The organism is Nocardioides sp., from assembly GCF_050246775.1.
Lineage (GTDB): Bacteria > Actinomycetota > Actinomycetes > Propionibacteriales > Nocardioidaceae > Nocardioides.
In genome coordinates, this window is sequence record NZ_JBFWVK010000007.1 from 54969 (window position 1) to 167406 (window position 112438).

Here is a 112438-nt window from a genome sequence, read left to right on the forward strand (position 1 = left end):
GCCACCTGAACGGGCCCGGTGACCGCATGCTTGTCGATGGAGGTCCGGCCGATCGCGGCCCATTCACGGGTCTGGGGCCGACCGACGTTGACCGAGCGGATGAAAGCCATGATCAGATTGTGTCGTATCGCGCCGATGCTGTTCGTGGACAGGGTGACGACAACGCATGGCGGCGCCAGCCGCCGAACCACCACAGGAGGACAGAGATGTCGCAGTACCTGCTTTCCGTTCATGGTTCCATCGACGACACGATGCCGCCCGAGGACGAGATCCAGCGCATGTACGCCGCCACGGGCAAGTTCAACGACGAGCTCCGCTCCTCGGGCAAGTGGGTGTTCGCCGGCGGTCTGCATCCGATCACCAGCGCCACCGTGGTGGACGGGACCGGGACCGGGACGGTGATCACCGACGGCCCCTACGTCGAGTCCAAGGAGTACCTCGGCGGATTCTGGGTGATCGAGGCCGAGGACCTCGACGAGGCCCTGGCCCTGGCCGCCCGTGGCTCGGCCGCCTGCGGTGGCAAGGTCGAGGTCCGCCCGTTCCAGGACGTCTGAGTCCTTGCCCGACGATGACCTCACCGCGCAGATCAGCGGCGTCGTCAGGGCCGAGTACGGCCGCGTCGTCGCCGGTCTGATCCGGCGCTTCGCAGACGTCGACCTCGCCGAGGACGCCCTGTCCGAGGCGCTGGTCGTCGCGCTCCAACGGTGGCCAGCTGACGGAGTGCCGCCCAACCCCGCCGCGTGGCTGACCCGAGTGGCCGGCAACAAGGCCATCGACCGGATCCGCCGCGAGCGGGTCCGCGACGCCAAGTACGCCGAGGCCGCCATGCTCACCGATGACACCCCGCACGAGCCCACCGGGCCGGTGGAGGACGACCGGCTCCGGCTGATCTTCACCTGCTGCCACCCGGCGATCGCGCGACCCGCCCAGGTGGCCCTGACGCTGAGGCTGCTGGGCGGCCTCACCGTCGGCGAGATCGCTCGGGCCTTCCTGGTGCCCGAGACCACGATGGCCCAACGGATCACACGGGCCAAGTCCAAGATCAAGCAGGCACGCATCCCCTACCGCGTGCCCCAGCAGGGTGACCTGGAGGTCCGCCTCGACGCTGTCCTGACCGTGCTCTACCTGATCTTCAACGAGGGCTACCTCTCCTCCGGGAACGCCGACCCGATCCGCACCGAGCTGTGCAGCGAAGCGATCCGCCTGACTCGCCAACTGCGCGCCCTTGACGCCGCGGTGGGCTCCCCGCCGGAGGTCGACGGCCTCCTCGCTCTGATGCTGCTCCTGGAGGCCCGCAGGCGGGCGCGGGTCGCCGACGGCATCCTGGTCACCCTGCCCGACCAGGATCGCTCACGGTGGGATCACAGCCTGATCGACGAGGGACACGCGCTGGTCCGGCACTGCCTCGCGGTGAATCGACCCGGCCCCTACCAGCTCCAGGCGGCGATCAACGCGGTGCACACCGATGCGCTGGACGCCTCGATGACCGACTGGAAGCAGGTGGTGGCGCTCTACGACCAGCTGCTCCGGGTCTCCCCCGGCCCCGTCGTGGCCCTCAACCGAGCCGTGGCTGTCGCCGAGCTCGACGGTCCCCAGGTGGGGCTCGCGATCGTCGACGGCCTCCCCCTGAGCGACTACCACGCCTGGCACGCGACCCGCGCCGATCTGCTGCGGCGACTCGGGCGCGACGACGAGGCGCGGGCGGCGTACGACCGGGCGATCGAGCTGACCGAGAACGCCGCCGAACGCAGCTGGCTCGGGCGACGCCGCGACACCCTCGGCTAGCGTGGCGGGCATGGTTACCTCGCCGGAGCGCGACGAGCCGGACGTGATCGCGTTCGGCGATGCGTCGGCCTTCGAGGCCTGGCTCGAGACGCACTCGGACCACCCCGCAGGTGTGTGGATCAAGATGGCCAAGAAGGCGTCGGGAATCCCCTCCATCAGCGAGGACGAGGCCGTCGACGTCGGCCTGTGCTTCGGCTGGATCTCGGGTCAGCGGAGGTCCCACGACCACGACTTCTACCTGCAGAAGTACGTCCCGCGACGCCCGCGCAGCCGGTGGTCACTCGTGAACGTACGCAAGGTCGAGGCCCTCACCGACGCGGGCCGGATGCGCTCAAGCGGCCTCGCCGAGGTCGACGCAGCGAAGGCGGACGGCCGCTGGGAGGCCGCCTATCCCCCACAACGCGAGGCAGGCGTTCCCGACGACCTGGCGGCGGCGTTGGCCGCCCACCCGGTCGCAGCCGCGGCGTTCGAGGCTCTTGGAGCCTCGGCGCAGTACGCGGTGATCCTCGACGTCCTCACCACCCGCACACCCGCCAACCGTGCCGCCCACATCGAGAAGGCGGTCAGCTCGCTGGCTAGTCGGCCAGCATCGTGAGGACCGCGCGCTCCAGCCCCGCCTGCCGGGCCGCGGGGTCGGCGTACTGACGCTTGAGCGCTGCGGCGATGGTCACCCCGTTCTCGTAGAGGTCGATCACCCGAGGGTCGATGTAGGCCGACTTCGCGACCGTCGGGGTGTTGCCGAGGAACTCCGAGACCTCCACCGCAGCAGCGCGCACCGCCCGGGCCCGCGACGCCTTGGTGTCGCCGGGCTCCTCGCTGGCAGCCAGCGCAGCGGCCGCCAGCACCGTCGCGTGCCACGTGCGGAAGTCCTTGGCGGTGAGGTCCTCCCCCGTGCTGGTGCGCAGGTAGTCGTTGACCCGGGCGGCGTCGAGGTCGACCCACCGACGCGCCTCCTTGTAGGCCAACAGGCGGTCACTTCCGCCGCGGCGGCGTCGCATCACCTCGATGGCCGAGATCGCCAGCGGATCATCGATCTCGATGCGGTGCTCGATGCCCGACTTGCCGACGAAGTCGAACACGAGGCGACCACCGCGCCCCGACACGTGCCGACGCTCGAGCGTCGTGAGACCGAACGAGCCGTTGTCGGCGTAGGCATCCCCGCCGATCCGGAAGTAGCCGAGGTCGAGCAGTCGGACGGCCGTCGCCGCGGCACGGTCCAGGTCCATTCCCTCACTGCCGAGGTGCGTCAGAAGAGTACGACGGGCCGCTGGCAGCCGCTTCGCAGCCTGGGTGACCCGGTCGAACTTGAGCTTGTCGCGCTTGATCCGCCACTCGGGGTGGTAGAGGTACTGCCTCCGGCCCGCCTCATCGGTGCCGACCGCCTGCAGGTGGCCGTTGGGAACTGGGCAGATCCACACGTCGGACCAGGCCGGCGGGATGACCAGCGCCTTCACCCGCGCCACCTCCTCGGCGCCCAGCCGTCCTCCAGCAGCATCCAGGTAGACGAAACCGCTGCCGGCCCGTCGCCGGGTCCAGCCGCGGGAGTTGGGGGAGACCGTCCGCAGGCGAGCCATCACGTCAGGCTAGGTGAGCCAGCCCTGCTCGGACTTCACCCGTGGGGGTGTCAGTCGTCTCCTGCCCCTGGTTCATCAAGGTATGCAGGCGAACCTCCACTCCCCACGATGAGTTCGCCGAGGGAAGCACCGGCTGACCTGCATCCCTTGATGAACCTGAGGCGCGCGGGACGAGCTAGTCCTGGACCGCCTTGGCGATCGCGACACACATCGTCAGGTAGTGGTCGCCGGGGGCAACCCGGGGGCCGTCTTGCGGGTCCTGGAGCCACCACATGGCGTTGTGCATCATGCGCACCACGACCCAGTCGCGGGCCCGGTGCTCATCGAGTCCCGCGACGTCGACCAGGGTGTGGAACCGACGCCGTACGCCGTCTCGGACGTCACCGGCCAGCTCGTCGTACCGGTTGAAGAGCATGGGGGCGAGTTCGAAGTGAGGATCCCCCGACATCGGTTTCGGGTCGATGGCCAGCCAGGGCGACCGGTGCGCGGCGAGCACGTTCCCGTAGTGCAGATCCCCGTGGATCGTGGTCGCGTCGATGCTGGGATCGGCCAGGAAACCACGGCCCAGAGACACGGCCTGCTGCACCAGCCTGGGCGGGATCGGTGCCGAGCGGGGCACCTGCGACAGCTCCGCGGTCCACTGCTCGACGTACGACGACAGGGTGCGCAACTGCGGGAGCGCGGGGACGTGCAGCTGGGAGTACAACCCACCCACGATCTCGCAGGCCTCCAGGTCCCACAGGTCGCTCAGGTCCGTGGGGTCGAGGCGCTCCAGCAGCAGCGCGAACCGCCGCGGGTCGGCGCGTAGGAGCTCGACTGCTCCTCGTCCCGCCCACTGCTTCAGCGCGAGATGCTCGTGCTCGGCCTCGGGGTGCGGCCAACCGACCTTCAGCATCGCGGGTCGCTGCGCGATGGTGCGCACGGGCACGACGACTGCGCAGTAGCCGTGGGTCGCAGGTCCGTCGAGATCGAGCTGCCACTCCTCGAGGAGGTCGTCGACCAGTGCTGGGAGCGCCTGCAACCAGCTGTCCCACTCCGCGCTGATCGCGGCGAAGGCCAGGAGACCGGCGGGCAGCCTCACCGGGTGCGGATCCAGTGATCGGCCGGCGCCTGCGGCTTGTGCTCGACGGCCTGCCGGGATTCCACCCACCCGTCGGCCCCGAAGGCCTCGCAGAACACGCGTCGCCAGAAGGCCCCCGCCTCAGGGTTCTCGTGCTGGAAGCCCACCCGCCACGGCCCTGGGTGCTGTGCCAGCACGTACGCGGCGAGGCGCCGCCCCACGCCGGTACGTCGCGCCGCCGGCACCACGAAGAACTGGGCCAACGACTGCTCTGCTGTCGCGAGGTCGCTCACCAGCGCGAAGCCGATCGGGGCCGGAGCGCCGAGGTTCGGGTGGGGCGCCCACGCGATCCAGCCTTCACGACCCACGCCCGGATACCCCTCGAGGGGCGCCGTGTTGTAGCGACCATCGGGCTGGGGAAAGCTGTCGACCACCGGTGCCAGGTCGTTGCGGAACGCCTGCCACAGCCACGCGACGATGTCCCACTGGTCATCAGCGACGCGACGTACGTCCACTACTTCTTGGACTTCTCTGCCGTCGGAGCGTTGGAGAGCGCGGCGATGAAGGCTTCCTGGGGAACCTCGACGCGGCCGACCATCTTCATCCGCTTCTTGCCCTCCTTCTGCTTCTCCAGCAGCTTGCGTTTGCGGGTGATGTCGCCGCCGTAACACTTCGCGAGCACGTCCTTGCGGATCGCCCGGATGGTCTCGCGAGCGATGACCCGAGCACCGATCGCCGCCTGGATCGGCACCTCGAACTGCTGGCGCGGGATCAGCTCCTTGAGCTTGCCGGCCAGCATCACGCCGTAGCCGTACGCCGCGTCGCGGTGGACGATCGCGGAGAACGCGTCGACCGGCTCACCGTGCAGGAGGATGTCGACCTTGACCAGATCGGCCGCCTGCTCCCCGGAACGTTCGTAGTCGAGGGAGGCATAGCCCTTGGTCCGCGACTTCAGCGCATCGAAGAAGTCGAAGACGATCTCCCCCATCGGAAGGGTGTAACGCATCTCGACCCGGTCCTCGGACAGGTAGTCCATGCCCTGGAGGTTGCCGCGCTTGGTCTGGCACAGCTCCATGATCGTGCCGATGTAGTCGGAGGGCGACAGGATCGTGGCACGCACCATGGGCTCGCGGACCTCGGCGATCTTGCCCTCGGGATACTCGCTCGGGTTGGTCACCTCGAACTCGGTGCCGTCGTCCATCGTCACCTGGTAGACCACGTTGGGTGCGGTCGAGATCAGGTCGAGGTTGAACTCGCGCTCCAGCCGTTCGCGCACGATCTCCATGTGCAGCAGTCCGAGGAACCCGCAGCGGAACCCGAACCCGAGGGCACCCGAGGTCTCCGGCTCGTAGGCCAGGGCGGCATCGTTGAGCTGCAGTCGCTCGAGCGCGTCACGCAGGGCCGGATAGTCGTCGCCGTCGATCGGGTAGAGGCCCGAGTAGACCATCGGATTGGGGTGCTTGTAGCCGCCCAGCGCCTCGGTGGCGCCGTGGTGCTGGCTGGTCACCGTGTCGCCGACCCGGGACTGGCGCACGTCCTTCACCCCGGTGATGAGGTAGCCCACCTCGCCGACGCCGAGGTCGGAGGACTTGACCGGTTCAGGGCTGATCACGCCCACCTCGAGCATCTCGTGCACGACACCGTTGGACATCATCTTGATCCGGTCGCGGTGCGACAGCTTGCCGTCGACCACGCGGACGTAGGTGACCACCCCGCGGTAGGTGTCGTAGACGGAGTCGAAGATCAAGGCGCGCGGCGGGGCGTCGGCGTCACCGACGGGTGCCGGAGTCTGCTTGACGATCTCGTTGAGCAGGGCCTCGACACCCAGCCCGGTCTTGGCCGAGGTCTGCAGCACGTCGGCAGGGTCGCAGCCGATGATCCCAGCCAGCTCGGCGGCGTACTTCTCAGGCTGGGCCGACGGCAGGTCGATCTTGTTGAGCACCGGGATGATGTGCAGGTCTGCGCCGAGCGCCAGGTAGAGGTTGGCCAGCGTCTGGGCCTCGATCCCCTGGGCGGCGTCGACCAGCAGGACGGCCGCCTCGCATGCCTCGAGCGAGCGCGACACCTCGTAGGTGAAGTCGACGTGACCGGGCGTGTCGATCATGTTGAGCACGTAGTGCCCCGGCGCTGCACCCTGCTCGTTGTCCGCCGGCACCGTCCACGGCATCCGGACGGCCTGGCTCTTGATGGTGATCCCCCGCTCGCGCTCGATGTCCATGCGGTCGAGGTACTGCGCCCGGGCCGCCCGGGCATCGACGACACCGGTCAGCTGGAGCATCCGGTCGGCCAGCGTCGACTTGCCGTGGTCGATGTGCGCGATGATGCAGAAATTGCGGATGATCGCGGGATCGGTGTGGCCGGGCCGGGGGGCAGTCGAGGGGGGCACTGAGGGCTTTCTTCTACGTCGTCGGGGATCGTGTCATTCTTCCATGCCATCCCACCTTCCCCTGATTCGACAGCCTGGGGACACCCGCGCGGGCGCTGGCGGCCGACGTCGGGAAGGATGCCGGGCATGAAGCCCTACCCGGTGCCCAGCCGCAGCTCGGCCCGCCGACTGGAGTGGCAGTTCCTTCCGGCCAACCTGCGTGCCTACATCGAGCGCAAGTGCGGGTCGCCCGTGAACACCGCCGTCTCGCAGAACGCCGGGTTCACTCCTGGCTTCGCCTCGGTCCTGACCTGCGAGGACGGCAGCCGCCACTTCGTCAAGGCGGCGTCGGTCAAGGCACAGCCGGCCTTTGCCACCTCCTATCGCGAGGAGGCTCGCAAGCTGTCGGAGCTCCCGTCCGCCATCCCTGCCCCGCAACTGCTGTGGTCGCTCGACGACGACTGGGTCGTGCTCGGCATCGAGTACGTCGAGGGCCGCCATCCGGCCCGGCCGTGGTCGAGTGCGGACCTGGAGCGCTGCCTGGACACCGTCGCCGACCTCGCGGACCGACTCACCCCGCCGCCGGTGCGCATGGACCTGGACACGTTCGCTGACGAGTTCGCCTCGGTGCCCGGTCACTGGGACCACGTCCGGGCCACCCAGCCCGGGTTGCCACATCTCGAGGAGGCCGCTGCCCTGGCCGCCGGATTCCGCGAGGTCACCGCGGGCGACACGGTCGTCCACACGGACCTGCGTGACGACAACCTCCTCATCGACGACGACGGCAAGGTCTGGACCTGCGACTGGAACTGGCCGGTGCTGGGAGCGTCGTGGCTCGATGCGGTGTTCCTGCTGATCGGTCCGCGGGGAGACGGTCTCGACGTGGAGGCCGTCATCGCGGACCGCAGTGAGCTCAGCGCCGTACCTCCCGATCACATCGACCGGGTGCTCGCCCTGTTGGCCGGCTACTTCCTCAAGCAGCGAGACGACCCGGTGCCGCCGACGTCACCACACCTGCGCGCACACCAGTCCTGGCACGCCGAGACGTGCTGGGACTGGCTGTGCGAGCGGCGCGGCTGGTCGTGACGCTCGAGGCTCGCCTCAGCCCGCCCAGGTGATCAGCTGGTAGGGGCCGTCCTGCTGCTCCAGGCCGTTGAGCACCAGGAACCTGACCGGCGTGCCCGCAGGCTGCGTCAGCGCGACGACGGCGTTCGCCTGCCCGGTCGCGGACGGCGGCACGTAGCTGGTGAACCTCAGGGAGCCCTGGTTCACGAACACCCGGTCGTCCGGATTGGCGCCGCTGCCACGGCCCGCCTGAGCGTAGACGTCCTGACGACCGTCACCGTTGATGTCCCCGACCGCGATCCCGACCCCGTCGGTGCCGCTGGCAGCCGTGCCCAGTCGGACCTGTGCAGCCAGGGATGTCGCGGTCCCGAGACGGTAGGCCCACCCGTTGTCGTCACTGGTGACCAGATCCAGGAGGCCGTCGTTGTTGAGGTCACCGGTCACCGCGTCGGTGATCGCGGTCAGTCCGACGGAGGCTGAGGTCTCGGCGAACCCGGTCCCGGTGTTGCGGTAGAGCAGTGGACGCTCCTGGTGGAACTTGCAGGCCAGCAGGTCCATCCGGCCGTCCTTGTTGTAGTCCAGCGGGAGGGCACACGAGACGCCGGAATTCGGCTGGGACACGTTCCAGGCCGGAGCGTAGGTCAGCGAGCGGCCGGCGTTGTTGAGGAAGATCTTCGACTGCTCGTTCGGCAGACCATTGGCAGGGTTGTCACACGGGTCGCTCACGTTGCGACCCGCCTGGTTGCTCAGGAACAGGTCCTGCCACCCGTCGTTGTTCACGTCCAGGAACGCGACGTACCGGCCGCGGCCGCAGGCGTCGCCGACGCCCCACTCGGTGCCCCGGTCGACGAAGACGCCAACGGAGGTCTGGAACCAGAGTTCGTTGTCCTTCACCGCCGTCTTCACGTAGTTCGACTTGTTGCGCCCACCCGAGCAGTAGGCGTCCTGGAGTCCGTTGCCGTCCACGTCCGCCCAGGCACAGTCGTGACGGTCGAGGATTCCGCCCTGACTGTTGACGCGCGGCCACGCGGTGCGGGCCACCCAGGTGTAGGTGCCGTTGCCGTTGCTGCTGTAGAGGCGACCGTTGGCGTGCTGGTGGTTGACGATCAGGACGTCCTGGTCGCCGTCGTTGTCGTAGTCGACCGGCGCGGCCGACCAGGTGCGCTCGGTGAGGGTGAGGCCGGCGGCTGCTGCGCGGTCGGCCAATTGCGGGTCGGCGGCCTGGACGGCCGCTCCCGGCGCGAGCGCGACCACCCCCGCTGCCGTCAAGAAGGTCAAAGCGATTGAGGCGATACGGATGCGGGACATGGCGACTCCAAAGTCCGAGAAATGCCTTTTATCCTGTCTAGACCCGCTGCCTCCACGGTGCAATGCGCAACAATGACTACCCCGCCCCCCAGTACGTGCCCCCTGGGTCACCCCAGCACGGACAGGGTCACCGGCATGGGTCGCCGCTTCGATTTGGGCTGGTTCCGGGGCGCTGATAGAGTTTCTCGTCGCGTGTCTGGTGTCTGCCGGTCCAGGAGAAGACGCCGATCCGCACCACCTACTTGCAGCAGTTCCGTCCGATTCACCGACAACACAGAGGCGCACCCACGTGGCGAACATCAAGTCCCAGATCAAGCGCAACCGTCAGAACGAGGCGGCGCACGAGCGGAACAAGGCCGTGAAGACGGGCCTCAAGTCCGCCATCCGCAAGTTCCGCGAGCTTGCCGAGGGCGACGACAAGGCTGCCGCCACCGCGGCTGCCCAGAGCGCCACCAAGAAGCTCGACCAGGCTGCGTCCAAGGGCGTCATCCACAAGAACCAGGCGGCCAACCGCAAGTCGGCCATCGCCAAGAAGGCCGCCACTCTCTGAGCCGGTCAGCCCAGGCGCCGTTCCCATCGGGGGCGGCGCTTTGTGCATTTGGCAGGGATGGCCCAGCAGCCAGCCTCAGCGCGGGCTGCGCAGTCGGGTGATCGTGAGCACCAGCCGTTCGAGCGCATAGGACGCGTCGGTGGCTGCACCCTTGATGTCGGCGTCCGCCTGGGCCACAGCCCGGATGGCAGCGGCGGCACCGGCCTCCGACCAGCCTCGGGACTGCTCGCGCAGCGTGCGCAGCTTCCACGGTGGCACCCCGACCACGCGGGCCAGATCGTTGTCCCGCATCCCTCGCGGGGCCGAGATCATGCGGGCCAACCCGCGGGCGCCGGAGGCGAACGCCGAGGTGACCAGGACCGCGGCCGTGCCTCCGTCCAGCGCCCAGCGAAGCTCCTCCAGCGCTGCCGAGGGCCGTCCGTAGAAGGCGTGGTCGGCAACAGCGAACGATTTCGCCTCGGCCCGGCCCCCGAAGTAACGCTTCACCTGGTCGGTCGTGAGGGCCTCGCCGGGAAAGTCATTGGTGAGCTGGTGCGCCGCGGCGGCGAGCGAACGCAGGTCCTGACCGACCGCCTCGACGAGGAAACCTGCTGCGTCACGGTCGATGCGGGCTCCGTGCCCAGCCACCTCCGAGGTGACGAAGGCGGCCAGCTCATTGCTCTTGAGCTGCTCGGACTTCACCTCGGTGACCGTGGGGAGCTTCCTCAGTTTGGTCAGGACCCCGGAGCCCTTCTGGCCACCGGAGTGGGCCAGCACCAACGCGACGTCCTCCACCGGCGCGGCGCAGTAGTCCAGCAGCCCGGAGACCGACTCCTCCGGCAGGTGCTCCAGAGCCCGCACCACCACGCATCGGGTGGAGGAGAAGAGCGAGGGAGCAGCCAGCTCACCGAGGGTCGCCAGGCTCAGGTCCGCGGCGACGGCGTCGGAGAACTCCGCTTCGACGTCATAGCCACGCACCGCGGAGCGAACAGCGGACACGGTGCGCTCGTTGAGGAACTCCTCGGGCCCGGTGATCAGGGTGACCCTGCCGAGAACGGCTGACGGTTGAGGTGCGCGAGGACTGGCCATGGTGGCGCCAGCCTGCCACAGGCCACGGACACTCTGGCTGGCGAGGCCAGCCGGTTCAGCCTCGATGGGTGACCCGCAGCACTCCATCGCGCACGGTGATCGCAATGTCGCCTTCCTGATCGGTCCGGGCGATCTCGAGCCCTGCTGCCGCCAACGGTCCGAGGGTCTCGGTCGAGGGATGTCCGTAGGTGTTGTCGGCTCCCACCGAGACGACCCCCACGCGCGCACCCAGGCTCAGGAGCCAGTCCAGGTCCTGATGCCGACTGCCGTGGTGCGGGACCTTGAGCACGTCCACCCGGAGCCCGGGCCACGCCGCCGCCAGGGCCTGCTGCGCGGGCGGCTCCACGTCCCCGAGCAGCAGGATCCGCACGCCGGCCACCTCCACCAGCAGCACCACGCTCGCGTCGTTGGGGCCACTGCCGTCACCCTCCCCGGCCGCGGACCTGGTCATGGTCGGTCCGGGGCCCAGCACCTGGAGCGTGAGGTCTCCGACGGCTCGACTCTGTCCGTAGCCCGCCACTCGAACCAGGGCCCGTCCACGCGCCTCGGCCCGCACCTGCGTCACGTTGGGAAGCGGGTCCGCGAGGGCACTGACCTCCACAGCGCCGATCGTGCGCCCCGACAGCACCCCAGGGAGCCCGTCGACATGGTCGGCATGGAAGTGCGTCAGCACGACCAGCGGTACGCCGCGCACACCGAGCCGGTCCAGGCACCGATCGACCAGTCGGGGGTCGGGGCCGGCATCGACCACCACGGCCTGGCCGTGACCCGCGTTGAGCACCAGCGCATCACCCTGTCCGACGTCGCACGCGACCAGGACCCAGCCCTCCGGCGGCCAGCCGGGCGTCGGCAGGGGCACCAGCACCGTGACGAGCATCAGCACGAGGGCCGTGGTGCCGGTCCGGCGACTGCGCAGGAGCCTGGGAAGGATGACGGCGCAGAGCAGGCACCCGACCGTCAGCAGGGTGAGAGCCATGGCGCCGGTGCCCCAGCCGACCGCGGGCACCGGCAGTGCGGCGCCGCGCTCCGCGACCTCCACGATCCACTCGGCCGACCAGGCAGCCACCCAACCCAGTGCACGGCCCAACGGGGTGACCAGGAGTCCGAGCACGCCGGCGAGCAGTCCCAGGATGGTGGCCGGGCCCACCGCGGGGGCGGCCAGCAGATTGGTCACCACCGCCACCAGGCTGATCTGGCCGGAGATGGCTGCGACCACCGGCGTGCAGGCGAGTTGCGCTGCGAACGGCACAGCGATCGCCTCGGCGAGCGGCGCAGGCATCCAGGCCGCGAGGGCATCTCGCCAGCCCGGGGCCAGGAAGAGGATGCCCGCCGTCGCCAGCACCGACAGCACGAATCCCGTCGAGGTCGCCAACCACGGGTCGAACAACAGCAGGACGACGACGGCGACGGCCAGAGCCCGTGAACCGCGCTCACGTCCATTGGATGCCATGGCGAGCAGTCCGACCGCCCCCATGGCAGCCGCGCGGACCACGCTGGGCTCGGTGCGAGCGAGCAGGACGAACCCCGCGATGCCCAAGCCCGCGACGAGGACCTGCCAGCGGCCCCGGACGCCGCACCACCGGGCAAGGGTGAGCACGAAGCCCACCACGAGGGTGAGGTTGGTCCCGGAGACCGCCAACAGATGGGTCAGTCCGGTGGTCCGGAAGTCGGTCGCGACCGTCTCGGGAAGCTGCGCGTCGTCGCCGTCCACGAGAGCCGGGACCAGCACCTCCCCGCGCGAGGGCCCGGCCTTGGCGGCCTCGCGGATCGCGGTCCGCAGCGCCCCTGCCGCTCGCCAGGTCACCCCCGGGCCGGTGACCAGGTCCGGCTCTCCGCGTACGGCGAGGATCCCGCCCAGCTGCCGGTCCTCGGCGGGAGTCAACCGACCGAGCACCTCGACCCGGCTGCCGAGGGAGGTGTCCTCCCACTGGCTGGGCGCGATGACCAACACCGGCACCTGGCTGCCCTGGCTGAAGCCGCGCCCCGTCACCTGCTCCACCCGCCCCCGGAACAGGACCTGGTCGGCGAACCGCCCGTGGGTGAGCACAGGGTCGGAGGTCACCGTGAGGCGGGCATGGACGACGGCCGACTGCGAGGCGAGCACCGCCACCGGACTCGTCGCGATGGCATGGGCGCGCAGCCCTGCCCCACCGCCGACACCGAGAGCAACCACCCCGCAGGCACCGAGCACCGCGGTTCCCCGGATCCCGGTCCTGGCCCACCACCAGGCAAGCGCGGCGACGCCTGCCAGCACCACCGGGACGACCATGCTGTGAGGCGCCAGCAACGCCAGCAATGCGCCTGCCCAGGCAGCCACTGCCAGCAGCGGCATGCGCAGGTCGACGGTGGGCTCACCCGATGCCTCCTCGGACGGGGTCACGGGTGGCGCGAGGTCAGATCGTGACGTGGGGAGCGAGCTCGGCCAGCGTCGCGTCACCGATGCCATCGACTTCGAGCAACTCCTCGACGCTGGTGAATGCCCCGTTGGTCTCGCGCCAGCCGAGGATTGCCTGGGCGGTCACCGGGCCGACGCCGGGCAGCTCCTCGAGCTGCGCCTGCGTGGCGGTGTTGATGTTGACCAGGGCACCCGGGCCAGCAGTGGTCTCGGGAGCCGCCGACGCCGCGATGCCGGGCACCGTCGGTGCACCGACCAGGATCTGCTCGCCGTCGACCAGGAGGCGAGCCTGGTTGATCCCGCTCAGGTCGACCCCCGAGCGCACTCCCCCAGCCGCCCTGAGTGCGTCGACGACCCGGGAACCGCTGTCGAGCACGACGATGCCGGGACGACGGACCTTGCCGGCGACGTCCACCACCACCGATGCAGGCGTCGTCAACGACGCAGTCGAGGAGGTGGGCGTGGCCACCGGCGTCGCGTCTGACGAACTGGCAGGCGTCCGAAGGGGTGCCGTGGCGACCTCCGGCGCCAGCGGCACGGGATCGCCCGGGGCGCTGCGCCAGGCCCACCACCCCGCCGCCAGGAGGCCGGCCAGCACCGCGAGCGCGACCAGCACCACCTGGGCGCCGGTGAGCCGCACCCGACCGCGCAGGGTGTCTGGCAGACGCTGGGCGAGGTGGTGGGCGACGACAGCACCGGCCCGGGGAGAGGCGTGGCGACCCGGCACCGGAACCGGTGAGCCGGACTCCGGTCCGACCTCGCTGGGCAACCCATCGCGTGGGGCTGGCCCTCCTTCGCGAACCGCGGCCAGCTCGGCACCCAGCAACGACAGTCGCCGACTGACCTCATCGGGCGGCGGGGCTGATCGGCGTTGGGGCATGCCCCGAACCTAGGCAGCGATCACCGGCCTGCCCACCAGCAATTGGGGCCGCTGTGGAGAACGCTCAGAGCAGCGGCGCAACGCAGACGGCAACCATGCCGGGACCCACGTGCGCTCCGAGCACGGCACCGAGTTCGGCGCACTCCACGGGTCGGCCCTCGAGGTTGTCAGCCAGGCGTTGACCGACGGCCGCCACCAGGGCATCGGCACGATCCGGGTTGGCCAGGTGGGCCACGCCGAGGCTCACCCGTCGATCGCCGGCCGCCTCCACGGCCAGGTCGACGAGCCGCGCCAGCGCCTTGCTGGTGGTGCGCACCTTCTCCAGCGACTCGATGCGCCCGTCCTTGATGCGCAGCAGCGGCTTGACCGACAGAGCACTGCCCAGGATGGCCGCGGCGGCACCGATCCGCCCGCCTCGACGCAGGTACTCCAGCGTGTCGACGTAGAACAGGGAGGTCGCGCCCGTGGCCCGTCGCCGGGCCGCGTCCGCGGCCTCCTGTGCCGTCCCCCCTGCGTCGATGACGTCAGCCGCCTCCAGGGCGGCCACCCCCGTCGCGAAGCCGACCTGCCGGCTGTCGACCACCAGGACCGGGACAGGTGAGTCCCGGGCAGCCAGCTGGGCCGACTCGAACGTCCCGGACATCTCACCGGAGAGATGCACCGACACGATCGAGTCGGCGCCGGCATCGGCCGCCGCCTGGTAGGCCTCGAGCACCGCAGCCGGGGTCGGACGCGAGGTGCTCACCGGCGTCCAGGTCCGCAGGGCCTCAGCAACCTTGGCCGGGGTCGCCTCCGCCGAGCCCTCGTCGTACGACGCGGCTCCGATCACCACCTGCAACGGGACGACCCGGATGCCCCGTGCGGAGGCGACGTCTGCTGGCAGGGACGCGGTGGAGTCCGTGACGACTGTGATGCGAGGCACACCGGAAGGCTACCGGTCAGTCACCCCACGCCTACGGCGTGCCAGTCACCCCACGCCTACGGCGTGCCATGCCCCGCGCACGATCTGCGCAGCGCCCTTGGGCACGACGCCCGCCTTGACCAGGATGCGTGCAGACTCCGCCACCTGCACCGCGGCCTGGGCGAAGGTGCTGTTCGGCACCAGGAAGTGCAGTGCGTGGTACCAGATCCGGGCCGCGACGAGAGTGTCGCCGAGCTCGGTCGCGGCCAGGTAGAACGCCCTGTTCGGGATGCCCGAGTTGATGTGGACGCCCCCGTTGTCACCGGTGCCGGTGTAGCGATTGGCATAGTGATCCGGCTGCGGGTCCTTGCCCAGGATCGGGTTGTCATAGGCCGTGCCGGGGTGCCGCATCGATCGAAGCGCCTCGCCGTACAGGTCCGGGCCCATGATCTCGTCGCCGATCAGCCAGTCGGCCTGCTCCGGGCTCTCGTGGTTGGCCCACTGGGTGATGGAGGTGCCGAAGACATCGCTGAAGTGCTCGTTGAGCGCCCCGGACTCCTTCTGGTAGATCAGTCCCGACGCGTACTGGGTGACGCCGTGGGCCAACTCGTGGGCCACCACGTCGAGGGACCGGGCGAAGCCGGCGAAGATCACGCCGTCGCCGTCCCCGAAGGTCATCTCGTCGCCGTCCCAGAACGCGTTGTTGTACGCCGTGCCGTAGTGCACGTTGAGGATCAGGTCGAGGCCGGTGTTGTCGATGGAGTCGCGGTTGAGGACCTGCTTGAAGTAGCCGCGGACCACTCCGGCGTTGTCGTAGGCGTTGATCACCTCGACGTCCTTGGTCTCCGGGGAGCCCTCCGGGCGGACGAGTGTCACGCGCTGGTTGGCGGTGTTGGCCGAGTCGTAGACCTCGCGGCGCGAGGTGCCCGTCGGTGCGGGAGCAAGGCCGGGGGCGGCGCCGCGCGCGGATCGTCCGAGAGCGTCCCCGCGGCGTTTGCGGGCAGCATCGGACAGCGACTTCTGGCTCTTGTCGGCGGCTGCGCCGTCGGTGTTCTTGCTGACTTCGGACTGCACGTACGGCGGGACGAAGTGACAGATGGTGCGTGTGTGGTTCATCGTGCCCTCCTCAGGGCTTGCGGGTACATGGACCAAGACCCAGGAGCCGAGCACCAGATACAGCCACCAGCACCGACCCCAGTAGTCACGACGGGGCATCCCGCTGGGCCCGAACCGTCTGATAGGCATGAAACGTCGGCACGGGCGTGGGGCCCGGCCAGTCCCTGGGGGAACACCATGCGGTCCACCGTCACCTCGATCTGCGCGGCGCTGGGCGTCGCCACCGCCCTGGCATCAGCCACCGTCGCCCTGACCGCCGGGTCTGCCGCGGCTGCCCTGCTGCCATCCACCGCGGTGCCGGCCTCGGCGGCCGGGGACACGGTCGACTGCTCGGTCACCGCGCAGCCCCTGACGGTGACGGGGACCCAGGTCAGCGGCGAGGTGAGCCTCACCTGCTCCGCGGGAGCCGACATCCACCGCGCCAAGTCAGCGCCCTCTCTCTACGAGGTGCTCCCCGGCGGCACCCTGCGAGAACTGGTGGCCCCCGGCGGCTTCGGACTCACCTCGTCCACCGCTCCCATCCTGTCCTCGGGCAGCGGCGTGCTGCTGGATTGCGGCCGTGGCAGCGGACTGTCCGGGACGCACACCTACCTGCTGCGCGCGCGAGTGACCGTCAAGCACACCACCACCCACTCCTCGACGCCGTACGTCGCGAAGGTGGCCCGCAAGCAGGTCGTCACCTGCCCGTGAGGGTCCCGCTGATGACCGATTCGTGACCCCACCGTGATCCACCGCACCCTCCCAGCGTGATAGAGCAGAGGGGGCGACTCGGACACAAGGGGGACACGGGGCATGTGGAAGTTGGTGCGCTACCGGCGTCTCCAAGCCATCACGATCGCCTTCCTGGCAGCCCTGATCACCGCCTGCGCGGTCTTCGCGCCCCTCTACGACCGCGCCACCCAACAGGCACTCGTCGACCTGCAACTGGCGCAGGCTCCGGTCCAGGTCTCAGGCCTGAGCATCGAAGGCGCCTGGCCGGCGGTCGCCGTCCCCCGATCGGTGAGTCGCCAGTTCGAAACACCGGTGCAAGGGGCCCGAGGCATCGCGAACGTCCTCGCGGGCGCTCCCGCCACGACGGGCACGATGCTGTGGCGTGACGGCTTCTGCGACCACGTCGAGGTGATCGATGGCCGCTGCCCCACCGATGCCGGCGAGATCATGGTGAGCGAGGCGGACGCGGAGGGCTTCGGGTTGGCCCCGGGCAGGCGCATCACCGTCGCCGGTGATCAGCCCATCGGGGAGAGCACCGCACCCGACGTCCACCTCGTCGTCGTCGGGGTCTACGCCGAGGTGCCGTCGGCCTTCTGGTTCGGCACCCGCCTCACGGGACTCTCCGGGATCCTGGACCAGGGCTCCCCGCCGCAGCTCCAGCACGACTTCTGGCTGGCCGACGACAGCTCGTTCGCCTCGATGGACCTGGCCGCCCTGCCGCAGGCGATCATGCTGCTCGACTACACCCTCGACCAGTCGGCGACGGGCGTCGACGAGCTGCTGGCCATGGCCCCTCGGCTGCGGACGCTCGAACGGACCGCGCCGACGAGCGGCGCCGTGGTGCACACCGGACTGCCCGACATCGCAGATCAGGTTGCCCACCAACGCGACCAGTCGCAGGTCACGATCCCGCTGCTGATGGTCCAGCTCGGGCTGTTGGCCACCGTCGTGTTCTGGCTCGTCCTCAGCGCCGCGACCGAGCAGCGTCGGCCCGAGGTCGCCCTGGCGTTGCTGCGCGGACGGGGCCGCAGGGGTGCGCGACGCCTGCTGCTCTCCGAGCTGCTGCCGATGGTCCTGCTCGGCGTCCCCGCCGGGCTCGTCATGGCTGTCGCCCTGTGCTGGGTCACCGTGACGTTCTTCCTGCCCGGTTCGGCCACGGTGGAGCTCAGGTCGACTCCGGCGCTCGCACTGGTGGCAGCCGTTGTCGGGCTCTGTGTCATCGCAGCCCTCGCCGTGTGGCGGGTGGCCCGCGAGCCGGTCGAGACCCTGCTCCGATCGGTGCAGTCGCGCCGGGCCGGCTGGCGACTGGGTGCCCTCGAGACCCTCGTCCTCACTGCGGCGGGGACAGCGGTGGTGGCCTTCCTGACCGGCGGTCTGAGCGGCCCCATCGCCCTGGCCGCACCGGCGCTGCTCGCCCTGGTGGTCGGGCTGCTGCTGGCCTACGCCACCGTGCCGGTCTCGTCCGTGGCCGGGCGCCGGCTGCTCGGCAGTGGCCGGGTCCGCCTGGGCGTGAGCGTGCTGGACGCCGCCCGCAGCCCCGGCACCCGTCGGATGCTGGCCATCCTCACCGTGGCCACAGCCCTCCTGGTCTTCTGCACCGATGCCCTGGTCGTCGGTGACCGGAACCGCGCGGATGCCGCCGAGCAGCAGGCTGGCGCACCGCTGGTCGCAGAGGTCTACGGCAACGACCTGTTCACGGTGCGCAGCGTCCTGGATGACCTCGATCCGGATGGCTCCTCGGTGACGCCGGTGGTCTCGATCAAGGCTCCTGCCCCGGACAGTCCGACGACGCTCGCCGTGTTGCCCAGCGCCTTCCGCCGCATCGCCCTGTTCCCCGGCCAGGATCCCAGCGACATCCCGTGGTCGGAGCTGGCGAGCCCCGAGGTCGAACCGATCCGCCTGTCCGGACCGCAGGTCTCGGGCCTGCTCACCTCCCGGAAGCTGGGGGTCAGCACGCAGGACACCGAGATCCCGCTCACCTTGACCCTCGAGGTGGTCGGCGCGACCAACGAGCCGTTCAGCGTCACCGTCGGTGAGCTGCTCACGGGCAACAGCGTCAGGCCGTTCTCGGTCGACGTCCCCTGCCGGGACGGCTGTGTGCTCTCCGGCCTCCGCTTCGGTACGGCGCCGGGCAGCCGAATCTCGGGAAGCCTCTCCCTGAGCAAGGTGCGCGCCGGTGGCGTGCCGGTGAACCTGGGACCCGGCTCGGCGTGGCAGTCGGTCAACGACACCGAGACCGGCAAGATCCAGGTGCGCTCCGCTGCGCCCGACACGGTCACGGTGCGGCTCGCCACCGAGGGCAGCAGCACGTCGCTGGTGACCCACGGTTGGTTCCCCCGAGTGATCCCAGCCATCACCGCCGGTGCCCTGCCCCCGGGCAGCGACGGCGACTCGTTCGTCGGCACCGGGATCGACGGCCTGGCCCGAGCAGCGACCCGGGTGGCGAGCATGCCTCGGGTGCCGGCAACGGGCCCGGAAGCAGCGGTGGTCAACCTCGACGTGGTGCAGCGCGGGGCCAATGTGGATCCCGAGAACACGATCATGCTGTGGTTCGCCAGCGACGACGAGGCCATGCTCGCCAAGGTGACCGATGCCCTGATGGCTCGTGGCGTGGCCATCACGTCCACGACCACCTTGGCGGATCAGCGGCGGAGCTTCGAGCAGACCACCACCGCCTGGAGCCTCCAGTTGGCGGGCGTGGTGGGCGTGGCCGGCCTCCTCATCGCGGTGCTGGTGCTCCTGGTCATCGCCGCCACCGCGTGGCGCCTGCGCTCGCGCGACCTCGCGGCCCTGCGCATGACCGGCCTGAGCCAAGGTTCGGTGCGCTGGATCGCAGTCGCCGAGCAGCTCATCGCGATCGTCCTGGCCGGTGTCGCCGGAACGGTGTGCGGCCTGGTCGGCGCCCATGCGGCACTGCCGACGGTGCCGCTGTTCGCCACCACACCCGAGGTGTCCACCCTCGACCTGACCACCGCCTGGGTCGCCGTCGGAGCCGCGGCCGGAGGCGCCGTACTCCTGCTCCTGGCGGTCGGTTGGCTGTGTGGCGAGGCCATCGCGCGACGCGCGGTGCTGGACCGGGTCAGGGAGTCACTGTGAGCCTCCACCCGACAGGAGTCAGCCGATGACCGGGCTGCCGATCCTCACCAACCGACTGGTGCACATCTACCACTCGGAAGGTCACGACGTCGCTGCGCTCTCGGGGGTCGATCTCAGCGTCGGGGCTGGCGAGTTCGTGGGGTTGCTGGGGCCCTCGGGAGCCGGCAAGTCGACGCTGCTCAGTCTGTTGGGCGGGCTGTTCCGACCCAGCGCCGGCAAGATCTTCGTGGGCAGCGCGGAGCTGTCGACCGTGACCGCCCGCGAGCTGGACGACCTGCGCGCCACCGAGGTGTCCTTGATGCTGCAGGGTGCCACCCGCAACCTGCTGCCCTACCTGACTGCGCGCGAGAACGTCGAGTTCGCCCAGGCCTCCGCTCGACGGGCCGGGAAGTCGCTGCCCGATCCGGCCCAGGTGCTCGCCGACGTCGGGCTGGAGGCGGAGAGCGATCGCCCCCTGGCCGCCCTCACTCCTGGCCACCTTCAACTCAGTGCGGTGGCCGTTGCCGTGGCCATGGTCCCCGGGGTCCTGCTCGCCGACGAGCCCACCAGCCAGCTGGACCATGCGGCCCGTGACCAGGTCCTGGAGACCATCGGCCGGATCAACCGCAGCCTCGGCACGACGGTGGTGCTGGTGACCCACGACCCGGACGTGGCGGCCTCACTCCCCCGCACGGTCACGATCCGCGACGGCCGGGTGGGCGGCGAGGGTCGCAGTGGCGAGGAGTACTCGGTGGTCACCGCGGACGGGTTCCTCCCGCTGCCACCGCACGCCCGCGAGGACCTCACACCGGGGACCCTGGTGCGCTTCCATCTCGAGGACGGGCGCTACACGCTGCTGGCCGGCGCCCCCGACACCGAACAGGAGGAGCCGACGTGAGCGAGCTCGGTGCCGCCCGTGTGAGCGTGAGCTACGGCGAGGTCCACGCGCTGCACGACGTCAGCCTGCAACTGGTGCCTGGACAGTTCGTGTCGATCACCGGTCCCTCGGGTGCTGGCAAGACCTCGCTGCTGTGGGCGCTGGCCGGAGCCCTGGCGCCCGACTCCGGAACGGTGCACCTGGGCGAGACCCAGGTCACCGGACGCGCCCAGGCAGCCGGTCTTGGGATCTCGCTCGTCCCGCAGGGCAACGGGTTGGCCACTTCGCTGACCGCCCACGAGAACATCGTCGTCCCGCTCCTGGCGGCCGGAACCGCGCCCGGGGACGCCGATCAACGCACCCGGGACGCCTTGGTGCTGGTCGGGCTCGAGGACTCCGGTCGCCACCTGGTCGAGGAGCTGTCCGGTGGACAGCAGCAGCGTGTCGCGCTGGCCCGTGCCCTGGCGGCCGGTTCCACGGTGCTGCTGGCCGACGAGCCGACCAGCGACCTGGACGCGGCCAACCGGGAGCGGATGCTGACGGCGTTGCGGGCGGAGGCGACCCGGGGAGCCATCGTGGTGATGTCCACCCACGACCCCGAGGCAGCCGACTTCGCCGATGGCGAGCTGGCCCTGCACGAAGGCCACCTCACCTGGGCCAGGCGACCTGCCTGACCCTCAGCCGGCGACGATGTTGACCAGCTTCGGGGCTCGCACGATCACCTTGCGGATCGTCCTGCCCTCCAGGGCTCGCAGGACCGCCGGATCGGCCAGCGCCTGAGCCTCCAGATCGGCCTCGGCGATGTCCGGGGACACCTCCAGCCGGGCGCGAACCTTGCCCTGGATCTGCACCACGGCGGTCACCGCGTCCTCGACCAGCAGGGACTCCTCGACGGTGGGCCACCCGACGCGGGCCACTGTCGGCTGGTGACCCAGCCGCTCCCACATCTCCTCCGCGGTGTACGGCGCCACCAGGGACAGCAGGATCGCCACCGCCTCGGCAGCCTCACGTACCGCTGGATCGGCTGCGCCGGGACCTGAGTCGATCGCCTTGCGGGTGGCGTTGACCAGCTCCATGATCCTGGCGACCATCACGTTGAAGCGATGGGAGTCGACCAGCGCTGCGATGTCGTGGACGGTGCGATGGGTGACCTTGCGCAGGGCGACGTCGCCCTCGACCGCGGGAGTGCCCACCGGGGACGACACGTCGCCGCTCAGTCGCCACGCACGCTGCAGGAACTTCAGCGACCCTGCCGGCGACATGTCGGCCCAGTCGATGTCGTCCTCAGGTGGGCCGGCGAAGACCAGGGTCAGCCGGACCGCGTCGACGCCGTACGCGTCGATCATGTCGCCCAGGTTGACCCCGTTGCCCAGCGACTTGCTCATCGCCTTGCCCTGGTTGATCACCTGGCCCTGGTTCAGCAGCGCGGTGAACGGCTCGACGAAGTCCACCATCCCCATGTCGTTCAGCACCTTGGTGAAGAACCGGGAGTACAGCAGGTGCAGGATCGCGTGCTCGACGCCTCCGACGTACTGGGCGGCCGGCATCCATTCGCGCACGGCCTCCTCGTCGAACGGGCCGGCGGTGTAGGACGGCGAGCAGTAGCGCAGGAAATACCACGACGAGTCCACGAAGGTGTCCATGGTGTCGGTGTCCCGCTTGGCCGGACCCCCGCAGTTGGGGCACTCCACGTTGACCCAGTCCTCGGCTGCGGCCAGTGGCGAGACACCCTTGGGCTTCAGGTCGGCACCGCGCAGCTCGGGCAGCTCGACGGGCAGCTCGTCGAAGGGCACCGCGACCTCGCCGCAGGCAGGACAGTGGATGATCGGGATCGGCGCGCCCCAGTAGCGCTGGCGAGACAGCAGCCAGTCGCGCAGCCGGAAGTTCACCGTGCTCGTGCCCAGCCCCTTGGCGACCAGCCAGTCGATGATGGCCGCCTTGGCCTCGGGGATGTCCAGGCCGTCCAGCGAGATCTCGGCATTGGCGGAGTTGACCGCGGGCCCGGTCCCGGTGAAGGCGTCACCCTCGAAGTCGGCCGGGGGCTGGACGGTGCGCACGATCGGCAGGTCGAACGCCTTCGCGAACTCCCAGTCGCGTTGATCCTGGCCGGGCACGGCCATGATCGCTCCGGTGCCGTAGTCGGCCAGCACGTAGTCGGAGGCGTAGACGGGGATCTGGGTCCCGGTCACCGGGTTGGTGGCGTGGACGCCCAGGAACACGCCGGTCTTCGGTCGGTCGGTGGCCAGCCGCTCGATGTCGGTGGCCCTGCGGACCTCCTCGACGTACGCCGCCAGGGCTGGTCGCTGCTCGTCGGTGACCAGCTCGTCGGCCAGCTTGGCGTCGGCGGCCACGACGAAGAAGGTGGCCCCGAACAGGGTGTCGGGACGAGTCGTGAACACCGTGACGGGCGCACTGCGCCCTTCGATCTGGAACGAGACGTGGGCGCCCTCGGAGCGGCCGATCCAGTTGCGCTGCATCGCCAGCACCCGCTCCGGCCAGGTGTCGCTCAGCTGGTCCATGTCGTCCAGCAGCCGCTGGGCGTAGTCGGTGACCTTGAAGTACCACTGGGTCAGCTCACGCTTGGTGACCACGGCACCGCAACGGTCGCACAGCCCGCCGACGACCTGCTCGTTGGCCAGCACGGTCTGGTCGTTGGGGCACCAGTTCACCGGCGAGGCCTTGCGATAGGCCAGCCCTCGTTCCCGGAACTTCAGGAACAACCACTGGGTCCAGGCGTAGTACTCCGGGTCGGAGGTGTGCAGCCGTCGACTCCAGTCGAAGCTCACGGCGTAGCGCCGGAACGACTCCGCCTGGGTCTCGATGTTGGCGTAGGTGTAGGTCGAGGGGTGCTCGTTGTTCCGGATGGCGGCGTTCTCCGCGGGCAGGCCGAAGGAGTCCCAGCCGATGGGGTTCAGGACGTCGTAGCCCTGCTGCCACCAGAAACGCGCGATCACGTCGTGCAACGCCATCACCTCGGCGTGCCCCATGTGCAGGTCGCCGCTCGGGTAGGGGAACATCGTCAGCGCATAGCGCTTCTCGGCGCCCGGGGCGGCGCTCCCGGCGCGGAACGAGTCGAGACCGTCCCAGACCTCCCGCCACTTGTCCTGGGTGGCGCCGATGTCATAGGTGTTCTCGAACGACGTGTCCTGCGTCATCTCTCTCGTCTCCTCGGCCCTGCTGTTGGTCGACACTTCTGCACAAAAAAGCCCCTCCGACAGAGGGGCGGCCGCGCGATCGGTGTGATCAGCGCGGCTGGCGAAGGAGCAGGGACTGCGTGTTCATGGACTCATCGTACCGCTGCCGACCCCCGATGGCTGCACGGCTGGTCGAGGCCGTCGGTCCACCAGAGGCCAAGGTCCGCATTCTTTGATAATTTGCTGGTTCAACCTGCGCATTCGGGACACGGGGAGACAAATGACGAGCCCACGCCAGTCACGTGCTCGCCGTACCCGGTTGACCGCGCTCACCGTCGCCGCCGCCGTGATCCTCACGCTCGTCTCGAGCGTCCTCACCGCCGGCCCGGCAGTCGCAGCCTCCACGCTCGGGGTGGAGAAGACCGCCTCGGTGAGCACCACCCAGCCCGGACAGGACTTCCAGTACACCCTGGTCCCGCGCTGCTCGGGCCTCACCGAAGCGTGCATCAACGCGACCGTCGTGGACATCGTGCCCGCGGGCATCGAGGTGACGGCGCTGCCGCCGAGCAACGCCGATCGGCTGGTCACGTTCGACACCACCACCCGTGAGCTGCGCATCGTCTACCGGATCCCGCTCCCGCCGCCCAGCCCGGCCGGCTCCGTCGGCCTCCCGGCAGGCTCCTCGAACAACGTGCAGGTCGGGGTCAGGGTCCCCGAGGGCAGCGCCGTGACCGACGGCACCGTCATCACCAACACGGTGAGCGTGAGCGCCGACAACGCGCCGCCGGCCACCGACAGCGCCGAGGTCACCGTCGACGTCCCCCGAGTGGTCCGCCCGGTGGCGACCAAGACCTGGCTGGATGGCAGCGCGGTAGCCGGCAGTGGCGAAGCCAGCGTGATCCGCCTCGGAGTGCGCAACGCCTCGTCGACCACCGCCGAGGTCTCGGCGCTGACCGTGGAGGACGCGACCCCCGAGGTCTTCGACCGCTTCGACGTCACCGGCATCGGCCCGGTGACCTTCCCGCCAGGGGCCGACCGGGTCACCGTCCTGGCCTGCACGGAGATCCTGTCTGACTGTGCGGACGCCGACTACACCGCCAGCGCCGCCCAGAGCGGGCCCGGCCTGACACTGCCGGCCGGCATCCAGCCCGCGGACGTCACGGGGCTGCGCTTCGTCTTCACCAGTGCGGCCGGCACCGCGATCCCACCCAGTCCGGACCCGGGGACGGTGGTGGTGAACCTGGTGCTGCGCGACACCCTGCGCAGCACCGGTGCGACGTACTCCCCCACGACCCGCGACGTCGTCGACAACTGCGTCACGCCCTCGGGAGACGACCCGGTGCTCGGCGACGTGTCCGGCACCGAGGTCTGCGCTCAGTACGCCGTCCAGCCCGCCCAGGCCACGATGAGCCTCGACAAGACCTTCTTCTCCGACACCGACGCCAACTACGTGGCCAACGGTCAGGCCGTCGAGGGTGAGAACTCCCTGGTCTCGGGGCTGGTCGCGGCCACCAACACCTCGCCCTTCCCGGTCTCCCAGGTCACCATCACCGATCCCTCCACGACGCCTCCCGGTGAGTTCGACAAGATCGACGTCACCAACGTGCGCGTGATCTTCCCGGCCGGTGCCTCCACCGCCGAGGTGAGCTTCGACTGTGGTGCTGGAGGCACCATCACCCGCCAGCTGGTCCCGCCACCGTCCACCCAGGACCTACCGGTCCCGTGCCTGACCGGCCGCACCGAGGGCGTCACGGTGACCTTCTCGGGCACCGATCCCGACGGCAACGCGACGATCGCCGCCGGTGCGGTGGCCACCCTCGGCATCCAGGGTCGGCTCAACGACAACGTCACCGCCGACGACCTGGTGGGCGGAGGGTCGGCCGGCGTCCAGAACTGTGCCTCCGGCACCGCGACCAGCTCCATCAACGGGGTCGGTTCGGCAGCCGCGGCGGACTGCGCCAGCGTGGCCGTGCAGCCGGCCTTCTCCCGGGTCCAGGGAGTCAAGACCTCCGAGCTGCCGACCATCCTGCCGGGCCTGCCCCGCACGTTCACCCTGTCCTTCACCAACAACGGAACCGTGCCGGCGACCGGGGTCACCCTCGCCGATCCCGCGGACCCGACGGCACCTGGGAACATCTTCGACTCGGTTCGACTCACCCAGCTGACCCTGCCGGCGACCCCGGCCGCCGTGGCTGAGGTCTACGACCCTCTCGTCGACGCCTACGTGCCGTACGACGCCTCCGCGACCGCCCTGCTCCTGCGCGCACGGGGCTTCCGTGTCACCCTCACCGAGCCGCTCGGGGTCCGCCAGACCTACCGTCTGACGGCCCGGGTCGTCCTGCGCGACGGGGTCGAGGCGGGAACGCGGCTCCAGAACTGCGCCTCCGTCGGCTCCGACACCCAACCTGCAACCTCCTTCTGCGCGCCCGCGATCACCGCCACCGAGCCCAGCGAGGGTGCCTCGATCCAGAAGTCGATCAGCCCGGCCACCTCGGTCCGGCCCCGCCCGGGCCTGCCGGGCACGCCAATGCAGGTGAAGCTGGCCGCCCAGAACACCGGGACGCTGTGGCTCAAGCGCCTGGTCGTCACCGACATCGATCCCGACTTCTTCGACGCCGTGGATGTGACCGGCAGCGTCCGGGTCAACTTCCCGCCGTCGTCCAACCGCGTCCAGGTCGACGTCTGCACCACTGACTGCGCCGGCGGCACCTTCATCAACGGCACCCGGACCGCGAATCAGAGCCCGCCCCTGCCGGCCGGCGTCGCAGCCGCCGACGTGCGCGGCTTCCGCATCACCTTCAGCGTCGCCGACGACAGCTTCACCATCAAGCCGGGCACGAACTTCCCCTCCTCCGGGCTGTGCACCGGAGCCAGCGTCTGCATCGGCGCCATCCCGCGTGCCACGCTGCACTCCGACCCGGGCACGACGGTGCCGGACGTGCTCGTGGACACGGCGTCCGGAGGCTACGAGAGCACCCGGCAGGGCGGCGCGCTGGCACCGATCCCGAACACGACCGCCACCCACGAGCTCACGGCCGGGACCGCACAGCTGCGCTTCGACAAGTCCGCCGACATCGCGGCCGGTCCCGGCGAGCCGATCCCGTTCACCTTGACCCTCACCAACACCGGGACGGGCCCGCTGCCCGATCCCAGCATCACCGAGCCGCTGCCGAGTCGTCTCGACTTCAGCCCGAGCAATCCGCTGGCGCCGTACACCTACGAGATCACGCAGCCCACCGGCGCCCCGGCCTCGCCCGAGCCGAGCTTCACCACCACCGATGACGGCGCAGGCCGGGTGCGTGCCCTGCGCTGGGACTTCGAGGGTCTGGTGCTGCTGCCCGGGGGCAGCATCACCGTGACCGTCCAGACCCAGCTCGCTCCGGGAGTCACCGCCGGCAGCACCATCGAGAACAGGGCCGGTGGCACGGCGGACCGCCCCGGCCTCTCGTGCGCCGACGGCGGTTCACGACCCGGAACAGCAACCGACGACCCGGCGTACGGCGACGGTCTCTACTGCACATCCGGGGCGGTGGTCACCACGCTGGCCGGCAACGCCGTGGCCGCAGCGAAGTGGGTGTCGGGCGACACCTCGCTGGGCTGGCTCAACAGCGTCACCGGCGAGTTCTACGACGTGGGAGACCCGGCGTGTCCACGCCTGACGGTGGACGGGGAGAGCTTCACCCGCTACCCGTGCGTTGCCCGGGTCGCCCCCGGCCAGGGGTTCGACTTCTACGTGCGCGTCACCAACGCCGGCACCAACCCCGCGACGGAGATCCGGGTCGTCGACGTGTTTCCGGCGCCCGGTGACACCGGGGTGATCCTGACCGGTGAGGAGCGCGGCACCCGGTGGGACCAGCCGCCCACTCTGCTCGGGCCAGTGGCCCTGTCCGGGGCCGGGAACCTCGACGCGTCCTACTCGACGGTTACGCCCACCTGCACCCTGGACCTCAACCGGCCGCCGGGCACCTGCGCGCCCGACGACTGGAGCGCGACCTACGACCCGCAGAGCAGTGCGTTCCGCGGGATCATCACCTTCCCCGGAGGCCTCGGCCCCGGCGACGCGACCGCGCTCCGATTCCGGATGGCCGCCCCGGCGGCTCCGACCAACGCGGTCCAGAACGAGGTGGCCTGGAACTCGTTCGCGCACACCGAGTTCTTCTCCGACAGTGGCCGCATCGTCCAACTGCCCGCCACCGAACCGATCAAGACCGGGGTGGCCACCGTGTTCGGTGACATCACGACCGCCAAGGTGGTCGTGGGTGACGCCGACGCCGGGCCGTTCGGGTTCGCCTATCGGTGCACGGTGACCCCGGAGACGGGTGCCGGTCCGGGTGACCCGGTGGAGGTGGCTGCCGGCGCGTTCGAGATCCGCGGCGGTGAGGAGCTGACCCTGACCACCGTGCCGGCACGAGCGACGTGCCGCGTGTGGGAGACCGACTCCGCCGGCCTGGTCGGTGACGCGGAGGGCGAGGCGAACGCCAAGTCCGTCACGGTCCCGGTGGGTGGACTCGAGGGCGTGCCGAGAGTCACCATCACCAACCGGGCCGCACCGACCACCAGTCCGCCCGTCAGTCCCTCGACGAGCCCCAGCTCGGAGCCGTCGAACGGCCCCTCCCAGGAGAGTCCGGGCACGGGACCCTCTGCTTCCCCACCCGCGGGAACGATGCCGGACACGGGTGCCTCCCGGAGCCTGGTGCCGCTGGGGACGGCGGGGGCGCTGCTCCTCCTCGCAGGAGTTGGCTTCCTCGTGGTGGCCCAGCGACGGCGTCGCGAGCACTGACCCCAGCCTGGGTCAGCTCAGAGGAGAGCCCAGAGCAGCAGTCCGAGCAGGGCCAGGCCGGGGAACGTCCCCTGGATCGCGGCCCCCCGGGCCTTGGTGGCGTCGCTGGTGACCAGCACGAGCGCAGCGGCGACCATGCTGCCGCAGCCCAAGAGGATCAAGGCGACCGCCGCCTCGCGGTGTGAGCCGATCAGGGCCACACCGGTCGCGGTGCCGATGGCGAGGAAGAGGTTGTAGAAGCCCTGGTTGTAGGCCAGCGGCTTGGTCGCCGCAGCCTGCTGGGCCGACATCCCGAATGCCTTGAGGGTGCCGGGTCGCTCCCACTGGAGCGACTCCAGCACGAAGATGTAGACGTGGACGAGGGCGGCCAGGGCGGCGAACACCAGGGCGACGGTCAGCATGAGCGGATCCTAGACCCGACTGTTCGCGTCACGTGACTCGGAACACGGTCGAAAAGGGCGTCAGGGTTTGCATCCGTCCCCACCGATCCTGAACGGTGGAAGCGATGTCCGGGCGTGATCGAACCCCGGGCAGGGCGCCTCACGCAGCGCGCCAACCCCCGTCCTGGGCGGCCCCGTCAATGGGGTTGCCGTGCGCCCGCGTCCGACTCCGGAAGGCGACAACCCGTGCCCCTGCCCCTCCTGTCCGATCCAGACCCGACCACTGCCCCCTCCTCCAACGGGCGAGTGGGGACCGCCGCCGACGTCCTCGTCGCCCGACCCCGGTTCCCACGGCCACTGAGCCGCGAGATCGTCGCCGTCCTGGACCCCGTGTGGGCCGTACCCGGCGCCGACGTCACGGCATCGGTGCGCGCACCGGCCGAGGTCATCGTCGAAGCGGCCACGCTCCTGACCAGGTTCCTGCAACCCGGCGAGGTGGTCGCCGGAACCCCCGACGGCCGGCTCACCCTGCGACTGCGTCGTGAGGACCGGGCCGCGCGCCCGGTGCGCCTGCAGGAGATGGCCTACCACGCCATCGAGGTCTTCGACTCCCTGGGACAGCACGGCAGCGTCATCGATCTCGGTGTGGGCTGGGCCCCGGTGACCCGCAAGCAGTACCCCGAGCAGGCCGAGCGGTACGCCGCGACCGCCGCACGCGAGTCGGTGCTCCAGCGCGACCTGCAGCCGCGGCAACGCGGCATCCACCTGCGCAACCGGCAACCCCGGATCGACGTATGGAGCGCCGGCAACCAGATCCTTGCCGCGACCCTCGGCAGCATCCTCCTGCCGTTCCTCGCCCTGGTCGGTCTCTACACCGTCGGACTCGACGTCTCCGACATCGTCTACTGGGCGCTCGTCGGCGCGTTGAGCCTGACCGCGCTGACGATCTGGGCCGAATGCACCCACGCCTTCGAGCCCCCGATCCTGCCCGAGGTGCCGGATCGGCCGGCACCGAAGGCAACCGCCGTGATCGCGGCCTACCTCCCCAACGAGGCCGACACGATCCTGGAGACCGTCGCGATCTTCCTCAGCCAACACTACGCCGGCGGGCTGCAGGTCGTGCTCGCCTACAACACCCCGGTGCACCTGCCCGTGGAGGACGAGTTGGCCCTGCTGGCCTCGCAGCACGAGGCCCTGACCCTGGTCAAGGTGCACGACAGCACCTCCAAGGCACAGAACGTCAACGCCGCCCTGCGCGTCGCGCAGGGCGAGTTCGTCGGCATCTTCGACGCCGACCACCACCCGATGCCCGGCGCGTTCGACCGCGCCTGGCGCTGGATCGCCGACGGCGTCGACATCGTCCAGGGCCATTGCGTGATCCGCAACGGCGACGACTCGGCGCTGGCCAAGCTGGTCGCGGTCGAGTTCGAGCAGATCTACGCGGTTGCCCACCCCGGGAGGGCCTCCCTGCACGGCTTCGGCATCTTCGGGGGCTCGAACGGCTACTGGCGGATGTCTGCCCTGGAGAAGATCCGGCTGCGCGGCTCCTACCTCACCGAGGACATCGAAGCCTCGATGCGCGTGCTGGCCGCCGGCGGCCGGATCGTCAACGACCCGGGTCTCATCAGCCGCGAACTTGCCCCCGAGACTGCCGGTGCACTGTGGAAGCAGCGGATGCGCTGGGCCCAGGGCTGGTTCCAGGTGTCGGTGCGACACCTGTGGCCGATCCTGCGTTCCCCCGCACTCAGCCTGCGACAGAAGACCGGCGCGGCGTACCTGCTCGGCTGGCGCGAGCTCTATCCGTGGATCTCGCTGATGGCCTGGCCGCTGCTCGGCTTCCTGGCCTGGCGCGACGGTGGGCTCGACTTCTCCTCCCCGATCTTCCTGGTCGTGACCTTGTTCGTGGCCGCCTCCGGACCGATGCAGACGCTGGCCGCCTGGCGGTTGGCGGCACCCGAGATCAAGGCGCACCCGTGGTGGTTCGTCGCGGCCGGTCTGGCCAACCTCCTGGCCTACAACGAGCTGAAGAACCTCGTGAACCGCATCGCCCACCTCAAGCAGCTGCGCGGTGAGCACCAGTGGGTCGTGACGCCACGCACGGCCCCGAGCTCGACGTCGAGCCTCGCCCCCTCGGGGGTGGTCCGATGACGACGCGCACGAACACTCACGCCGGCCCGTCGTACCCGTTGACCTGGCTGCGCGGACTGGCAGCCCTGATCGTCCTGACGTTCCACGCCTACCAGCACAACCGCACCGGGCCGGAGAGTGCCTGGCCGTGGTCGGGCGTGGCCCACCAGGTGATGGTGGGCTCCGAGCTCTTCGTCGACATGTTCTTCGTGCTCTCCGGGTTCGTGCTGTTCCTGCCTGTCGCCAGGGCGACCCTGGCCGGCAGCACCGGCCGCCCCGGCTGGGTGTTGCTGTTGCGACGGATGGCACGTCTGGTGCCGCTCTACTACGCGATCATCATCGTGGTCTGGGCGCTGACCAATCCCTCGCTGCCCGGTCACTGGCAGGACCTGCTGCTGCACCTGAGCTTCACCCACGTCTACTCCGACCAGTACATCTTCTGGGACGCCGGACCCGCCTGGTCGCTGGCGGTGGAGTTCCACTTCTACGTCCTCATGGCCCTGTCGGTGCCCCTCGTCCATGCAGCCGTACGCCGGACGAGGACCCGCAGCAGCCGCATGGTCGTGGCGCTCGCCCTCCCGGTGTCGCTGGTGGCCCTCGGCGTCGGCTACCTGCTGTGGGCGACGGTGTTCACGCACCCCGAGCCCACCAACTGGTCGGTCTGGTTCTCGCCGATGGCGAAGGCGGCCGACTTCGGGATCGGGATGGGGCTGGCGGTGCTCAGCGCCTCCGGCGTTCGCCTGGCCCGCACCCCGCGGCTGGCCGCCGGACTGCTCGGGGTGGGTGCGCTGGTCGCACTCGTCCTCAACCGCCCCGAGACACCGCTCGGTGCGTGGTGGAGTCCGGCGTACGCGCTGGCCCTGGCGATCGCGCTGTCGGGGATCGTGCTGCACGACGGTCCGTGGCCGGCGGCGTTCAGCTGGCGCCCGCTCGTCTGGGTCGGGGGCCTGGGCTACGGGATCTACCTGATCCACGAGCCCGTGATGCGGCTGCTCGACACCCTCGGCGCGTTGCCGGCCGCTCGGCCCGGCCTGTTCTTCCTGGTCACCGCGCTCCTGGTCGCGATCCTCGCCATAGCCCTTGCCTGGGTGAGCTCGAAGACGGTGGAGTCCGCCGGACTCAAGCTGCTCAGCACGATGGACCGCAACGGCAAGGCGCGTGACTACTACGCACACCTCGAACACGACGACGGCGCCGACCGGCCCACGGTCTCCCGCGAGCCGGCCGGCGCCGGATCGAGCGTCGGCTCTCAGAGGATGTAGAGCATCTCCTGGTACGTCGGCAGCGGCCACAGGTCGTCGGCCACCATGTTCTCCAGGATGTCGGCCGCGGCCCGGATCTCGGCCATGGCCGGCAGCACGTTGTCGCGGACGTAGGTGGCCTGCACCAAGGGGTCCTCGTCATGGTCGACCGAGGTGACCTCGGTGAGCTTGGTCAGGGCCGCCTTCAGGTCGGTGATCGGGACCGAGATGGCCTCGAGTGCCGACAGGTCGGCCTCGACCCCGGCAGCCTTCAGGGCCGCCACGTTCTGCGCGAGCTCGGTCTGGTAGCGCACCGCGGCGGGAAGCACGATCGTGGTGCCCATCTCGCCGGTGAGGTTGGCCTCGACCTGGACGGTCAGCAGGTAGTGCTCCAGGCCGATCTCGTAGCGGCTGTGCATCTCGCGCTCGTTGAACACGCCGTACTTCGAGAACAGCTCGATAGCCTCCGGCGCGATGAGCTCGGGCAGGGCGTCGACGGTGGTCCGCAGGTTCTTCAGTCCGCGTGCCTCCGCCTCGATCTGCCAGTCCTCGGAGTAGCCGTTGCCGTTGAAGACGACGGCACCGTGGTTGGCGATGATCTCGGCCAGGATGTCCTGGACCGCGACGTCGAAGTCGGTCCCGGCCGCCACGGCGGCTTCCAGGTTGGTGGCGATGTAGTCCAGCGCCTCGGCCATGATCGTGTTGATGGTGACCATGGGGCCGGCGACGGTCTGCATGGAGCCCGGGGCCCGGAACTCGAAACGGTTGCCGGTGAAGGCGAACGGGCTGGTCCGGTTGCGGTCACCCGGATCGGTGGGCAGCACCGGGAGGGTGTCGACGCCGATGAGCATCGAGCCCTTCTCCTTGGACCGGGTGGCGCCACCCTTCGCGATCTGGTCGAACACGTCGGCCAGCTGCTCGCCGAGGAAGATCGAGATGATCGCCGGCGGCGCCTCGTTGGCTCCGAGCCGGTGATCGTTGCTGGCCGAGGCCACCGAGGCCCGCAGCAGTCCGCCGTACTTGTGGACCGAGCGGATCACAGCGGCGCAGAAGACGAGGAACTGGGCGTTGTCGTGCGGGGTGTCACCGGGCAGCAGCAGGTTGCCCTCGGTGGAGTTGCCCAACGAGAAGTTCACGTGCTTCCCGGAGCCGTTCACGCCCTCGAAGGGCTTCTCGTGGAAGAGGCACTCCATGCCGTGCTTCTTGGCGATCGTCTTGAAGGTGGTCATCAGCAGCTGCTGGTGGTCGGAGGCGACGTTGGCACGCTCGAACATGGGGGCGATCTCGAACTGGCCGGGGGCGACCTCGTTGTGGCGGGTCTTGGCCGGGATGCCCAGCTTGAACAGCTCACGCTCGGTGTCCATCATGAACCCGAGCACGCGCTCGGGAATGGCGCCGAAGTAGTGGTCGTCGAACTCCTGGCCCTTGGGCGGCTTGGCACCGAAGAGGGTGCGGCCGGCGTTCAACAGGTCCGGACGGGACAGGAAGAAGTGGCTGTCGACCAGGAAGTACTCCTGCTCGGGGCCACAGAAGGACACCACGCGGTCCGGCGTGTGCCCGAACAGCTTGAGGATGCGCTCCGCGTGCTCGGCCATCGACTGCTGCGAGCGCAGCAGGGGCGTCTTGTGGTCGAGGGCCTCACCGGTCATCGACACGAACACGGTGGGGATGCACAGCGTGTTGCCGTTGGGGTTCTCCAGCACGTACGCCGGGCTCATGACGTCCCAGCCGGTGTAGCCGCGGGCCTCGAAGGTGTTGCGCAGCCCACCGTTGGGGAAGCTGGAGGCATCGGGCTCGCCCTGGATGAGGGTCTTGCCGGAGAACGACGCGAACGCCGTACCGTCGCCGACGGGGTCGAGGAAGCTGTCGTGCTTCTCGGCGGTCAGGCCGGTCAGCGGGTAGAAGACGTGTGCGTAGTGGGTGGCGCCCTTCTCCAGGGCCCAGTCCTTCATGGCGGACGCGACGGCATCGGCGACGACCGGGTCCAGCGGGGCGGAGTGCTCGATGGTCGCCAGGACCGACTTGTAGACGGTCTTGGGCAGGCGCTTGGCCATGACGGTCAGGCTGAAGACGTTCTCGCCGAAGATCTCGCCGGGCTCCTCACCCGGGTCGAAGCTCACGGCCGGCGGCACATAGGCCTCGACGTCCTTGATCGCCTGGAGGCGTACGTTGTTTCCACTCACAGTGGGCATCCCTTGAACGAAGCTGCTCGGGGCGGCTGATTTCAGATCTGACTCACTGAAATTAGCGAGCAGGATGCATCGCCGGTGTCGGCCTTGTTTCGCCCGTGTAACAACCTTTGCGATTGCGAATCGAGTTGGTTTCGGCGGGTTCCACCCGAAGATGGTCCCCTGGCCGTAGTAATGGGCAAGGGGGTGAGCGGTGGAGGACTTCGAGGCGTTCGTGCGCGCCCGGTCGGCAGCCCTGCTGCGCACCGCCTACCTGCTCACCGGGGATGCCCACCGGGCCGAGGACGTCGTGCAGGAGACCCTGATCCGGGCCGCCGACCGCTGGAGCCGGATCACCCCCGATCCCGAGCCCTACGTGCGGCGGATCCTCTACACGCGAGCCGTCGACGGGTGGCGTCAGCGCAGGGTCCGCGACGCAGCCGCGGTGCGGCTGCCGGTCCCCCGCGACGCCTCCACCTCACCTGCCGAGACGGTGGCCCCGCGGCTGGTTCTGCGCGAGGCGCTCCTGCGCCTGACCACCCGACAGCGAGCCGTGCTGGTGCTGCGCTACTACGACGACCTCACCGAACAGCAGACCGCCGCCGTGCTCGGCTGCTCGGTCAACACGGTCAAGTCCCAGGCGCGGCACGCGTTGGCGCGGTTGCGAGTCCTGGCCCCGGAGCTGCTCGCGGACCTCGACCCCATGGAGACGACATGACCGTGAGACTCCGCGCCGCGTTCGACGACCTGGCCAACCTTGCCCCCGTCCCCGGTGACCTCGCAGCGCACGCGTGGGCGGCCGGCCGCCGCCGTCGCCGGACCCGGCGGATCGGCATCGGGGCGGTGTGCGTGGGTCTGGTCGCGACGGCTGTCGTCATCGGGCCACGGCTGAGCGACCAGTCCCCGCCGATCGCGAGCGACGGCGCCGGCGGGGTGCACAGCTATCCCCAGCGCATCGGTTCCGCGTCGTGGTCCGACCGGGTGCCTGACACCCCCGGCCCGATCGCGGCGATGGTCACCGACAACAACTTCGGCAACGCTTTCACCATCCTGGTCTCCTCCTCGGGTCGGACGTGGGGGGCGCCGTACGTCTCGGGGACCCTGTCACCGGACGGGACCAGACTGCTGACGCTGCCGCAGAGCGCCGGGTCCGACACCTTGACCGTGCGTGACCTGGTCACCGGCGAGCTCCGCACCTATGGCGAGAGCGGCGCCTCGGACTTCCGCGCCGTCGGCCACACCGGCGTGACCTGGTCGCCGGACGGGGCCTCGGTCCTGGTGAGCGCCCGGTCCCGCGGCGGGAAGGCAGGACCCATGGTGCTCGACCTCGCCAGCGGGCGGGCAACCGTCCTCGACGGAGCCTGGGGCGTCGGCTTTGCCAACGCGACGCAGGTGATCACGTTGCGACGCCCCGGGGGCCGAGATCATGACCTCCCACCAGTCCTCACCACCACAGACCTGCGCACCGGCGCCTCGAGTGATCTGACGCTCGACCTGGACGAGCCGTGGGGGGCGGAGGAGTCCTCCAGCATTGACGCGAGCATCTCCCCCGACGGCAGGTTGCTGCTCCTGCTGGAGGACCCGCGTGATGGTCAGAACGCGACCAGTCTGCGCTTCTTCAGCACCGAGGACGGCACCGAGCTGGACAGCCGATCCGTCGAGGACTGGGACGCCGGGTGTCCCACGGCCTGGATCGGCGACGACCCGGTGGTGCCGCTCAAACGAGAGGGATCGCCTGCTCGCTCGATGCTGGTGACGGCCGAGGGAGCCCGGTCCATCGTCGCGGTGCACCCACGCAACCAGTCGTTCTGCGTGCAGTGGGCTGCGGACGCGTTGGCCGGCGGTCCGCACTGGGCCCTGTTCGGGACCTCGAGCCAGCTGTGGACCTGGTACTGGTGGCAGCTCGGCCTGGTCGTCGCGATCCCGTTGCTCCTGCTGGGCGGCTACCGGTGGCGACGGCGCCGTACGCCACGGCACCGGCCTACGGCGTGAGGGTCCCGCTGAGGCGCGCGTCGAAGGTCAGGTCGGAACGCCCGCCGGTGGCCTGGTGCACCTCGACCGCGATCGTGTTGGTGCCGAGCTGGAGCACCGACGGGTCGATCGAGAAGCGGCGCAGCAGCTCCTCGGCACCAGCGCTGCGGTACGTCGTGGCACGCGTCGCGTTGCCGACGGCTCCCTCAGGCATGTTGTCGCGCGCCACCTCGACACCGTTGACGTAGATGACGGCGCCGTCGTCGGCGGCCAGTTTGAGGGTCAGCGCGGAGGGCAGCGCACCCACCTCGAAGGTGGTACGGAAGTAGGACGTCGGGTACCACTCGTTGACGGCCGGGCCGGAGGTGATCAGCGTGCGCTCGTCACCGTCGCCGTACCCGAAGGACGGGCGACCCGACGACCAGGTGCTGTCGTCGAACGTCGGGCTCTCCCAGCCATCGGGTCGGGCTCCCTGGTCCAGGTAGCGCCACGGCGTGACTCCGCCGACGTACTCGCGGCTGGGCGCGAGGTCGTTGTCGAAGATCGCGAAGCCCTGGGTGGCGACGCCGCTGACGGACTTCACGTTGCCACCGGCCACCACTGCGGTGTCCGACGCGGCGATGGCGTGGATTCCCCAGTAGCCGGTGATCCGGGGGCTGAAGTCGGGGTCGATCGAGCCGTTGTAGGCGTCGGCGGCCAGCAGTTTCACCGTGGTGCGCCCCAGGTATCCCTTGTGGAAGCCGAAGTAGAGCGTGCCGTCGTGGTAGCGGACGGCCTGGACGTCGCCGTCCACCTTCTTGCGGAAGATCCGGTGTCCGGTGGCGGTGTCGTAGGCCGAGGCCCCGTTGATCTCGCCGCCGGTGGCGGCGTAGAGCAGCCGGCCGTCCGGCGAGATGTCCAGTCCCAGGGTGGTGGCCACCGGCCGGAAGAGGGTGTCGCGGACGACGCCGCTGCGGCCGTCGACAGCGGCCACGGCGCGGTGCTCCTCACCGTTGACCTCGTAGAAGGAGCCGGCCAGATAGACCTCGCGGTCGACGGGCGAGGTGACGATCCCGCGCACGGCTCCGTCGGTCCGCGCCCGGAAGCTCTCGTCGAAGGCGCCGTTGGCGGCGTTGATCTTCGCGACGTTGCTGCGCCAGTACTTGTCGTTGACCTTCTCGAAGGAGCCACCCATGTAGAGGGAGTCCTGTCGTAGGGCCAGGGCTCGTACGACGCCGTCGGCTGCGGCCCGGAAGCTGTTGTCCACCCTCCCGGTGGTGCCGTTGAGCTTGATCACGGCGGTGCGGCCCCGGTTTGACTTGCTGCGGCCGACGCAGAACGCGCCGCTGACCCACACCGACGAGCCGTCGGTGACCATGGCCCGCACCCGGCCCGGGGCGCTGGTCTGCCAGTTCACCAGGGGCTTGCCCGAGCTCACCGAGAACGCAGCGAGGTTGTCGCGCCGCAGGGTGGCGCCGGTGGGCGAGACGGCGCGGTCGAAGTCACCGCCGACGATCAGGGTGTCCCCGACGATGACGGTCGCGAACACCGGGCCGTCGACGTGCCAGGCGGTCTCGGCGGTGGCGTCGCCGGCCACCTGCGCGCCCGCGGGTGAGGTCAGGGCGACTGTGGCAGCCAGGCAGCCGGCGGAGAGCAGGGCCAGGAGGCTGGTGCGCTTGAGTTCGGTGGACATGCCCGGAGTCTGGCGGGACTGAAACCGCTTCGTCCGGGGAATCCGTGCAGGGCGGCGCTGCGGTCTGGACCGGCGAGCGGGCAATGGTCCCCCGACCAGGCATTTTCCGACGATTTCTCCACGAGCAGGAGCGGGTGTCCGCTATGCGGTCGCGTCAGCCGGCCTTGATCTCGGACCCGTGGACGGTGAGCGCCAGGATGACGACGACCGAGACGGCCAGCATCGTGACGGACCAGATCGGGTAGGCGGCCACGAACGACAGGTTGATGACCGCGCTCACCATGGCCAGCAGGGTGCCGACCACCCGCGCCCAGACCTGGCCGGCGAGGACGCCCACCCCGGCCAGGAACACCAGGACGCCGAAGATGATGTGGAGCCAGCCCCAGGCGGTGTAGTCGACGTTCACGATCAGGGAACTGGGCAGCACGAGGAAGACCTCGTTCTTCGCGAGCGCCACGATGCCCTCCATGACGTGGAAGGTCCCGAGCAGGATGAGCATCAGGCTCGCGAAGGCGATCCAGCCGACCCAGCCGGACGTGCCACGGGCACCGGCTCTCGGAGTGGTTGATCTGGTTGATGCCTGGTGACTCATGGGACAGTCCCTTCCGGCGTGCATCGACGCTGTTCCAGACTGCCGCAAGATCGGCGCCGTGAACAGGCACAGATCTGACTAGCATGGCCGTGTGACGAGCACCCCACCCCCGGACGCGTCGCGGACCCGGCTCCGCGTGGCCGGAGCAATCGCACTCCTCGTCGCTGTCGCCGTCCTGGGCGGCCTGGTCGGTGGGTTGCTGGCGCGAGGAGACAGGGCAGGCGGCTCCCCCACGGCATCGGTCTGCCGAGCCATCTCGGTGGCCGCCGACGGACTGCCCTCCGTTGTCACGATCAGCGCTCGCAACGGGGCACGGTCCGGCACGGGCTCAGGCGTGATCATCAGCTCCGAGGGCTACATCCTCACCAACAACCACGTCATCTCCTTGGCTGCGGACGGTGGTCGGGTCGCCGTTCGGCTGGACGACGGCAGGGCGTTCGCAACGGTGATCGTCGGCCGCGATCCCGACACCGACCTCGCCGTCCTGAAGACGAAGGACGGCGGCGAGTTGCAGCCGATCCGACTGGCCACCTCGACCGGTGTGCAGGTGGGCCAGCCCGTGGTGGCCCTCGGCGCGCCCCAGGGCCTGGCGAGCACCGTCACCTCCGGCATCATCAGCGCGCTCGATCGCAACCTGCCGATCCCCGGGGACGAGGACAACGAGTCCGCGCAGCTGGTCGGCGCCATCCAGACCGATGCGTCGATCAACCCGGGCAACAGCGGCGGCGCGCTGGTGGACTGCTCCGCACGCCTGATCGGCATCAACACCGCCATCATCACGGTGGCCAACGCGGCGGGAGTCTCCGGCGGCGGAAGTGTGGGCCTCGGATTCGCCATCCCCGTCGACCTCGCGATGCGGCTGGCCGACGAGATCATCGCCACCGGACGCGTCACCCACCCGACGTTCGGGCTGGAGACCCAGGCCCAGTCACCAGGCCCCGGGCTCCTCGTCACGGCCGTGGCGCCCGGCGGGCCAGGCGCCCGGGCGGGGCTTCGCGCCGGCGACACGATCACGGCGCTCGACGGAGTCGCGGTCACCAGTCCGGATGCCTTGGTCGTCGCCACTCTCACCCGCAGCGCAGGTGACCTGGTCGAGGTGAGCTACCGCCGCGGGACGGGACCCATCGCGAAGCTCGACGTCGTCCTCGAGGCCCAGCCCTAGGTCGTCGAGGTACGCCGCGCCGCTTCGCGGTGATACCCCCTGGGGGTATGTTGGAGTCATGGACACCCAGCACGGCCACGACACCGACGCGGAGCGACTGCTCGCGAAGGACCCCGTCTGCGGGATGGACGTGGACCGGTCGACGACGCCGCACCGGGCTGAGCACGCGGGAGCGACGTACCACTTCTGCTCCGGGCATTGCCAGGCGCGGTTCAGCGCGGACCCGGACGCGTTCCTCGTCGCGCCGGAGGCCGGGCCGGCTCGGACGGCCCCCTCGCAGAGCACCGCCGACTACACCTGCCCGATGCACCCGGAGATCCGTCAACTGGGGCCAGGCTCCTGCCCGATCTGCGGGATGGCTCTCGAACCGGTCGTGGCCACGGCGGACTCGGGTCCGAGTGCCGAGTTGACCGACATGACCCGGCGGTTCTGGATCGCGACGGCATTGGCGGTCCCGGTGGTCGTCCTCGAGATGGGGGCACACCTCGTCCCTGCACTGGACGATGTCGTCTCCCCGCGGGCCTCCACCTGGTTCCAGCTCGTCCTGGCCACTCCCGTCGTGCTGTGGGCAGGCTTCCCGTTCTTCGCTCGCGGTTGGGCCTCGATCCGGACCCGGCAGCTGAACATGTTCACCCTCATCGCGATCGGCACCGGAGTGGCGTGGCTCTACAGTCTGGTCGCGACCCTCGCCCCCGGGTCCTTCCCGGACGCGTTTCGGGGCATGGGTGGCACGGTCGACGTCTACTTCGAGGCCGCGGCCGTCATCACCGTCCTGGTCCTGCTCGGCCAGGTCCTGGAACTGAGGGCTCGCGAGCAGACCTCCGGAGCGATCAGGGCCCTGCTCGACCTCACTCCGAAGCTGGCTCAGCGGATCACCGCGGACGGCGGCGAGGAGGAGGTCAGCCTGGACCTGGTGCAGATCGGGGACCGGGTGCGCGTTCGCCCGGGAGAGAAGGTCCCGGTCGATGGCATTGTCGAGGACGGTCGTTCCGCCCTGGACGAGTCGTTGGTCACCGGCGAGTCGATGCCCGTCACCAAGAACCCCGGTGATCGCGTCATCGGCGGCACCGTGAACCAGACGGGCTCACTGGTGGTCCGTGCGGACCGGATCGGTCACGACACGATGTTGGCGCGCATCGTGTCGATGGTCGCGCAGGCGCAGCGATCCCGCGCACCCATCCAACGGATGGCGGACCGGGTCGCGGCCTGGTTCGTGCCCACGGTGCTGGGGGTGTCCCTCATCGCGTTCATCGTGTGGGCTGCCGTAGGCCCCGAGCCGCGGCTGGCACATGCCCTCATCGCGGCCGTGTCGGTGCTGATCATCGCCTGTCCCTGCGCCCTCGGGCTGGCCACCCCGATGTCGATCATGGTGGGGGTCGGCCGGGGCGCCGGCCTGGGCGTCCTGATCAAGAACGCCGAGGCCCTGGAGGTCATGGAGAAGGTCGACACCCTGGTCGTCGACAAGACCGGCACCTTGACCGAAGGACGCCCCCGCGTCACCCAGATCGTGACGCAGGCGGGTGTCGAGTCCGACGATCTGCTCCGACTCGCGGCCGGTGTCGAGCGCGCCTCCGAGCACCCGCTCGGCAAGGCCGTCGTGGCCGCGGCCACCGCCGCAGGGGTGAGCATCCCGACGGTCACCGACTTCGACGCCCCGACCGGCAAGGGCGTCCGCGGCACCATCGAGGGCCACGCCGTCGTACTCGGCAGCGCATCTCACCTGCGCAGCCACGGGATCGACGTGGACCCGCTGTCGGCCACGGCCGACGAGCTTCGCACCGACGGGGCGACCGTCATCTTCGTCGGCGTCGACGCGAAGCTCGCCGGGGCGTTCGCGGTCGCCGACCCCGTCCGGGCGACCACCGCCGATGCCCTCGCGGCGCTGCGGGCCGACGGGATCGACGTGGTGATGCTGACGGGCGACAACCGCGTCACCGCCGAGGCGATCGCCCGCCGCCTGGGCATCGAACGGGTCGAGGCAGAGGTCCTGCCCGACCACAAGAGCGACGTGGTCACCCGGCTGCGCCAGGCAGGGCGCACGGTCGCCATGGCCGGCGACGGTGTCAACGACGCACCCGCCCTGGCTGCCGCCGACGTCGGACTCGCGATGAGCTCGGGGACCGACGTGGCGATGGAGAGTGCCGGCGTCACCCTGCTGAGGGGCGACCTCACCGGCATCGTGCACACCCGTCAGCTCTCCCGGGCGACCATGTCGAACATCCGGCAGAACCTCGTGTTCGCGTTCGTCTACAACGTCGCCGGCGTGCCGATCGCAGCGGGCATCCTCTACCCGGCCTTCGGATGGTTGCTCTCCCCCGTCATCGCCGCGGCCGCCATGTCCCTGTCGTCGGTCAGCGTGATCACCAACGCGCTTCGACTGCGCACCCATCATCTGGGCTGAGAGCGCCGACACCGCACGACAACCCGCGAAGTGGGTACGGCACACCCATGACAACAACCGATTCCGGCAATCAGGAGAAGCTCGTCGAGCTGATGGAGGACATGCCGATCGGCATGCTCACCACCTTCGGCGGCAGCGGGGTGCGCAGTGTGCCCATGGCCCGCCAGGAGGTCGAGGCCAGCGCCGAGCTGTGGTTCATCACCGCGCGCGACACCCAGCACGTCGCCGACATCCAGGGTGACGCTCGGGTGGCGCTGACCTTCTCCTCACGCAGCTCCTGGGTCGCCCTCACCGGGCGGGCCGAGGTCGTGGACGACCTGGTGAAGCTGAAGGAGCTCTGGAACACCTTCGCCGAGGCGTGGCTGCCCGGTGGCCCCGAAGACCCCAACGCGGTGCTGGTCAGGGTCGATGTGGAACAGGCTGAGTACTGGGACACCCCGGGCGGGCGCATCGCCTCCCTCGTGAGCTTCGCCAAGACCAAGCTCACCGGCGACACCTACGACGCCGACCACGGCGTCGTGGAGCCCTGAGTGTCCGGCATGGACACTCCCGCTCAGGAGCACCAGCGGCCGCCGGGGGTCGACGACGCCACGGTCGAAGCTGTCGGCATGCTCACGAAGGCACTCGAGGCCACGGAGGCCGCACGCGGCCACCTCTACCAGTTCCACCGGCTCACCGGCACCGGAGACGCGCAGCTGCGCGACTCCGTGCGGATGCTGCGCGGGGCCGGGCATGACGAGCTCGCCGACGTGCTCGAGCATCAACTGGTGGGCCGCAACGTGCTGGAAGGCCGCTGGACCTTCCAGATCATCGAGGAGTACGACGACACCTACTACGAGCTGTTCAAGGCCTTCGAGCGCCAGGTGCGCGACGATCTCGTGCTCGGGCGGCGACACCTGCGCGAAGCCGAGATGAAGGAGCGCAACCGCAGCCATGGCGACCCGCGCCACACTGCCGTGCCGCCCGAGAAGGCCAACGGTCACTAGGCTGACGAGCGGCAGGACCCGCTCGAACGTGCCGGTGTCAGGGGGTTGTGGTGGGCAGCGAGGAGACACGACGCATGCGGGCGGCCCGCGCCGGCCACCGTTTGGCCATCAGTCTCGAGCGCCGATGGGACGCCGTGCGCCTGGCGCGCCGTGTCGACCGGAGGCCCGAACACTTCCGGATCGACTCCTACGCCGGCCACGGCAACGCCCATGAGGTCGTGCTGCGTGGACGGGTGCTCGATGATCCGGAGCCCACTGAGGCGGTGGACGGAGAGTCTGCGTGGGCCGCGTTCCGCCGTACTGTCGGACGCTTCCTGACCGACGAGTTGCCCGGCGTGCCGCTTCGAGTCCGCGTCGGGCCTGCCGAGGCTGACGTCACCAGCGACTCCGAGGGCTACTTCGAGGCCCGACTGGTGACCCGGGACGAGCCTTTCGTCGGGCCCTGGGCGACCGGAGAGGCCAGCCTGGCGGCGCCGTACCGTGGCCTCGACTCCGCCGAGCCCACGGCGCTGCGGGTGCGGATCTCGGATCAGGGCGCGGCCTTCGGGGTCATCTCCGACATCGACGACACCATTCTGCACACCGGCGCACAGCGCGCCGTGGCCATGATCCGACAGACCCTCGTCGGCTCGGAGCTGACCCGGCTGCCCTTCGTCGGGGCAGCCGAGCTCTACCGGGCTCTGGCAGCGAACCCGCCCGGCAGCCAGAACCCGGTCTTCTATGTGTCCTCGAGCCCGTGGAACCTGCACGGGTTCCTCCATCGTTTCCTGGCTCACCGCGGTTTCCCGCTAGGTCCGCTGCTGCTGCGCGACCTGCTCGGCGACCAGGTGGACCGAAGCCACGGCTCACACAAGTCCGCCCGGATCGACGAGGTGCTGGATCTGCATCCCGGGCTGTCGTTCGTCCTCATCGGCGACTCCGGGCAGCATGACCCGGAGATCTACGCCGACGCGGTGAGACGGCACCCAGGTCGGGTCCTGGCGGTGTACATCCGGGAGGTGCGGCTCGATCCCGGCGACCGCAGGGTGGAGGCCATCACCGACACCTGGGCCCACGACGTGCCCTTCGTCCTGGTCGCCGGCTCCGACTCGTTGGCCCGGCACGCGGCCGGGCTGGGACTGCTCACTGCCGAGGAGGTCGACGCGGTCGAGCGTGCCGTGGCAACCCAGTGATCAGGCACAGTGGGGTCATGGTCGCCGAAACCATTCCGATCCTGAAGAGCGCCGACTTCGACGCCACGACGTCGTTCTGGTCCACCTTCGGCTTCGCCGATCGAGGCCGATGGCCCGACTACCTCGTGCTGAGACACGAAGGTCTCGCCGTCGAGCTGCACTTCTGGCTCGACCCCGCCGCTGACCGGTGGACCAACGATGTCGGCTGCTACGTCCGTTTCTCCGACCCGGAGGAGGCATACGCCTGCCACGCCTCCTGGGCAGCAGCGACGGTGCCTGCACCAGGCGAGCTCAGCCGACCCGAGGTCAAGCCGTGGGGGGCGCTCGAGTTCCATGTCATCGACGTCCACGGCAACCTGGTGCGCATCGGCGGCTTCCCCTCGACGTAGTGGCCGGCCCATCGCCCCGCACGACCTGCCCATCGCAGGCAGGACCATGCTCAGCGAGGGGGGAACGTCCGCTTCGGCTGGAGCCCGAAGCCGTGCTGCAGTGCCCACAGAACGGCGTTGCTGCGGCGCTCCACACCGATCTTGCGGTACGCCGAACGGATGTAGGACTTGACCGAGTTGATGCTCACGTAGATCGCCCCGGCGATGTCCTGGTTGCTGAGCCCCTGGGCGATCAGGGCCAGCACCTCGCTCTCTCGGGGGGTCAGGCCCCATTCGCGCCCGGGCCAGTCGCCGAGGTCCGCGTCGGCACGGGGCTCGACCGGTGCACGCGTGATCACCGATCCGGCGTGGATCTCCTCCAGGGCTGCGACGAGCTCTTGGGCGGGCATCGCCTTCGACAGGTGGCCGACGGCACCCTGGTCGAGAGCGCTCGCAGCCGAGCGGTTGTCCTCAGGCCAGGTGAAGACGACGACCTTCGGTCCGCCCGGGCGAACGAGCCGGGACAACCCCAGACCCCGGCCCTCGACAAGGGCGAAGGTGTCAAGCAGGACGATGTCCACGTCACTGACCACCGGCACCTGGTTGTCCAGCTCGACGACCTCGATGCGGTCGCGAAAGCCGGCGAACATGCTGGCGACGCCCGCGACGACGACTTCGTAGTCGTCGACGACGGCGATGCGTATCGGCTGTGCGTCAGGAGGCATGCGCGGACCCGGCCCACCAGGGATTCCAGCTCATGGATCCTCGACAGGTGTGCTCGACTGAGCTGTCACCACGCCATTGAGGTGTCGCAGGACGACGGCGGAAACAGCGACGACGGGGACGGCGAAGAAGGCGCCCACGACGCCGAACAACGTGGAGCCCAGAGTCACCGAGAGCAGGACGAGCACGGGATGCAGCTTCATGGTCCTGCTCTGCAGCCACGGGGACAGCACGTTCCCCTCGAGCTGCTGCACGACGACGATCACGGCAAGGATGATCAGAGCGCCCGACCAGCCGTTCGAGACCAACGCCACCAACACGGCGATCGCCCCCACCACGAAGGCGCCGACGATCGGGACGAAACCTCCGACGAAGGTCAGGATCGCCAGAGGCACAGCGAGCGGGACCCCCACCAGCAGCAGCGCCGCCCCGATGAACACCGCGTCGATGAAGCTGACCAGGGCCTGGGTCCGGATGAAGCCGCCCAGGGTCTCCCAGGAGTCGCGCAGGACCACGTCCAGGTGCTGGCCCGCCCTCGCCCCGGAGACCGACCGCAGCCACGGCAGGAACAACGGACCGTCCTTGAGGAAGAAGAACGTCAGGACGACCGTGATGATGAGTGTGATCGCCGCCGAGGTCACGGCGTTGACGCCCACGAGCACCCCCGAGGCGATGCTGCTGGCACTCTCGGTGAGTCGGCTCTGGGCGGCTTCGATCACCGTCTCGAACTGTTCGCGAGTGACGAACGGGCTGCTCTGCAAGAGGTCCTGCATCTGCCGGAGCCCGGCTGACGCGTCCTCGGCGATCTCGGAGGCCTGGCCGGCGACCGAAGGGGCCAGGAGGAACCCGAGCCCGGCGACCAGGGCCGCCCCGAGCAGCAGGACCAGGCCGGCGGCCCAGCTCGCGGGGCAACCGAGCGCCCGCTGTACTCGACGCATCAGGGGCTGCAGGATCGTGGTCAGGATCAGAGCGAGCAGCAACGGGAGGAGGATCGTCCAGACCCGACCGATCAGGTTCCCCGCCACGTAGGCACCCAGGACGATGAGCAGCCAGCGCAGGCTCCAGGTCGCGGTCCAGGTCAGGCCATCGCCGATCACGTGTTCGCGAGAGGGCGCCGCCCCTCCGGGTGCCGGCTCCTCCCGACGCGGACCGTCGCCGAGCGAGACGGACAGGACCTCCTTCCCGAAGAGCACGCCCTCCCCAGGTCGCTCGGCGGTCTCGGGGTCGGCAGTGGGCGTCGACCGAGCCCACGGCCTCACGAAGTCGAACATGGCCCGCGGCCCAGCCGGATGAGTGCTCCGCGACCGCAGTCGCGTGCGTCGACCTGCTCGAGCCCCAGTTCAGGGTGCGCATCCAGGTGCCGGCGTACCGCTGCCACCTGCGCCAGGTCGGCCACCTGCAGGATCGCTGCGCCCGCTGGCGCCAGATGCGTGCCGATGACCTGGAGGCAGGCCGCCACCAGGTCGAACCCGTCCGGCCCACCGTCGATGGCCACGACCGGATCCTCGGGATACCTGGCCACCGAGGTGGTCGGCAGGTACGGCGGATCGGCGATGACGAGCGGAAAGGTCTCACCAGCGTCCAGCACCTCATCCATCGGACCGCACCTGACGTGCACGCGATCAGCCATGCCGGCACGTCGCGCGTTTCGCACGGCGTACTCGCAGGCGACCGGGTCGAGGTCGACCTGGGTGAGCTCGCGGGCATGCTCCGCGATCGCCAGCAGCCCGATGTGGCCAGCCCCCGAGCACACCTCGAGGACCGCACCGGGGGGCAGGTCGGCGAGCAGCTCACTGGCCCAGTGGGACTGGGCCGCGGTCCAGGGCCTCGGCTCGATGATGCGACTGTCGAACGAGATCCGCAGTCCGTCGAAGTCCATCTCCCGCTCAGCGGCCGAGACGGTCTCTGCGCTCATGCGCCCGCCTCAGTGTTCCGCGGGAGCGGTCGTCGCGGCGCTCGATGGGGCGTCACGAGCTTGTGGGTCCCGTCGCACCACGGGCGGGTCGCACTGTGGCCGCAGCGGCAGACCGCGCTGACCGGCCGGGTGGTCAGGTGCTCAGCCCCGTCCTCGTCGGTCACCACATGGTCGCCGCGCAACAGCATCGGACCGTTCGGGCACAGGACGACATCGCCGTGCGAGTAGACCTCGCAGCTCATGCGCTGACCCCCCACTGCCCGAGCATGCGTCGCGCGAACCGGTCCGCGAGGTCCAGGCTGGTGAACGCGCCGAAGAACAGGTCGTCGCGCAGATAGGGCTCGTGGGCGAGCACCGCTGCGCAGATCACCCGCACGGCCAGCTGCTCGTGGACCGCGTCGGCTTCCACGTGCTCCTCGTAGTAGTCGATCATCTCGCGCGGGAAGGAGAGCCGGGCCAACCCCTGCGCCATCCGTCGAGAGGGCAGCGAACTGGTCGCCTCGAATGCGGCCAGATGCCCCAGTGCTGCAGCCCGCAGGCGACGGTTGAGGCCGAACATGGACATCGCGTTGCTGTCCTCGAGCACCTCCAACGAGGCCTCGTCGATGTAGGCGCCATAGGCCCCGCTGAGGCCACTGGCCTCCAGGCCCTTGGCGAACAGGTGGGCGTGCAGTTGATTGGGATCGCCGGCGCCGTACTCGTCGAAGAGCAGCTCCACCAGGCCGGCCTTCGCAGCGGGCGGCAGCCGGGGCACCAACCAGGACGTCGGGTCGGACTCCTTGAGGTGGTAGATCGACTTGAGCCGGAGCAGATCAAGCACCTGCTGGCGGTCCGCCCGGCCCTTCACGTAGGACGCCAGGGAGGGACCGTCGAAGGCCGCAACGTAGTCGAAGAACGAGCTCGCGAAGTCTTCAGCGCCGGTCGGTGCCACGTACCGGCTGCGCAGGTCGGCCTCGAACCTGCGCTCCAGTGCCAGACGAACGCGAAGGAGGTCGGGGTGCCACTCCAGGTCCTCGTCGGCATCGTCGAAGCCCTGGTAGTGCAGCTCGTACAACGCCCACAGCGCGATGTGCAGGTCCTCGGGATCATCGACACGCACGCCGAGGGGGACCTGACATCCGCGGTCGGGGTCGCGCAAGGCGGCGAAGACCGCCTCGCTCACTTCACCGCGGGCCTTCGGCATCAACATCTCGTCATCACTCCCACCTCGCGTCGCCGGACCTGTCCTGTACCCAGGAAGCCGGCGGGATATCTCAGATCCGGGCGGAACGTCCCCGCCCGGCAGGACCGAGCCACCCGATGGGCGACGGTCGCATCAAGACAGTCCGACGCGGGTACCGGGGCGGGGTGGATGACATGGTCCGGACCGTCGGCATCGAGGAGGAGTTCCTCCTGGTGGATCCCGGCACGGGACGCGTGCGAGCCGAGGCTGCCGACGTGCTCCGAGGCTGCCGCTCGCGGTTGGGGACGTGGACCGGTGGCCGCCCAGCTGCCCACTCGAACCCGGAGGCCAAGGAGGAGTTCTTCCAGGAGGAGGTCGAGCTCGCGACGCGACCGTGCCGGAGCATGGAGGAGCTGGCGGCGCAGGTCATCGTGGGACGAGAGGCGTTGGCCGAGTCGGCCGCCGACAACGCGGTGGCGGCCGTCGCACTCGGACTTCCGCCTCTGGGAGAGGGACCCGGCACTGTCAGTCCCGGCCCGCGCTACCAGCACATCCACCGGACGTACGGCGAGCTGGCCAGCCGTTCGCTGATGTGTGCCCTCCACGTCCACGTGCAGGTCGAGAGCCAGTCCGAAGCCGTCGCCGTGCTCGACCGGCTGCGCCCGTGGCTACCCCTGATCGTCGCCATGACCAGCAACTCTCCCTACCACGGCGGACAGTCCACCGGACATCAGAGCTGGCGCTCACGACTCTGGGAGATGTGGCCCAGCAGCGGACCGCCTGAGGCATTCCGGACGGAGGCCGCTTACCGCGCGACCGCGGACCGACTCGTGGCCTGGGGCGCCGCCCAGGACCCCGCACTGCTGAACTTCGGGGCCCGGGCCTCGGCCACGTATCCCACCGTCGAGATCCGGGTCGGCGACTCGTGCACCGAGGCAGCCGACAGCCTGCTCGTGGCGGCGCTGGTCCGGGCTCTCGTGGAGACCTGCGCCAGGCGCTGGGCCACCGGAGTCGATGGCCCGTCGTGGCGCAGCGAGGAACTGCGTGCCGCGCACTGGCGCGCGGCACGCTACGGGCTGTCCGGAGAACTGGTCGATCCACTGGAGCTGCACCTCGTGCCGGCCGCCACAGCCCTGCGTCAGCTGCAGCACGAGGTCACGCCCGCCCTGCGAGACGCGGGCGACGAGGAGCTCGTGGCAGCGGAACTGGCGCGGTTGCTCGACACCGGCAGCGGGGCAGACCGCCAGCAGCAGGTCTTCGCTGCGACCGGGAGCCTGCCCGCGGTCGTGGCGGACGCGCACCGGCGTACGGCCGGTCCCGCGCACGCCCCGCACTCGGTGCCGCCGCGCCGCTGAGAGGGACGGGTCTCAGGAGGCTGGGCGGGAGTAGTCGGCGCGGTAGATGTCGGGCTCCAGGTAGATGGAGGTGGCCATCGGGTCGGCGGTGCGGATCGCCAGCTCGGCCGCATCGATGGCGGCAGCGATCTCCCCCGCGGGGGTCTCGGCCGAAACACCGAACTTCACCGCGACCAGCAGCTGCTCGGGACCGAGGTGCAGCGTCTTCATGTCGATGACGCGCTCGATCCCCGGCGTCGCCTCGAGCGCCTGCAGGATCTGCTGCTGAGCCTCCTGCGTGGCTGCCTCCCCCAGGAGCAGGCTCTTGGTCTCCACCGCCAGCAGCACAGCGACGACGACCAACAGGATGCCGATCATGGCGGTGCCGGCGACGTCGAAGTAGTAGTTCCCGGTGATCAGGGACAGGCACACGGCGAGCAGCGCGAAGACCAGACCGAGGAGCGCTGCGAGGTCCTCGAGCAGGATCACCGGGAGCTCGGGCTGCTTGGAGTGCTTGATGAAGTGGGCATACGAGGCGTCACCGCGCACCTTGTCGGTCTCGATGATCGCGGTGCGGAAGGACAGCGTCTCCAGCACGATCGCAATGCAGAGTACGGCGATCGGCACCCACCACCACTCCCCGGCGTCCTCGTGGTGGCCCGTCCGGATCTCGTGAGCCTTGTGGTACGCCTCGTAGAGCGCGTAGAGGCCCCCCACCGTGAACAGCACGATCGACACGATGAACGCGTAGAGGTACCGCTCCCGGCCGTAGCCGAACTGGTGCTGCGCCGTCGCGGGGCGCTTCGACTGCTTGCCACCGACCAGGAGAAGCACCTGGTTGCTGGCGTCGGCGACGGAGTGGATCGCCTCGGCCAGCATCGAGCTGAGCCCGGTCAGGAAGAAGGCGATGAACTTCGTGATCGCGATCCCTGTGTTCGCGATCAGTGCCGCGACAACTGCCTTGGTTCCACCGTCGACCGCCATGGACCGACGGTACCGAGCCCCGGGCCGGCCCCTCATGACCCAGCGTGGAGGAGTCGTCGGCGCGGCTGACGGCCTGCTTCACCCCCGGTGGATGAGGCGCCTTGCGCAGAGTTCGGTGCACCCTGGCGATGGTCCGCATCCACGCGGAGGCACTGGTGCCTGGCCCGGACCACGACCGTCGTACCCCGCGAGTGGTCCGTTGTATCCGTATCTCGACACCTACCGAAGGAAACCGATGGACTCGATCACGACCAACTTCTGGGACGTCCTGCTCTGGAGCTTCTGGTTCTTCATCTGGATCTCCGCCGTCATGGTGTGGTTCCGCTGCATCTTCGACATGTTCGGCGACCGGACGTTGAACGGCGGCGCCAAGGCCGGGTGGGCCGTCGTGCTCATCCTGCTGCCGTGGATCGGCGCCCTGATCTACCTGATCGCGCGTGGCCAGAGCATGGCCGAGCGCCAGATGGCACTCGTGGCCCAACAGCGCAGCGCGCAAGAGCAGTACATCCAGCGCGTGGCCAGCACCTCGGGTGGCGCTGCTGAGCAGATCGCCAGCGCCAAGTCGCTGCTCGACTCCGGCACGATCAACCAGGCCGAGTTCGAGACCCTCAAGGCCAAGGCCCTGGCCTGACCACCCGACCCACCACTTCCGAGGACAAGGACGTTCAACGATGAGTGACAGACCTTCAGAATCAGTGCGGCCGTTCTCGCCGGTCCACGATGACTACGTTGCACCAGGCCAGCCCAGTGCGTGGTCGGGATGGGTCGACTTCGCGGCCCTCATGATGGTGCTGATCGGCACCCTGCACGTCATCCAGGGCATGGTCGCCCTGTTCAATGACGAGTACTACCTGGTCACCCAGGGAGGCCTCGTCGTCACCGCGGACTTCACCGCCTGGGGCTGGGTGCACGTGCTGTGGGGGGCACTGTTGATCGCAGCCGCATTCGCCCTGTATGCCGGCAAGACCTGGGGTGCTGTGGTCGCCGTGGTCCTGGCGATGTTCAGCGTGATCATCAACATCGGCTTCCTCGCCGCCTACCCGATCTGGTCGGTCATCATGATCACGATCGACATCCTGGTGATCTGGGCGCTCACGGTTCACGGTCCTCGACCCCGACGCTGAGCGAAGGGACGGTAGCCAACCGTCCGACCAGGGCCCGCGACCACACCAGGTCGCGGGCCCTGGCGCCTACTCGAGGCGAGCCAGTACGCCGGGTCGGCTCAGGCGGGCGGTTCGATCAGGTTCAGTGACCGAGCCCGTCGGATCGCGTCGTTGCGTCGGTTGACCGCCAGCTTCCGCAACAGGTTGCGCACATGGGTGCGCACGGTGTTGACCGACACGAACATGGTGGCCGCGATCTCCTCGGTGCTCAGCAGCTCGGCGAGATGGCCGAGCACCTCGCGTTCCTTCGCGGACAGTGGCTCGATGACGCAGCCGTCCGGCAGCCGGAAGGCCGCCGCCCCGCTAGCGAGGGCGGGCGAAGGGGCGCGCGCACCGACGGCTCGGAGTCCAGGCACGGCGGGCTCCTGGACAGCGCCCGCGTACCAGCCCTCCGCTTGGCGCTGGAGGCTCGACAGTCGGGAGGGCGAGGTGTCAGCGAGCTCGGCGCGCAGCAGGTCGCGCAGCAGCGGGTGGTACTCGAACCACCCGGGTGCGTCCCCGACCTCGTCCAGGAGGAGGTTGCTCCGGGAGAGGCTCGCGAGGGCACGTGCGGCCGCCGGACCCCCAAGCTCCTCGATCAGACCCGGCTGCAGCACCTCGACCACCGAGGTCCGGAGCAGGAGCTCGCGCGACTCAGTCGGCAGGGTGTCGAGCATCTCCGTCCTCAGGTACTGCGCGACGTTCCCCGTGTCGCCGCGCAGCCGGCTGATCGCAGCGACGGGATCGCTGGAGCGGTCGACCCACCACAGCGCGAACCGCAGCCCGGCAGCCCAGCCGCGGGTGCGTTCCAGCAGCGCCTCCACCGACGACTCCGCGAACTGCGTCGGCGCGGCGTGCACCAATCGCCGGGTCTCGGCCGAAGTGAATGCCAGGTCGGCCATCCGCACCTCGGTGATCGCCTCGGACAATCGGAACCGATGCAGTGGCAACGTCGGGTCCGCCCGGGTCAGGAGGATCAGCCGGAGCTGTCCCGCGCTGTGGCTGAGCAGGAACGCCAGGTCGGTCGCCAGCTCGGCATCGGCTATCTCGTAGCCGTCGAGGACCAGAACGAGCGGAGTGTCCAGCCCCGCCAGGCACACGCCCACGTCGGACACCATGTCTCGATGCATCAGCACGGAATCGCCGTACGCCGCGACCGGCGGCGCCACGCCGCAGCGTCGCAGGCTGGCCAGGACGAGCGGCCACAGGATGTCCGGCCGCTCGTCTCCCGGCTCGAAGGTCACCCACCCCAGCCTCTCGTCGGGTCGCCGCCGCTGCCGTTCGAGTGCCCAGGACGCTCCGACGGTCGTCTTGCCACTGCCAGCGGCGGCGCTCACCAGGGTCAGGGGTCGTTCGGCACCCGCATCGAGCATCGCGTGGAGGCGTGGCCGATCGACGTGGTGACGAGGCAGGACCGGGATGACGGCTCGTGCCTCAAGAACTGGATCGGGCGGCGCGGTGCGCTCATCAGTGACGTACTCACGCATCATCGTGGCCATGTTCGCCACCTTCTCCGTCGCCGAGGCGAGACGTCCTCACCCGTAGTGGGTAACCGGGCAAGGCAACGCCCAGCCCCGTCAGTCCGGTGTGACCCCGCGGCCCAGCCGCCGCACCTCGACAAGCTCCAGTCCGAGCGACTGGATGCGCAGGAGTACGCCGTACAACGCCGCCTGGTCGGCGAGCACCCCGGACAACACGGTCTCGCCGCCCACCACGGTCGAGTGCAGGTCCTCGAAGTCCTCCCAGGTGTCTGCCGGCAGACTGCCACGGACATGGATCTCGAACGCCTTCGCGAACACCTGCACCACCTCCAAGCGGACCAGAGGCCCAGCATGTCTCGATGGTGTTCCCGGCACGTCACCCACAGAAGGTGACGTCTGCGTACGATCTGGCACGATCTGTCCGCAAAGGTGGCGCAGCGCCCGCACCTCCGTCAGAGTCTGATCACGTGTTCGAGGCAATTCAGGCAAGGGGGACGGGATGAGCGAGGCGCCCGCCGGATCGGTGCCCCGGGGAGCAGAGCGGCCGCTCGACGTGATGGCCTCGAAGTTGATCCGCCCCCGAGTTCCCGCCTCGTTCGTGTCGAGACCACGCCTGGACGAGCTGCTTTCGACCGGGTCGACACGGACATTGACGGTGGTCAGCGCCGGGGCGGGCTGGGGCAAGACGTTGGCCGTGGCGCACTGGGCAGACTCGATCAGCACGACGCCTGTGGGATGGCTGTCCCTGGATCCTGGCGACAACGAGGTGGGCCGCTTCTGGTCCTGCTTCCTGGCCGCCCTCCACGAGGCCGGTGCAATGACCGCGGACGGTCCGCTCGTCGGTTTGCTGCCAGGCATGGGAAGCGCGGCAGACACCTTCCACCGGCTCAGCGCCGGGTTGGCCGCACTCCCCCGCACAGTCGTCGTGGTCCTGGACGACTTCCACCTCATCACAGACCCGACGATCCTCGAGCATCTCGCGACCCTGCTGCACCACCGCCATCCCCGACTGCGCCTGTGCCTGCTCACCCGCACGGATCCGGCCCTCCCGCTGCATCGCCTGCGACTCAACGACGAGGTGGTGGAAGTCCGGTCGCGCGACCTCGCCTTCGGCGTCGGCGACGCCTCCGAACTCCTCGCAGCGCACCACGTCCCCGTGGATCACGACGATGCGGTGGCCCTGGTGGATCGCACAGAGGGCTGGCCGGCCGGACTCCGACTCGCCGCTCTCTTCCTCGCACGAGAAGACACCGAGCGGAGCGTTGACGACTTCGCGGGCGACGATCGGGCGGTGTCGACCTACCTCGCGGAGGAGGTGCTCGCCAGCCTGCCTCCCGAGGTGCAGACCTTCCTGCTGAGGACGTCCGTCGTCGAGCGGCTGTCGAGCAGCCTCGCGGAAGTGCTCACCGGGCAGACCCAGAGCCAGCGGCACCTCGAGACGCTCGAGGCCTCCAACACCTTCGTCGTCGGGATCGGCCCCGGCCGGCAGTGGTTCCGCTACCACGCGCTCATGCGGGAGATGCTGCAGCACCGCCTGCGGGTGGACGAGCCCGACCAGCTGCCGATCCTGCATCGACAGGCTGCTGCTTGGTACGGCGAGCACGGGCACCCGGTAGACGCCCTCCGGCACGCAGCCGAGGCAGCTGACTGGGATCTTGTCGGCGAGCTGTTCGTCACCCAGGCCGCGCCCCTCATCGTCACGGTCGAACGGTCGGCGATCCGAGCACAGCTCGCGCGGATCCCTCCCGCCCGGATGGGCGAGTCCGCGGCCCTGGCACTGTGCGGAGCGGCGCTGATGTTCTTGGACGGCCGGTTCCTGGATGTCCAGGCGCACCTGGACATCGCCATCACCCTGAGGGAGCGCCACCCCGGCCCCACTGACGTCGCGGTCCACGTGGCCCTCCTGGCCCTGACCAGCCCGGCCACGCGGGCACGCGGAGACATGCACGGACTCATCCGTGCAGCTCGCCGATCCCTCGTGGAGCTCGCCGGCCCGGCCGCGATGATCCCGGCCGGTCCCGCCTACCGAGCGGTCGCCCTGGGGAACCTCGGCACCGGACTTCTCTGGGCAGGTCAGCTCGCGGAGGCAGAGCACCGGCTCCGCGAGGCCCTGACCGCGGCAGATGAAGCGGGCGTCGAGGCGACCAAGATCAACGTCCTGGCGCATCTCGCGCTGGTCTCCACCATCGGCGGCGTCATCGACGAGGCAGGCGAGCACGGGAACCGGGCCGCGGAACTGGTGGCGGCACGGGGCTGGGCACCGTTGCCGCAGGTCGCTACCGCCTACCTCTCCCTGGCACTTCTCCAGTTCGAGCGCAACGATCTCGACGGGGCGCAGCTCCTCCTCGAGCAGGGCAGGACAGCCGGGAACCACGAAGCCACTGCCCGGTGGGCGCTGGCGATCGTGCAGTCGCAGATGTTCTCCGCACGAGGTGATGTCGCGTCCGCCCGGGCGGAGCTGAGCAGGGTCCCGTCGGAGGTGGCCGATCGCGACGACCTCACCCTCCTGGGGCACTGGCGAGCACTTGCCCAGGCCCAGGCCGACCTCGCCGAGGGAGACGCCGCCTCCGCGGCGCGGCTCGCACCGCAAAGAGATGGCCCGTTCGTCACCCAGGAACTGATCTGCCTGGCCAGGGCGGCGCTGCACCAGGACGAGCCTCGGCGAGCCGACGAACTGCTCCATAGCGCCAGGGAGCAATCGCCGACCGGTGGTCACTCGACGGTCGAGGTGTGGCTCCTGACCGCCGTCGCCGCTGATCGCCTCCGCGAGGACGGCAGGGCCCTGGATGCGCTACGACGGGCCCTGGACGCCTCACAGGCGACGTCGGTCCGCCGCCCGTTCGCCGCTGTCGACCCAGTGCCGCTGCTGCGTCTGCTCGATCGGCTGAGCGTCGTGAGCCCGGAGCGCACTGAGGTCATCGAGGACATCCGCACGATCGTCCTGCCCACCTCGTCGCCGCGGGTTGGCCCCGGTTTGACCGAGCCACTCACCGACCGCGAGCTGAGCGTCCTGCAGTTCCTGCCGGCCATGATGACCAACGACGAGATCGCTGCCCAGCTCCATGTGTCAGTGAACACGGTCAAGGCCCATCTCAAGGGCCTCTTCCGCAAGCTCGGCGTCTCCAGCCGCCGACAGGCCGTCGTGCGCGGACGAGAGCTCGGCCTGTTGGCCGGTCTCGCCCTGGCGGAGGAGCGGTGAGGGTGCTCACCGCCACCGTGGCGGGGCGACATCATCCATCAACCGTCACCCGGATGGCGCCGCGCTGAGCGGCAGCTGCCCGGCAGCGCGGCTGCTAGCCTCGAAGCATGGAGCTCGGACTCCGCCGCAGAACCAGCGGAGACGGCACCACGGCGTGCCTGATCTGTGGCAGCCGGCGACTCACCTCGAAGCGGCTCACCTATGCCCGCGACCGGAAGCTGTCGGCGCTCGTGGTGGTCTGCGGTGCCTGTGGCTACAACCACCTTCCCGAACACGTCCCGAGTCGCTATCGGTCCAAGACCGACATGGAGGAGCTGCCGAACGGGCATCCCCGGTTGGGCACGCGGGAGACTCCGGGGCGTGAGTTCCACATGAGCAAGATGGGCCTGGACATCCTCGGTGGCAGGAATCGCCGGGTCCTGATGTACGGCGCCGGGCGTAGCCTGGACAACCACCACATCGCCGCTCTGCCCGAGGTCTCCACAGTCGCGATCAGCGACATCATGAAGGTCCGTGACGACGCAGAGTTCATCGATGCCAACGACCCGCCCCGCCGAGCGTTCGACGTGGTGGTGGCCAGCGAGGTGATCGAGCACTTCCGCAATCCGCACGAGGACTTCGCCAGGCTGCTCCGACTGGTCAGCAGGAAGGGCCTCCTCGTCTGCGGAACCAACATCCATGACGGTGGCATGCTCACCCGGGACCGCTACATCTACTACCCGGACCACACGTCGTACTACTCCCCGCGGGCCCTGCGCCTGGTCGCCCGTCGGGCCGGCGTACGCCTCGACTTCCGCTCACCGCTGGTCGGCCAGCGCTCACGCAAGCGCTACGTCCTGATGTCGCGATCCTCGCGCGTGATGGACGACGTCGCCGACTACTTCGGACGAGAGCCCTACGCGCCCTCCGAGGTGGCCCAGCCGCGGACGATGCCGCAGCGCAGTCACCAGCAGTGGCGCTCGGTCACCTGACGGCCCGTCAGGACCGGCGCGACCTCGCGCGGCAAGGCGCGCCCGATGGCCGAACAGACACCACAGGCACACCCACTCGATGAGCGGATGTGCCTGCGACTGCGAATGTGTGGACCTGCGTAGAGACTTTGAGAACACCCGCCAAGCCCACGAAACAGTGCATTCCCGCTGGTCACGAGGGTACTACCGGACCCAGGTGAGGGCCGTTGAACCCCCGATTCGGGACTCACGGGGGCCGATCGTGGGTGCTGTTGGGAAAGTTCAAACATTCCTGACCCCGGCCCAGGTCGAGGCGTTGGTCGCGTCGTATCGGGTCGGCACGAGCACCGCGGAACTGAGCGAGACCTTCGGAATCCACCGGCGTACGGTCGTCGTCCACCTACATCGGCAGGGCGTTCCACTCCGCCGCGACGGACTGGCGCCCAAGCACGTCAAGACTGCGATGCAGCTCTACGAGGAGGGCTGGTCGCTGGCCCAGATTGCCACCAAGTTCGGCACCACAGCGAACACCGTCCGCGCTGTCCTGCGAACCCAGGGAGTCGAGATGCGGAAGCCCTGGCACCACCTACAGAATCGCTAGCTTGGGACACGTACTGGTCCACGAGCTGCCCACATCAGTCGGCTCAGCGCGCTCCGTGGCGGCCCGCCGGCATCACAATGACTGGTACGTCCTCTCGATGAGCTCGACAGCCGAACCGAGCCCGCTGGGCAGATTCGTCGGCTCCGTCCGGCATGCTCTTCTTGGAGTCGCGCCGCGTCCTGACCAGCGCGGCACGATCGAAGCGAGGCAAGGAGACATCGGTGCCCGAGAGCCGCCACAAGTATCTGTACGAGCGTCTCGGCGACCAGGGCTTCCAGCTCTTGGTCAACGCACTTCTCATCGCGCAGTTTCCCGACTACCGCCCGCTACCCGTTCGTCAGTCTGACCGCGGGCGCGACGGCATCCGGAAGGCAGACGGCGACTCGCTGATCTACCAGGTCAAGTGGTCGGTCACTGGCAGCGAGAAGAAGCCTGTTTCATGGCTGACTAGCGCGATCAAGACCGAAGACAAGAACATCAAGGCGCTCATCGCCGAAGGAGCGACGCAGTACGTCCTGGTTACCAATGTGGCGAGCACCGGCGGAAAGCAGGGGTCGTTCGACGCGCTCGACCGCGAGCTTCAGTCACTGAGCAAGACCTACGGCGTCGATATGCAGTGCATGTGGCGGGAGACCATCGACTCCCTCGTCGACAATGCCGACGACGCCGTGAAGTGGTCGCACGCTGACATGCTGGCTGGCTGGGACCTCATCAGCTACCTCATCGACCGTCGATTCAAGGCCGACCGGGACAGCGGCCTTCGCGAACTGCTACACAAGGTTGCCGCCACGCAGTGGGACGAAGACGACACCGTCAAGTTCAGCCAGGTCGACATCGAGCGGGAACGGGTCGCCGATCTGTTCGTCGACGTGACCGCTGAGCGTATCCGCGGCCCGCTTGCCAGCAAGAACGATCACCAGGTCGAGCCGTTCGTCGGCGGCGCGGCTGCCTACCTTCTGCGCGACAAGACACCGTTCACCTTGATCCGGGGAGCACCGGGGCAAGGGAAGTCGACGTTGAGCCAGTACGTGTGCCAGGCCCATCGGGCTGCGTTCGTCCAGGACACTGACCGGAAGGAGGCGCTACCGCGCGTCAAGACACCTCGATTCCCCATCCGTTTCGATCTCAGCGACTACGCGGTCTGGACGAAAGGTGTCGATGTCTTCGAGACGTCAGAGACCACACCGAGACGGACCAAGGCCCGATCGGCCGCCCAAAGCACGATCGAGTGCTTCTTGGCGGACCTGCTGAGCCACGCGAGCGGTGGCTTGCCCGTCACTGCGGAGGACGTCCAGACGCTGCTTCAGCGCGTGCCCTCCCTCATCGTGCTCGACGGTCTCGATGAGGTCGGCAGCCCGACCATCCGGGCCAAGGTGGTTCGGGCCATCGACAGCTTTACGAGCCGAGCTCGGTCGTATCACGTGCCGCCAAAGATCGTGGTGACCACCCGGCCAAGCGCCGGTGAGCTCCCGGAACCGTCGCCCGAACGGTTCGAGGTACTGATGCTGGCCCCTCTCGATACCCGCCAGCGGAATGAGTACCTCAACAAGTGGTGCCTGGTGCATGGCATCCGGGCCGCAGATGGCCGAACCCTCCGGAAGACGTTCAAGGAGAAGAGCGCCGAGCCGTACATTGGGGAGTTGTCCAGCAATCCGATGCAGTTGACGATCCTGCTCGAACTGCTGCACCAGCAGGGTATGGCGACGCCGACGCAGCGCACTGAACTCTATGACTCGTACATGAGTCTGCTGCTGGCTCGTGAGGCCAACAAACATCCACAGTCGGTGAAGAAGCATCGCACCGACTTGATGGAAATCATCCCCTTCCTCGGCTGGTACCTACAGTCTCGCAGCGAAGAGCGGGGGCTCGGCGGTCGGATGACGAGCCAGGAACTGGACGCGGCGATGCGCCACTTCCAGCGAACCTACGAGAAGCCAGAGTCCGTTGTCGACGAGCTCTTTGAGGCAACCACCGACCGCCTCTGGGCGCTCACAAGTAAGGAGGAAGGGGTCTATGAGTTCGAAGTGGTCTCGCTTCGGGAGTACTTCGCCGCTCGGTTCCTATACAAGTTCGCTGGAGAGGGCGACCGCGACTTCGATAGTGCGATCGTGTTCCGCGAACTGTTGCGTCGTCCGTACTGGCTGAACACCGCCCGTTTTTACAGCGGCAACGCCCACGGCAAGGAGATCTACGCCCTGACCGCGGGCATCCGCGAGGAACTCGCTGAGAACCCGGGCAAGCATGTCCATGTCGCCATCTGGACGCTGCTCACGGACGGAGTCTTCACAAGTCGCCCGAGCGAAGCCACCGCGATCATCGACCTGCTTCTGAGCGATACCGGCACCGACCACCTTCTCAGCGCTCTGGAGCGCAAGGAAATTCGTCCACTCCCAGACCTACCTTCATCGCTCGATCGCAACCCGACCTGGGCGAGGCTGACCGCGGCGATCGCGGCGAAGCCGGGTGACCCCGAGAACCGCCAGCGGGTGCGTGTGCTGCGCGAGTTGATGTCCCTGCGCACGCCCTTCGGCAAGTGGTGGGCCGAGCAGCTCACGACGGCTGTCGGGACGGCGACGGAACGCTTCTGGCTCGAACTCGGTGCGGCATGCGAGGCGGCGGCCGGCCTGACTCTTGATCCCCCGAACATCGACCTCACCCACGGGGGCGCTGAACTGCTACTCAACACCGGCTTCGCCCCACCGACAGGCAGCGCTCTAGAGAAGGCTCTTCTGCAAGCAGTTCTCGACGGCGAGTGCCCGTGCGTCACCTCGATCCGGTCGCAGCCAGCACAGATCGCTGCGGCGTTCTCCCCCGCTGCCTTTAGGACGACCTCTAACGTCGGCTTTGCCGGCCAGGAGGAGACGGCTAACCGTCGACGGACGGATGCCATCGCCACACTCCGCAGAAGCGGATCGCCGTTCGCGAAAGCAGCCGCAGCACGCCGCTTCAAGGCGGGCGAACGAGGCACCACCTACCCCTGGGCCAATGCCGCGACGCTCCTGTTCAACGAGGCCGGACGCTGCTGGCTAGCCTCGGAGATCGCGATCATCGGCGGCGCGGCACCACACCGATCCGGCCACACCACCACATCAGGCCCGACCCCCTTCGGCATGAACAGCCACCCCGCAACGATGCTCGCGCAAGGTCGCGCCAACGCGAAGTCAACTGAGTGGTGGCGACAGCAACTCAACCAGACCACCGATGACCTCTCGAAGGCGGAGTGGACGCTCGCCCTGTGGGCGATGGCATCGGGCGAGGTACTCAGCAACATCTTCACCGAATGGGAAGCCACGCTGGATGCGTTACCTCCCCTCCGCCGATCCGTCGTTCAGTCGGCTGCGCTTCGACTCGGTACGTGGGGGTTCCTCGCGCCTCGGAGCGTTCGGACGACGCCCAGGTCAGAGGATGCGCGCGCGTTGCTCGATGCCCGTGACGGCACGCGGCCCGTTGGAGCACCGGTTCCCGATGACCCGCAATCACCGCGGCCATCGGCACGCCGGCCGGCGCCGGGAGGTCGGCCTGCTCGCGGTCCGTCCGCTCCTGCGAGCGCGCCGCGATCGAATGCCCTGCTCGCGGTGGCGAAGCAGGACAAGTGGTTCCTCGTCGACAAGGCCCCCACATACCAGTAGGAGGCGATGGTCGGGCCACCGTCTTAGCCGGTGACCTCACCATGCGGAGCTCTCCCCTGTTTCGTCCAGCCCTGCCCCTTAACCTGACCTGCATGGCGTACTGGCAACACACTCCCGATGGCTTCGCCGATCGGCTGGGCGAGATCGCGGACCTGTTCGTCGCCAGCCGCGATGCCTTCTTTGATTCGGCAGACCGCTTCCACTGGAGCCCTGCTCCGGAGTCCCCCGCAGCACAGGCGGCGGCCGAGCTCCCATCACCCGACCTCGCTGTCTCCACGCCACGAGGAGAGACTGGGCACCGGCTTGTCGCTGAGGTCGTTCAGACCTACTTACTCACTGCAAGCGGTCATCTCGGGGGACTCGCGAGCCTCTACAGGAGCGGGGAGGTCATCTTCCCAACACCAGCGCTCATCCGCTCAACGATTGAGAACTGCGCACATGCGGTGTGGGTCCTGGGCGAAGACACTGACGACTCGCCCGAGAACCGCCTTGCCCGCGCCTACCTGGAAGAACTCGTGAGCGCGGAAGAAGCGAAGAAGAACGCCGGCCGGATGCGCGACAAGGCACACCCGAGTTACGTCTCAGCCAACAGGTACTACAAAGCCCTCAAGGCGGAGATTCTCGAACGCTTTCCCGGCACGACGCCTGCGAGCCTGGGTGGCGCACCCCGGACGTTGATCGGGCAGTCCCTACCCAATCTGGAGGCTGCCGTGGAGTGGATGTACGAACTGACCAAGAGCTACGGCGGAACGATCGACGGCCGAACGGCGACTGGCATCTACGGGTATCTGTCCAACATGACTCATCCGACTCTCTACCCCGCACAGCAGCGACGGGAGTGGACTTCAGACCCAGCGGCCGGTCACCCTGTGGCCCATCTTCGGGTCGATCTGGGCTCCACCGAGACCGAAGCGAGGGCAGCGCTCGCTGCGTTTTACAACGCTCTGACCTACACGACGTCCTACTTCGGCTGGCCCACGACGGTCGTTGATCACCTGACCGCGACGATCGACGAGTCGATGCCGACGTTCTTCGTGTGAAGAGTGAACAAGAAGACGGCCCGGGTGTCAGCTGGGCCGTCTCTTGTGAGGTGGAGTGGGTGTCTACGCGGAGGTAGTCCAAGGACCGACTCCCCGACCGGGTGCGTAGCCCATCGGAACAAACTGCTGACGCCGACGGGGCGACCGCTCAGCCAGCCGCGCCCGGAGCAGGAGGCCGACGCTGACCGGAGCCATGACGGCGAGTTTGAGAGCGTCCCAGATCAGGACCAGGACCACGATGTTGAGCCAGCCCGGCGCACCGCGCTCGATCAGGGCGGAGGTGAAGCTCGCCGCGAAGAGGTAGGCGGGCACAAGCATCAGCGCGGCAGGGATGCCCCACTTGAGGCCGCTCCGAGACCGGATCGCATCGAGTGCGATGTTGCTCGGTGCGTAGCAGCGAAGGAACCAGCGGAACCGAGTGCTGGCGGTGACGATGAGCCTGAACATTGGGATCAGTCCTTCCTGGAGAGTCGGTGGCTCGCGCCGGACTCGGCGGCCACGAGGGCGAGGAGCGAGGCGGTCGGCGATGCTGCGCCGATCGGGTCGTCACCAGACTCGGCGACGTAGACGGCGACTCCGGCGGCGTTGAGATCGTCCAGCAGTTCGACGAAGGCTGGCGCGCTACGGCTGAGCCGGTCGTGGCTGGCAACGATGAGCGAGTCGAACTCGCCAGCGGCGGCATCGGTGCGGAGCTTGTCGAGCGCGAGACGTGAGCTGCCTGTTGCGGCGTAGAGGTGCGTAGCGGTGGCACCGATCCTGGTGGCAAGGTCGGTGCAGGCGTTGCGCTGAGTTCGGTGGGCGGCGTCGTTGTCGAAGGCGGTGCGGGTGTAGATCGCGGTGGTCATTGGACGGTCCTCTCGTAGGGTCCGGCAGCAAGAACCTTGAAGGACCATCCCGACTTCGGAGGGTCAATGCCGTCGCTGCGAGAGCGTCGGCGCCGCGTGAAGGCTGCCTCGTCTACGACGATACGCCACCCTGCCGACAAAGTGCGAGAACGAGAGTGCGCCGCTACAGGCCGATAGTGCGACTTGCGCTCGTCGTTGCCTGTGGGGACGTGTTGCGTGCGATTTGGCTGGCGCGCTCGGCAGCCGACCGGGCGCGAGCGGCGTCGTTGCGCTGGGTCTCGGTCTGGGGCTGAGGCCCGAGCGTCGAGACAGTCGTGACGCCGTAGCGGTCGCGGTAGGCGGCAACGGTGGCGACGTGCTGGAGCCAGCGGCGTCGTTCGCGTTCGCCGACAGGCGGCCGGCCGAGCTTGTTCAGCCACGGTGCGTGCTCGGCGACGGCACGCTCCGCGAGTTCGTGCGCGCGGGTCTCGATGAGTTCGCGTCGCTCGTCGAGAGCAGTCCGCATCTCCGGGGTCATGTCGCCCTGCGCTTCGGGGATGAGCCCGGCGATGAGCGCGGGAGTCTTGCGCCGACGGCCACCGGGCGGCTGCTTGGCGACGATCTCCACCCGGTGTTGAAGCACGGCCGCTGCGTCGACGGCGCCGTCGAGGGAGCGTCGTGCCACGAGCTTCGGGAGGAGCTGGTCGACGTCGCGCCCGATGGCCTCGGCACGACGGAGCGCAGCAGTGAGCGGACCGAAGGCATCAGAGGTAAGGACTGCTTCGACGTCCTCAGGTGTGAGGTTGCTAGCCCGCATGAGCCGGGTCCAACGGTCGCGTTGTGCGGCGGCTGCGATGGTGTCGTACTCGGCACCGATCTGAGCGATGGAGGTCTTGGCTTCCTGCTCGGCTTCGATCATCTGGTGGGCCGACAGATCTACCCCGGAGTGCTGGAGCACGCCGTAGAGAACGGTGCGGGCGTTCACGTCGTCGGGGTGCGGCGCGGCGTGGCTGTCGTCAGGCGTGTCGAGCGCGACGTAGGCGATGTTGGCGTCCCGACCTCGGGTCATGGAGACGTAGAGGTTCTCCCGAGTGGTGGTCGCGGACACGACGACGTGAGCGGTGTCGACGGTGATGCCTTGGGCGCGGTGCGCGGTGATGGCGTAACCGAGGTCGACGTGCTCGGCAACGTAGTCGGTCGGCAGGGCGACGGTGGCTGCCCAGCGGAGTCCCTGGCGGCGTACGACGAGGGTGCCGTCGGGACGGACATCTGTGACCTTCCAGCGGTCGCCGTTGCGGACCCACCCTCCACGAAGCGACCGGATGCGGCGATCGTTCTGCCTGGTGATGACCAGATCACCGACAGAGGCCCGGGCGCCTTCGGCGAGGACGGCTTCGCGGGTGGCGTCGGTTTCGCCGTCGAGGATTCGTTCGGCCCGCGCTCGGGCGTTCAGGGCTGCGACGGCTTGGCTGGACTCGGTGACCAGCACGCTGGCGAGTCCGGCTTGGGAGTCAGCGCGCCAGGCGAGGTAGGCGGCGTCGATCATCTCGTCGGTCGTACCCTCCCGGAGGCGCTTCTCTCGGGAGTAGGTGCCGATTGCCTCGACGCGTCCGTCGCGCAGGTCGAGGGAGGCGGTCTTCTCCCATTCGTGGGTGAAGCGGTGGATGTCGCGCAGTTCAGGGGTGTCGTCGCGGGCGGACGCGAGCAGCGCGAACGCGCCTCCGGCGTCCACGGACTGCAACTGCGCCCAATCGCCAACCAAGAGGAGCTTGGCTCCTGCCTCGGCGGCGATGGCAGCGAGCCGGTCGAGCGTACGGGTGCTGGCCAGGCTCGCTTCATCCACGATGACGAGCTGGTCCTTGGCGAACCCGGCGCGGTGGTTGTCGTATTCGTGGAGCCACTTGGCGGTGTTCTCACACGCGATGCCGATGTCATCCGCGAGCACCTGTGCCGCTGCTGCCGAGGGCGCAAGACCAACGACGCTGTTGGTGCCGTGCTCCGTGCTCCATGCGCCGCGCAGGGCACGCATCGCGGTCGTCTTCCCTGCCCCGGCAGGTCCGACGAGCAGGTCGATTCGGCGGCCGGAAGTAGCGATCGCGGTCAAGGCAACCGTCTGCTGGTCGCTCAGTTGCTGGCGGTCGGCCGGGCGAACTGCGACGGCCCGCACGACCTTGGCCGGAACGACAGCGGCGTTGCGGTCCTCAGCACCTATCAGCAGCCGATCCTCCGCAGCCAAAGTCTCAAGCGATGAGTAGACGACCGAGTGGCGAGGACGGAAGACGCTGGTCCCGTCCTCGCGGCGGAACTCCGCCGGACTGAGCGCGACCTCGCCCGGTGTGAGCGCGATGGAGCAGCCCTCGGCGGACTCGACGATCATGGCCGTGATCGCCTCGCGGTCCTCGACGCTGGCGAATCGCCAGCCCATCGTCTGCCGTGCGGCCTCTGCCCAGAGGTTCCAGTGTCGCCAGGTGGCGCGCTTCTCACTCACTGCCGAGACGACCCGCGAACCTACGTCGCCGATCAGGTCGAGGGGCACGTCGCTAGCGCGCAACACCTGCGGCGCCGAGCCTGACAGGGGTCCGGTGGTGAGGTTGCGTGCCCATTGCGTCGGGTCTTCATCGAGCAACCGTGCGGCCCGCGAGCGCCATGCTCCGGTCAGCTCGGCGAGTGAGTGGACGTGCTTCTCAGGCCGGGTGGCGAGGGTGGCCTGGGCGCGGAGCTTGATGACGGTGGTGCGTGAGGGTTGCCGTCCGTAGCGGGCGACGTACTCGGCGATGCGGCGGTCCTTCTCGATCTCGATGGCGCGGCCTCGGGAGGAGAACTCGGTGACGAGCCGGTCCGGGACACCGACGATCTCCCACGACGGGTTGCGGTCCTCGCCACGGGCACGCCGTTCCCATTCCAGACCGAAGGTGCCGGTGAGTCGGTCGGCCAGCACGGCGTTGTAGTGCTCCGAGAGCGCGACCACCGAAGCGTGCATCGGGCGGCTGTCCAGGCTGCGCCACTTGCCGTCCAAGAGGGTCTTGACCTTGTTGCTGATGACGACGTGGGTGTGTAGTTGCGGGTCTCCACAGCGAGAGTCCCAATGGTCGTACGCCGTCGCGGCGATGCCCGCCACGTCGACCTGTGCAACCGCTCCATCCCGGGCCGCAACACCCGCGCGGGTGGCGGCAACCTCCCGTTCCAGGAACGCAACGACCTCCGCAACGGCCGCATGGTGGGCCTCGACCAGCATCTCCTGGGTGCCGGCGTCGCCAACGCCCCACAACACCGAGACCGACTTCGGAACGGAGAAGGTGAAGTCATAGCCCGCAACCGCACGGTTCTTGCCCTTCTCTGTCTCCTCAGCCTCGATCCGCGCCACCTCGACATCGCGTTCCTCGCCACTCAGCCCAGAGTCGAGTTCCGCGACGCGGGCGGTGATCCGGTCAGCAACGGACTGGTACTTCGGGAACGCGCGGCCCAACTGGTCGCCCGTGAGCGGGTCGCGGCCCTGGCCGAGCAGCAACGCGAGCTGGTCCTCACCGACGGTCGCGCCGGGCGCGAGTTGGCCGTCTCCGAAGGCGTGAACCCCGCTCCCGAGCCAGTAGCCCGGAGGGGTTCCTGTCTCCTCGTAGTACCGCGTCAGCGGCGTCGAGAGCGAGCGGTCCCCGTCCCCGGCCACGACCGAACGCAGCAGGTACTCGTAGCCATCTCCGGCGCTCATCACGCGCATCGAAACCGTCACGAAGCTCAGGTGCGCACTGAGCCCCCCTCGATCTGCCAGACGTTTGCCAGGCGAAGAGGGCAGGCTCGCGTGCGGAGCGGCACAGGCGCCAGCACCGGCGGTCGAACGCACGAGAGCGGGCAGATCCGACCGGGTCGGCCCTCCCAGCACAGTTGAGGAGGCGGCATAAGCTCCGCGGCCGACCTGCTGGTCGAGCACTCCCCGGCGGCACGGATGGGCAAGAATAGGAGCGTGACTTCTGCAACTCCGGTGCCATCCGCCGTGGCATTCCGCTTGGTTGGCGTACGAGAGGTTGACGAGGATGAGTTGAGGGAAACCCGGCGTGATCTCGTGGCCATGCTGACTGCATTCGAGGGTCACCGGGGATGTACGTTCACGTTGCAGTGGCTCGCGTTTCCCGCGCTGGACGATGTGCACGGCGGGCATATCGAGGTCTCTGTCATCGTCAAGATCCCGGCTGGCATGACAGGTGCGGTCATCGAGGAGATCGCCGACGATGTGTCGGATGTTCTCAATGGCCCGCCTGGGCTGTGGACGTTCGAGCGCGTCACCGAGGCGTCGGAGCTTGAGAACATCCTCCGACCGTTCGATGCTCACTACTTCGCCGAGATTTCGCGGCGCGAGGAGAGCCTGCCCGGAGCCGACCTGCACGCCGTCGACGGTGCTCGACAGGTTGGGCAGTATCTGTGACCGACAAGGCTCTGTGGACGCTGTGGACCTTGGGTCCGTCGACGCCCGACACTCACCGGCTGGCGGCAAGCCTGGTCGCACAGGAAGCGCCCATCTGCGTCCGGATGTCAATCACTCCGACGTCGCTCGAAGAGACTGAACGCGACGCGCTGGAGGAACTGGTCGAGGTAAAGAAGCGTGAGGCGACTGCGAGCGCCTCGGCGAAGGCGGCTCACCGCACCCTGGAGTCGATCCTCTACCTGAGGCCGCTGTTCCAAGCTCGGTGTGTGGTCGCGAGCCCGGAGCCGCTCAGTTCGTCGCTGCTGAGCACCATCGGGCACACCCTCTCTGAACCGGCGGAGCACGTGACGGAGCCGCCGCCGGCTCTCGCGGGCGGCTACGCGGTGACGCGCGATGATGAGGGACTTCGCAGGGTGTTCGAGTTGGGGGCGCCAGCGCCCGACTTGCGGAGCATCGCGCCGAGCGGGCTCGGCCGCTTGCGCAGCCTGTTGGGGGTCTGGGAGGCGAGCAACCTGTTCCGTCTTCCGGTGGTGACCGCTGAAGACCCACAGGCGCTGCCGATCGATGAGAGTCCTGACCTACCCGGAGTCCTTGCGGACCTTCCGTCCGAGGGCACACGCCTTGGCGCCCTCAAGCGCCACCCGCAGCGTCATGTCGCTCTGTCGGCCGATGATCGCTTCCGGCACACGTATGTAGTGGGGCAGACGGGGACCGGCAAGAGCACGTTGCTGCTCAACATGGCACTTGACGACATCCAAGCCGGTGACGGCGTTTGTGTCGTTGACCCGCACGGGGATTTGGTCGAGGGCATCTTGGAGCGCCTGCCCGAGGAACGGGTCGATGATGTCGTACTGATCGACCCCGCCGATCCGGTTGCCGTTGTCGGTGTCAACCTGATCGAGGCGGAGACCGATCTCCAGGCCAACTACCTCATCACCGAGGTCAGCAACCTGATGCAGAAGCTCTTTGATCCGCAGAACACGGGCATCGTCGGGCCGCGCTGGCACTCGATGGTGCGGCAAGCGATTCTCTTGTTGCAGAACAACACCGAGATCAAGAGTTCCTTCCTCGACGTCGCAACTGTGTTCAGCGACCGCGCGGTTCGTGAGTTCCTCGTGAAGCGGGCTGCCGAGGATGCACTGCTGGCTCAGTATTGGCAGTCCGAGGTCCCTGCTGCTCAGCGGTCGAACGAATGGGGTGAGGTCGTCGCGTGGGTCAACTCCAAGTTCGAGGTGTTCCGCACCAGCAAGTTGCTGCGAGGCGTGATCGGACAGGCCGAGTCGAGCGTCTCGTTCAGTGATGTGATTCGCGACCGCAAGATCCTGCTCGTGAATCTGTCCAAGGGCGCCATGGGTTCGAGCAACGCCGAACTCCTGGGTCACGTCGTGGTGATGAAACTCTGGGGCACGATCCTTGAACGCGGTCGACTCCCGTACGACCAGCGCACACCGTTCTACGTGTACATCGACGAGTTCCAGAACATCACCACCGATTCGCTCGACACGATGCTGGCCGAGGCACGTAAGTACGGAGTCGGCTTGACGCTGGCCAACCAGTTCTTCGACCAGTTGAGCGAGACTACGCGGGCAGCGTTACTCGGCAACGTCGGGACGAAGTTGTCCTTCCGCCTCGGTCCGGCGGACGCCGGCGCGTTCGCTCACTGGCTCGGCGGGGACGTCGAGCGGGGCGAGTTGACTCACCTGCCCAACCACCAGTTGGTGGCGGCGCTGTCTCCCCGAGGGATTCCGACGGAGCCGGTGCTGCTTCACTCCCGCCCTCCGGCCGAACCGAACTTCTCGATCGCGGAGAAGGCACGGGCGCGCTCCCGTTCCCAGAACGCGGTACCTGTTGCCGAAGCAGAAGAGCGTTTCCTGACCCGGTGGGCACCGGTCGAAGGGTCCTTCGCCGCCAACGCTGTGCAATCACGGATGCGGGCTAACGGCGATCATGGCGAACACACCGAGAAGCGCCAGCGGGCGCGGATGTCGTTCCTCGATGATTGGATTGACGCACGCCGCAGTCAGGGCGCAACTGATGACGGTGAAGGCTCACCCGGGAACGACCAGTGACGATCTCGTTCGATGCGGAGTACTTCCAGTCCGTCGGTCTGACAGCCCTGTCGCCAGACGGCAAGCAGTCTCTGGCAAGCGCGGTCTACGCCGAGACCGAGTTGCGCGTCGGCACCGCGCTATCAGACGGCTTGAGCGACGAGCAGTTGGCGGAGTTCGAAAAGATCATCGACCAGGACGAGGCCACCGTGCGCAAGGTCCTCGATGAACATGACCACGACAACTACCAGAACAACCTCGACAAACCCCTCGAAGTGCTGGCCGAGGTCGCTGGCAGCGTCTGGCTCGCTGCCCACAAGCCCACTTACCACGACACCGTGCGCGCAATCCACGAGGAACTGAGGCAGGAAGTCGCAGCCCGCAGGGTTGAGATCCTTGCCACCGAAGGACTCTCACCAGCCGAAGTCGAGCCTGACACCGCCCAGCACGCGCTATGAACGAGTCAGACAGCACCGTGGCCTTGCCAGCCGAACTGGCGAAGCAAGCCGAGCGATACCTCGCTCAGTTTGATCGCGGAATCATCACCTTCGATGAGCTTGAGAACGAGTTGATAGGAGCAGCCCACAGTCTCGCGGGTCGCGAGTTCGAGCGCTCCCACCCCGACTGGTCCAAGAACGCGCTCTTCGACCGCGCTGCCTGGGAAACCGGCTTCGAGGCCAAGCGCCGGGCCGAGGCCGAACTGGGTGCTACGTTCGCCCTCGCCCTCGCCGAGGTCTACGAACAAGCGGCCGGACTCGTCGCATGGGTCTTCCAGACTCCCCAATGGCGTCAAGCACTCAAGCCTGTCACGGCACGTCTGATCGAAGCCGGCAACGAAGGCGCGGGTGCGATGGAATCAGAGGCATCACTCGGATGGTCAGCGTCGTGGCACGGTGTTCTTCCTCCCGAGGCGCGACAGGCTGTTCGAGATGCGGCGCTCGACAGTGAAGCCTCGATGATCGACCTGTTGGAGGCGGATCGAGAGGGTGATGCGGCTCGGGTAGCGCAGATCGTTGCCGCGTCCGGGCGGCTTGGTTGTGTGTCGCCAGCACTTCATGTGCTTCGTCTTCGGCGACAGGAGGGTCGCCCGGTGGCCGCGTCCGAGATTGCCGCGCTGCTCGACCTCGAAGGTCTGGCCGAGCAAGGCGAGTTCGGCGGACTCACTCACATGGCCGTTGAACTGCTTGCTGATGGCGCCACCGAAACTGCCGTGGCGTGGAGCTCCGCCGTCGATGATGCCCAGTTGTTCCACGCCCCTGCCGAGCGTCCGACTATTTACTCAGGCCAGGAGCCCTACCGCGTCTACCATCAGGACCGCCTGACGCGAGACCACGGGCCGGGGTGGTGTGTTCAGTGGTGCAACGCCGGAGACGCACGGCTGTTGGGAGCCCTGGCAACGGTCGATTGGATCGGCGGGAACCATGTCCGAGCTCGTGAGCGAGCAACTGCTTGTGACAGCGGCGCAGACCAGCAGGGATGGTCCGCGTCCGGCGTCGAACTGCTCGCCGAATGGGTCCTCAGCCGCGACCTGGAACCGGCGGAGCGATTCGAGGCCCTGAACGCAATGACCGAGCGCGGCATCCGCGCGCATGTGACTTTCGGTCTCCTGTCTGACCAGATCCACGAAGAGCTGGCCGAGTTGTCAGAAGTGCTGGGCCTCCCCCCGGAGGAGGCGACTCAGCACCGGACAAACCTTGACCGGATTCGTGCGAAGCCCAAGATGTACCTCCACTTCGAACCATTCCAGTTCCCCTCGCTGTTGGCACGTCTACCTCATGTCGAGCGGTTGATTGCCAGCGCGGTCACCGTTGACACCAACCCATAGCTGCTGCGATGCCAGCCGGGATGGCCTCGCCTTCGGCGACGACGTTGGGGTCGCTGACCTCGAACGTGCGAACGTCCAGCCCTGCGTCTCTCGCGAGACCAACGAACCGCTCGCTCTCACCTGCTGTCCAGGCGAAGGCTGACTCTTCGCGTGCCGGCGGGAGTCCAACGGCGATCGGCACGCGCGGCAACCGCTTCGACAGGTTACTGACGTTAGCCTCCGCGTGGTCGACGTAGTCGTAGTATCCAGGCCAACCATCGCTGAACCTCGGCGCCACGAAGATCAACGAGGCCACGCGGTCGGGGACACGCAGTGCGGACTCGATCGTCCGCTGGGTCGTCCAACTCCATGCCACAAGGTGGACGCGGTCGTCGGCGTTCAGGTGCCGTGACACGTCAGGGAAAAGGGTCTCGTCCAGGAACTCGGCATAGTGCTTGGGGCCGTAACCGTTGCGCCAGCCCCATGCCTTGTATCCCTCTCGGAAGTAGCCCGGGCTACAAACAGCTACGGGCGGGATAGCGCCGGCCTCGATCGCGGCATCCAGTTGGCCACTCAAGCTCATCGACTCATGGAACTGCCCTGCCATGAGCACAACAAGCGGCAAGCGCTGGTCGCCCCCAGCAATGCAACGCTCGTGCGGCTGGTAAGTCCACACCGGATACGTCACCGGATCGGGCTCACGTCGGCGTCCTTCATGTGTGCGCCAAACTCGCTCGGGCACCTCCAGATGATCGGCCGAGACCTGTAGTTCAGAGACTTTGCCCTCGCGTACGATACCGTTCTGCTCCTTGGTCGAAGCAATGTGGCGGTCATACGCCGAATCGGACTCATGGGTGTACCAGTCGTTGTACTCATCGTGGAAGCTCATCGCCCATGGCTCGTGGATGTCCTCGCAGATCAGGCCCTCGTGGTCCCACATTTCGAAGTAGTACATCCCGGTGAAGTTGTCGGGGAGGTCGACTTCGGCCCACCAGACGTTGCTTCGCGGGAGCAGGCTCAGACTGAAGCTCGTGGTGTCGAAGGCGGCGTCGATCCGGTAGTAGGCCCGGTGAGCGTCGATCATGTGCTCAATCTCCTCCCGGTAGAGGAACGTGGCCCGAGTCGTCCCGTCGACGTCGTGGAGCAGCGGTGTTCCCTGTGCGGCCACCTCGTCCCAGAACAGTTCCAGCACCTCCTGAGAGGTCGACTGTCCGGCAATGCGCTTGTATTCGATGATCTGCCACAACTGCCGGACGAGCGGATGGGTGGGCAGCGTGAGCGTCTGTGTGTCCACAGTGGTATCTCCTTTCATGCCGCACCCAGCAGGGTCAGGATGGCGTCGGCTCCTTGCGTCTGGTGGCCGTTGTTGGTCACCGTCACGGCGTCCATCACGACGAACGGGTTGCGAGGCCGCTTCGCCGGTGTCGGGTGAAACTCCGAGGTCAGGTCGGATGCGAACTCCGGAGGCAATGCCGCAACAATGCGTCCGAGGGCCACTCCGGAGTGCCGGGAGGCAACGAGGATCTGGTGCCGGCATGCGCCGCAGCGGCAGCGCGTTCCTTCGCGAGCTGTATGCAGCCGTCCTATGGTTTGCGCAACGACCGGCGCGAGGGTGTCGCTGCTGAGGTGGGTCGTGGATGTGGTCATGCTTGTTCCTCCTTGCAGAACGGGACGGCCGACTCGGTTTGCGGAGTCGGACGTGGATGAGTGATTTGGCGCGCTCTCCACCGTCAGACAGGCGGGTCGTGGCGACGCTGAAGCTGGGGGTTTCGTACTCACGCGCGCCCGGGCACTCCCCAGTGATCCCCGAGCGCTGGCATTGCCAGGAGGCTCGTGAGCCGCATGATCGGTGGACTGGCTACTCGGCTCTCGCTGCCTTTCACTCGGCGCCCGGCCCGAGCCGAACGACTCGGTTGCCGGGTGGACCGCCACCCTTTCCCACTCTTGAGTTGTCAAGCTTCGGCGCGTGACGGCATGCACCGTCGCGGCTGATCGGCAGACCCAGCCGACACGCGGGCGCGCCAAAGCGGCCATCGACTGGTTTCTCAAGAGCGCGTGGAACGCCAACTCGGGCTTCATCACGCAAGGGCAACGCTACGCGTGCCACGACCTGGCTGCAACGCGGCGTGCGGGGCATATCTACCCCCTGAACGGGCGGGCAATGCGAATACTGTGGCGGGCCCGGTCCCGTAGGTTCGGGATGACCTGCGGCAGAATGGCCTTGATGGACGTGCTACTGGTTGACGACAAGGAGGGCGAGGGCGCCCTCCTTGATCGTGTTTGGGGTGAGGAAGACGTTCGCGTCTGGCAGGTCCGCGACCTGACGGAAGTGCTCTCGGTCACCCGAGGCCAGCCTCACTACTCTGGCTCGCCGTTCCCGGAGTCGCTGGATGCCGCCATCGTCGACTTGGATCTTGGCCGTGGCGCGGACGGCGCGGCCGGTGGGCTCCAAGCGGTGAACGCCATCCGACGCTGGCAGCAGACCCACACTCGGACGTGGCCGATCGTCCTGCGGACCCAGGATGTCGACGACGACAGGAGTCTGTCGGCCGTCCTCGCTGCCGAACTGTTCGGGGAGCCTCTCGCGCTGTGGGGGAAGCGTCCCAAGGATGCGCTGAATCTTCTGTCCTACCTGCGTTCGTCCCCGATCACGCCGGCTGATGCGGAGGCGTACGGCGGCACGGTCGTCCACCCTGTTCGGGTGGTCAAGGAGGAACGCGGCGAGCAGATGCTCGGCGAGTTCTTGTTCGGCGGGCGGCGCGCCGTGGTCTGGGAGCGCATTTTCGAAGGCTTCGATGCCGATGTGGCGGTGCTGGCAGCGGGCTACCACCGGCGCAATAAGTTCTGGGACCAAGTCAACGCGCTGTTCTCGGCCATCGTCTACCTGCGTGATCTCGACGACCACCTTCACATGCTCAATGGCACCCCGTTGCGGCTGATCGACATCGAGCGCAGGATCGCCGCCGATGAGCTGCTTGAAGTCGATCTCGCCATCAACGAAGTCCAACGTGGCCTCCGCGACTCCGAACCCCACGTCAAGGACCGTGTCCTTCAGGTTCTCCAGGACCGCCGAAACGAGCTCGACGAGTGGATCAACGAGCGCAGGACCAAGAAGCCGAGCTTCAACCGCAACTTCGACCAAGGCGAGTTCATCGGGGTGTTCGGACGCGTACTCGGAAACCCAGAGGTCTTAGAGCTCTTCACAGAGCGTTAAAGGCGGCAGCCCCCACAGGGGGTAAATGTGCCGCTGCCCCCGGCCCGGTCCTCTACGACCATGGGAAGCGTGGACGGACCTGCGCCCGGCAACCAGCCGTTGGAGCTCTTCATGGAGTGCTTCAACGGTTCGACAGGCGCAGGCGGCGCGAAGCACCAGGTGACGGTCCACGCCGATTGGACAGTCACAACTCCGCATGACGCCGAGGCCGAGCGCATCGCCGAGGCGTTCGGCAGTTACACCTCGTGTGTCACCCATACCGAGCGAATCGTGGACGCTTTCCGCAAGTCATTCGGGATACTGACGCGCGCGGAGCGTGTCCCCTTGAGCGTCGGTCGAGGTGGGAGTTGGCAGGTCGGAAAGGGCCACTCCATCTCGGGTTGCTGCCGCGGGACTCTCTTCGGGGGCGTGGTCGGAGCAGCTAGACACACTCGTGCTCCCATGCACCTCGCCAAGCAGCACAAGGTCCCACTTCGACACTTGGAGGCGTTCCTCGACGCCGCGAGCAGGACTTGGGGTGGCTGGGATGGTACGCCGGAGGTCGACCCCCGTATTGAGAGCTTGATCCGGGAGCCCGGTGGTGTCGGCGACTTGTGGCGTGCCGGGATTCACCCTGCGGAGATTCCGGCACTGGCTTCGGTGGGCTCGGTTGTCGATGAGCCGCTGCCGATCAGCTTCTACCTGGGGCTCGTGTACGGCCGCGCCGACCGGAGCTGGGTCGCTGAGGTCCTTCCGCACCGGCCGGACCCCGACACGGCAGCGTGGCTGACTTGGCTGGATGAGCCGCAGAAGCGAGCCACCCCTACTGATTGGGGTCTATGGCTGAGGTTCGGGATCAGCAAGGCAGACGTGGTCGTGGCGGTGAAGGCAGGAGTCCCTGCCGAGCACGTGCACGAGGTCGCCTACGCGAACGGCTGGCCGGTCAGCGCCGTAGCGGCGCAGTTTGTGAAGTGGGCCAACGCAGGATGCACCCTGAAGTCGGAGCACTTCCACGCCATGAAGCGCAACGGCGTCTACTCGCCCAAGCCATCCCGGCGCGCCATCGACGCCTTGTGCGAGATGGTTGACAGCGACCTCGGCCCGACAGCGCGCAAGTCTCTGCGCGACCGCCCGGATCGCACCGACCTCGCCGTGATGCTGGAGATCCTTGGCAACAGGCACGAGGTCCGCCGCGCCCTGGCCCAAGGCGCCCGCACTCCCGACGACTTGGACGCCTACGTCACGAGCTACGAGCGGGCAGCCCGATGAATCCTCCTGCCGCCGGACACATCTACCCCTGCCGACCTGTCGAGCCGCCGCAAGGATGGCAGCAGTGAAAACACGAAAGGAACCCGCGTGACCATCCGCACCAGGAGCGAGTACGAGAACGCCTTGCAGGCGCTGGGCATCTGCGTCTCCGCCCGCATCCCCGCTCTCTTGTGGGGCAACCCGGGCGAAGGCAAAACCGCCGCCGTCGAGTCTGCATCCCAGACCGGCTGGCACGTCGAGACGGTCATCATCACCCACAGCGAGCCGTCTGACTTCGCGGGCCTGCCGATCATCAACGACGGCTCGGTCAGCCTCGCGCCACCGGGGTGGGCTACTCGACTTGCCGAGCACGATGGGCCGTCGATCGCCTTCTTCGATGAGTTCAGCACAGCCTCTCCGTCGCTCCAGGCGGCGGCACTCCGGCCACTGACCCACTACGAGGTCGGCTCACTCCAACTGCCCAAGACGGTCTCGTTCGTCGCCGCGGCCAACCCCTCAGACGTGGCGGCAGCCGGATGGGAACTTGCTGCACCGACCGCCAGCCGGTTCGTCCACCTGGACTGGACCATGCCCTACGAGGTCTACTCCGAAGGACTCGTCACCGGGAAGTGGCCGAGCATGCCCGTCTACAGCGAGCCCTCCAACTACCGGAGCCTGCTCGAAGAGGAACTGGTGCTTGTCTCCGGGTTCCTGCGAGCCCGTGAATCTCAGCTCAGCGTGATCCCCAAGAATGCCGAGGAACGAGGTCGCGCCTTCCCCACGCCCCGCACTTGGGACTACGCGGCCCGACTGTCGGCCTTTGCTCGCGCCATTGGCGCCAACGCCGAGGTGCGCCGACTCCTCGTCGCCGGCTGCATCGGAGGCCCCGTCACTCACGAGTACCTCACGTGGGCCAACAACCAAGATCTCCCGAACCCGGAAGAACTTCTCGATGATCCAGACGCGGTCGACTTCACCGGCTTGCGCGCTGACCGGGTCTTCGTCACCCTGCAAGCAGTCCTCGGCGCCTACTCACGCCAGCCTTCTGTGGGGCGCTGGGAGCGGGCCATCGACGTCTGCGCCCGTGCGGCCGACCAAGCCGGCGTCGACCCTGCTGTGCCGGTAGTCCGTTCCCTGATGCGACCCGACATCCGGCCCAATGGGTCGTCTGTGCCACCCTCAATCAAGGTCTTCGCACCGGCTCTTGCGCTGGCCGGGTTGCTACCGAAGGCGACCTGAGATGGATCATCAGAAGCTGGCCGCGGCCAAGCTGTGGTTGATCTCCCCGTCCCCGTCCCCATCCCCGACGGGGGGCCGCGGCGACGATCCGCGGGACCTTCCATACCTGTCGCATGCGCTCTACGCACTGATCCCCGTTGTGGATAATGATGTGGAGAAGCTGACGTGTGACGAGTGGTGGCGGATCTACATCAACGAAGAGTGGTTCGACGCCGCGACCGTGCCCGAGATCGGAGCCGAACTCGCGCACGTGACATGGCATCTGCTCGCCGAGCATGCCGACCGCGCGCGTGACCAGGACGTCGACCGGAGTACGGCCTCCGCGTGGGAGAAGTCGGCCGACGCCACCGTCGCGCACACCCTTACCCAGGACAAGCTCCGTCCCCAGTACCTGCCGTCCGCGAAAGACCTGGACCTTCCCGATGCGAGATCGGCCGAGGAATACTTCGCGTTAATCTCGCGCCTGCCTCCGCCTCCGTCCGACGGCGAGGGCGACCCAGACGGTGGGTCGCTGGGACCAGCAGACGGCTGCGGGAGCGGAGCCGACGGACTCACGCGCCGCAACGAGTACGGGCCAAACACCGATGTCGGTGCTGTGTCGAAGCACGAGGCCACCGAGATTCGTCGCAAGGTCGCCGTCGACTACGACCGGCACGCATCCGGCCGAGGCGACGACCCTGGCGACGCGCTTCGGTGGGTCAAGCGCACACTCGAACCAGAAACTCCATGGGAGCCACTCCTCGCCGGCGCAGTCCGCCGGGCCGTCGGCTGGGCCGTTGGTCGAGGCGACTACACCTACACCAAGCCCTCTCGACGTTCGTCCTCTCTCCCCGGAGTCGTACTCCCGGGCCAGCACAAGCCGGTGCCACGGGTGTCCATCATCATCGACACCTCCTACAGCGTCGATGACAACCTCCTCGCCCGAGCACTCGGTGAAGTCGATGGCGCACTCATGGCACTCGGCGTTCCCGGTGCACAGATGACCATCTACTCGGTCGACGCTGCCGTCCACACAGTCGAGAAGGTTCGCCGTGCCCGAGACGCCAAGTTGGTCGGCGCCGGCGGGACCGACATGCGCCTCGGATTCCGCGGCGTGGAAGACGAACGACCACGTCCCGACGTCGTGATCTGCTTCACCGACGGCGACACCCCCTGGCCCACCTCCCCTCCACCCGGAGCCGCAGTGATCGCCGCCATCCTCGGCGGACGCGGCTTCAACCTCCCGCCAACACCCAAATGGGCAACCCGGGTCGAATGCCTCGTCGACGACCGATGGGCAAGACCGTGAACCAGCGCGAGACTCACGATCGAATCGTGGCTCTCTCTCACGCCGGGGACCACCGCGCCGTGCCACTGGCGATGGAGGAGTTCACCCGCAACCCGAGCGCGGTGTCTTTGGGACTGGTAGCCCTCGCGGCACGCAGCCGTGGCTTGGTGCTCCCGAGCCGACACCACCCCGACCACCTCGCGGTTCGCTTCACCTACAGCCTGGAGTCGGCAATCTGCGACGTGCTCGAAGCACTACCACCCGAGGATCGCGACGAATGCCTCGCAGCACTCGGTCGCAGCGCTCAGCGTCCCTCCCGCCAAGAGTCGCAAGGTGCGCGGTGACCAACATCTATGGGTCGGCTCGTTCGCCCTCGTCGCAGGGCACATCTACCCCAGCGCAGGTCGCGCAGCATCCGATTCGATAGTCGCGTGTGTAGACGGTTCCTTGTAGTGCTCGCAGCGATGAGCCTTGCTTTCGTTGCCCCGACTGCTCAAGCTAGGCCGAGCCCGAGCAAGCTGAAGGTGACGCTGTCCGTCTCTACCAAGTCGGCGACGACCGGGACGCCGATCCGGTTCAGCGGGCGCGTAAGCAAGGGCGGAAGCGGAGCGACGGCGATGCTCCAACGCCGACAAGGTTCTTCAGCCTGGTCCACGGTCAAGGCGAGCAAGGTCCCCCAGTCTCGAAGAGTCGCATTCGCCGTGAAGACACGAGAGGGACGGTCTACCTACCGCATCATCATCGCGAAGACCAAGCGATCGACTTCGCCGTCAGTGACCGTGACGGGGCGATCGCGGTCGACGCCGCCTGCCGTCCCGTCAGTGACCGCGGGGACGATCAGTCATCACCAACAGATCAAGAGCGTGTGTGCGCATATCCGCACACTTGAGCATCTGCACGTGAAATACGGCAACGACAACTATCTGATCGGCATGCTTCTCGATCAGATCTCTCGTGCATGGAACGGGCTTCGCACGCCACCGATCGACGTGTGGGGCGCAGCGGGCTACCTACCCAAGGGCCAGACCCTCCAGGACTGGTGGGAGATGGGCATCCATCCCCAGGATGTCCGGATGCTGGCCGATGCATACGCCGAACCAAACGGGCAGATCCCGTTGTTCGGTCACGACATCGTTCGGTCAGCCTTCCCCACACCGTACGAGCCGTCAGACGAAGAGGCCGAAGAACTGGTCCGGGAACTGCTCCTCGACATGCACGCCCCGGCCGGCCCCGGCGAGCCGTGGGCCATGGGGTTCTGACCGATGGCCCCCACCCATTCTCCTGTCGTCCGAACGCTGATCTGCTGGTTCGAGAATTCAGACAACTTCGCCGCTCCCGTGGCTAGCTTTCCACTGCCTTGAGAAGACCGTGCTTGTCACGGCCAGCTGCCCCAGGCCGAGTCAAACCACCGCAGGAGGGACTGCTGATGGTATCTCGGACCCGCGACGGAAGATGGCGTCGAGTTCCCGGCGGTATACGTTGCCCCACGCCGAACGCTCGCCAAAGAACTCGAACGCAATGGAGTCCCGCCCCCTGCCCGATGTGAGGTACGGCGCCACGAAAAAGTACGAGTCGATTCGCAAGATGAAAGCGTAGACCGCGCCATTGCACGTCGTGTAGGCGTGGAAGTCACCACGGAAAGACTGAGCCGAGAACTTCGATACATCGCTCTGAACTCTCGAGAAGGTCTCGGCCACATAGTGAGGAAGAAGTGTCGCTTCTCCGACAGCCTGTTGACCTAGTCGCAGGCTCAGCGCACCACACTTCTCATGGTCAGCTCGCTCTCCGGGGCAAAGCATCGAGAGGCGCACAGCCGCCCCTCGCCTCACGGAATTGGCGAGGGAATCCTGAATGGATTCAATGTCATACCAATCGAACTTGAGGGATGAACCGACGATGTCGATTTCGCGCGCTTGCCCTAACATTGCGGCCCACTTCGCGGCGGTTGCAGACCTGTCGGGATGCTGGCGAGAACCGTGGAGCGCCTCGATCTGAAGCGAGACGACGTCCTCCAAAGTGTCGGTTGCGCGCTCAAGTCGTCCGAGCGCGTCAGTCACTGGCTCACCACCTAGGAACCACCAGATCACCGACACGACTACACCGCCGATCAAGGTGGACCCGACAGCTAGGAGGATGTCAGGGACCGGCGGGGGGAAGTCGCCGCGGGCGGCACCCAGGGCGAGGACGCCAAACGCAAGGAAGATGGCGGGCGCGAGCCAACCCTGCCACTCACGCCTGCGGTGCCCTGACTTCACGTGCCGCAGAATACTCTCGTCAGCCACCAACTCAGTGCGCAGGGTGTTGAGCGACATCTCGCCGCTGCCCCGGTCACCATGCGAGCAAGAAGACCCCCTGCCTGGTGGTGCTCGTTGCACAGGGCCAGTGACTACTCTGATGAAGCAGACACGCTAGGCTGGTCGCGAGGATGGGCCTCGACGGAAGTGTCACGCTCCGAGCGCAGGTCCATCGTGTGTCAACGCGAGCAAGAGGAGCGAAGTGAACGCCGAGCAGTACGAACGGGTCCGAACCGGACGTGGCTTCATCGCCGCACTCGACCAGAGCGGTGGCAGCACGCCCAAAGCGCTCGCAGCATACGGCGTCACGCCCGAACAGTACGCCAGTCCCGACGAAATGTTCGACCTCGTCCACGCGTTCAGAGCGCGGATCGCTACCGCCCCGGCCTTCGATACCCGCATCCTTGGTGCCATCCTCTTCGAAGACACCATGCGTCGAGAGATCGAGAACACCCCCGCAGTTCAGTACCTATGGGACGCCAAGGGCATCGTTCCCTTCGTCAAGATCGACAAGGGACTTGCTGACTTTGCGGACGACGTCCAACTCTTGGCTCCCATGCCATCCCTCCCAAGCCTGCTCTCGGAAGCAGCGAGTTTGGGCGTCTTCGGGACGAAAGCACGGTCAGTGATTCACGGACCGAATCCCGCTGGGATTGCTGCGGTCGTTGAACAGCAGTTTGCCGTCGGCGAGCAAGTCCTTCAGGCAGGGTTGGTTCCGATCATTGAGCCCGAGGTCTCCATCGAAAGCGGATCAAAGGGCGAGGCAGAGGGTCTCCTCCTGGAGGCATTGAGCAGCGCGCTCGACAACGTCTCAGACGCCGTGATGCTCAAGTTGACCCTTCCCGAGGCACCTAACCACTACCGAGTTCTCGTGGATCACCCAAAGGTTGTCCGCGTTGTGGCTCTGTCCGGCGGCTATTCATTGACCGAGTCTGTGCGACGTCTTCACGCAAACAACGGAGTCATCGCGAGCTTCTCCCGTGCGTTCACGGACGGATTGCTCGCATCGCAGAGCGACGCTGACTTCAATGCCCATCTCGATCGGAGTATCCAACTCATCTCAGACGCATCGAGCTCCTAGCTAAGCTCTCCCAGGCCCGCACACAAGAGACCCGTCATGCCCCAACCATTCACGCCCGAACAGGTTGCGCTCATCCAAAAGAGCAGTCGCGCCTTGGCAGCTTGGACACTCGATCCCGACGGCCGCGAAGAGACCATCCTGTCCCGAATCGAACACTTCGCGTCCGACCGCGAGGCTGCCCTCGGAATGGCAACAGTGGCTCGGCTCATCTGCATCCTCGCGGCAGGCATCGCCGGCCGAAGTGAAGTTGAGATCATCTCAGAGATGCTTGACCATATGGACGCCGCAAACAAGCCAATCGACGAGTCGTGAGCGAATGGCCCGCCGTCGCGAACGCACCCGCACGAGAAGTGGATTTGCCGGTCGAGGTGCCCAACTCGAACAGCTCGCGCACTATCTTGAGAATCCCGATCTATGGCTGCTCAACGTTTGGGGAGTTACAGGGATCGGGAAGTCCTCGGTACTAGAGGAGTTTCGTCGGCGACATTCGGATCGCGGGCCACGACATATCGCTCTCGAAATCGATCTCAACGCCACCTCAGACCCCCTCAACGCGATCGACTCCCTCTCTACCCAGTTCACCCAGGTCCAAATGGTCGCCAACGGTGGCCCGACTGGCCACTACGGCGCAACCCGCGAGCGCTGGCTGACGGCGCGCAACAAGATGCGCGATGAGATCGCTGGAGGCAACCCAACGAGAGACGAACGTATTCTGCTCGCGAATACGATTCTCGACCCCGAAGAGCGCTCTCTCTATCTTGATCCGGTGCGGCCGCTTACCGATGCGCTGTTGCAAGACTTCGAAGTTCTCGACGAGTCAGCCATTGTCTTGACCGTCGACGCATACGAGAAGGCGACGACCGAGATCGAGGACTGGCTCCGTCAGGTAGTCGAGTCGGACGCTGTAAGCCTGATCCTCGGAGGACAGAGGGAGCTTTCTATCGCCTGGAGGACGCATGTTGAAGGTAGGTTTCAAGAAATCGAGCTCGGCAGGCTCGATAGGCAGGAAATTGAGGAACTTCTTAGGTCAGCAGGCGCCGACGACGCGCAGTCACAAGCCGACGAATTGTTTCGGTTGACGGAAGGCTACCCCCTGGCTGTCTCGTTTCTCTTGAACACCGTGAGTAATGGGACTGCGGGGCCTGACCAGCAAGTCTTCGCCAGCGGCGACGTTGCGGACGCGACAGTCCAGCGGTTCCTACAGAACACAGGTAGCAGCGACCTCCAAGAGTTGGTCCTTGCAACTTCGGGTTTCATTCTGTTCGACAAGGCCGCACTGGAAGCCGCGCTCGATCATCCAATCACGAACGCTCATTGGCGCGAGTTGCAAAGCCTGTCGTTCGTCAAGGCAGTCGGCGTCGACACGTACCGCATCCACGACGTCTTCCAGAGTTACCTATTTCGTGAAGGCTTGAAAGCCGGACGCCGAGCCCGAGCGGCTGTTCACGATCGCGTGGCCGAATACTGGACGTCTGTCGAGCGACCCGAACTCGAACTCCACCACACTTTCCTGGCCGACGAGGAGGCCGGGTACTACCGGGCACAAGAACTCCTTCGACAGTACCTGTCAGATGGAAACTCGGATGCCGGGAACGTTCTGACTGCCACCCTTGAGTCGGCTGCACAGACCCTTCCTGTGGCGCGCCGCTACGCGGCAGTCGTCCGAGGTCTCTCCTTCCGCCTCCAGGGACTCTGGCAGGAGCTTCTGAACTTCACAGAGGATCTGCAACATGACTCCACGTGTCCCCCCATCACGTTGGCCAACGCAGATGCCAAGCGCTACTTGGGTGATCTCCGGGGAGCGTCGCGCGCGATCCAACTCGGACTGGATTCGAGTAGGACCGGCGAGTTTGTAGGAATCTACCCAAAGGTGCAGTTCGAACTACAGACCCACCAAGTAGAACTCCTAGGACTCACCGGACAAACCGAAGCCGCCAAGGGGGCGCTGGGAACGCTAAATCGGTTGGGTGCGTCGAACTCAGAGATCGGCATTTTGCTCGCGTTCCAGTCTGAGCACCTCGCTAGGTGGCACGGCGACTGGAGTGTCGCCATCGATGGGCTTGAGCGAGTAGCAGCGAAACTTCGCGACGTGGATGACGGCGGGTTCGCGAAGGCGAGGGCCTGTTACGGTACCGGCAGGCTCTTCACATACATCGGATTCTTCGCCGCGGCCGAGACGCTCTTGTCCGCAGCTGCGGATGGATTCGTGAGCGCCAAACGACCGCAGTATATTGGGGAGACACTCGTTGGCCGCGCGGTGCTCGCGCGTGAGCGAGGCATGTGGAACACTTCAATCGATCTCCTCGAAGAAGCCCGAGAACGGTTTACCTCCGGAGCTTCTCGGCTCTACGAAGCGTGGGTCAATGCCAATCTCGTGAGGCTCTGGGCCGTCGCCCCCGACATTGTCCCTGATCCAGACTGGGCCGACGCACTCCTAAAACAGTTCGGCGACATGGAGTACCGTCATGGCCAGGGTCACATTCTCTTCTTCCATGATTCCCGGAAAGCCGTCGAGACTCGCGGTGCGGCAAAGAATCACTTCCACCAGTACGGAATGCGATTCGAGGCCGTCGAAGCGCAGGTCCTCCTTCATTCAGGCATCGACAGAGGCGTCTTGGCTGCCACGGCAGCACATCACTCTGACTACTGGCTGCTGTCCCAGCTGACAGGAAAGGGTGACGAGTGGCGAACGTGGGATGCGCGCTGGGGTCCCCAATGCTCCCCAACCGACTTCGACTCGGATCACATCCGGCACTTCTTTTCAGACGCTCCTGCTATTCCGGGCCAGGAAACTCGCGAACGTGCGCATAGGTTGTTCCATGCCCTCACCCATTGACGCCGAGAGACTGCGTGCTGACGCCGTCGAATCAATCTTGCAACGCAAGAGTGGACACGTTATGAGTTCACTCTCTGCGTCCGATTTGATTGCGTCCGCCCTGTCGTGGCTCACGCAACTTCCGACCGCTGACGAGGTGATGGCATCAACGCTTGTTCTCAGCAAGGGACACGCGGCACCTGCTCTGTATGCAGGACTAGCACAGATCGATTCATCCCTTTCATTTTCCGGCCAGACGCTGCGGCGGATTGACTCGCCCTTCGGCGGCCATCCCAGAGCTGGGGCCGTTCCGACGGTCCTGACTTCCACGGGATCTCTCGGGGTTGGACTAGCGTTCGCCGCCGGCGTGGCGCTTGGTGATCCCACACGTCGAGTGGTGGTTATCGCCTCCGATGGCGAACTACAGGAGGGCCTCGCTTGGGAAACTCTACGCATCGCCGCCCGGCGCCGCTTACGCAACCTTCTAATCTTGGTCGACTTCAACGGCTGGCAAACGAGTTCAGCCGTACCGTCAGGAGAAACATTCAGCGGCGCAATGGGGCTCCGCGACATTGAAACGGTCGAAGTGGATGGACACGATACCCAGGCGATAGGAAGTCTGCTGGCTCGCTGGGATTGCACTTCGCCTCGACTCGTCCGAGCATCGACATCCCGACTCCGGTACCTTCCGTCCTTGACGAACCCTGATGAGTTGTACGGCGACAGGATTCCGGATCACACTCGGCTTGCTCTTCAACAAGACCTTCGCATCGATCTCGTCCATGAGAGTTCAGGGTCATGAGCCAAGCCGTCGGGCGGGCGCTCGAGACGATAGGCGGCCCCCAGCCCTATGTCCTTACAGCGGACCTAGTGAAGCAGTTTGGGCTTGAGCAACGCATTCGCGACCTGCCCGACCTAACCTTCGATGTCGGCGTAGCCGAGCAAGCCATGGTGGGGATCGCTGCGGGCTTGGCGTCACTCGGACGTCCAGTGGTGTGTGCAACGTTCGCGGCCTTTCTTCTCCGAGGACTTGAGGTTTGGCGCAACTCGGTGCTGCTGGATGACCGGCACGTCGTGCTCGTCGGCGGACATGCTGGACTTTCCGCCGGCGCTAACGGAGCAACCCACCATGCCCTGGAAGACGCCGAGGTCTTCGGATCGTTCCCAGGTGTCCGAGTCTTCAGTCCTTGCGACGAGACAGAGCTCGAGCGAGTGCTGTCGTTCGCTGTTGAGCACCCAGGCCAGTACTACGTTCGTGTCTCCCGGGACTTGGGGGCAGGGAGGCTTGGGCCTGGCGAGCAACAACTTGGCGAGTGGAGCAGAACCCTGTCCATCGGCCCAGCCGGCGGTGACCCCGACTGCATTCTCGTCTCGCATGGGTCGATTTGGAGTCCAGTCGGCGAGGCTGCGCGGCTCGCGGCGGCCGCCAACCCGGCCCTACGGATCTTCGCCCTTCATCTTGGCGACCTCACCCAAGAAAGACTGCCTGACACGCTTCGCACCTCCCGGCTGATACACGTCGCGGAGACATTCGCAGACTGTCGAACGGCAAGGTTCGCGCGGGCAACGATCCAGCACGAGGAGTTCATCGCTCTGGGAGCGAGTTGGCCATCCCCCAGCGATGATCACAACGTCCTGCTTCGCTGGGCCGAACTGGACGTCGAGAGCATCCGTGATGTCATCCTAGGCGGCCGCTGATGGCTGGAAGTGTCCTTGCGGTCGACATTGGCACTACTCGGACGAAGTACCGGTTTGAGGATTCTGAATCCGCTCATGACGACTGGCTCGAAACGGGGTCCCCCAAGGACACGGTCAGGTTGATACGACGCCTCCGCGCTCACTATCGCCCAACGGTTACTGCCATCGCCTCCTACCGGCGCGCAGCACTCGATAGTGAGGCGAACCCGATCCTAGTGCGGGACCTGGACACTTCCCCGCCCGCGCTGAATTTCCCTGGGACTGACGCGGGGAACCCGTTCGCGACTCTCCACCGATGGAGAACTCGCCCTGTGACCGGCGCGGCAGGGTGGTTCTCCTTCGATGCTTGGCTGGCACAGCAACTCACGGATCTAGCCGCCGTCGCACCAAGCATGGCTTGGCTGTCAGGAGCTTGGAATATAGAGACGAAGCAGTTCGATTCGTCAGTAGTGTCGATGCTCAAGCAGGCTAACCGACTTCCGGCACTGCCCGAGGTCCTCGATGTGCCGACCCTGGTCAGCGGGGTGCTCTTGCCTATCCTTGGCGATCACGAAGCAACTGCAATCTCTGCGTTCACAGCGCGCGGTGAGTTGAACGTAGTCGAGTGCGGAACTGCTTGGGCCTCGCTCGTGCAGGTTCAAGAGAACCTGTCTCCCGGCTTGGGCCTGGACCCGCCACACGCCGCCGGGTACCGCGAGACCATCGATCCCTTCCTCGTCCCACACTTGGCAGCTACCACGGTGCAGGACACCGAGGAACGCTGGCGAGGTGCACCGACCGACCGTTCCGAGGCCAGCAACGTCCTGGACGCACTGGCCGCCCATCACCTCTCCAACGCGCGCGATCTGGAATCAAGGCCCATCGTCATTGGGGGCAACGCGGAAAAATTCCTTTCGCGACTAAATGAGAGGATGAGGCAAGAGTTTGAGTTCGTCGCGGGGAGGATCAGCCCACTTGACGGACTCATCAGACTGGCCAGGAGGACACTCACTTGATGATCGACACCCACCGACAGGCGATGGCCGAAGCCGTCGTCACTAAGGCCGCGCAACAGGTTCCTCTAACCGGCAGCGACTCTGAGTTGAAGTACGACGGTTCCTTGGTTACATACTGGGACAAGGCCATCGAGGAGACCGTCGCGCAAGAACTGAAGGAACTCGATCCTGGGACGCACCTCGTAGGAGAGGAGTCTCATGGAAGCCGAGACGACCGGATCGGATGGATCTTGGACCCGATCGACGGCACAGCCAACTTCTCCAGGGGCCTCCAGTACTTTGGAATTTCCCTCGCTTACTACGGCGAGGACGGGGAGCGGGCGGGCGCGATCTGGGATGCCAGCCGAAGGAAGCTCTGCACTCCAAACAATGTCCTTGCGAGCAGAAGCAGCGTGCCCCTTTCGCTTTCCTTCTGCGCAACCGAATTAGATGGCCCGAGTGAATACAAGGCATGGGGGGTGACAGCATTCAAGGCCCTGTCAGAAGCCGTTCACACGACGCGAGTCCCAGGATCCGTCGCGCTGGGGCTTGCGCATGTCGCTGACGGACTGCTTGATCTATACGCGGCACCTGGCCCCGCGATCTGGGACTACGCAGCCGGAACACTTCTAGTTGAGTCGACATCCCACAGCGTCGTGAGGTTCGAGGACTTTGGCCTATCCTCACCAACGTTGATTGCGGGCCTGCCGGAAATCGTGGAATGGTTCATTTCAGCGATGGCGGCCCGCCACTAGTTACTCCGCGTCCACCTGGTTCAAGTCGCCGCCGACTCGTCGCCACTTACGCCCGTTTGCATCCGTGAATCTAAGGTCAAGCCTGACGGTGGATACTTCATAAAGCTTGAACTCTCCAACCGCCTGTGGCGGCAAGACCATCGGCAACCCCGGAGTGGACCAGGTCGCATTTTGAGATGACTCTTCGTCCGCAATCTGGATTTCGACATCAAAGACCGGCTCACTAGACGCGTTTCGGACATGGCCGATCACATTGTATGTGGATGACTCGCCCCTGGTTTCATTGGTCCAAGCAACCACAAGCCTTGCCTGAGCTCCCCTAGCCTCTTCGGCGGCCTCCCGCTTATCGCGCCGAATGAAATAGAGGGACGAAATCAGCGCCCCGCCGGTCCCCACGGCTCCGACCCAGTCAGCAACGGTTCCCCAATCGAGAGAGAAAGTCACAGCAACTCCAATATAGGGATCGAGCCAAGATGCGAGGCGCCGGGCCTCGGGACTGCTGGCAATACTCCACGGCTCAGGAATAGGTATTTCAAAATACGCCGTCCTCGTCCTCGATAGGCAAAGTCACCGCATGCCCGTCGTCGGAAGCCTTCTGGCCATTCCAGGCCCGACGCAACTGCATTCTGACGTCCACCGCGCAAAAGTCATCTCCAATGCGGAGAACTCCGGTGCCGACTCGGCCCAGCCCGTCGCGAACGCTGAAGTCTCGACGCTCGTCCCAACTAGCGAGATCGTCGGGGTTCGACCCAGGCCATGGCTCAGTTCCGAACTCTGTGAAGGGAACTGGGGTATCACTGCGTGCTGACGGGGTGAGTATCTGTACCTCGCGGTCGCTGCCCTCTAGGAGGCGCCGTGCAACATCGCCCGAGACCTCGGCGCGAAGCTCGCTTGCGTGCGCCGTCCACAGATCCGTGCGCCGATCCCAGACGTCCGCCAGTGGCCCACCCTTGAGGCCGTCGTCCTCGACGAGCATCTTCACGGAATCAGCGGCCGACGCCTCCAACGCGTCGGAGGCCAGTCGTTCCAGTGATCGCATGCGCCACCCAATCTCAGCGCCTTCGTCGACGAGCCACTTCGTGATCTCGCGCTCGGAATAGATTGGGAGGGCAGTAGCCATGCCCTTCGGTGCGGTTGCCGGCATGGTGCGGTCTATCGACTCAACCGTGGCGTCGCTCGGCGGATAGATCGACGCGAGAATGTCCAGCCACTTAGTGATCAACACGCGGGCGATTCGAAGGCGAGCGTGCTCCCTCATGGCTACCTGCGCGCGCTCCAGCCACCTGCGCCTCACCTCCAGGCGCCTCCTGCCGCGTTCTAGGAATGCGCTGTACACACGGAAGAAGGCGTACAGGCTCCACAGGAGGAAGAACACCGCCACAGCGCCCACCGCGCTGAAGCCGACGGGCGCCGTAAGCCAGGCGGGAAGCACGTCGCGCGCAAAGTAGGCAACTGCCGCCCAGACGAGGGCGAGCACCACGCAGACCGCAAGGCCAATGAGGGTGCGCTTGCGGAACTGTCGCTCTGCCTTACTCCAGTCGAGCGGGTCGCCCTCCGAGGGGCCAGTCGCCCATTCAGTCCATCGCTCCGCGTCGAACCGTGCCCTGATGGCGGCACCGATAACGCAGCTGCCGATCTTGTCGAGCAGGCTGCGTGTGCCGGCACCCGCCGGAGCAGAGAGTGTGCTGAGTTGTTCTTCCAGCCGAACGTTGTCGCGCTCATTGCCCTCCGAGGCGAGACGCTGAGCAGTGGCCACGACACCGGTCGCGTCATCGAGCGCCACCAGCGGGGTGTTTCGGCGGCGACGCGCTTCACTGATCGCCGCAGCCGCGATGCCCGCGTTACGGGCTTCGGCCAGTTCAGGGATATCACTCGTGACTGGACTGGCAGCCGAGGGTTGGACCATCTCGGCGGGAAGTACCGGTTTGCGGTCCTGGTGCTCCGGCGGTTCCCACCCGTCCGGCTCGGCACCACCGTCATTGATCGACGTCACCAGCCGAATCAGTGAGCGCCAGACCCGCGACGGCGGCATCGGCGGCTCGCGTCGTAGTTGACGGTCCAACGCTGTGAGGTCCTTGCGGGCTTCCTCCGCAGCCTCGGCATCAAGCGCATCGAAGTCGGGGATCTTGACGCCCCAATCAATGGCAGGTGTGGGCTTGTCGACGTTGTAGCCCAGATCGTCGAAGTCGTACTTGGAGTGGACGACCGCCTCTGGCTCGGCCTTGAGGCCCATCAGCAGGAGGAGGCCGAACCCCAGAAAACGGAAGTAGGCCATCAAGTGCTGGAATCGCGTCAAACTGGGCGGTGGCTGGAATCGCGACGGCTCCGGGTCGTTGTACGACAGAGTCGCTGAGTCCAGTTCGAGGATGTACGTCAGCGCCTCGGCAAGCAACCGATGCGCTGCTTCGCTTTCTAACTCCAGGTAGCGAGCCGGGTAGAACGAGCCTGCACTCGAACTTGGGATGGTTTGAGCGATGAACCGGTCGGCTTCGACGTCGGCTTCCAGTGCGCCCAGGACAAGCCTGCTAAATGTTCGGAACTCGTAGTGCTCGGCGGCGCTCTCGGCACCCCAAGGCAGCCGTTCAAAGGTTCCGGCCAAGATGCCGACCGCAATCAGCGCCGAGTGCAGCGGGACATCTAGGTCGAGATCCCATCCGGCGTCAGTAACGTCAGGTGCGCTGCGGTCTTCGGCCAGAATGCGAAGTTGGAGCCACTGGCCCGGGAGCGGCGCAACCGTCGCATCCGTGCGGGCCGAAGGCACAACGATGTCGAGCCAGCGCGTGACGTCGGGCGGCAGCATCTCCCGAAGAAGCTGCTCCAGGCCCTTCATTGCCTCACTGATCTCGGGCTCAGGAGGGCGTATCCAAGCGACCCGAATCTCGTCTAGGGAGCCGAGTTCTGCCAAGGACAGTGCGAGCGGAGCCGGGTCCTGAACATCGCGCGGCAGGATGCGCTGGGCGCTCACGCTGTTCGGCCGATCCGGGTCAATCTTTCCCGCATCGTCCGATGAGACCCAGAAGCTGTCGGCGACCAACCCGGCCTGCCCCCAGACGAGCGCGTCATCGCGCACGTCTGAGGGGCTGACGACGACAACTGCGATGGTCACTAGAAGGCCGACCCACCTGCGGATCGAACGTCGGAGACGATCTCTTCGACCTCACGGTCGATGGCGACCTGGAGCCGGGTGAATGCTTCGCGCACGTCGTCAGCGACTTCGAGCGTGGGGTGGGCCTGAGCCCCGGCTGGCGCCGCCTGCTGGTCGAACACTCGGTCGTAGGACTCGCGCCACTTGGCGACGAGCATCCGGGCGGCCTCCTGTCGTGAGGTGCCGTCTGCGATTGCTCCGGCAAGTTCGGGTGCGCCCGCGCCCTTCCCGCCCGCGAGCCAGGTGGAGATCGGGTTGATCTCGTCATCGACGGAAGCACCGAGCTCGATCAGGTGCTGGTAGGGCTTGAGCTCGGCCAGCGACTTCTTGTTGAAGGACTCCAAGAAGGTCGCGGGTAGCGCTTCGAGCAGCATGCCGACGTGGTCACGCCTGCTGGGCAGTCGGACGCCGGACTTCGAGACCTTGTATGCCTTGCCCTCCACCTTGACCGTGAGGTCGGTTCCGCCCTCGCCGTCGGCGCTGGCTGTGCCGAGCAGGCGAGCGGCGAACCAGCCAGTGACCAGTGCTCGCCGTGCGTCGGGGCCGAGAGGGACCCACTCGCTGAGGGGGCGGGCACGGCGGTACTGCCACAGCTCTCGTCCTTGACCACCCTTGGACCACTGCTTCGAGATCGGCGACATGATGCTCGCAACCTCGACCAGATGGTAGGGCTCGGACAGCAGCGTCATCATCATGGCGTCCTGACGCGGCGTGTTGCTGAACTTCACCGCCTGCGGGGTCTTCAACAACGCCACAGCGGCGTCCTTGATCTGCTGACGGACGTCATCGAGCTGGCTCGGCACGTTCAGAGTGGAGACGTGCAGGTTGTACGGCGGGACATCGTGACCATGGATCAGGTTCGTCATGGCCGGCTCCAGCGCCACCAGCGGAAGCGACGCCTTCACCATCGACTCGAAGTGGCCGACCAGCCGGGACTGACGGTTCTTACGTTCCGGCGCCGGGGTGAGCGGGTCGGTCAGGTAGTCGCCGAGCGAGTGCTGAAGGAACTGGCCGACGTACTTCTCCTGGTCAACCAGCCACTCGTGGGTGCGGGCCTTCAGGTCTTCCAAACCGAGCGTGATCGACAACCGGGCCGATGCCTGGTTCTGCCCCTTGCGGCGCGCGATCTCCATCTTGGGCACCCACCGCTGCTCGACCAGCGCGACCGGTCGGGTGCGGGCGTGGACGCCGAGTTCTTCGCCAGCGATGACCTGCTCGGTGGCGGTGATGAGGGCTGCGAGGCCCTTGTCGCCACTCACGGACCGCTCGATCACGCTGACGAACTGCTCGGGGAACCCGTCGACCTCGTCGAGCAGGAACTCGACCTTGCTGGGACGCAGGTAGTCCGGGACGCCCTCGTCGCCGGGCCAGATCTCCAGCGGGCTGCGACCGACAGCGGGGCGCAGTTCGAGCCGCAGAAGGCCGTCCGCGTCACTCAACGCACGCCGCCACGGCTCCAACAGGTTGGTGGTGAGGTCATCAAGGAACCCGTGCGAGATCTCCAGCGCGATCACCTGAACGTGCTTGCGCAGCACGTCCTGCGCCTCGGACACGATGGCCTCGACGTCCTCCACAGAACCGACCGGGAACTCGGCAGGTGCTCCAGCAGGAGGTGTGGGCAGTGCACCCAGCATGTCGTTGATCTTGCGTCCGACGTAGGTACGGTCGGCTGCAAGGCTCTCGACTCCCTCGCGGGAGCGGTCGATCAGTCGATCCATCAGGTCGATGGTCACAGGCAGGCCGTAGGCGGCGACGCTACGCAAGATGACCCGCTCCAGGGTCTGCTGCACGTCCTCCTGCAACTCCAAAGAAAGCCGATTGGTGGCCTTCTGAATCGCGGTCGCAACGCCGGTGTTCGCGCCGCGTGCGGCGTTGACTCGGACAACGACGTTGGCGCGCGCTTGGGCGTTCTGCACCTTGCCGCGCCGCGGGTCCGCGGTGACGTCCTCGCGCACGAGGTTCGCAAACTCCGCACGGGCACCTGACAGCTCGGGCTGGTTCCAGGTGTCGAGACGGTCCGAGATGGCGTTCTTCTCGCGCACCTCGTCGAGCTTGACGTCACGAAGGAACGCCGGCCACGCCTCTTGCACCACCAGTTGCTTCAACTCGTCATCAGACGAAGCATCATCGGCCCGACGACGCTCCAGATGACCATCGAGAAGCCGCAACGCCGCGCGCCGCAGCAGCCGGTCACTGGCATACCGGTCGAAGAAGTCACGCCCCACCGACAACCGCGAGAAACCGAGGCCTCGGAAGGGCGCGACGTCGCGGTTGACGTCCGGTGGAGAGAGGTGGAGCGAGTCCTTGGCACCGGCGGCGATGGCGTTGCCGTTGGCAAGGTCGTAGTTGACGACGGCGGTGGTGAGCTTTTCGTCGAGGGTGAGTTCGCCCAGCGAGCGACCGACGATTTTGTAGACGTCATCGGCGGTGTCGAACGTGACCGAGCGGTTGCGCCGTCCAACCAGGAAGACGGTGCTCGGTCCGCCGTGTCCGACCGGGTAGCGCACGCCTGCCCTGCCGAACATCCGGTCGCGGGAGAGGGGGGCGTCGGCCTGAGCGTGGGTCCACATGCTGTTGGAGATCTCGCTGAGTGCCATGAACGTGTTGGGAGCGACACCGGGCTCGGTCTCGCCGGTGGCCTTCTCGAAGACTTCGGGGGTGAAGACGACTGCGTTGATCTCGCGGTGTCCGTGAGCGCGCAGGACGTCCACGACATCGAGCAGCATGCCCGAGCCCGAGCCGCCCGAGACGGAGCCGATAACGAAGATGACAGGACGCACGTCACCCGCAGTCGGCTTCTCGCGACCGATCCGCTCCTGAACACGCCTCAACTGGGGCGCTGTCTCTGCCGCGGTCGCAGCGTCATACGCACGCGTCAGCGCTTGGTCGACGAGCTTGAGCGACTTCAGGACACAAGCGCGTCCGATGGCGCGATACTGGCCTGCTCCGTTCGGGATTTCGACCTTGACCGCGCTGGCTGGCTCGGGATGCCAGGAGCCCCATGCGTGGTACTGGTCAGCGGCGTCGGCTCCCGACTGGGCGAGTTCCTGCGTGATGGCGTCGTGGAAGCCTTGGTAGGTGCTGCGAGCCGTCGTGAGGGGCACGTAACTGGTGCGCGGTAGCGAGTAGGGGGTGTCTCCGGCGTCCGCGTCGGGGTCGGCGGGAACGTCGATGTGAACGAACTGCCAGCCCTCCGGCCAGTCCTCGTCCCAGCCGATGCGGCTGAGGGTGTCGGACAGCGTCTTGCGAACGACGCCCAGCGTCTTGCCGCCAGTGCCTCCGACGCCTACGAATATGAATGGCTGAATGGGCATTAGCGCCGCCTTCCCACAGTTTTCTGCGTTCTATTTTGGACCATCAGTCGTCCCCTAGGTCCAAGTGCCCCATCGAACCGAGGTCCAGGGTGGAGGCGTTGGAGCCGCCGTCGAGGTGGCTGAAACTTGTTGTGCCCGAGGTTGAGTCGTCTCCGCCTGTTGAGCCGGGTCGGACGTCGACGCCTTCGCGCCACCGCTCGGTGACCACGCGCCAGTCGATCTTGCAGTTCATGATCGGGTCGAGATTGGCGGAAGCGACGCTCGTGTCTCGTACCAAGACAACGAGTTGAGCGGGCACTTCCCCGACCGAAGGATTCTTCAAATCGGCCTCGGAAATCACCGCGATTGCCAAGAATCCCAGCCCCGGAGAGGCGTTGGCCACCGTGCCGTCAGCGGTCGGCGGCGGCACCGAGGAGAGAACGCGATATCCCGCAGCGATCGGACGGACCACGAACGTCGGCGCCTTGAGCGGGCTCAGATACGCCTTGCTCACCAGCTCGACCGGCCCGTAACGGAACTTCCTATGTCCAGTCGTCGGCACCACAGATGTCTTGTAGCTCTCGATGACCGCAGTCGTATTACCCTCCAGCGGCTCAATACGCCTCGGCCCGTCCTCGCCGATGACAACGGGGATCACCTCGCCGCGAAGGCCGGACACCTGGAAACGCGCGGTGAGGAAGTTGGCGAGGCCGAGAGCGATGAGCGGCAGCGCGACGGAGAGCAAGGATGCGATTACCAGCACGGCAACCAAGACGACGGGGTCGCGTGGGTTCTCGTAGCGCCATATGACAGGCAGGTTGACCAGAGCCTCCTGTCCATCCATCTCGCTGCCCACAACGGGCACCAGGCGGATCGGCAGGATCGCCTCGCCATTCCCTACTGTCGGGTCGTCCGTGGTGATACTAACGGTGACCGTCTTGGTCTCAGCCTGCGCAAGGTCGACGCAACCGCGCCGCACGTCCAGGGTCGCGCCGCTGGCCTCTTCGGGCACGACGATTTGTGTTGGCTTCTCGAAGCAGACTCGTGATGCGCCCATGGGTGAGCCGACCAGGGTGAGGGTTGCGCTGGCTGGTTGGGTGTTGATCGCAGCACCGAGATCGAGTTGATCGATGGGCGAGATGGTCGGGAACGCCTTGCTGAGCGTGAGCCCGACCCCTTCGTCGATCGCGAGGGGGGTGAGTTCTACACCGGAAATCGTGGTCAACTGTGCCGTGAGCTGGACCTGCAACCGGGCGTCGGTGGCTTCCGACTTGAAACGGACGACGATCTGGTCACCGACTCGCTCTGCGGTGGCTTTGCGAATGTCTCCGTTGGAGGCGACTACGGAGGCGCCGACGGCTACGTTCTTGTAGACGGAGAGGTCAGCGACGTTGCCGTCCTTGTCGACTGCTTGGTAGGCGAACTCGCCTGCTTTGCCGGCCTTCGGTGCCGCTTTGGGGTCGGCGCGAGTGAGGTGAAGTCCGGAGAAGACGCAGAACTCGATGTCGTCGCTGGCGACTGCCTGGCCCGCTGACACGGTCCATTCACCGGCTCCTTCGCCCGGCGGGAAGTCGACGGTGAGTGAGACATAGGAGTCATCCGACTGGGCGAGGGTCGTGTATCCGCCTTGGGTCGTTGACCCGCGAGGTGCGGCCGTGATGATGGTGCCGTCCGGAGCGTCCAGGCGAACCGCCTTGACCTGCTTGGGCGTGTGAATCGTGACGTTCATAGCCCGCACGCCGGGGTCGATCTTGCCGCCTCGGTCGCCTTGTGGCGCGCAACCGTTGACGATGTTGCCAAGGGTGCCGAACAGTCTGCGGAGAGCGGCCGAATCGTCTGCGCGAATGAAGACGCCCCTAGCCCAATCTGTCGGGATGGGGTTTCGCCCACATTCGAGCGTTGGGGACTTGCCGGTCGACATCGCCTCCAAGTCGTCGGGGCGGGGGTCGATGATGTTGGACGGCCACAGTTGTAGTCCGACGATCACGATCCCGGCTTGCCGCATCTGGTCGACCACGCCGCTGTCGGCGCGGCACGAGTCGCCGGCTACTGCACCGGACTCGTCGGCTCCATCGGTGAACCAGAACACGACACGACACGTACCTTGCGAGCCACGGTCCTTCAGGTCGTCGAAGGCGCCCTCCATTGCCGAGGTGAAGCTGGTGCCGCCATCTGGGCTGGTTCGCTCCTTGGCCTTCTTGATGACTTCATCGATCGTCTCTGAGACGTCGTCGTCATTTCCATCGTTGATACGGGTCCACTCAACGACGTTGCGAGCCTTGTAGTAGTTGTTGTCGAAGGCCGACACTGCGACCTCGATTGCAACGTCAGCGCCGTCTGGTCGAGTGACACGCGACAGGCTCTGGAGAGCGACCTTCAGCCCGTCGTAGCGGATGCCGTTCGGGTCCGATGAACTCAGGCTTCCTGATCGGTCGAACAAGAACAGCGCGCTGAGGCTGCGGGCCGATTGAAGACACGTCGCGACATCCTCCGACCCGTCCCCGGCTGGGGAGGCAGCCTTCACGACTGTCTGCGGCATCGCGCCGTGTGCAGGACCTCCTACGCCGGCCAAGGCGGCAAGCATGCAGGTGAGGGCGGCCAGCGCGGCCGCGATGGGGCGCCGACTCACAGGAACTGCTCCCGCAGTTGGGTCCAAACGGGCCATCGCGCCACCTCCATGGCGATGACGACGCCATTGACGAGGCAGGCCAGCGACAACGCCGCGATGGCTCCCTTCTCTACCGGCTGGACGCTGAGAACACCCGAACCTCCTGCGCTTCGCGTTGTCGCGATGGCATCGAAGCGGCGGTAGAACAGAAGCCCGCACCCAATGAGCAACAGAACTGCGTATGCGACAGTGGACACCAGCGGGGCTCGGAAGATCGCCGCGACGAGTCCAACGCCGCTGACGCCGAGAACGCCGTACAGCGGCCAACGGCGGGCGACCGACTGCACCGTCGGCGGTCGTCGCGGGGACGTCGAGACGTCAGCCGATGGCGCATCATCAAGCCAGGACACGTCGGCGCTCCTCTCGTAGAACCCTTGGGCAGTGGTGGCAGACCCAACGATCCCATCGCGCGCCGATCCCTCGTGAGGGCACATCTACCCCCACACAGGAAGTGCCCGGCCACTAGACTGCGAGCGACGAGCGACGTACGCCCGCACAGACAATATGAAACCAGACACACACGTCGGGCAGCCGACCGACTCGTCCAGATCAACAAGGGGCAAGGTGATTCCTGCATGAACGAATGCCCCAACTGTCACATCTTGGTGCTGGGTTCGTCGTGCACACAGTGCGGCTGGAGCATCGACGGCTCCTCCTCCACGCCGTCTCATCTCGCCGAGGTCGAGACTCCGACGTCCTATGACTGGCTGGGTAGCGACACCCCGGCGTGGGAGGCACGGGACTCGTCCTCACGCTATGACGCAGAACCTCCCGCGATCGAGCGGGCCGTGGTGTCACCAGTGCCCGCCGCCCGCGATTCAGGCGCCGTCGAGGAAGTCGGTGGCGGAGGCGGGTTCTTCGCCAAGTTCGCTCCGCTGAGGATGTCCGGTCTGGTGGTGCAGGTCGACCAGCCGCGCACGGAGACCGTTAGCCTCTCCGGACACAACGCTGCTCAGATGGCCGCGAGCGGATGCCTGACCGCACCGTTCCGGGCCATGGGCATCCTGATGAGTCTTCTGTTCGCGCCGCTCCGCTTCCTGATGATCCCGTCCATGATGTTCCGCGGACCCCAGGGACCTGACCAACTCTCCATTCCGATCAACACCTTCCTCCTCCAGACACACAGTGGCGACAGCGTTGAGTGCATGCTTCGCGGCGAGTTGCGGGGTGGCTCGCTTCGACAAGGTGACGAAGTGGACGTGGAAGGCCGGCTAAGTCGTCACGGCGTGCTCACCGTGTCGTCAATGGTCAACGCGAGGACCGGCGCCACCACCACCGCGTACGTTGACCCGCGGGCCAAGGGTGGGAACTTCCGTGCTGTGTTGATGATCGTCTTCCTGATCCTGATGATCTGGCTGCTAGTGAGCGCGTTCTGATGGTCACCGCAGGTCTGGACGGAACCGCCGCCGAACGCGCTGCCGAAGAAGCTGAACGACAGATCGAACAAGAGCGGATCGCACGAGAGCAGATTGAGCAGGTCGACTCCAATGCGGAGAAGTCCTACGTCGACCAGCCCGAGAGTGAGTTCCGGCGGCAGCACGCTGAGCAGTTCCTAGAGCCAATGAACCGGGTCAGCGAGAAGGTCGAACCGCATACCGCGCCGGAGTATCTCGTTGAGCGCGTGAACCCCGACTACGCCACAGACGAGTCGTACCGGAGCAACTGCGCAGACTCGGCGCGGTGCTTCGAGCGGAGCTGGCGCGGCAACATCGAAGAGGCCGCTGGTCGCGCCTACGAAGTGAACTCCCAGCACGACCCTGACCTGCCGGGATTGTACGTCGGTGGCGAACCGAGTGCGATGACCGAGGAGTGGGCTGGGCGCGACATGCGAGGCATCCTCGAACCGAGCGACCTCAAGGAGGAACTGCAACGGGAAGGTCCCGGCAGCAGCGCGATCGTCCACACCCGGTGGATAGATGAGTCCGGGCATCCGCAGGGCCACGCATACAACGTGGTCAACGACCACGGGCAGATCAAGGTCGCCGACGCACAGACCCACGAGGTCTTGCCTTTCAATGATGAGTCCATACGACCGGGAATCTCACCGATCAGCAAGCACCAGGTGCTCGTCTGGGATGCGAAGGGACGCCCCGTTGAATAGTCACGAACTCTCCGAAGCGGAAGCCCGGCGCATTCTTGCTCACCTTGGCAGCCCCGCCCAAGACGCCGGCCGATACGGAGCTCACCGCTACGACGTCGGCTGGATCTTCAGTTGGGCAGTTGTCGACGTCGAGCTGCCGATGGGTGAAGCGCCGTGGATCGTCACCGACGCGGGCGTGGCCAAACGTGTCCCGATCGGATGGGACTCCCTCGCATTCCTGCGCAAGTCCGCCGAGGACGAATCCTCGTGAGTAGTGCGCTTGATCGGATCGTTGGCGTCTACGCCGGACGCAGTGGCAATCCCAGGGAGATCCTGAAAGAGCTGGCGTGGGGGCCGTACGCCGACCGATCCTGCCATCCCCCGGCAGACGACTTCGGGCGTCCGTGGCTTCGCCTGACCGCTCTGCCCAAACACGATCCCCAGAAGGCAGGAGCCCTGGAGCGGGGACTGGCTGCGTTCGCGGGCGTCCCTCGTGAGTTGCGGGTTCGGATCGGACAGTCAGCCTCCGGAGAGACGTCGGTACACCTCACCGCTGCCGACGAACCAACCATCGAGCAATCACGACGGATGCTCACGCCTTTCTACCGAGTCCAAGTCGAGGACCGGCCTCCCGCGCTCGTCGGCCCCAAGGGCGCGGGAGTGATCTTCCGTCTCCAGGCGGACCAACTGCAACTGGACTACAACCAACGGGTCCCGGGTTCACTGCTGGAGCGGCTCGCTGCCATTCGGGGACCCTGGAGTGTCGACCTGCATCTCCGGGGGCTTCGCCAGTACGAACTGATGGACACTCGCGAACACGCTGGCGAGATCGCCGAGCAGGCGTCGAGCCAAGTCACCGCCTCGCTCCAACTCTCTGCCGTCGAGTCAGTCACGCAGGTCTCAAGCGAATGGCAGCGGATCGTCAACTGGATGAGCCTGATCCAAGGTCACCTCACCGAGTGTGGGTCGCAAGGCGGATGGGCCGTCTCGACGTGGGCCACGGCACCCAACGACGAAACCCTCAACCGGGTATTGGGCGCTCTTCACGGCGGAGTCCACGACAGGCAAGGCCGCCAGTTCTGGGCGCACGACCTCGACTTCGAACAGACCGCCCCACCACCGATCTCGCTGCTGTCGACGCGCGACGTCGCCGGGCTGTTGCAATCACCCCCCGTGTCCACGCCGGGGCTGCTGGTTCAGGATTCTCCACCCCCACACCGGCGACCCGACACGTCGTCTGCGCCGATCACGCTCGGCACATACTCCGGCACGGACTTGGACGCTCGGATCGGTATCGCTGACCTCGAAGGGCACGCCTTCGTCACTGGAACCACCGGATCAGGCAAGAGCACAACGCTTCATCGGCTCATCACCGACGCTTGGAACCAGCACAGCGTTCCATTCCTCATTGTCGACCCAGTCAAGGACGACTACGCCGACATGGCCGGCCTCGTCCGCGGCGGGATAGGTCAACTCAGCGGAAGAGCCCTGAGCCTCAACCTCCTCTCAGCGTGGCCCGGCGAGGACCAGGTGGAACACATCGCGCGCGTCGCGCAGGCATTCAAGGGGTCCTTCGTGATGCCGTCGCCGACACCGTACGTCGTCACTCAACTATTCGATCGCCTGACCGAGCTTCCAGACCAGGGAAGCGGAAGCTCTCTGTTCGATGTCCGTGGCCTTCTCAAGGACACTGTTGAGGACCTGGGCTATGCCGCCGAAGCCCGGCTGAACATCGAAGCCTCACTTCGCACACGGCTCAACCTGTTGCTTGCCCCGTCACGCGCACACCGCTTCTGTTGGCCGGAGTCCGATCTCGTCACCAACCTGTTCAGCCAACCTACGGTCGTCACACTCGCCGACATTCCAGATGACGAGGAGCGCAGCTTCATCGTGCTGGTGCTCGCTCTTGCGACATGGGCGAACGCGAAGCACCACCGCGGAGGCAACGCGGTACGCCACCTACTGGTTCTGGAGGAGGCTCACCGCGTCCTACCGGAACTTGGTCCGTCTGATGCCGCAGGTGAAGGCGGAACCGCTCAGCGGGTATCAGCCGAGTTACTAGCGGCGATGCTTGCCGAGGTTCGTTCCTACGGTCAGCAGGTCATCGTGGTCGACCAGAGCCCGGCCAAGGTCAGCTCTGAGGTCATCCGGAACACCAACCTTAAGATCTGTCACCGCATCACCCATCCTGACGACCAAGAACTGATGGCTGGTGCCCTCGGCATGGATGAAGCCGAGCAAGGCTCGCTCGGCTCCCTCGCTCGCGGCGAAGCAGTCATCTCCACTCGCACACAGCCCACGCCTCAGACTGTGTCGGTCGACCCTGCGGTCCAGACCTTCGACGCAGGGCTACACGACCTCAACGCCGGGCCGACTCCATGGCCGTGCGGGTGCGAACTACCTGCCGAACACTTCAAGGCATGGAACGCGCAGGACCGAGCCGCACAGGTGATGGCCCTACCCGTGGTCGGTCTCCACTCCTCGGGGGGGCTCTCCACCCATTTGCGATCACGTTCCTTGGACGCGCTCAATGCTCTCGCTTCAGAGGTGGGTGCCCGCACCCAGTGCCTTGCATGGAGCGGCATCCGCAAGGTCGTCGTCACCCAAGCACAGTTGAATGAGGCCAGAGGCGGATCACTCGATGATCGGCTGACGACACTGTTCAATGCTTGGAGCAACGACGCCACCCAGGCCAGCGGCACCGCGCTTGGCGGATACCGCGCAGTTGCTCGATCGGCTTTCCCTGCCGACCAGTACCCGCTCACCCAACTGCGCAGCAACCACTGGGAGGACGACCTCCTCGACGTAATCAACTGGGCCAAGGAGCAACTCCTCGACCTCTCACGACTGATTGATGCAGTTGTGGCTCGCGAGGTGTTGAGGGCCGCCGTTCGCGAGGCCGTCGAGGACGCCCGCCTTCCCAGTGGCGTTGCGGAGGGGATTGCCCGGAGATCCGGGATGGTGAGCGCAGAGCCATGAGTGGAGTTTCCGGTGGCTGGGGGTCGATCCAGATACTCGAAGAGTTCTTCGAAGGGGTGGTCGGTGACGACATCACGGGCGAACGAATCAGGAGTCTCGACTTTCATCGCGGCTCCGAGCTGATTTCACGGCTTTGCTCAGTCGTGCCGCCGCACGACCCCGGGCATGCCGGTGCGGTCGCATGGAGAACAGCCCGGACACTAGAGTCTCGCGCGACGCTTCTCATCGACTTCTCGACGAGAAGCAACGTACCGGCATGTGCGATCTACGCCCACCAACTCTTGATTGACGACCCAGTCAGCTTTCCGCCGGGTCCGCCGAAGGGCAAGGGCAATGTCGAACGCCTGCTGAACAATCTGAGTTACGACATCGCGCCACTAGCCCGACTGCGGCCTCTCATCGAGGAATCCGCCGTGGTCCTCTATCCCTCATGGGTGGGAGTTGGAAAGCCGCAGTCCTACCTCGAGCTCATAGGCGACCCGGAAGGCCACGACGAAGACCACCGGGCATCACTTTGGGGCCAAGAACTCACGGACTGGGTGAACAACCTGTGGCACCTACTCCCCCAGGGTCAGGTTGGCGAGGTCGCTGACCACATCATGGCAAACCTGCTGGCAGCAAGCGCCTTCGATGTTGAGGTGGCGGCAACTGGTCGGTACGTTTCCATGCTGCCCAGTTCGCTGACGACGGCCGGCGCGGGAATCACCTCCTACTTCGATGTTCTAGTGCCGAGCCTGGTCGGGCTCGAAGTGGCGGATGTCGTCGCGCTGCGGCGAAGTTCGGAGGTCTTCACGAGAATGCGATCCGCCCTCAACGAGGTCGCCGAACAATTGCCGAATGATCCCGAGCGGGCTCGTCGTGTCGGACCAGACATCGCACGCGACGTTCTCAAACCTCTGCATGACCAACTCATGCGCGAGGTGAGGCGATCACCGACGTTGGCTGCGGCGGCAGGCGCGGCATGGACAATGAGCCTAGCCGGGGCAGACTTCTGGACAGGTAGCGGCAGCGTGGCGACCGCAGTGGGAGCGGCGACGGCGCCCATCCCACTATTGGCAAATTGGGTAGCGAACGCTCGGGGAAAATCAGGGCACAGGGCGGCGACGAGGATTATCCAGACCTTCTCCTGAGCGTGGCCTCGCAACCAGGTAGCTCCACGATCCGTACCGTAGGGGCCCGATGCGCACCTAGAGAGCATGACACTCTCAATCAGTTCCCCCGACGAGCTGGTCGCGGTCATCCCGCACCTGCTCGGCTTCAAGCCCCAAGAGTCGATCGTCGTCCTACCGATGGGCTCCGAGCTCCCGGTAGCTCGCGTCGATCTGCCCACCACCGCGCGTGACCGCGATGTCGTCTGGCGCTCTATCAGCGATGCCTACGGCCGCTACGCACGACCCGGCTCCAGCGTCGCGATCGTGTGCCTGACTGCCGACCGGGAGGCGGCAACCATCGTCGGTCACGACTTCGCCGCCCGCTTCGACTCCGTCGGCATCGACACCCGCGTCATGCTCTGGGCCGACGAGACCCGATGGGCTGACCTCGACACCGGCGACATAGGACTCCAGACCGAAGCCGCCCGCGAACGGGTCGCCACGGCGACAGTCCTGGCCGGGCGTGCGCAACCGGCGACGAGCCGCGATTCCCTTGCCGAGTCCTTGGTCGGTGACCGCGAGCCCGTGGCTGCACTTCTTCCTGAGACGCGGGAGGCGTCACGAGAGAACACCGCGAAGTTGGAAGGACGTTGGGCACGTGCCCGGATGCAACGGTTCCAGCGCGACGGCGTCCGGCTCTCCGATGCCGACGCGGCCCGTCTCCTCGTCGCCATCGAGTCCACGCCGACCCGCGACCGCCTGTGGCTCGGCATGAACCGCGGCAATGTCGGCTCGCACGTCGCGTTGTGGACCGACATGACCAAGCGCGCACCAGACAAGGTCCGAGCCGCCCCAGCCTCACTGCTCGGGTTCGCGAGCTGGCTCAGCGGCCACGGCGCGCTCGCGTGGTGCGCCCTCGACCAGGTCCCCAAGGACAAGCCCTATGCCCTCGCCAACCTCGTGGCTGCCGCCGTGCAGAGCGGAATGCATCCCCGGGAGTGGGAGGCATCAAGAACCCTCCCTGCCGGTCGTGGAGTCGCAGGCCCACTGCGTACACCGACGGCCAGCGAACAGCCTGTCGTCCACCCGGCGTTGGGGATGTGAAGCAATGGAGATTTCGTACCAGCGCCGCCCGCCGCAGAGTCGCGTGGCGCAGACATTTGCCCGCCTGATCCGGAGGAGCGTCTTCGCCGCGACCGAAGCACTACCTGTCGACTTTGGCCAGACCAACACCAATCTCGCCGTGGGCTGGCTGCCCGCAGAACTACACGCCGACTCCGGAGCGACACTTGAGCCGGGCGACGAGCCGTGAGAAGCAGCCGAGGTCAGAGTCCCAAATGTGACGTACGATACGAGTACGGCGACCTCGCCGGTCCGTCGGTAAGGCGTCATTTGCACCCTGCGCCAGCAGGTCTGGCGGGGGCAACAGGATCTCGGTCATGACACGCGCACGAGGAGTTACAGGTGTAGCGACGGCAGCACTGGTTGTCGTCGCTCTCGGTGCCTGCTCCAACGACGGCAATGATCCTGCGGCGAGCCCGAGTGCCTCACAGAGCACATCGGGTTCGCCGGCCCCGAGCACACCCACGCCGCCATCGAATAGCGAGATCGCCTCGGAGGCGGCGTCCGCCATGGTTCGGCAGTACTTCACGACGGTCGGCGAGGTTCGTCAGGATCCGAAGCGCCCGGCTTCCGACCTCGACGCCGTTGCGTCGAGCACGCAGCTTCTCGCGCAGAAGAATCTGCTCATGAGCCAGCGCGCCGACGGCCTGCACCAGACCGGCATGACCAAGGTCGTGAAGCTAACGGTCCAGTCCGTGAGCCTTGATAACCCCGCCACCGCGATCGTTGACGTCTGCTGGGACGTCAGCGGCGTGGACGTCATCGACCGCAGCGGCAAGTCGGTGGTGACCCCGGAACGCAAGGACGTCGGCTGGACGCGGTTCACCGTCACCAACACCAACTGGAAGACGGCACCTACCGACGGTTGGCGGGTGTCAGGCGGCTCGGACCTGGAGAAAGAGCCGTGCGCCGGCTCCTGACCCTCGCGGTCACGGTCGGAGCCCTCGTCAGCGGGCTGGTGACTCTTGTGAGTTCGGCGGCCTACGCCGACACCGTTTGCGGACAGACCGACCCTGACACCGGGATCTGCCTGATCTGGGTCGAGGCGCCCGGGAACCCCGGCACGCCCGGTGATCCCGGCGACGACGGCCCGAAGGACACAGGCTCGGGAGCGGCCTGCTACTGGGATGGAACTGCACAGGGCGTCAGCAAGCCACCGCCTGGCCCCGTCCCGTGCAGCTCCGAGTACGGCTATTGGTCGAACGGCTATCACTGCTACATCCAGCTCGCCGACCCTCAGCCTGGACCGGGTGACCCGTTCTGGGAGGGCGCCTACCTCGACTACGGGGCCGTCTACTCCTGCTACCAGCCTCAGACGGATCTACTCATTCTGGTCTGGTCAGCGGATCCGCCACCCAACTCGGGCGCGGGGCCAACGCCGCGAGAGGTCGCACAGTTGGCCATCGAGGACATGAAGCTCACCGCGATCAACATCGGGATCGCCCCGAAGGCTGAGGACGGCAGCGTAGGTCTGGTTGGGATGCCTGTCTGGATGTGGGCGGCTGACCCCGGTGAGCACACCTGGGGTCCGATCACGGCCTCGGCGAGCGCGGGCGGAATCACTGTCACGGCAACTGCTCGGGTCCACAAGGTCACCTGGGACATGGGTGACGGCAAGAAGGTCACCTGCACGAGTGCCGGCACTCCGTACAAGGCGGTGTACGGCAGCAAGAAGTCTCCCGACTGCGGCCATGTCTACATGGCCTCCAGCTCGTCGAAGCCCGACCACAAGTTCACGGTCACCGCCACGTCGGACTGGATCATCGAATGGGAAGGCGCGGGGCAGACGGGAACCATCCGGCTGAACGGACTCGTCCGGGAGGCCCAGATCGCCATTGGAGAAGCGCAGGTGCTCGTGCAGTAACCGGCAGAGGAAGGCAGCAAGGTATGAGCAAGACAGCCACCCGAGACGACAGGACATTCGACCCCGAGTCGAGTCCCGCCGCCAGCCAGCTTGTGCCGCCGCCGAAACTTCGCCGACGTCCTGCGCTCGTTGTTGTAGCCGTTGCTGCCGTCCTGTTGGGCGCCCTGCTTGCTGCGTGGGCTTGGACGTCGACGACGAATACGCAGGAAGTCCTCGTTGCCCGGCACACCATCGAACGGGGCGCGGTCATCGGTACCGACGACCTGGCTCGAGTTCGGCTGAGCGCGGACCCGGCACTCAAGCCCGTGGCGGCGGGCCAGTTCGATCAGGTGGTTGGGCAGCGAGCGGCGTACGACGTTGCCGCAGGCGCGATGCTCACCCCTGACTCGATCACGACAGCGGTCGAGCCCAACGGCAACAACTCCATCGTCGGCGTCGCCCTGACCCCTGCACAGGCACCTGGACTTGAACTGGTCACCGGCGATCGGGTGCGGGTCGTCGTGACTCCGCCGCAGGGCGCGGAGTTGCCTGCGGGTTCGCCGACGTTCAGCGACGCGACCGTGGCCGGCGTCCACGTCTCCGAGGAGACCGGGCAGACGATCGTGGACCTGCTCGTCCCGCACGCCGACGCCGCCGTGCTAGCCGCCCGCGCGGCCACCGGAAACGTCTCCTTGGTCCTGGACTCGCGGGAGCGCTGATGGCTGTCATCGCACTCGCTTCGGCCTCGGGGTCGCCCGGCGTCACCACGACGGCGCTCGGTCTCGCGTTGTTGTGGCCCCGTCCTGTGCTGTTGGTCGAGGCCGATCCCACGGGCGGGTCAGGTGTGCTGGCGGGCTACTTCCGAGGCACCCGCGAGTACCAGGCGGGGTTGATCGAGCTGGCCCTGACCGCGAGCAGCATCCACGACGGGTTGGCCGAGGTATCCCAGCGGATCGACGGAACAACTGTCTCCTTCGTCGCGGGCACTCGGTCCCACACGCAGGCGCCCGCGTTGCGGGACCTATGGCAGCCATTGGCTGAGGAACTGGCGGACTTGGAGAGCACGGGCCAGGACGTGGTCGTGGATGCCGGGCGGCTCGGACTCGTCGGGTCCCCGGAGCCGCTGCTGACGAACGCCGATCTGACGCTCCTGGTGACCCGGACGACCCTGCCGGCGCTGTCGGCGGTGCGGTCATGGGCCGACTCGATCCAGCGGGGCACGTTCGACTGGCAGCAGTCAGGTGTCGTGGTCATCGGTGAGGGCCAGCCGTACAAGGCGGGCGAGGTCGGCGGTGTGCTGGGGCTCCCGGTGGTCGCCACACTCCCCGATGAACCGGCTGCGGCTGCGGTGTTCTCGCGCGGCACCCAACCTCCGAAGCGGTTCGAGACCGGTCCTCTGGTTCGTGCTCTTCAGGCGGGCATCGCCTCGATTCACGCGACCGTCTCCCGTCGGCGTAGCGAGCTGGTCGAAGGAGTCCGCCCATGACGAGCGAGAGCGTCGATGAGACATCAACCGACCGGACGCATCTGACCGCGCTGCCGTTGTTCGCCCAGCCGCTTCCCACCGGCACTGAGCCCGGCGCGCACCGGAGCCCGACCGTGGCGCGACTGGTCCAACCCCTCGACCCGACAAACGATGCCATCCCCGCGACCGGCGTGGACTGGTCGCTCGTGGCGGCGCTACGAGCCCAAGCGTCCGAGCAGTTGAGTCAGGCAGTTGCCGCAGACCGGGCTCGGCTCGATAAGGCCGCGCAGGAGGAACTCGGCCGCTCGATCGTGCTCGACCTCATCGAGGCCGCCGTGGCGGATCGGGTGAACGCCGGGAACACCGCGTGGCCGACAGCCCAGCAGGACGGGCTCGCCCGTGCGGTGTTCGACTCGCTGTTCCGGCTGGGGCGCCTTCAACCATTGGTCGACAACGACGACGTGGAGAACATCATCATCGCCGGCCACGACAACGTGCTCCTGGAGCTCATCGACGGGTCACTGGTCGACGGCCCACCCGTGGCGGACTCAGACGAAGAGTTGATCGACTTCCTGGTCTTCCTCGCCTCCCGCTCGGAGGTGAACGCCCGAGGCTTCTCCGAAGCCCAGCCCCGGCTACACCTGCGACTGGATGGTGGGTCGCGTCTCGCGGCGGCCGCATGGGTGACGCCGCGACCCTCGGTGGTGATCCGGCGTCACCGACTGATGGAGATCACCCTCGATGACCTCGTGGAGCGGCAGATGCTCACCGGAGTTGCGGCATCCTTCCTGCGGGCTGCGGTCAAGGCACGCAAGAGCATCGTGGTGGCGGGCAGCCAGGGCGCAGGCAAGACCACGCTGGTGCGGGCGTTGTGTGCGGAGATCGACCCGATGGAGGCGATCGGCACCTTCGAGACCGAGTACGAGCTGCACCTGCATGAGCTGAAGCGGCATCGGATCGTCCATCCGTGGGAGGCCCGCCCCGGCTCTGGCGAACGCGGCCTCGACGGGCGCATGGCCGGTGAGTTCACACTCGACGACGCCCTGGTCGACTCCTTCCGGTTCAACCTGTCGCGCCAGATCGTCGGCGAGGTCCGCGGCAAGGAGATCTGGGCGATGATCAAAGCGATGGAGAGCGGGACGGGCTCCATCTCGACCACGCACGCCTCCGATGCGGTCGCCGCTGTCCGCAAGCTGGTGACCTGCGCGATGGAGGCCGGGCCGCACGTCACCCACGACCTGGCCACCAGCAAACTGGCCGCGACCATCGACCTGATCGTCCAGCTCGATCTGCGCACCACGACCGTCAAGGGGGTCTCACAACGTCGACGGCGGGTCGCGGAGGTCATCGCGCTCGCTCCTGGTGAGCGGGAGACGGGCTATGCGACGACCCACATCTTCGCCCCCGACACCGACGGCACCGCACGCCCGACCGTGCTGCCAGATGAGTACCGGTCGCTGGAACGGTTCGGGTTCGACCTCTCGGGTTACCTCATGGGGCAGGAGACCCGGCCATGATCGCGCTCGTCCCGGCGCTGGCGGGCGCGCTGGTCGTCGCCGGGATCATCGGCCTCTTCCTTGGGCTACGCCCCGCGCCCGTCCGTGAGAAACGACCTGCAACCAGACGGATGCGACGGCTCGGTGACCTGAACCGGAGAACGCGGATGCTCGTGCTCGGCGGTCTCGCGGGAGGTGCGTTGGCGTGGCTGGTCACCGGCTGGGTGCTCGCCATCGTGGCAGTTCCTGTGGCAGCGGTCGGCCTGCCGATGCTGCTGTCGTCCGGGTCGGCCTCATCGCGGATCGCGCGGCTGGAGGCGATGGAGGAATGGACTCGCTCGCTGTCTGGGGTGCTGACCGTGGGAGTTGGGCTTGAGCAGGCCCTCGTGGCGACGCTGCGGTCCACCCCGGCAGCGATCGCGCCCGAGGTCACCCGGTTGGTGGCGCGCTTGCGGGCGCGGTGGGGCACCGAAGACGCGCTGCGGGCGTTCGCCGACGAACTGGACGACTCCACCGGCGATCTGGTCGCGGCGAACCTCATCCTCGGAGCCCGTCGTCGCGGCGCGGGCTTGGCGTCGGTGCTCCAAGGTCTGGCCGAATCAGTGGCAGCCGACGTTCGGGCGCGGCGTCAGGTCGAGGCCGACCGAGCCAAGCCAAGGGCCACGGCCCGGTGGGTGACCCTCATCAGTGCAGGCGTGCTGGGGATCCTCGCGGTGTCGGGGACCTACGTCGCGCCGTACAAGAGCCCGCTCGGGCAGGTCATCCTCGTCGCCCTGCTGTCGGCCTACGTCGCCACCCTGATCTGGATGAAACACATGGCAATGGGCCGCAACCTCCCCCGCTTCCTCGACCGAGCACCTGCCCATCCACCGACTCGGAGCGTGGCATGACGACCGGGCTCCAACTCGCCCTCGTCGCTGGAGCACTCGTGGCTCTGGGCGTGGTGCTGCTGGTCGTGCGACTGATGCCAGCCGAGCCTGACCTCGCCGAGGCCCTGGGACGGCTCACCCCGACCCGTCGTGGCCGCGCCAACACCCTCGGCCCGGCCCCGGCGAGTGGCGGCAAGGAGCGGCTCGGGGTGTGGGCAATGAAGGCCCTACCGCCGACGATGTGGGTTCGGACCCCGACCCGCGAGCTGGCGTTACTGCGTGTCCCGTTGGCCCGGTTCTACGGCGACAAGCTGACCTTCGCGTTCCTCGGGTTGCTGATCCCGCCGCTCTTGGCATGGTTCTTCGGCCTCATCGGGCTCGGGTTCGGTGTGGCGATCCCCGCCGTCGCCTCGCTCGGGCTGGCCGTCGTGATGTTCTTCCTGCCCAACTACAACGCAGTCGATGACGCGCGCAAAGCCCGGCTCGAGTTCACCCGGGCACTCGGCGCCTACATCGACCTCGTTGCCCTGGAACGTCACAACGGCTCCGGTGTGCGGCAGGCAATGGAGTCCGCCGCCGAGGTCGGCGACTCCTGGGTGTTCACCCGCCTGTCGGAGGAGTTGACCCGTTCACGCTGGTCGGGTCTGCCGCCGTGGGACGCCCTACACACCTTGGCTGAGGAACTCGGACTTCCCGAGCTCGACGACTTCGCCGACATCATGCGGCTGTCTGGAGAGGAAGGGGCCTCGGTCTATGCCAACCTGCGTGCCCGCTCCGCTGCCATGCGCACCGCGATGCTCAACGACGAGGTCGCCGAAGCCAACGCCGTCGGCGAACGCATGACCATCCCCGGCTCCCTGCTCGGCGTCATCTTCATGGCCCTGCTCGTCGCCCCATCGCTGCTGCGGATGTTCAGCAACACCTGACCACCAAGACCCTCACTCAACAACCGGGAAAGGGAACCCATCCAGGAAAGGAAACACCAACATGAAACGACTGCTCGCACTCCTACTCACTGTCCATCTCGGACTCCACGCGCGCCTGCGCGCCCGAAGCGAACGCGGCTCGGTGACCACCGAGCACGTCCTCTGGGCGGTCGCCGTCATCGCCATCGTCGGGATCGTGGTCGCCGCGGTGAAGGCTTATGTCGAAAGCCAAGCCGGAAACATCAAGTAGCAGGCCGGGCGTGCGAGCAAGGGACGAGCGCGGCTCGGTCTCCATCCAACTCGTCATCCTGCTGCCTGCCCTGTTCGCGGTGATGTTCCTCGGGATGCAGGCCGCGCTGTTCTACCACGCCCGCACGGTGGCGATCGCCGCCGCACAAGAAGGCGCGAAAGCCGCTGGCAGCGAGAACGGCAAGGAGTCCGACGGCGTACAAGCCGCCGAGGCGTTCATCGCTGAGGCCGGCGGAGATAACGTCCTCACCGGCGCGACCACCACGGCAAACCGAACCAGCACCACAGCGACCGTGGTCGTCCAAGGCCACTCATTGAGCGTGATCCCAGGCTGGTCGCCCGTGGTCCGTCAAGCGGCATCCGTGCCCGTCGAGAGGCTGACCGCACCCTCCCGTGAGTTCACGATTTCTGAAGGGTCCGACGGTGGGAACTGACGGCGACCTGGGCGGGAAGTCCAGAGTAGATGGCCTGGGTTCGCGAACCCGGGACCAATTCCTTCTCTCGACGAGAT

General features: G+C 67.2%; 96 protein-coding genes (1 of these 96 running past the window's edge). 61 read left to right on the plus strand and 35 right to left on the minus strand.

The annotated features are described in order from the left end of the window. On the minus strand, positions 1 to 110 hold the 5' portion of the coding sequence (locus tag AB7I40_RS21715) for an MOSC domain-containing protein (RefSeq protein WP_428347056.1). It extends 538 nt beyond the left edge of the window; 110 of the gene's 648 nt are visible here — the first part of the coding sequence; it begins with the start codon at positions 108 to 110; its stop codon lies beyond the left edge, outside the window. Positions 111 to 206: 96 nt separating this feature from the next. Between AB7I40_RS21715 and AB7I40_RS21720 the strand changes: the two genes are divergently transcribed. The 3 genes from AB7I40_RS21720 to AB7I40_RS21730 are packed head-to-tail and all read left to right on the plus strand — an operon-like array spanning position 207 to position 2380. Continuing rightward, the gene (locus tag AB7I40_RS21720) at positions 207 to 554 is read left to right on the plus strand and encodes a YciI family protein (protein ID WP_428347058.1); all 348 of its coding nucleotides are present in this window, start codon (positions 207 to 209) and stop codon (positions 552 to 554) included. Positions 555 to 558: 4 nt separating this feature from the next. Then, positions 559 to 1785 (plus strand): RNA polymerase sigma factor, encoded by a 1227-nt coding sequence (locus tag AB7I40_RS21725; protein WP_428347059.1) that lies wholly within the window; start codon positions 559 to 561, stop codon positions 1783 to 1785. 10 nt (positions 1786 to 1795) lie between these two features. Beyond that, positions 1796 to 2380: a YdeI/OmpD-associated family protein gene (locus tag AB7I40_RS21730; RefSeq protein WP_428347060.1), complete on the plus strand. Its 585-nt coding sequence runs from the start codon at positions 1796 to 1798 to the stop codon at positions 2378 to 2380. Here the strand turns inward: AB7I40_RS21730 and AB7I40_RS21735 are convergent. From AB7I40_RS21735 to lepA, 4 genes are all read right to left on the minus strand, one after another. Then, positions 2361 to 3359, minus strand: a complete 999-nt coding sequence (locus tag AB7I40_RS21735; RefSeq protein ID WP_428347061.1) for a DNA topoisomerase IB — start codon at positions 3357 to 3359, stop codon at positions 2361 to 2363. The two genes, AB7I40_RS21730 and AB7I40_RS21735, sit on opposite strands and share 20 nt — an antisense overlap. Positions 3360 to 3534: 175 nt before the next feature. Then, positions 3535 to 4440, minus strand: coding sequence for an aminoglycoside phosphotransferase family protein (locus AB7I40_RS21740; RefSeq protein WP_428347062.1), 906 nt, complete (start codon positions 4438 to 4440; stop codon positions 3535 to 3537). After that, on the minus strand, positions 4437 to 4934 hold the full coding sequence (locus AB7I40_RS21745) for a hypothetical protein (protein WP_428347063.1): 498 nt from the start codon (positions 4932 to 4934) through the stop codon (positions 4437 to 4439). Before AB7I40_RS21745 ends, AB7I40_RS21740 begins: the two co-directional genes overlap by 4 nt. After that, complete coding sequence (gene lepA / locus AB7I40_RS21750) at positions 4934 to 6805, minus strand: translation elongation factor 4 (protein ID WP_428347064.1); 1872 nt, start codon at positions 6803 to 6805, stop codon at positions 4934 to 4936. The genes AB7I40_RS21745 and lepA overlap by 1 nt, the downstream gene beginning before the upstream one ends. 126 nt (positions 6806 to 6931) lie before the next feature. On the opposite strand from lepA, the gene AB7I40_RS21755 reads away from it, so the two are divergent. Continuing rightward, positions 6932 to 7870 carry a phosphotransferase gene (locus tag AB7I40_RS21755; RefSeq protein ID WP_428347065.1) on the plus strand — a complete coding sequence of 313 codons (939 nt, stop codon included), beginning with the start codon at positions 6932 to 6934 and terminating at the stop codon, positions 7868 to 7870. Positions 7871 to 7885: 15 nt separating this feature from the next. On the opposite strand, the gene AB7I40_RS21760 is transcribed toward AB7I40_RS21755, so the two are convergent. Continuing rightward, the gene (locus tag AB7I40_RS21760; RefSeq protein WP_428347066.1) at positions 7886 to 9157 is read right to left on the minus strand and encodes an FG-GAP repeat domain-containing protein; all 1272 of its coding nucleotides are present in this window, start codon (positions 9155 to 9157) and stop codon (positions 7886 to 7888) included. Between the two features lie 289 nt (positions 9158 to 9446). Here AB7I40_RS21760 and rpsT point away from each other — a divergent pair, with 289 nt between their 5' ends. Next, on the plus strand, positions 9447 to 9707 hold the full coding sequence (gene rpsT, locus AB7I40_RS21765) for a 30S ribosomal protein S20 (protein ID WP_428347067.1): 261 nt from the start codon (positions 9447 to 9449) through the stop codon (positions 9705 to 9707). A gap of 75 nt (positions 9708 to 9782) precedes the next feature. Here the strand turns inward: rpsT and holA are convergent, their stop codons facing one another. From holA to AB7I40_RS21790, 5 genes are all read right to left on the minus strand, one after another. Continuing rightward, positions 9783 to 10775: a DNA polymerase III subunit delta gene (gene holA, locus AB7I40_RS21770; protein ID WP_428347068.1), complete on the minus strand. Its 993-nt coding sequence runs from the start codon at positions 10773 to 10775 to the stop codon at positions 9783 to 9785. A 55-nt stretch (positions 10776 to 10830) separates the two neighbouring features. Further along, positions 10831 to 13155: a ComEC/Rec2 family competence protein gene (locus AB7I40_RS21775; RefSeq protein WP_428347069.1), complete on the minus strand. Its 2325-nt coding sequence runs from the start codon at positions 13153 to 13155 to the stop codon at positions 10831 to 10833. Between the two features lie 13 nt (positions 13156 to 13168). Then, positions 13169 to 14050 carry a helix-hairpin-helix domain-containing protein gene (locus AB7I40_RS21780; protein ID WP_428347070.1) on the minus strand — a complete coding sequence of 294 codons (882 nt, stop codon included), beginning with the start codon at positions 14048 to 14050 and terminating at the stop codon, positions 13169 to 13171. Between the two features lie 64 nt (positions 14051 to 14114). After that, a complete protein-coding gene (locus tag AB7I40_RS21785) occupies positions 14115 to 14972 on the minus strand; it encodes a DegV family protein (protein ID WP_428347071.1) in 858 nt (285 codons plus the stop codon). A gap of 45 nt (positions 14973 to 15017) precedes the next feature. Then, the gene (locus AB7I40_RS21790) at positions 15018 to 16067 is read right to left on the minus strand and encodes a M4 family metallopeptidase (protein WP_428347072.1); all 1050 of its coding nucleotides are present in this window, start codon (positions 16065 to 16067) and stop codon (positions 15018 to 15020) included. 177 nt (positions 16068 to 16244) lie between these two features. On the opposite strand from AB7I40_RS21790, the gene AB7I40_RS21795 reads away from it, so the two are divergent. The 4 genes from AB7I40_RS21795 to AB7I40_RS21810 all read left to right on the plus strand — a co-directional run bounded on the left by AB7I40_RS21795 (position 16245) and on the right by AB7I40_RS21810 (position 21404). Continuing rightward, on the plus strand, positions 16245 to 16757 hold the full coding sequence (locus AB7I40_RS21795; RefSeq protein WP_428347073.1) for a hypothetical protein: 513 nt from the start codon (positions 16245 to 16247) through the stop codon (positions 16755 to 16757). A gap of 102 nt (positions 16758 to 16859) precedes the next feature. Beyond that, positions 16860 to 19874 carry an FtsX-like permease family protein gene (locus tag AB7I40_RS21800; protein WP_428347074.1) on the plus strand — a complete coding sequence of 1005 codons (3015 nt, stop codon included), beginning with the start codon at positions 16860 to 16862 and terminating at the stop codon, positions 19872 to 19874. A 25-nt stretch (positions 19875 to 19899) separates the two neighbouring features. Next, the gene (locus AB7I40_RS21805; RefSeq protein WP_428347075.1) at positions 19900 to 20751 is read left to right on the plus strand and encodes an ABC transporter ATP-binding protein; all 852 of its coding nucleotides are present in this window, start codon (positions 19900 to 19902) and stop codon (positions 20749 to 20751) included. Next, the gene (locus AB7I40_RS21810) at positions 20748 to 21404 is read left to right on the plus strand and encodes an ATP-binding cassette domain-containing protein (protein WP_428347077.1); all 657 of its coding nucleotides are present in this window, start codon (positions 20748 to 20750) and stop codon (positions 21402 to 21404) included. The genes AB7I40_RS21805 and AB7I40_RS21810 overlap by 4 nt, the downstream gene beginning before the upstream one ends. Before the next feature lie 3 nt (positions 21405 to 21407). Here AB7I40_RS21810 and leuS read toward each other — a convergent pair whose 3' ends face one another. Beyond that, the gene (leuS, locus tag AB7I40_RS21815) at positions 21408 to 23885 is read right to left on the minus strand and encodes a leucine--tRNA ligase (RefSeq protein WP_428347078.1); all 2478 of its coding nucleotides are present in this window, start codon (positions 23883 to 23885) and stop codon (positions 21408 to 21410) included. 259 nt (positions 23886 to 24144) lie between these two features. On the opposite strand from leuS, the gene AB7I40_RS21820 reads away from it, so the two are divergent. Then, positions 24145 to 28644, plus strand: coding sequence for a DUF5979 domain-containing protein (locus AB7I40_RS21820; protein ID WP_428347079.1), 4500 nt, complete (start codon positions 24145 to 24147; stop codon positions 28642 to 28644). A 17-nt stretch (positions 28645 to 28661) separates the two neighbouring features. Here AB7I40_RS21820 and AB7I40_RS21825 read toward each other — a convergent pair whose 3' ends face one another. After that, complete coding sequence (locus AB7I40_RS21825) at positions 28662 to 29045, minus strand: DUF1304 domain-containing protein (protein ID WP_428347080.1); 384 nt, start codon at positions 29043 to 29045, stop codon at positions 28662 to 28664. Between the two features lie 225 nt (positions 29046 to 29270). On the opposite strand from AB7I40_RS21825, the gene AB7I40_RS21830 reads away from it, so the two are divergent. Continuing rightward, on the plus strand, positions 29271 to 31172 hold the full coding sequence (locus AB7I40_RS21830; RefSeq protein WP_428347081.1) for a glycosyltransferase: 1902 nt from the start codon (positions 29271 to 29273) through the stop codon (positions 31170 to 31172). Then, positions 31169 to 32413 carry an acyltransferase family protein gene (locus AB7I40_RS21835; protein WP_428347082.1) on the plus strand — a complete coding sequence of 415 codons (1245 nt, stop codon included), beginning with the start codon at positions 31169 to 31171 and terminating at the stop codon, positions 32411 to 32413. The genes AB7I40_RS21830 and AB7I40_RS21835 overlap by 4 nt, the downstream gene beginning before the upstream one ends. On the opposite strand, the gene AB7I40_RS21840 is transcribed toward AB7I40_RS21835, so the two are convergent. Further along, positions 32401 to 34575 (minus strand): glutamine synthetase III, encoded by a 2175-nt coding sequence (locus AB7I40_RS21840; RefSeq protein ID WP_428347083.1) that lies wholly within the window; start codon positions 34573 to 34575, stop codon positions 32401 to 32403. The two genes, AB7I40_RS21835 and AB7I40_RS21840, sit on opposite strands and share 13 nt — an antisense overlap. A gap of 199 nt (positions 34576 to 34774) precedes the next feature. Between AB7I40_RS21840 and AB7I40_RS21845 the strand changes: the two genes are divergently transcribed. Together AB7I40_RS21845 and AB7I40_RS21850 are read left to right on the plus strand one after the other, a co-directional pair. Further along, entirely contained in the window at positions 34775 to 35278 is a 504-nt protein-coding gene (locus tag AB7I40_RS21845; RefSeq protein WP_428347084.1) for a SigE family RNA polymerase sigma factor, read from the plus strand. Further along, positions 35275 to 36552: a hypothetical protein gene (locus AB7I40_RS21850; protein WP_428347085.1), complete on the plus strand. Its 1278-nt coding sequence runs from the start codon at positions 35275 to 35277 to the stop codon at positions 36550 to 36552. The genes AB7I40_RS21845 and AB7I40_RS21850 overlap by 4 nt, the downstream gene beginning before the upstream one ends. Here AB7I40_RS21850 and AB7I40_RS21855 read toward each other — a convergent pair. Next, the gene (locus AB7I40_RS21855; protein WP_428347086.1) at positions 36542 to 38203 is read right to left on the minus strand and encodes a hypothetical protein; all 1662 of its coding nucleotides are present in this window, start codon (positions 38201 to 38203) and stop codon (positions 36542 to 36544) included. The genes AB7I40_RS21850 and AB7I40_RS21855 overlap by 11 nt on opposite strands. A 154-nt stretch (positions 38204 to 38357) precedes the next feature. Next, positions 38358 to 38795: a DUF7144 family membrane protein gene (locus tag AB7I40_RS21860; RefSeq protein WP_428347087.1), complete on the minus strand. Its 438-nt coding sequence runs from the start codon at positions 38793 to 38795 to the stop codon at positions 38358 to 38360. A gap of 91 nt (positions 38796 to 38886) precedes the next feature. Between AB7I40_RS21860 and AB7I40_RS21865 the strand changes: the two genes are divergently transcribed. Genes AB7I40_RS21865 through AB7I40_RS21890 form a run of 6 tightly spaced genes read left to right on the plus strand, consistent with a single transcriptional unit; the run spans position 38887 to position 44905 of the window. Continuing rightward, positions 38887 to 39957: a S1C family serine protease gene (locus tag AB7I40_RS21865; protein WP_428347088.1), complete on the plus strand. Its 1071-nt coding sequence runs from the start codon at positions 38887 to 38889 to the stop codon at positions 39955 to 39957. A gap of 58 nt (positions 39958 to 40015) precedes the next feature. Then, a complete protein-coding gene (locus tag AB7I40_RS21870; RefSeq protein WP_428347089.1) occupies positions 40016 to 42358 on the plus strand; it encodes a heavy metal translocating P-type ATPase in 2343 nt (780 codons plus the stop codon). A gap of 47 nt (positions 42359 to 42405) precedes the next feature. After that, positions 42406 to 42888 (plus strand): pyridoxamine 5'-phosphate oxidase family protein, encoded by a 483-nt coding sequence (locus tag AB7I40_RS21875; protein ID WP_428347090.1) that lies wholly within the window; start codon positions 42406 to 42408, stop codon positions 42886 to 42888. 9 nt (positions 42889 to 42897) lie between these two features. Further along, positions 42898 to 43344 (plus strand): hypothetical protein, encoded by a 447-nt coding sequence (locus tag AB7I40_RS21880; protein WP_428347091.1) that lies wholly within the window; start codon positions 42898 to 42900, stop codon positions 43342 to 43344. A 50-nt stretch (positions 43345 to 43394) separates the two neighbouring features. Continuing rightward, the gene (locus AB7I40_RS21885; RefSeq protein WP_428347092.1) at positions 43395 to 44516 is read left to right on the plus strand and encodes an App1 family protein; all 1122 of its coding nucleotides are present in this window, start codon (positions 43395 to 43397) and stop codon (positions 44514 to 44516) included. Between the two features lie 17 nt (positions 44517 to 44533). Further along, complete coding sequence (locus AB7I40_RS21890) at positions 44534 to 44905, plus strand: bleomycin resistance protein (protein WP_428347093.1); 372 nt, start codon at positions 44534 to 44536, stop codon at positions 44903 to 44905. 50 nt (positions 44906 to 44955) lie between these two features. Here the strand turns inward: AB7I40_RS21890 and AB7I40_RS21895 are convergent, their stop codons facing one another. The 5 genes from AB7I40_RS21895 to AB7I40_RS21915 are packed head-to-tail and all read right to left on the minus strand — an operon-like array spanning position 44956 to position 48705. Further along, positions 44956 to 45609 (minus strand): response regulator transcription factor, encoded by a 654-nt coding sequence (locus tag AB7I40_RS21895; protein WP_428347094.1) that lies wholly within the window; start codon positions 45607 to 45609, stop codon positions 44956 to 44958. Positions 45610 to 45639: 30 nt separating this feature from the next. Then, positions 45640 to 46878 carry an AI-2E family transporter gene (locus AB7I40_RS21900; protein WP_428347095.1) on the minus strand — a complete coding sequence of 413 codons (1239 nt, stop codon included), beginning with the start codon at positions 46876 to 46878 and terminating at the stop codon, positions 45640 to 45642. Beyond that, positions 46863 to 47522, minus strand: a complete 660-nt coding sequence (locus AB7I40_RS21905; protein ID WP_428347096.1) for a methyltransferase domain-containing protein — start codon at positions 47520 to 47522, stop codon at positions 46863 to 46865. Before AB7I40_RS21905 ends, AB7I40_RS21900 begins: the two co-directional genes overlap by 16 nt. After that, positions 47519 to 47764: a CDGSH iron-sulfur domain-containing protein gene (locus tag AB7I40_RS21910; protein WP_428347097.1), complete on the minus strand. Its 246-nt coding sequence runs from the start codon at positions 47762 to 47764 to the stop codon at positions 47519 to 47521. Before AB7I40_RS21910 ends, AB7I40_RS21905 begins: the two co-directional genes overlap by 4 nt. Further along, entirely contained in the window at positions 47761 to 48705 is a 945-nt protein-coding gene (locus AB7I40_RS21915) for an iron-containing redox enzyme family protein (RefSeq protein WP_428347098.1), read from the minus strand. Before AB7I40_RS21915 ends, AB7I40_RS21910 begins: the two co-directional genes overlap by 4 nt. Positions 48706 to 48878: 173 nt before the next feature. On the opposite strand from AB7I40_RS21915, the gene AB7I40_RS21920 reads away from it, so the two are divergent. After that, a complete protein-coding gene (locus AB7I40_RS21920; protein WP_428347099.1) occupies positions 48879 to 50039 on the plus strand; it encodes a carboxylate-amine ligase in 1161 nt (386 codons plus the stop codon). Positions 50040 to 50051: 12 nt separating this feature from the next. Here AB7I40_RS21920 and AB7I40_RS21925 read toward each other — a convergent pair whose 3' ends face one another. Continuing rightward, a complete protein-coding gene (locus AB7I40_RS21925) occupies positions 50052 to 51002 on the minus strand; it encodes a cation diffusion facilitator family transporter (RefSeq protein ID WP_428347100.1) in 951 nt (316 codons plus the stop codon). A gap of 235 nt (positions 51003 to 51237) precedes the next feature. Between AB7I40_RS21925 and AB7I40_RS21930 the strand changes: the two genes are divergently transcribed. Further along, entirely contained in the window at positions 51238 to 51633 is a 396-nt protein-coding gene (locus AB7I40_RS21930) for a PLDc N-terminal domain-containing protein (RefSeq protein WP_428347101.1), read from the plus strand. A gap of 40 nt (positions 51634 to 51673) precedes the next feature. Continuing rightward, a complete protein-coding gene (locus AB7I40_RS21935) occupies positions 51674 to 52126 on the plus strand; it encodes a DUF7144 family membrane protein (RefSeq protein WP_428347102.1) in 453 nt (150 codons plus the stop codon). Positions 52127 to 52224: 98 nt separating this feature from the next. Here AB7I40_RS21935 and AB7I40_RS21940 read toward each other — a convergent pair whose 3' ends face one another. Together AB7I40_RS21940 and AB7I40_RS21945 are read right to left on the minus strand one after the other, a co-directional pair. Then, entirely contained in the window at positions 52225 to 53643 is a 1419-nt protein-coding gene (locus AB7I40_RS21940; RefSeq protein ID WP_428347103.1) for a LuxR C-terminal-related transcriptional regulator, read from the minus strand. Positions 53644 to 53721: 78 nt separating this feature from the next. Beyond that, positions 53722 to 53943 (minus strand): hypothetical protein, encoded by a 222-nt coding sequence (locus AB7I40_RS21945; RefSeq protein WP_428347104.1) that lies wholly within the window; start codon positions 53941 to 53943, stop codon positions 53722 to 53724. 181 nt (positions 53944 to 54124) lie between these two features. On the opposite strand from AB7I40_RS21945, the gene AB7I40_RS21950 reads away from it, so the two are divergent. From AB7I40_RS21950 to AB7I40_RS21970, 5 genes are all read left to right on the plus strand, one after another. Continuing rightward, positions 54125 to 56824, plus strand: a complete 2700-nt coding sequence (locus AB7I40_RS21950; protein WP_428347105.1) for a LuxR C-terminal-related transcriptional regulator — start codon at positions 54125 to 54127, stop codon at positions 56822 to 56824. 107 nt (positions 56825 to 56931) lie between these two features. Then, positions 56932 to 57795, plus strand: a complete 864-nt coding sequence (locus AB7I40_RS21955) for a class I SAM-dependent methyltransferase (protein ID WP_428347106.1) — start codon at positions 56932 to 56934, stop codon at positions 57793 to 57795. Between the two features lie 241 nt (positions 57796 to 58036). Beyond that, positions 58037 to 58375: a terminase gpP N-terminus-related DNA-binding protein gene (locus AB7I40_RS21960; protein WP_428347107.1), complete on the plus strand. Its 339-nt coding sequence runs from the start codon at positions 58037 to 58039 to the stop codon at positions 58373 to 58375. Between the two features lie 221 nt (positions 58376 to 58596). Further along, the gene (locus AB7I40_RS21965) at positions 58597 to 62004 is read left to right on the plus strand and encodes an NACHT domain-containing protein (protein ID WP_428347108.1); all 3408 of its coding nucleotides are present in this window, start codon (positions 58597 to 58599) and stop codon (positions 62002 to 62004) included. A 92-nt stretch (positions 62005 to 62096) separates the two neighbouring features. Further along, positions 62097 to 63044, plus strand: coding sequence for a hypothetical protein (locus AB7I40_RS21970; protein WP_428347109.1), 948 nt, complete (start codon positions 62097 to 62099; stop codon positions 63042 to 63044). Positions 63045 to 63107: 63 nt separating this feature from the next. Here the strand turns inward: AB7I40_RS21970 and AB7I40_RS21975 are convergent, their stop codons facing one another. The 3 genes from AB7I40_RS21975 to mobF all read right to left on the minus strand — a co-directional run bounded on the left by AB7I40_RS21975 (position 63108) and on the right by mobF (position 67574). Then, a complete protein-coding gene (locus tag AB7I40_RS21975; RefSeq protein WP_428347110.1) occupies positions 63108 to 63491 on the minus strand; it encodes a sulfate permease in 384 nt (127 codons plus the stop codon). 5 nt (positions 63492 to 63496) lie between these two features. Then, a complete protein-coding gene (locus AB7I40_RS21980) occupies positions 63497 to 63889 on the minus strand; it encodes a recombinase family protein (RefSeq protein WP_428347111.1) in 393 nt (130 codons plus the stop codon). 163 nt (positions 63890 to 64052) lie between these two features. After that, positions 64053 to 67574 carry a MobF family relaxase gene (gene mobF / locus AB7I40_RS21985; RefSeq protein WP_428347112.1) on the minus strand — a complete coding sequence of 1174 codons (3522 nt, stop codon included), beginning with the start codon at positions 67572 to 67574 and terminating at the stop codon, positions 64053 to 64055. A 252-nt stretch (positions 67575 to 67826) separates the two neighbouring features. Here mobF and AB7I40_RS21990 point away from each other — a divergent pair, with 252 nt between their 5' ends. From AB7I40_RS21990 to AB7I40_RS22005, 4 genes are read left to right on the plus strand one after another with little or no spacing between them, the layout of a single operon-like run. Further along, positions 67827 to 68285: a hypothetical protein gene (locus AB7I40_RS21990; RefSeq protein WP_428347113.1), complete on the plus strand. Its 459-nt coding sequence runs from the start codon at positions 67827 to 67829 to the stop codon at positions 68283 to 68285. Beyond that, entirely contained in the window at positions 68282 to 70354 is a 2073-nt protein-coding gene (locus tag AB7I40_RS21995) for a type IV secretory system conjugative DNA transfer family protein (RefSeq protein ID WP_428347114.1), read from the plus strand. Before AB7I40_RS21990 ends, AB7I40_RS21995 begins: the two co-directional genes overlap by 4 nt. Beyond that, positions 70351 to 70791 (plus strand): DUF5663 domain-containing protein, encoded by a 441-nt coding sequence (locus AB7I40_RS22000; protein WP_428347115.1) that lies wholly within the window; start codon positions 70351 to 70353, stop codon positions 70789 to 70791. The genes AB7I40_RS21995 and AB7I40_RS22000 overlap by 4 nt, the downstream gene beginning before the upstream one ends. Further along, positions 70788 to 72158 (plus strand): hypothetical protein, encoded by a 1371-nt coding sequence (locus tag AB7I40_RS22005; RefSeq protein ID WP_428347116.1) that lies wholly within the window; start codon positions 70788 to 70790, stop codon positions 72156 to 72158. The genes AB7I40_RS22000 and AB7I40_RS22005 overlap by 4 nt, the downstream gene beginning before the upstream one ends. On the opposite strand, the gene AB7I40_RS22010 is transcribed toward AB7I40_RS22005, so the two are convergent. Continuing rightward, complete coding sequence (locus tag AB7I40_RS22010; protein ID WP_428347117.1) at positions 72136 to 73431, minus strand: hypothetical protein; 1296 nt, start codon at positions 73429 to 73431, stop codon at positions 72136 to 72138. The two genes, AB7I40_RS22005 and AB7I40_RS22010, sit on opposite strands and share 23 nt — an antisense overlap. Before the next feature lie 14 nt (positions 73432 to 73445). Then, entirely contained in the window at positions 73446 to 73784 is a 339-nt protein-coding gene (locus AB7I40_RS22015) for a hypothetical protein (protein WP_428347118.1), read from the minus strand. A 319-nt stretch (positions 73785 to 74103) separates the two neighbouring features. Here AB7I40_RS22015 and AB7I40_RS22020 point away from each other — a divergent pair, with 319 nt between their 5' ends. The 6 genes from AB7I40_RS22020 (at position 74104) to AB7I40_RS22045 (ending at position 80343) form a co-directional block, all read left to right on the plus strand. Beyond that, positions 74104 to 75351 carry a hypothetical protein gene (locus AB7I40_RS22020; RefSeq protein ID WP_428347119.1) on the plus strand — a complete coding sequence of 416 codons (1248 nt, stop codon included), beginning with the start codon at positions 74104 to 74106 and terminating at the stop codon, positions 75349 to 75351. 159 nt (positions 75352 to 75510) lie between these two features. After that, positions 75511 to 76599, plus strand: coding sequence for a hypothetical protein (locus AB7I40_RS22025; RefSeq protein ID WP_428348132.1), 1089 nt, complete (start codon positions 75511 to 75513; stop codon positions 76597 to 76599). A gap of 87 nt (positions 76600 to 76686) precedes the next feature. Further along, positions 76687 to 77817, plus strand: coding sequence for an AAA family ATPase (locus tag AB7I40_RS22030; protein WP_428347121.1), 1131 nt, complete (start codon positions 76687 to 76689; stop codon positions 77815 to 77817). Between the two features lies 1 nt (position 77818). Beyond that, positions 77819 to 79105, plus strand: a complete 1287-nt coding sequence (locus tag AB7I40_RS22035; RefSeq protein WP_428347122.1) for a vWA domain-containing protein — start codon at positions 77819 to 77821, stop codon at positions 79103 to 79105. Positions 79106 to 79131: 26 nt separating this feature from the next. Then, positions 79132 to 79428 carry a hypothetical protein gene (locus AB7I40_RS22040; RefSeq protein WP_428347123.1) on the plus strand — a complete coding sequence of 99 codons (297 nt, stop codon included), beginning with the start codon at positions 79132 to 79134 and terminating at the stop codon, positions 79426 to 79428. A gap of 477 nt (positions 79429 to 79905) precedes the next feature. Beyond that, the gene (locus AB7I40_RS22045) at positions 79906 to 80343 is read left to right on the plus strand and encodes a hypothetical protein (protein ID WP_428347124.1); all 438 of its coding nucleotides are present in this window, start codon (positions 79906 to 79908) and stop codon (positions 80341 to 80343) included. Between the two features lie 141 nt (positions 80344 to 80484). Here AB7I40_RS22045 and AB7I40_RS22050 read toward each other — a convergent pair whose 3' ends face one another. Continuing rightward, a complete protein-coding gene (locus tag AB7I40_RS22050; protein ID WP_428347125.1) occupies positions 80485 to 81396 on the minus strand; it encodes a hypothetical protein in 912 nt (303 codons plus the stop codon). 184 nt (positions 81397 to 81580) lie between these two features. On the opposite strand from AB7I40_RS22050, the gene AB7I40_RS22055 reads away from it, so the two are divergent. The 7 genes from AB7I40_RS22055 to AB7I40_RS22085 all read left to right on the plus strand — a co-directional run bounded on the left by AB7I40_RS22055 (position 81581) and on the right by AB7I40_RS22085 (position 88701). Next, positions 81581 to 82459: a fructose bisphosphate aldolase gene (locus AB7I40_RS22055; protein WP_428347126.1), complete on the plus strand. Its 879-nt coding sequence runs from the start codon at positions 81581 to 81583 to the stop codon at positions 82457 to 82459. Positions 82460 to 82495: 36 nt separating this feature from the next. Continuing rightward, positions 82496 to 82771, plus strand: coding sequence for a hypothetical protein (locus tag AB7I40_RS22060; RefSeq protein ID WP_428347127.1), 276 nt, complete (start codon positions 82496 to 82498; stop codon positions 82769 to 82771). 4 nt (positions 82772 to 82775) lie between these two features. Continuing rightward, complete coding sequence (locus tag AB7I40_RS22065) at positions 82776 to 85295, plus strand: ATP-binding protein (RefSeq protein ID WP_428347129.1); 2520 nt, start codon at positions 82776 to 82778, stop codon at positions 85293 to 85295. Beyond that, positions 85279 to 86076, plus strand: a complete 798-nt coding sequence (locus tag AB7I40_RS22070) for a thiamine pyrophosphate-dependent enzyme (RefSeq protein ID WP_428347131.1) — start codon at positions 85279 to 85281, stop codon at positions 86074 to 86076. Before AB7I40_RS22065 ends, AB7I40_RS22070 begins: the two co-directional genes overlap by 17 nt. Next, on the plus strand, positions 86073 to 86972 hold the full coding sequence (locus AB7I40_RS22075) for a hypothetical protein (protein ID WP_428347132.1): 900 nt from the start codon (positions 86073 to 86075) through the stop codon (positions 86970 to 86972). The genes AB7I40_RS22070 and AB7I40_RS22075 overlap by 4 nt, the downstream gene beginning before the upstream one ends. A gap of 311 nt (positions 86973 to 87283) precedes the next feature. Further along, positions 87284 to 87967 (plus strand): hypothetical protein, encoded by a 684-nt coding sequence (locus AB7I40_RS22080; protein ID WP_428347133.1) that lies wholly within the window; start codon positions 87284 to 87286, stop codon positions 87965 to 87967. Continuing rightward, complete coding sequence (locus AB7I40_RS22085; protein ID WP_428347134.1) at positions 87967 to 88701, plus strand: inositol monophosphatase family protein; 735 nt, start codon at positions 87967 to 87969, stop codon at positions 88699 to 88701. The genes AB7I40_RS22080 and AB7I40_RS22085 overlap by 1 nt, the downstream gene beginning before the upstream one ends. On the opposite strand, the gene AB7I40_RS22090 is transcribed toward AB7I40_RS22085, so the two are convergent. From AB7I40_RS22090 to AB7I40_RS22110, 5 genes are all read right to left on the minus strand, one after another. Further along, a complete protein-coding gene (locus AB7I40_RS22090) occupies positions 88702 to 89145 on the minus strand; it encodes a hypothetical protein (protein ID WP_428347135.1) in 444 nt (147 codons plus the stop codon). Positions 89146 to 89233: 88 nt separating this feature from the next. After that, the gene (locus AB7I40_RS22095) at positions 89234 to 91807 is read right to left on the minus strand and encodes a hypothetical protein (protein ID WP_428347136.1); all 2574 of its coding nucleotides are present in this window, start codon (positions 91805 to 91807) and stop codon (positions 89234 to 89236) included. After that, positions 91807 to 95160, minus strand: a complete 3354-nt coding sequence (locus tag AB7I40_RS22100) for a tubulin-like doman-containing protein (RefSeq protein WP_428347137.1) — start codon at positions 95158 to 95160, stop codon at positions 91807 to 91809. Before AB7I40_RS22100 ends, AB7I40_RS22095 begins: the two co-directional genes overlap by 1 nt. Before the next feature lie 43 nt (positions 95161 to 95203). Beyond that, complete coding sequence (locus tag AB7I40_RS22105) at positions 95204 to 97678, minus strand: vWA domain-containing protein (RefSeq protein WP_428347138.1); 2475 nt, start codon at positions 97676 to 97678, stop codon at positions 95204 to 95206. An 86-nt stretch (positions 97679 to 97764) separates the two neighbouring features. Further along, positions 97765 to 98094, minus strand: coding sequence for a hypothetical protein (locus AB7I40_RS22110; protein ID WP_428347139.1), 330 nt, complete (start codon positions 98092 to 98094; stop codon positions 97765 to 97767). A gap of 513 nt (positions 98095 to 98607) precedes the next feature. Between AB7I40_RS22110 and AB7I40_RS22115 the strand changes: the two genes are divergently transcribed. The 16 genes from AB7I40_RS22115 (at position 98608) to AB7I40_RS22190 (ending at position 112361) form a co-directional block, all read left to right on the plus strand. Next, entirely contained in the window at positions 98608 to 99183 is a 576-nt protein-coding gene (locus AB7I40_RS22115; protein ID WP_428347140.1) for a hypothetical protein, read from the plus strand. After that, the gene (locus AB7I40_RS22120) at positions 99183 to 99908 is read left to right on the plus strand and encodes a toxin glutamine deamidase domain-containing protein (protein WP_428347141.1); all 726 of its coding nucleotides are present in this window, start codon (positions 99183 to 99185) and stop codon (positions 99906 to 99908) included. Before AB7I40_RS22115 ends, AB7I40_RS22120 begins: the two co-directional genes overlap by 1 nt. Then, on the plus strand, positions 99901 to 100158 hold the full coding sequence (locus tag AB7I40_RS22125) for a hypothetical protein (RefSeq protein ID WP_428347142.1): 258 nt from the start codon (positions 99901 to 99903) through the stop codon (positions 100156 to 100158). The genes AB7I40_RS22120 and AB7I40_RS22125 overlap by 8 nt, the downstream gene beginning before the upstream one ends. After that, positions 100155 to 102866, plus strand: coding sequence for an ATP-binding protein (locus AB7I40_RS22130; protein ID WP_428347143.1), 2712 nt, complete (start codon positions 100155 to 100157; stop codon positions 102864 to 102866). The genes AB7I40_RS22125 and AB7I40_RS22130 overlap by 4 nt, the downstream gene beginning before the upstream one ends. Further along, positions 102863 to 103996: a hypothetical protein gene (locus tag AB7I40_RS22135; protein ID WP_428347144.1), complete on the plus strand. Its 1134-nt coding sequence runs from the start codon at positions 102863 to 102865 to the stop codon at positions 103994 to 103996. Before AB7I40_RS22130 ends, AB7I40_RS22135 begins: the two co-directional genes overlap by 4 nt. A 66-nt stretch (positions 103997 to 104062) precedes the next feature. Continuing rightward, positions 104063 to 105061 carry a DUF4192 domain-containing protein gene (locus AB7I40_RS22140; RefSeq protein ID WP_428347145.1) on the plus strand — a complete coding sequence of 333 codons (999 nt, stop codon included), beginning with the start codon at positions 104063 to 104065 and terminating at the stop codon, positions 105059 to 105061. Positions 105062 to 105065: 4 nt separating this feature from the next. After that, complete coding sequence (locus AB7I40_RS22145) at positions 105066 to 105269, plus strand: hypothetical protein (protein ID WP_428347146.1); 204 nt, start codon at positions 105066 to 105068, stop codon at positions 105267 to 105269. 319 nt (positions 105270 to 105588) lie between these two features. Next, a complete protein-coding gene (locus AB7I40_RS22150; protein WP_428348133.1) occupies positions 105589 to 105999 on the plus strand; it encodes a hypothetical protein in 411 nt (136 codons plus the stop codon). Next, positions 105984 to 106943 carry a hypothetical protein gene (locus AB7I40_RS22155; RefSeq protein ID WP_428347148.1) on the plus strand — a complete coding sequence of 320 codons (960 nt, stop codon included), beginning with the start codon at positions 105984 to 105986 and terminating at the stop codon, positions 106941 to 106943. The genes AB7I40_RS22150 and AB7I40_RS22155 overlap by 16 nt, the downstream gene beginning before the upstream one ends. Positions 106944 to 106966: 23 nt before the next feature. Next, the gene (locus AB7I40_RS22160; RefSeq protein ID WP_428347149.1) at positions 106967 to 107641 is read left to right on the plus strand and encodes an SAF domain-containing protein; all 675 of its coding nucleotides are present in this window, start codon (positions 106967 to 106969) and stop codon (positions 107639 to 107641) included. Beyond that, on the plus strand, positions 107641 to 108408 hold the full coding sequence (locus AB7I40_RS22165; protein ID WP_428347150.1) for a hypothetical protein: 768 nt from the start codon (positions 107641 to 107643) through the stop codon (positions 108406 to 108408). The genes AB7I40_RS22160 and AB7I40_RS22165 overlap by 1 nt, the downstream gene beginning before the upstream one ends. Further along, the gene (locus tag AB7I40_RS22170; protein ID WP_428347151.1) at positions 108405 to 109904 is read left to right on the plus strand and encodes a CpaF family protein; all 1500 of its coding nucleotides are present in this window, start codon (positions 108405 to 108407) and stop codon (positions 109902 to 109904) included. Before AB7I40_RS22165 ends, AB7I40_RS22170 begins: the two co-directional genes overlap by 4 nt. Beyond that, a complete protein-coding gene (locus AB7I40_RS22175; protein WP_428347152.1) occupies positions 109901 to 110773 on the plus strand; it encodes a type II secretion system F family protein in 873 nt (290 codons plus the stop codon). The genes AB7I40_RS22170 and AB7I40_RS22175 overlap by 4 nt, the downstream gene beginning before the upstream one ends. Further along, positions 110770 to 111678: a type II secretion system F family protein gene (locus AB7I40_RS22180; RefSeq protein WP_428347153.1), complete on the plus strand. Its 909-nt coding sequence runs from the start codon at positions 110770 to 110772 to the stop codon at positions 111676 to 111678. Before AB7I40_RS22175 ends, AB7I40_RS22180 begins: the two co-directional genes overlap by 4 nt. Before the next feature lie 61 nt (positions 111679 to 111739). Then, the gene (locus AB7I40_RS22185) at positions 111740 to 111928 is read left to right on the plus strand and encodes a hypothetical protein (RefSeq protein ID WP_428347154.1); all 189 of its coding nucleotides are present in this window, start codon (positions 111740 to 111742) and stop codon (positions 111926 to 111928) included. Positions 111929 to 111938: 10 nt separating this feature from the next. Further along, complete coding sequence (locus AB7I40_RS22190; RefSeq protein WP_428347155.1) at positions 111939 to 112361, plus strand: TadE/TadG family type IV pilus assembly protein; 423 nt, start codon at positions 111939 to 111941, stop codon at positions 112359 to 112361. Positions 112362 to 112438 lie beyond the last annotated feature (77 nt).

Excerpts from the sequence above, each read along its gene's own strand:
- AB7I40_RS21720 (WP_428347058.1), top strand. The coding sequence starts at position 207 with ATGTCGCAGTACCTGCTTTCCGTTCATGGTTCCATCGACGACACGATG.
- AB7I40_RS21730 (WP_428347060.1), top strand. The coding sequence starts at position 1,796 with ATGGTTACCTCGCCGGAGCGCGACGAGCCGGACGTGATCGCGTTCGGC.
- AB7I40_RS21735 (WP_428347061.1), bottom strand. The coding sequence starts at position 3,359 with ATGGCTCGCCTGCGGACGGTCTCCCCCAACTCCCGCGGCTGGACCCGG.
- AB7I40_RS21755 (WP_428347065.1), top strand. The coding sequence starts at position 6,932 with ATGAAGCCCTACCCGGTGCCCAGCCGCAGCTCGGCCCGCCGACTGGAG.
- AB7I40_RS21760 (WP_428347066.1), bottom strand. The coding sequence starts at position 9,157 with ATGTCCCGCATCCGTATCGCCTCAATCGCTTTGACCTTCTTGACGGCA.
- holA (WP_428347068.1), bottom strand. The coding sequence starts at position 10,775 with ATGGCCAGTCCTCGCGCACCTCAACCGTCAGCCGTTCTCGGCAGGGTC.
- AB7I40_RS21780 (WP_428347070.1), bottom strand. The coding sequence starts at position 14,050 with ATGCCCCAACGCCGATCAGCCCCGCCGCCCGATGAGGTCAGTCGGCGA.
- AB7I40_RS21790 (WP_428347072.1), bottom strand. The coding sequence starts at position 16,067 with ATGAACCACACACGCACCATCTGTCACTTCGTCCCGCCGTACGTGCAG.
- AB7I40_RS21795 (WP_428347073.1), top strand. The coding sequence starts at position 16,245 with ATGCGGTCCACCGTCACCTCGATCTGCGCGGCGCTGGGCGTCGCCACC.
- AB7I40_RS21800 (WP_428347074.1), top strand. The coding sequence starts at position 16,860 with ATGTGGAAGTTGGTGCGCTACCGGCGTCTCCAAGCCATCACGATCGCC.
- AB7I40_RS21805 (WP_428347075.1), top strand. The coding sequence starts at position 19,900 with ATGACCGGGCTGCCGATCCTCACCAACCGACTGGTGCACATCTACCAC.
- leuS (WP_428347078.1), bottom strand. The coding sequence starts at position 23,885 with ATGACGCAGGACACGTCGTTCGAGAACACCTATGACATCGGCGCCACC.
- AB7I40_RS21820 (WP_428347079.1), top strand. The coding sequence starts at position 24,145 with ATGACGAGCCCACGCCAGTCACGTGCTCGCCGTACCCGGTTGACCGCG.
- AB7I40_RS21825 (WP_428347080.1), bottom strand. The coding sequence starts at position 29,045 with ATGCTGACCGTCGCCCTGGTGTTCGCCGCCCTGGCCGCCCTCGTCCAC.
- AB7I40_RS21835 (WP_428347082.1), top strand. The coding sequence starts at position 31,169 with ATGACGACGCGCACGAACACTCACGCCGGCCCGTCGTACCCGTTGACC.
- AB7I40_RS21850 (WP_428347085.1), top strand. The coding sequence starts at position 35,275 with ATGACCGTGAGACTCCGCGCCGCGTTCGACGACCTGGCCAACCTTGCC.
- AB7I40_RS21855 (WP_428347086.1), bottom strand. The coding sequence starts at position 38,203 with ATGTCCACCGAACTCAAGCGCACCAGCCTCCTGGCCCTGCTCTCCGCC.
- AB7I40_RS21860 (WP_428347087.1), bottom strand. The coding sequence starts at position 38,795 with ATGAGTCACCAGGCATCAACCAGATCAACCACTCCGAGAGCCGGTGCC.
- AB7I40_RS21870 (WP_428347089.1), top strand. The coding sequence starts at position 40,016 with ATGGACACCCAGCACGGCCACGACACCGACGCGGAGCGACTGCTCGCG.
- AB7I40_RS21875 (WP_428347090.1), top strand. The coding sequence starts at position 42,406 with ATGACAACAACCGATTCCGGCAATCAGGAGAAGCTCGTCGAGCTGATG.
- AB7I40_RS21880 (WP_428347091.1), top strand. The coding sequence starts at position 42,898 with ATGGACACTCCCGCTCAGGAGCACCAGCGGCCGCCGGGGGTCGACGAC.
- AB7I40_RS21890 (WP_428347093.1), top strand. The coding sequence starts at position 44,534 with ATGGTCGCCGAAACCATTCCGATCCTGAAGAGCGCCGACTTCGACGCC.
- AB7I40_RS21895 (WP_428347094.1), bottom strand. The coding sequence starts at position 45,609 with ATGCCTCCTGACGCACAGCCGATACGCATCGCCGTCGTCGACGACTAC.
- AB7I40_RS21900 (WP_428347095.1), bottom strand. The coding sequence starts at position 46,878 with ATGTTCGACTTCGTGAGGCCGTGGGCTCGGTCGACGCCCACTGCCGAC.
- AB7I40_RS21905 (WP_428347096.1), bottom strand. The coding sequence starts at position 47,522 with ATGAGCGCAGAGACCGTCTCGGCCGCTGAGCGGGAGATGGACTTCGAC.
- AB7I40_RS21910 (WP_428347097.1), bottom strand. The coding sequence starts at position 47,764 with ATGAGCTGCGAGGTCTACTCGCACGGCGATGTCGTCCTGTGCCCGAAC.
- AB7I40_RS21915 (WP_428347098.1), bottom strand. The coding sequence starts at position 48,705 with ATGCCGAAGGCCCGCGGTGAAGTGAGCGAGGCGGTCTTCGCCGCCTTG.
- AB7I40_RS21920 (WP_428347099.1), top strand. The coding sequence starts at position 48,879 with ATGGTCCGGACCGTCGGCATCGAGGAGGAGTTCCTCCTGGTGGATCCC.
- AB7I40_RS21925 (WP_428347100.1), bottom strand. The coding sequence starts at position 51,002 with ATGGCGGTCGACGGTGGAACCAAGGCAGTTGTCGCGGCACTGATCGCG.
- AB7I40_RS21930 (WP_428347101.1), top strand. The coding sequence starts at position 51,238 with ATGGACTCGATCACGACCAACTTCTGGGACGTCCTGCTCTGGAGCTTC.
- AB7I40_RS21935 (WP_428347102.1), top strand. The coding sequence starts at position 51,674 with ATGAGTGACAGACCTTCAGAATCAGTGCGGCCGTTCTCGCCGGTCCAC.
- AB7I40_RS21940 (WP_428347103.1), bottom strand. The coding sequence starts at position 53,643 with ATGGCCACGATGATGCGTGAGTACGTCACTGATGAGCGCACCGCGCCG.
- AB7I40_RS21950 (WP_428347105.1), top strand. The coding sequence starts at position 54,125 with ATGAGCGAGGCGCCCGCCGGATCGGTGCCCCGGGGAGCAGAGCGGCCG.
- AB7I40_RS21955 (WP_428347106.1), top strand. The coding sequence starts at position 56,932 with ATGGAGCTCGGACTCCGCCGCAGAACCAGCGGAGACGGCACCACGGCG.
- AB7I40_RS21970 (WP_428347109.1), top strand. The coding sequence starts at position 62,097 with ATGGCGTACTGGCAACACACTCCCGATGGCTTCGCCGATCGGCTGGGC.
- AB7I40_RS21975 (WP_428347110.1), bottom strand. The coding sequence starts at position 63,491 with ATGTTCAGGCTCATCGTCACCGCCAGCACTCGGTTCCGCTGGTTCCTT.
- AB7I40_RS21980 (WP_428347111.1), bottom strand. The coding sequence starts at position 63,889 with ATGACCACCGCGATCTACACCCGCACCGCCTTCGACAACGACGCCGCC.
- mobF (WP_428347112.1), bottom strand. The coding sequence starts at position 67,574 with ATGAGCGCCGGAGATGGCTACGAGTACCTGCTGCGTTCGGTCGTGGCC.
- AB7I40_RS22005 (WP_428347116.1), top strand. The coding sequence starts at position 70,788 with ATGAACGAGTCAGACAGCACCGTGGCCTTGCCAGCCGAACTGGCGAAG.
- AB7I40_RS22015 (WP_428347118.1), bottom strand. The coding sequence starts at position 73,784 with ATGACCACATCCACGACCCACCTCAGCAGCGACACCCTCGCGCCGGTC.
- AB7I40_RS22035 (WP_428347122.1), top strand. The coding sequence starts at position 77,819 with ATGGATCATCAGAAGCTGGCCGCGGCCAAGCTGTGGTTGATCTCCCCG.
- AB7I40_RS22050 (WP_428347125.1), bottom strand. The coding sequence starts at position 81,396 with ATGTCGCTCAACACCCTGCGCACTGAGTTGGTGGCTGACGAGAGTATT.
- AB7I40_RS22060 (WP_428347127.1), top strand. The coding sequence starts at position 82,496 with ATGCCCCAACCATTCACGCCCGAACAGGTTGCGCTCATCCAAAAGAGC.
- AB7I40_RS22065 (WP_428347129.1), top strand. The coding sequence starts at position 82,776 with ATGGCCCGCCGTCGCGAACGCACCCGCACGAGAAGTGGATTTGCCGGT.
- AB7I40_RS22070 (WP_428347131.1), top strand. The coding sequence starts at position 85,279 with ATGCCCTCACCCATTGACGCCGAGAGACTGCGTGCTGACGCCGTCGAA.
- AB7I40_RS22075 (WP_428347132.1), top strand. The coding sequence starts at position 86,073 with ATGAGCCAAGCCGTCGGGCGGGCGCTCGAGACGATAGGCGGCCCCCAG.
- AB7I40_RS22085 (WP_428347134.1), top strand. The coding sequence starts at position 87,967 with ATGATCGACACCCACCGACAGGCGATGGCCGAAGCCGTCGTCACTAAG.
- AB7I40_RS22100 (WP_428347137.1), bottom strand. The coding sequence starts at position 95,160 with ATGCCCATTCAGCCATTCATATTCGTAGGCGTCGGAGGCACTGGCGGC.
- AB7I40_RS22105 (WP_428347138.1), bottom strand. The coding sequence starts at position 97,678 with ATGCCGCAGACAGTCGTGAAGGCTGCCTCCCCAGCCGGGGACGGGTCG.
- AB7I40_RS22120 (WP_428347141.1), top strand. The coding sequence starts at position 99,183 with ATGGTCACCGCAGGTCTGGACGGAACCGCCGCCGAACGCGCTGCCGAA.
- AB7I40_RS22135 (WP_428347144.1), top strand. The coding sequence starts at position 102,863 with ATGAGTGGAGTTTCCGGTGGCTGGGGGTCGATCCAGATACTCGAAGAG.
- AB7I40_RS22140 (WP_428347145.1), top strand. The coding sequence starts at position 104,063 with ATGACACTCTCAATCAGTTCCCCCGACGAGCTGGTCGCGGTCATCCCG.
- AB7I40_RS22145 (WP_428347146.1), top strand. The coding sequence starts at position 105,066 with ATGGAGATTTCGTACCAGCGCCGCCCGCCGCAGAGTCGCGTGGCGCAG.
- AB7I40_RS22150 (WP_428348133.1), top strand. The coding sequence starts at position 105,589 with ATGGTTCGGCAGTACTTCACGACGGTCGGCGAGGTTCGTCAGGATCCG.
- AB7I40_RS22160 (WP_428347149.1), top strand. The coding sequence starts at position 106,967 with ATGAGCAAGACAGCCACCCGAGACGACAGGACATTCGACCCCGAGTCG.
- AB7I40_RS22165 (WP_428347150.1), top strand. The coding sequence starts at position 107,641 with ATGGCTGTCATCGCACTCGCTTCGGCCTCGGGGTCGCCCGGCGTCACC.
- AB7I40_RS22170 (WP_428347151.1), top strand. The coding sequence starts at position 108,405 with ATGACGAGCGAGAGCGTCGATGAGACATCAACCGACCGGACGCATCTG.
- AB7I40_RS22175 (WP_428347152.1), top strand. The coding sequence starts at position 109,901 with ATGATCGCGCTCGTCCCGGCGCTGGCGGGCGCGCTGGTCGTCGCCGGG.
- AB7I40_RS22180 (WP_428347153.1), top strand. The coding sequence starts at position 110,770 with ATGACGACCGGGCTCCAACTCGCCCTCGTCGCTGGAGCACTCGTGGCT.
- AB7I40_RS22185 (WP_428347154.1), top strand. The coding sequence starts at position 111,740 with ATGAAACGACTGCTCGCACTCCTACTCACTGTCCATCTCGGACTCCAC.